Source organism: Enterobacter sp. KB-221C9 (assembly GCF_041320715.1).
Taxonomy (GTDB): Bacteria; Pseudomonadota; Gammaproteobacteria; order Enterobacterales; family Enterobacteriaceae; genus Enterobacter; species Enterobacter asburiae_D.
On record NZ_JBGIWG010000011.1, the window covers coordinates 57,672 to 171,696 of the forward strand.

111 protein-coding genes (2 of these 111 only partly in view) are annotated in these 114,025 nt (G+C 57.7%); 59 read left to right on the forward strand and 52 right to left on the reverse strand.

Annotated elements, in window-relative coordinates:
- The 3 genes in view from arnT to arnF are tightly spaced (each overlapping or abutting the next) and all read left to right on the forward strand, a layout consistent with a single transcriptional unit that may run on beyond the window.
- Positions 1-1,184: the 3' portion of a lipid IV(A) 4-amino-4-deoxy-L-arabinosyltransferase gene (arnT, locus tag AB8846_RS16530; protein ID WP_370733197.1), read on the forward strand. It extends 472 nt beyond the left edge of the window; 1,184 of the gene's 1,656 nt are visible here — the last part of the coding sequence; its start codon lies off the left edge, out of view; it ends in the stop codon at positions 1,182-1,184.
- On the forward strand, positions 1,184-1,519 hold the full coding sequence (gene arnE, locus AB8846_RS16535; protein ID WP_063144277.1) for a 4-amino-4-deoxy-L-arabinose-phosphoundecaprenol flippase subunit ArnE: 336 nt from the start codon (positions 1,184-1,186) through the stop codon (positions 1,517-1,519). Before arnT ends, arnE begins: the two co-directional genes overlap by 1 nt.
- Complete coding sequence (arnF, locus tag AB8846_RS16540; protein ID WP_063144276.1) at positions 1,516-1,905, forward strand: 4-amino-4-deoxy-L-arabinose-phosphoundecaprenol flippase subunit ArnF; 390 nt, start codon at positions 1,516-1,518, stop codon at positions 1,903-1,905. Before arnE ends, arnF begins: the two co-directional genes overlap by 4 nt.
- Here arnF and acpT read toward each other — a convergent pair.
- The 20 genes from acpT to AB8846_RS16640 all read right to left on the reverse strand — a co-directional run bounded on the left by acpT (position 1,853) and on the right by AB8846_RS16640 (position 18,947).
- On the reverse strand, positions 1,853-2,470 hold the full coding sequence (acpT, locus tag AB8846_RS16545) for a 4'-phosphopantetheinyl transferase AcpT (RefSeq protein ID WP_370733198.1): 618 nt from the start codon (positions 2,468-2,470) through the stop codon (positions 1,853-1,855). The two genes, arnF and acpT, sit on opposite strands and share 53 nt — an antisense overlap.
- Before the next feature lie 2 nt (positions 2,471-2,472).
- Positions 2,473-3,702: a beta-ketoacyl-ACP synthase gene (locus AB8846_RS16550; protein WP_370733199.1), complete on the reverse strand. Its 1,230-nt coding sequence runs from the start codon at positions 3,700-3,702 to the stop codon at positions 2,473-2,475.
- On the reverse strand, positions 3,699-4,430 hold the full coding sequence (locus AB8846_RS16555; protein WP_121426150.1) for a 3-ketoacyl-ACP reductase FabG2: 732 nt from the start codon (positions 4,428-4,430) through the stop codon (positions 3,699-3,701). The genes AB8846_RS16550 and AB8846_RS16555 overlap by 4 nt, the downstream gene beginning before the upstream one ends.
- Positions 4,427-4,900, reverse strand: a complete 474-nt coding sequence (locus AB8846_RS16560) for a 3-hydroxy-fatty acyl-ACP dehydratase (protein WP_370733200.1) — start codon at positions 4,898-4,900, stop codon at positions 4,427-4,429. The genes AB8846_RS16555 and AB8846_RS16560 overlap by 4 nt, the downstream gene beginning before the upstream one ends.
- On the reverse strand, positions 4,897-6,066 hold the full coding sequence (locus tag AB8846_RS16565) for a beta-ketoacyl-[acyl-carrier-protein] synthase family protein (RefSeq protein ID WP_370733201.1): 1,170 nt from the start codon (positions 6,064-6,066) through the stop codon (positions 4,897-4,899). Before AB8846_RS16565 ends, AB8846_RS16560 begins: the two co-directional genes overlap by 4 nt.
- Position 6,067: 1 nt before the next feature.
- Complete coding sequence (locus tag AB8846_RS16570; protein WP_193941785.1) at positions 6,068-6,646, reverse strand: DUF3261 domain-containing protein; 579 nt, start codon at positions 6,644-6,646, stop codon at positions 6,068-6,070.
- Positions 6,643-8,967 (reverse strand): MMPL family transporter, encoded by a 2,325-nt coding sequence (locus AB8846_RS16575; RefSeq protein WP_370733202.1) that lies wholly within the window; start codon positions 8,965-8,967, stop codon positions 6,643-6,645. The genes AB8846_RS16570 and AB8846_RS16575 overlap by 4 nt, the downstream gene beginning before the upstream one ends.
- Positions 8,936-9,541 carry an outer membrane lipoprotein carrier protein LolA gene (locus tag AB8846_RS16580; protein ID WP_008503088.1) on the reverse strand — a complete coding sequence of 202 codons (606 nt, stop codon included), beginning with the start codon at positions 9,539-9,541 and terminating at the stop codon, positions 8,936-8,938. The genes AB8846_RS16575 and AB8846_RS16580 overlap by 32 nt, the downstream gene beginning before the upstream one ends.
- Positions 9,538-9,960, reverse strand: coding sequence for a thioesterase family protein (locus tag AB8846_RS16585; RefSeq protein WP_023309526.1), 423 nt, complete (start codon positions 9,958-9,960; stop codon positions 9,538-9,540). The genes AB8846_RS16580 and AB8846_RS16585 overlap by 4 nt, the downstream gene beginning before the upstream one ends.
- A gap of 3 nt (positions 9,961-9,963) precedes the next feature.
- On the reverse strand, positions 9,964-11,655 hold the full coding sequence (locus AB8846_RS16590) for a glycosyltransferase (protein ID WP_370733203.1): 1,692 nt from the start codon (positions 11,653-11,655) through the stop codon (positions 9,964-9,966).
- Entirely contained in the window at positions 11,646-11,999 is a 354-nt protein-coding gene (locus AB8846_RS16595; protein WP_033146841.1) for a hydroxymyristoyl-ACP dehydratase, read from the reverse strand. The genes AB8846_RS16590 and AB8846_RS16595 overlap by 10 nt, the downstream gene beginning before the upstream one ends.
- Positions 11,986-13,347 (reverse strand): AMP-dependent synthetase, encoded by a 1,362-nt coding sequence (locus AB8846_RS16600; RefSeq protein WP_370733204.1) that lies wholly within the window; start codon positions 13,345-13,347, stop codon positions 11,986-11,988. The genes AB8846_RS16595 and AB8846_RS16600 overlap by 14 nt, the downstream gene beginning before the upstream one ends.
- Positions 13,340-13,927 (reverse strand): hypothetical protein, encoded by a 588-nt coding sequence (locus tag AB8846_RS16605; RefSeq protein ID WP_331411078.1) that lies wholly within the window; start codon positions 13,925-13,927, stop codon positions 13,340-13,342. Before AB8846_RS16605 ends, AB8846_RS16600 begins: the two co-directional genes overlap by 8 nt.
- 6 nt (positions 13,928-13,933) lie before the next feature.
- Positions 13,934-14,185: an acyl carrier protein gene (locus AB8846_RS16610; protein ID WP_370733205.1), complete on the reverse strand. Its 252-nt coding sequence runs from the start codon at positions 14,183-14,185 to the stop codon at positions 13,934-13,936.
- Positions 14,186-14,197: 12 nt separating this feature from the next.
- Positions 14,198-14,455, reverse strand: a complete 258-nt coding sequence (locus AB8846_RS16615; RefSeq protein ID WP_370733236.1) for a phosphopantetheine-binding protein — start codon at positions 14,453-14,455, stop codon at positions 14,198-14,200.
- The gene (locus AB8846_RS16620; RefSeq protein ID WP_370733206.1) at positions 14,436-15,251 is read right to left on the reverse strand and encodes a lysophospholipid acyltransferase family protein; all 816 of its coding nucleotides are present in this window, start codon (positions 15,249-15,251) and stop codon (positions 14,436-14,438) included. The genes AB8846_RS16615 and AB8846_RS16620 overlap by 20 nt, the downstream gene beginning before the upstream one ends.
- Positions 15,248-15,970, reverse strand: a complete 723-nt coding sequence (locus tag AB8846_RS16625) for a beta-ketoacyl synthase chain length factor (RefSeq protein WP_370733207.1) — start codon at positions 15,968-15,970, stop codon at positions 15,248-15,250. Before AB8846_RS16625 ends, AB8846_RS16620 begins: the two co-directional genes overlap by 4 nt.
- 67 nt (positions 15,971-16,037) lie before the next feature.
- Positions 16,038-17,102: a class I SAM-dependent methyltransferase gene (locus AB8846_RS16630; protein WP_063144261.1), complete on the reverse strand. Its 1,065-nt coding sequence runs from the start codon at positions 17,100-17,102 to the stop codon at positions 16,038-16,040.
- Between the two features lie 69 nt (positions 17,103-17,171).
- On the reverse strand, positions 17,172-17,561 hold the full coding sequence (locus tag AB8846_RS16635; protein ID WP_121426138.1) for a hypothetical protein: 390 nt from the start codon (positions 17,559-17,561) through the stop codon (positions 17,172-17,174).
- Positions 17,562-17,897: 336 nt separating this feature from the next.
- On the reverse strand, positions 17,898-18,947 hold the full coding sequence (locus tag AB8846_RS16640; protein WP_063144259.1) for an AI-2E family transporter: 1,050 nt from the start codon (positions 18,945-18,947) through the stop codon (positions 17,898-17,900).
- Between the two features lie 145 nt (positions 18,948-19,092).
- Between AB8846_RS16640 and AB8846_RS16645 the strand changes: the two genes are divergently transcribed.
- On the forward strand, positions 19,093-20,310 hold the full coding sequence (locus tag AB8846_RS16645) for an MFS transporter (protein ID WP_370733208.1): 1,218 nt from the start codon (positions 19,093-19,095) through the stop codon (positions 20,308-20,310).
- A gap of 4 nt (positions 20,311-20,314) precedes the next feature.
- Here AB8846_RS16645 and AB8846_RS16650 read toward each other — a convergent pair whose 3' ends face one another.
- Both AB8846_RS16650 and AB8846_RS16655 read right to left on the reverse strand, forming a co-directional pair.
- Complete coding sequence (locus AB8846_RS16650) at positions 20,315-20,872, reverse strand: DcrB family lipoprotein (protein ID WP_023309515.1); 558 nt, start codon at positions 20,870-20,872, stop codon at positions 20,315-20,317.
- 72 nt (positions 20,873-20,944) lie between these two features.
- Positions 20,945-21,610 (reverse strand): 7-cyano-7-deazaguanine/7-aminomethyl-7-deazaguanine transporter, encoded by a 666-nt coding sequence (locus AB8846_RS16655; protein ID WP_223561775.1) that lies wholly within the window; start codon positions 21,608-21,610, stop codon positions 20,945-20,947.
- A 167-nt stretch (positions 21,611-21,777) separates the two neighbouring features.
- Between AB8846_RS16655 and tusA the strand changes: the two genes are divergently transcribed.
- Complete coding sequence (gene tusA, locus AB8846_RS16660) at positions 21,778-22,020, forward strand: sulfurtransferase TusA (protein ID WP_008503071.1); 243 nt, start codon at positions 21,778-21,780, stop codon at positions 22,018-22,020.
- Positions 22,021-22,162: 142 nt separating this feature from the next.
- Here the strand turns inward: tusA and yhgN are convergent, their stop codons facing one another.
- Positions 22,163-22,756, reverse strand: a complete 594-nt coding sequence (gene yhgN, locus AB8846_RS16665) for an NAAT family transporter YhgN (RefSeq protein WP_003861574.1) — start codon at positions 22,754-22,756, stop codon at positions 22,163-22,165.
- A 177-nt stretch (positions 22,757-22,933) separates the two neighbouring features.
- Between yhgN and asd the strand changes: the two genes are divergently transcribed.
- From asd to glgP, 6 genes are all read left to right on the forward strand, one after another.
- Entirely contained in the window at positions 22,934-24,037 is a 1,104-nt protein-coding gene (gene asd / locus AB8846_RS16670) for an aspartate-semialdehyde dehydrogenase (RefSeq protein WP_033146834.1), read from the forward strand.
- 249 nt (positions 24,038-24,286) lie between these two features.
- Entirely contained in the window at positions 24,287-26,473 is a 2,187-nt protein-coding gene (glgB, locus tag AB8846_RS16675) for a 1,4-alpha-glucan branching enzyme (protein WP_063144299.1), read from the forward strand.
- Positions 26,470-28,443 (forward strand): glycogen debranching protein GlgX, encoded by a 1,974-nt coding sequence (gene glgX, locus AB8846_RS16680; RefSeq protein WP_370733209.1) that lies wholly within the window; start codon positions 26,470-26,472, stop codon positions 28,441-28,443. Before glgB ends, glgX begins: the two co-directional genes overlap by 4 nt.
- Before the next feature lie 17 nt (positions 28,444-28,460).
- Positions 28,461-29,756: a glucose-1-phosphate adenylyltransferase gene (gene glgC / locus AB8846_RS16685; protein ID WP_063144256.1), complete on the forward strand. Its 1,296-nt coding sequence runs from the start codon at positions 28,461-28,463 to the stop codon at positions 29,754-29,756.
- Positions 29,756-31,189, forward strand: coding sequence for a glycogen synthase GlgA (gene glgA / locus AB8846_RS16690; RefSeq protein WP_063144255.1), 1,434 nt, complete (start codon positions 29,756-29,758; stop codon positions 31,187-31,189). The genes glgC and glgA overlap by 1 nt, the downstream gene beginning before the upstream one ends.
- 18 nt (positions 31,190-31,207) lie before the next feature.
- A complete protein-coding gene (gene glgP / locus AB8846_RS16695) occupies positions 31,208-33,655 on the forward strand; it encodes a glycogen phosphorylase (protein ID WP_029740650.1) in 2,448 nt (815 codons plus the stop codon).
- An 88-nt stretch (positions 33,656-33,743) separates the two neighbouring features.
- Here glgP and glpD read toward each other — a convergent pair whose 3' ends face one another.
- Positions 33,744-35,252: a glycerol-3-phosphate dehydrogenase gene (gene glpD / locus AB8846_RS16700; RefSeq protein WP_032662239.1), complete on the reverse strand. Its 1,509-nt coding sequence runs from the start codon at positions 35,250-35,252 to the stop codon at positions 33,744-33,746.
- A gap of 250 nt (positions 35,253-35,502) precedes the next feature.
- On the opposite strand from glpD, the gene glpE reads away from it, so the two are divergent.
- From glpE to AB8846_RS16715, 3 genes are read left to right on the forward strand one after another with little or no spacing between them, the layout of a single operon-like run.
- Positions 35,503-35,835: a thiosulfate sulfurtransferase GlpE gene (gene glpE / locus AB8846_RS16705; protein ID WP_006177908.1), complete on the forward strand. Its 333-nt coding sequence runs from the start codon at positions 35,503-35,505 to the stop codon at positions 35,833-35,835.
- Positions 35,836-35,882: 47 nt separating this feature from the next.
- Complete coding sequence (gene glpG, locus AB8846_RS16710; protein WP_331411087.1) at positions 35,883-36,713, forward strand: rhomboid family intramembrane serine protease GlpG; 831 nt, start codon at positions 35,883-35,885, stop codon at positions 36,711-36,713.
- Positions 36,714-36,729: 16 nt separating this feature from the next.
- Positions 36,730-37,488 (forward strand): DeoR/GlpR family transcriptional regulator, encoded by a 759-nt coding sequence (locus AB8846_RS16715; RefSeq protein WP_008503060.1) that lies wholly within the window; start codon positions 36,730-36,732, stop codon positions 37,486-37,488.
- 62 nt (positions 37,489-37,550) lie between these two features.
- Here AB8846_RS16715 and malT read toward each other — a convergent pair whose 3' ends face one another.
- Entirely contained in the window at positions 37,551-40,256 is a 2,706-nt protein-coding gene (malT, locus tag AB8846_RS16720) for an HTH-type transcriptional regulator MalT (RefSeq protein ID WP_331411088.1), read from the reverse strand.
- Between the two features lie 586 nt (positions 40,257-40,842).
- Here malT and malP point away from each other — a divergent pair.
- Together malP and malQ are read left to right on the forward strand one after the other, a co-directional pair.
- Positions 40,843-43,236 (forward strand): maltodextrin phosphorylase, encoded by a 2,394-nt coding sequence (gene malP, locus AB8846_RS16725; protein WP_063144252.1) that lies wholly within the window; start codon positions 40,843-40,845, stop codon positions 43,234-43,236.
- A 9-nt stretch (positions 43,237-43,245) separates the two neighbouring features.
- Complete coding sequence (gene malQ / locus AB8846_RS16730; protein ID WP_331411090.1) at positions 43,246-45,324, forward strand: 4-alpha-glucanotransferase; 2,079 nt, start codon at positions 43,246-43,248, stop codon at positions 45,322-45,324.
- Between the two features lie 89 nt (positions 45,325-45,413).
- On the opposite strand, the gene gntT is transcribed toward malQ, so the two are convergent.
- From gntT to gntX, 3 genes are all read right to left on the reverse strand, one after another.
- Positions 45,414-46,730, reverse strand: coding sequence for a gluconate transporter (gene gntT, locus AB8846_RS16735; RefSeq protein ID WP_121426130.1), 1,317 nt, complete (start codon positions 46,728-46,730; stop codon positions 45,414-45,416).
- 363 nt (positions 46,731-47,093) lie between these two features.
- Positions 47,094-47,669: a Fe-S biogenesis protein NfuA gene (gene nfuA, locus AB8846_RS16740; RefSeq protein WP_029742206.1), complete on the reverse strand. Its 576-nt coding sequence runs from the start codon at positions 47,667-47,669 to the stop codon at positions 47,094-47,096.
- Between the two features lie 61 nt (positions 47,670-47,730).
- Positions 47,731-48,414: a DNA utilization protein GntX gene (gene gntX / locus AB8846_RS16745; protein ID WP_370733210.1), complete on the reverse strand. Its 684-nt coding sequence runs from the start codon at positions 48,412-48,414 to the stop codon at positions 47,731-47,733.
- A 36-nt stretch (positions 48,415-48,450) separates the two neighbouring features.
- Between gntX and bioH the strand changes: the two genes are divergently transcribed.
- Both bioH and AB8846_RS16755 read left to right on the forward strand, forming a co-directional pair.
- Entirely contained in the window at positions 48,451-49,224 is a 774-nt protein-coding gene (gene bioH, locus AB8846_RS16750; protein ID WP_370733211.1) for a pimeloyl-ACP methyl ester esterase BioH, read from the forward strand.
- A gap of 111 nt (positions 49,225-49,335) precedes the next feature.
- Entirely contained in the window at positions 49,336-49,605 is a 270-nt protein-coding gene (locus tag AB8846_RS16755) for a YdgH/BhsA/McbA-like domain containing protein (RefSeq protein ID WP_048226350.1), read from the forward strand.
- 33 nt (positions 49,606-49,638) lie between these two features.
- Here AB8846_RS16755 and feoC read toward each other — a convergent pair whose 3' ends face one another.
- From feoC to greB, 5 genes are all read right to left on the reverse strand, one after another.
- Positions 49,639-49,875 (reverse strand): [Fe-S]-dependent transcriptional repressor FeoC, encoded by a 237-nt coding sequence (gene feoC, locus AB8846_RS16760; RefSeq protein WP_024907906.1) that lies wholly within the window; start codon positions 49,873-49,875, stop codon positions 49,639-49,641.
- Positions 49,876-49,885: 10 nt separating this feature from the next.
- On the reverse strand, positions 49,886-52,204 hold the full coding sequence (feoB, locus tag AB8846_RS16765) for a Fe(2+) transporter permease subunit FeoB (protein WP_370733212.1): 2,319 nt from the start codon (positions 52,202-52,204) through the stop codon (positions 49,886-49,888).
- Positions 52,205-52,234: 30 nt separating this feature from the next.
- The gene (gene feoA, locus AB8846_RS16770; RefSeq protein WP_008503050.1) at positions 52,235-52,462 is read right to left on the reverse strand and encodes a ferrous iron transporter A; all 228 of its coding nucleotides are present in this window, start codon (positions 52,460-52,462) and stop codon (positions 52,235-52,237) included.
- 348 nt (positions 52,463-52,810) lie between these two features.
- A complete protein-coding gene (locus tag AB8846_RS16775) occupies positions 52,811-55,141 on the reverse strand; it encodes a Tex family protein (protein ID WP_370733213.1) in 2,331 nt (776 codons plus the stop codon).
- An 87-nt stretch (positions 55,142-55,228) separates the two neighbouring features.
- Positions 55,229-55,702: a transcription elongation factor GreB gene (gene greB / locus AB8846_RS16780; protein ID WP_014885539.1), complete on the reverse strand. Its 474-nt coding sequence runs from the start codon at positions 55,700-55,702 to the stop codon at positions 55,229-55,231.
- Between the two features lie 232 nt (positions 55,703-55,934).
- On the opposite strand from greB, the gene ompR reads away from it, so the two are divergent.
- Positions 55,935-56,654, forward strand: coding sequence for a two-component system response regulator OmpR (gene ompR / locus AB8846_RS16785; RefSeq protein ID WP_001157751.1), 720 nt, complete (start codon positions 55,935-55,937; stop codon positions 56,652-56,654).
- Complete coding sequence (gene envZ / locus AB8846_RS16790) at positions 56,651-57,997, forward strand: two-component system sensor histidine kinase EnvZ (RefSeq protein ID WP_023309494.1); 1,347 nt, start codon at positions 56,651-56,653, stop codon at positions 57,995-57,997. Before ompR ends, envZ begins: the two co-directional genes overlap by 4 nt.
- Before the next feature lie 125 nt (positions 57,998-58,122).
- On the opposite strand, the gene pckA is transcribed toward envZ, so the two are convergent.
- The 5 genes from pckA to AB8846_RS16815 form a co-directional block, all read right to left on the reverse strand.
- Positions 58,123-59,742 carry a phosphoenolpyruvate carboxykinase (ATP) gene (gene pckA / locus AB8846_RS16795; RefSeq protein WP_047345740.1) on the reverse strand — a complete coding sequence of 540 codons (1,620 nt, stop codon included), beginning with the start codon at positions 59,740-59,742 and terminating at the stop codon, positions 58,123-58,125.
- 370 nt (positions 59,743-60,112) lie between these two features.
- Positions 60,113-60,997 (reverse strand): Hsp33 family molecular chaperone HslO, encoded by an 885-nt coding sequence (gene hslO, locus AB8846_RS16800; RefSeq protein WP_162269339.1) that lies wholly within the window; start codon positions 60,995-60,997, stop codon positions 60,113-60,115.
- Positions 60,998-61,014: 17 nt separating this feature from the next.
- Positions 61,015-61,416 carry a ribosome-associated heat shock protein Hsp15 gene (gene hslR, locus AB8846_RS16805; RefSeq protein ID WP_047345741.1) on the reverse strand — a complete coding sequence of 134 codons (402 nt, stop codon included), beginning with the start codon at positions 61,414-61,416 and terminating at the stop codon, positions 61,015-61,017.
- Positions 61,413-62,096, reverse strand: a complete 684-nt coding sequence (gene yrfG / locus AB8846_RS16810; RefSeq protein ID WP_370733214.1) for a GMP/IMP nucleotidase — start codon at positions 62,094-62,096, stop codon at positions 61,413-61,415. Before yrfG ends, hslR begins: the two co-directional genes overlap by 4 nt.
- 67 nt (positions 62,097-62,163) lie before the next feature.
- On the reverse strand, positions 62,164-64,299 hold the full coding sequence (locus AB8846_RS16815) for an intracellular growth attenuator family protein (RefSeq protein WP_063144244.1): 2,136 nt from the start codon (positions 64,297-64,299) through the stop codon (positions 62,164-62,166).
- A gap of 321 nt (positions 64,300-64,620) precedes the next feature.
- On the opposite strand from AB8846_RS16815, the gene nudE reads away from it, so the two are divergent.
- Positions 64,621-65,181 (forward strand): ADP compounds hydrolase NudE, encoded by a 561-nt coding sequence (nudE, locus tag AB8846_RS16820; RefSeq protein WP_023333707.1) that lies wholly within the window; start codon positions 64,621-64,623, stop codon positions 65,179-65,181.
- 79 nt (positions 65,182-65,260) lie between these two features.
- On the opposite strand, the gene mrcA is transcribed toward nudE, so the two are convergent.
- Positions 65,261-67,813 (reverse strand): peptidoglycan glycosyltransferase/peptidoglycan DD-transpeptidase MrcA, encoded by a 2,553-nt coding sequence (gene mrcA / locus AB8846_RS16825; RefSeq protein WP_063144243.1) that lies wholly within the window; start codon positions 67,811-67,813, stop codon positions 65,261-65,263.
- Positions 67,814-67,933: 120 nt separating this feature from the next.
- On the opposite strand from mrcA, the gene AB8846_RS16830 reads away from it, so the two are divergent.
- The 12 genes from AB8846_RS16830 to trpS all read left to right on the forward strand — a co-directional run bounded on the left by AB8846_RS16830 (position 67,934) and on the right by trpS (position 77,917).
- Complete coding sequence (locus tag AB8846_RS16830) at positions 67,934-68,710, forward strand: DNA utilization protein HofM (protein ID WP_370733215.1); 777 nt, start codon at positions 67,934-67,936, stop codon at positions 68,708-68,710.
- A complete protein-coding gene (locus AB8846_RS16835; RefSeq protein WP_370733216.1) occupies positions 68,707-69,201 on the forward strand; it encodes a PilN domain-containing protein in 495 nt (164 codons plus the stop codon). The genes AB8846_RS16830 and AB8846_RS16835 overlap by 4 nt, the downstream gene beginning before the upstream one ends.
- 3 nt (positions 69,202-69,204) lie before the next feature.
- Positions 69,205-69,660, forward strand: a complete 456-nt coding sequence (locus AB8846_RS16840) for a HofO (protein ID WP_370733217.1) — start codon at positions 69,205-69,207, stop codon at positions 69,658-69,660.
- Complete coding sequence (locus AB8846_RS16845; protein ID WP_063144239.1) at positions 69,650-70,054, forward strand: HofP DNA utilization family protein; 405 nt, start codon at positions 69,650-69,652, stop codon at positions 70,052-70,054. Before AB8846_RS16840 ends, AB8846_RS16845 begins: the two co-directional genes overlap by 11 nt.
- The gene (gene hofQ, locus AB8846_RS16850; protein WP_370733237.1) at positions 69,981-71,204 is read left to right on the forward strand and encodes a DNA uptake porin HofQ; all 1,224 of its coding nucleotides are present in this window, start codon (positions 69,981-69,983) and stop codon (positions 71,202-71,204) included. The genes AB8846_RS16845 and hofQ overlap by 74 nt, the downstream gene beginning before the upstream one ends.
- 286 nt (positions 71,205-71,490) lie before the next feature.
- Entirely contained in the window at positions 71,491-72,012 is a 522-nt protein-coding gene (gene aroK, locus AB8846_RS16855) for a shikimate kinase AroK (protein WP_003861630.1), read from the forward strand.
- Positions 72,013-72,069: 57 nt separating this feature from the next.
- Complete coding sequence (gene aroB, locus AB8846_RS16860; RefSeq protein WP_331411099.1) at positions 72,070-73,158, forward strand: 3-dehydroquinate synthase; 1,089 nt, start codon at positions 72,070-72,072, stop codon at positions 73,156-73,158.
- Positions 73,159-73,250: 92 nt separating this feature from the next.
- The gene (damX, locus tag AB8846_RS16865; protein ID WP_370733218.1) at positions 73,251-74,567 is read left to right on the forward strand and encodes a cell division protein DamX; all 1,317 of its coding nucleotides are present in this window, start codon (positions 73,251-73,253) and stop codon (positions 74,565-74,567) included.
- Positions 74,568-74,634: 67 nt separating this feature from the next.
- Positions 74,635-75,447, forward strand: a complete 813-nt coding sequence (gene dam / locus AB8846_RS16870) for an adenine-specific DNA-methyltransferase (RefSeq protein ID WP_063144235.1) — start codon at positions 74,635-74,637, stop codon at positions 75,445-75,447.
- Positions 75,448-75,488: 41 nt separating this feature from the next.
- On the forward strand, positions 75,489-76,166 hold the full coding sequence (gene rpe, locus AB8846_RS16875) for a ribulose-phosphate 3-epimerase (protein WP_024907923.1): 678 nt from the start codon (positions 75,489-75,491) through the stop codon (positions 76,164-76,166).
- Positions 76,159-76,920 carry a phosphoglycolate phosphatase gene (gene gph, locus AB8846_RS16880; RefSeq protein ID WP_198886801.1) on the forward strand — a complete coding sequence of 254 codons (762 nt, stop codon included), beginning with the start codon at positions 76,159-76,161 and terminating at the stop codon, positions 76,918-76,920. Before rpe ends, gph begins: the two co-directional genes overlap by 8 nt.
- On the forward strand, positions 76,913-77,917 hold the full coding sequence (gene trpS, locus AB8846_RS16885; protein ID WP_010436358.1) for a tryptophan--tRNA ligase: 1,005 nt from the start codon (positions 76,913-76,915) through the stop codon (positions 77,915-77,917). Before gph ends, trpS begins: the two co-directional genes overlap by 8 nt.
- A gap of 146 nt (positions 77,918-78,063) precedes the next feature.
- On the opposite strand, the gene AB8846_RS16890 is transcribed toward trpS, so the two are convergent.
- The 4 genes from AB8846_RS16890 to nirB all read right to left on the reverse strand — a co-directional run bounded on the left by AB8846_RS16890 (position 78,064) and on the right by nirB (position 82,751).
- Positions 78,064-78,234 carry a YhfL family protein gene (locus AB8846_RS16890; protein WP_008503029.1) on the reverse strand — a complete coding sequence of 57 codons (171 nt, stop codon included), beginning with the start codon at positions 78,232-78,234 and terminating at the stop codon, positions 78,064-78,066.
- A gap of 143 nt (positions 78,235-78,377) precedes the next feature.
- A complete protein-coding gene (gene cysG / locus AB8846_RS16895; RefSeq protein WP_370733219.1) occupies positions 78,378-79,751 on the reverse strand; it encodes a siroheme synthase CysG in 1,374 nt (457 codons plus the stop codon).
- A gap of 133 nt (positions 79,752-79,884) precedes the next feature.
- Complete coding sequence (gene nirD / locus AB8846_RS16900) at positions 79,885-80,211, reverse strand: nitrite reductase small subunit NirD (RefSeq protein ID WP_063144233.1); 327 nt, start codon at positions 80,209-80,211, stop codon at positions 79,885-79,887.
- Entirely contained in the window at positions 80,208-82,751 is a 2,544-nt protein-coding gene (gene nirB / locus AB8846_RS16905) for a nitrite reductase large subunit NirB (RefSeq protein WP_233396107.1), read from the reverse strand. The genes nirD and nirB overlap by 4 nt, the downstream gene beginning before the upstream one ends.
- A gap of 239 nt (positions 82,752-82,990) precedes the next feature.
- Here nirB and AB8846_RS16910 point away from each other — a divergent pair, with 239 nt between their 5' ends.
- Positions 82,991-84,307 carry a cytosine deaminase gene (locus AB8846_RS16910; RefSeq protein WP_370733220.1) on the forward strand — a complete coding sequence of 439 codons (1,317 nt, stop codon included), beginning with the start codon at positions 82,991-82,993 and terminating at the stop codon, positions 84,305-84,307.
- Between the two features lie 3 nt (positions 84,308-84,310).
- On the opposite strand, the gene tsgA is transcribed toward AB8846_RS16910, so the two are convergent.
- Positions 84,311-85,495 carry an MFS transporter TsgA gene (gene tsgA / locus AB8846_RS16915; protein WP_331411103.1) on the reverse strand — a complete coding sequence of 395 codons (1,185 nt, stop codon included), beginning with the start codon at positions 85,493-85,495 and terminating at the stop codon, positions 84,311-84,313.
- A 278-nt stretch (positions 85,496-85,773) separates the two neighbouring features.
- Here tsgA and ppiA point away from each other — a divergent pair, with 278 nt between their 5' ends.
- The 4 genes from ppiA (at position 85,774) to AB8846_RS16935 (ending at position 88,937) form a co-directional block, all read left to right on the forward strand.
- Complete coding sequence (gene ppiA, locus AB8846_RS16920; RefSeq protein WP_023309471.1) at positions 85,774-86,346, forward strand: peptidylprolyl isomerase A; 573 nt, start codon at positions 85,774-85,776, stop codon at positions 86,344-86,346.
- A 106-nt stretch (positions 86,347-86,452) separates the two neighbouring features.
- Positions 86,453-87,037, forward strand: coding sequence for a putative adenosine monophosphate-protein transferase Fic (locus tag AB8846_RS16925; protein ID WP_370733221.1), 585 nt, complete (start codon positions 86,453-86,455; stop codon positions 87,035-87,037).
- 29 nt (positions 87,038-87,066) lie between these two features.
- Entirely contained in the window at positions 87,067-87,630 is a 564-nt protein-coding gene (gene pabA / locus AB8846_RS16930) for an aminodeoxychorismate synthase component 2 (RefSeq protein ID WP_370733222.1), read from the forward strand.
- A gap of 86 nt (positions 87,631-87,716) precedes the next feature.
- Positions 87,717-88,937, forward strand: coding sequence for an aspartate aminotransferase family protein (locus tag AB8846_RS16935; protein WP_187360836.1), 1,221 nt, complete (start codon positions 87,717-87,719; stop codon positions 88,935-88,937).
- On the opposite strand, the gene AB8846_RS16940 is transcribed toward AB8846_RS16935, so the two are convergent.
- Positions 88,934-91,021 carry a YccS/YhfK family putative transporter gene (locus AB8846_RS16940; protein ID WP_370733238.1) on the reverse strand — a complete coding sequence of 696 codons (2,088 nt, stop codon included), beginning with the start codon at positions 91,019-91,021 and terminating at the stop codon, positions 88,934-88,936. The genes AB8846_RS16935 and AB8846_RS16940 overlap by 4 nt on opposite strands.
- A 57-nt stretch (positions 91,022-91,078) precedes the next feature.
- Positions 91,079-91,711, reverse strand: coding sequence for a cAMP-activated global transcriptional regulator CRP (gene crp / locus AB8846_RS16945; protein WP_000242758.1), 633 nt, complete (start codon positions 91,709-91,711; stop codon positions 91,079-91,081).
- A 311-nt stretch (positions 91,712-92,022) separates the two neighbouring features.
- Here crp and AB8846_RS16950 point away from each other — a divergent pair, with 311 nt between their 5' ends.
- Positions 92,023-92,427 (forward strand): OsmC family protein, encoded by a 405-nt coding sequence (locus tag AB8846_RS16950; RefSeq protein ID WP_008503018.1) that lies wholly within the window; start codon positions 92,023-92,025, stop codon positions 92,425-92,427.
- A gap of 86 nt (positions 92,428-92,513) precedes the next feature.
- Here AB8846_RS16950 and AB8846_RS16955 read toward each other — a convergent pair whose 3' ends face one another.
- Genes AB8846_RS16955 through AB8846_RS16965 form a run of 3 tightly spaced genes read right to left on the reverse strand, consistent with a single transcriptional unit; the run spans position 92,514 to position 94,651 of the window.
- The gene (locus AB8846_RS16955; protein ID WP_023309465.1) at positions 92,514-93,383 is read right to left on the reverse strand and encodes a phosphoribulokinase; all 870 of its coding nucleotides are present in this window, start codon (positions 93,381-93,383) and stop codon (positions 92,514-92,516) included.
- Between the two features lie 30 nt (positions 93,384-93,413).
- Positions 93,414-93,632 carry a YheU family protein gene (locus AB8846_RS16960; protein WP_063144226.1) on the reverse strand — a complete coding sequence of 73 codons (219 nt, stop codon included), beginning with the start codon at positions 93,630-93,632 and terminating at the stop codon, positions 93,414-93,416.
- The gene (locus AB8846_RS16965) at positions 93,629-94,651 is read right to left on the reverse strand and encodes a hydrolase (protein ID WP_370733223.1); all 1,023 of its coding nucleotides are present in this window, start codon (positions 94,649-94,651) and stop codon (positions 93,629-93,631) included. The genes AB8846_RS16960 and AB8846_RS16965 overlap by 4 nt, the downstream gene beginning before the upstream one ends.
- A gap of 228 nt (positions 94,652-94,879) precedes the next feature.
- On the opposite strand from AB8846_RS16965, the gene mdcA reads away from it, so the two are divergent.
- The 8 genes from mdcA (at position 94,880) to mdcH (ending at position 101,931) form a co-directional block, all read left to right on the forward strand.
- The gene (gene mdcA, locus AB8846_RS16970; protein ID WP_370733224.1) at positions 94,880-96,535 is read left to right on the forward strand and encodes a malonate decarboxylase subunit alpha; all 1,656 of its coding nucleotides are present in this window, start codon (positions 94,880-94,882) and stop codon (positions 96,533-96,535) included.
- Positions 96,535-97,392 (forward strand): triphosphoribosyl-dephospho-CoA synthase, encoded by an 858-nt coding sequence (locus AB8846_RS16975; protein WP_370733225.1) that lies wholly within the window; start codon positions 96,535-96,537, stop codon positions 97,390-97,392. Before mdcA ends, AB8846_RS16975 begins: the two co-directional genes overlap by 1 nt.
- A 9-nt stretch (positions 97,393-97,401) precedes the next feature.
- Positions 97,402-97,701, forward strand: coding sequence for a malonate decarboxylase acyl carrier protein (gene mdcC / locus AB8846_RS16980; protein ID WP_014885504.1), 300 nt, complete (start codon positions 97,402-97,404; stop codon positions 97,699-97,701).
- Positions 97,694-98,527, forward strand: a complete 834-nt coding sequence (locus AB8846_RS16985) for a biotin-independent malonate decarboxylase subunit beta (RefSeq protein WP_063144223.1) — start codon at positions 97,694-97,696, stop codon at positions 98,525-98,527. The genes mdcC and AB8846_RS16985 overlap by 8 nt, the downstream gene beginning before the upstream one ends.
- The gene (gene mdcE, locus AB8846_RS16990; RefSeq protein WP_370733239.1) at positions 98,527-99,327 is read left to right on the forward strand and encodes a biotin-independent malonate decarboxylase subunit gamma; all 801 of its coding nucleotides are present in this window, start codon (positions 98,527-98,529) and stop codon (positions 99,325-99,327) included. Before AB8846_RS16985 ends, mdcE begins: the two co-directional genes overlap by 1 nt.
- Positions 99,328-99,455: 128 nt before the next feature.
- Complete coding sequence (locus tag AB8846_RS16995) at positions 99,456-100,415, forward strand: AEC family transporter (protein ID WP_370733226.1); 960 nt, start codon at positions 99,456-99,458, stop codon at positions 100,413-100,415.
- 2 nt (positions 100,416-100,417) lie between these two features.
- Positions 100,418-101,035: a malonate decarboxylase holo-ACP synthase gene (locus tag AB8846_RS17000; protein WP_370733227.1), complete on the forward strand. Its 618-nt coding sequence runs from the start codon at positions 100,418-100,420 to the stop codon at positions 101,033-101,035.
- Positions 101,035-101,931: a malonate decarboxylase subunit epsilon gene (gene mdcH, locus AB8846_RS17005; protein WP_370733228.1), complete on the forward strand. Its 897-nt coding sequence runs from the start codon at positions 101,035-101,037 to the stop codon at positions 101,929-101,931. The genes AB8846_RS17000 and mdcH overlap by 1 nt, the downstream gene beginning before the upstream one ends.
- 63 nt (positions 101,932-101,994) lie before the next feature.
- On the opposite strand, the gene AB8846_RS17010 is transcribed toward mdcH, so the two are convergent.
- Together AB8846_RS17010 and AB8846_RS17015 are read right to left on the reverse strand one after the other, a co-directional pair.
- Positions 101,995-102,927 carry a LysR substrate-binding domain-containing protein gene (locus AB8846_RS17010; protein ID WP_370733229.1) on the reverse strand — a complete coding sequence of 311 codons (933 nt, stop codon included), beginning with the start codon at positions 102,925-102,927 and terminating at the stop codon, positions 101,995-101,997.
- 15 nt (positions 102,928-102,942) lie between these two features.
- The gene (locus AB8846_RS17015) at positions 102,943-104,847 is read right to left on the reverse strand and encodes an ABC transporter ATP-binding protein (RefSeq protein ID WP_370733230.1); all 1,905 of its coding nucleotides are present in this window, start codon (positions 104,845-104,847) and stop codon (positions 102,943-102,945) included.
- 135 nt (positions 104,848-104,982) lie between these two features.
- Between AB8846_RS17015 and kefG the strand changes: the two genes are divergently transcribed.
- From kefG to slyD, 4 genes are all read left to right on the forward strand, one after another.
- Complete coding sequence (kefG, locus tag AB8846_RS17020; protein WP_021242220.1) at positions 104,983-105,537, forward strand: glutathione-regulated potassium-efflux system ancillary protein KefG; 555 nt, start codon at positions 104,983-104,985, stop codon at positions 105,535-105,537.
- Positions 105,537-107,342 (forward strand): glutathione-regulated potassium-efflux system protein KefB, encoded by a 1,806-nt coding sequence (kefB, locus tag AB8846_RS17025; RefSeq protein ID WP_063144217.1) that lies wholly within the window; start codon positions 105,537-105,539, stop codon positions 107,340-107,342. The genes kefG and kefB overlap by 1 nt, the downstream gene beginning before the upstream one ends.
- 13 nt (positions 107,343-107,355) lie before the next feature.
- Positions 107,356-107,556 (forward strand): YheV family putative zinc ribbon protein, encoded by a 201-nt coding sequence (locus AB8846_RS17030; RefSeq protein WP_010436300.1) that lies wholly within the window; start codon positions 107,356-107,358, stop codon positions 107,554-107,556.
- A gap of 94 nt (positions 107,557-107,650) precedes the next feature.
- Positions 107,651-108,241, forward strand: a complete 591-nt coding sequence (slyD, locus tag AB8846_RS17035) for a peptidylprolyl isomerase (protein ID WP_014885491.1) — start codon at positions 107,651-107,653, stop codon at positions 108,239-108,241.
- A gap of 197 nt (positions 108,242-108,438) precedes the next feature.
- Here slyD and AB8846_RS17040 read toward each other — a convergent pair whose 3' ends face one another.
- On the reverse strand, positions 108,439-108,657 hold the full coding sequence (locus tag AB8846_RS17040; RefSeq protein ID WP_370733240.1) for a protein SlyX: 219 nt from the start codon (positions 108,655-108,657) through the stop codon (positions 108,439-108,441).
- 238 nt (positions 108,658-108,895) lie between these two features.
- On the opposite strand from AB8846_RS17040, the gene fkpA reads away from it, so the two are divergent.
- The 8 genes from fkpA to fusA form a co-directional block, all read left to right on the forward strand.
- A complete protein-coding gene (gene fkpA, locus AB8846_RS17045; protein WP_023309460.1) occupies positions 108,896-109,714 on the forward strand; it encodes an FKBP-type peptidyl-prolyl cis-trans isomerase in 819 nt (272 codons plus the stop codon).
- 166 nt (positions 109,715-109,880) lie between these two features.
- Positions 109,881-110,603, forward strand: a complete 723-nt coding sequence (locus AB8846_RS17050) for a transcriptional regulator (RefSeq protein WP_023333674.1) — start codon at positions 109,881-109,883, stop codon at positions 110,601-110,603.
- Entirely contained in the window at positions 110,603-110,989 is a 387-nt protein-coding gene (gene tusD / locus AB8846_RS17055) for a sulfurtransferase complex subunit TusD (RefSeq protein WP_121426097.1), read from the forward strand. Before AB8846_RS17050 ends, tusD begins: the two co-directional genes overlap by 1 nt.
- Positions 110,989-111,348, forward strand: coding sequence for a sulfurtransferase complex subunit TusC (tusC, locus tag AB8846_RS17060; protein WP_370733231.1), 360 nt, complete (start codon positions 110,989-110,991; stop codon positions 111,346-111,348). The genes tusD and tusC overlap by 1 nt, the downstream gene beginning before the upstream one ends.
- 7 nt (positions 111,349-111,355) lie before the next feature.
- The gene (gene tusB / locus AB8846_RS17065) at positions 111,356-111,643 is read left to right on the forward strand and encodes a sulfurtransferase complex subunit TusB (protein WP_054830114.1); all 288 of its coding nucleotides are present in this window, start codon (positions 111,356-111,358) and stop codon (positions 111,641-111,643) included.
- Positions 111,644-111,767: 124 nt separating this feature from the next.
- Entirely contained in the window at positions 111,768-112,142 is a 375-nt protein-coding gene (gene rpsL / locus AB8846_RS17070) for a 30S ribosomal protein S12 (RefSeq protein WP_000246815.1), read from the forward strand.
- A gap of 96 nt (positions 112,143-112,238) precedes the next feature.
- Positions 112,239-112,709 (forward strand): 30S ribosomal protein S7, encoded by a 471-nt coding sequence (gene rpsG / locus AB8846_RS17075; protein WP_004106370.1) that lies wholly within the window; start codon positions 112,239-112,241, stop codon positions 112,707-112,709.
- A 96-nt stretch (positions 112,710-112,805) separates the two neighbouring features.
- Positions 112,806-114,025, forward strand: the 5' portion of a protein-coding gene (gene fusA, locus AB8846_RS17080; RefSeq protein WP_063144212.1) for an elongation factor G. It continues 895 nt past the right edge of the window; 1,220 of the gene's 2,115 nt are visible here — the first part of the coding sequence; the start codon lies at positions 112,806-112,808; the stop codon falls past the right edge of the window.

Consider the following 114,025-nt stretch of genomic DNA (forward strand, 5'->3'; position numbering starts at 1 on the left):
TTGCCGGAAAAGCGGGTGGCTATGTGCTGCTTGGGCTGGCCTGCGGAATGGGAGTGATGACCAAAGGCTTCCTGGCGCTGGCGGTACCGGTGATTGGCGTCCTGCCGTGGGTGATCGCCCAGAAGCGCTGGAAAGAGGTGCTGATTTTTGGCTGGCTCGCGATCCTGAGCTGCGTGCTGATTGTTCTGCCGTGGGCGCTGGCCATTGCGCACCGTGAGCCTGATTTCTGGCGTTACTTCTTCTGGGTTGAGCATATTCAGCGTTTTGCCCAGAGCGACGCGCAGCACAAAGCCCCGTTCTGGTACTACGTGCCATTCCTGATCGCGGGCAGCCTGCCGTGGCTGGCGCTGCTGCCCGGCGCGTTTCGTCTCGGCTGGAATGACAGACAAAACGCGGGTGGCGGGTTCTATCTGCTGGGTTGGGTGGTGATGCCGCTGCTGTTCTTCAGCATCGCCAAAGGCAAGCTGCCGACCTATATCCTGCCGTGCTTTGCCCCGCTGGCTATCCTGATGGCGCGCTATGCCTGCCTCGCGGCGGAAAAAGGCGCCAAAGCGTTACGCATTAACGGCGGGATTAACCTGGCGTTTGGCGTTATCGGCGTGGTGGCGGCGCTGGTGGTTTCGCCGTGGGGACTGTCGAAGCATCCGGTCTGGACGTCGGTTGAACTGTATAAAGTCTTCTGTGCGGTGGTGGCGTTCCTCATCTGGGCGGCGGTAGGCTGGTTTACGCTCAGGCAGAGTCAGCAGCGCTGGTGGCTGGCGGCACTGTGCCCCGCAGGGCTGGCGCTGCTGATTGGTTTTGCCATTCCAAACATGGTGGTGGATTCCAAACAGCCGCAGTCGCTGGTGGATACCGTGCGCGAGCCGCTGCAGGAGAGTCGGTTCATCCTTGCCGATAACGTTGGGATCGCGTCCGGTATTGCCTGGGAGCTGAAGCGTAATGACATCACGCTCTTTGGTCAGACGGGCGAGCTGCGCTACGGGCTGGATTATCCGGACGTGAAAGATCGTTTTGTCAGTAAGGATGATTTTGCACAATGGCTGGCGGAGCATCGTCAGCAGGGCCGCGTGTCGCTGGTGCTCCTGCTGTCGAAACACGACGACATTACGCAGTCTAACCTGCCGAAACCGGACAGCCTGTATATCCAGGGCCGTCTGGCCTACCTGCAGTATCTGCCGAAGTGATGACCTGGATCTGGCTGATACTGGCAAGCTTGCTCAGCTGCGCGGGGCAGCTGTGCCAGAAACAAGCCACCCGTCCGGCGAAAGCCGGGCGGCGTGGGGCGCATATCGCGCTTTGGCTGGGTTTGGCACTGCTGGCGCTGGGGAGTGGGATGCTGGTCTGGCTGGTGGTGCTGCAACGCCTGCCCGTCGGCATTGCCTACCCCATGCTGAGCCTCAATTTTGTCTGGGTGACGCTGGCGGCGAAGGCATTCTGGCGTGAGAACGTCGCCTCGCACCACTGGCTGGGGGTCGGGTTCATCATCATTGGGATTGTTGTCCTGGGAGGGAGCCTGTGAAAGGAGCGTTCTGGGCCTTATGCAGCGTGCTGTTAGTCAGCGCGGCGCAGCTGCTGCTGCGCTATGCCATGCAGGCACTGCCGCCAGTAAACGATATCCTGGCGTTTGTTTCCGCGCTGTGGCACTTCTCGTCAGGTACCGGTGCGCTGCTGCTGGGGTTGATGGGGTATGTGGCCTCGATGGGCTGCTGGTATCTGGCGCTGCACCGTATGGCGCTCAGCAAAGCCTATGCCTTGCTGAGCCTCAGCTATATTCTGGTGTGGGGCGCCGCGATCCTGCTGCCGGGCTGGGAGGAGCGCTTCTCCTGGCACGGGCTGGTGGGCGTCGGGTTTATTATTCTGGGCGTGTTAGTGATTTTTCTGCCCCGAACGTCCCAACGTGAATAATCGACTCGTTGGTCAGGGTATAAGGCGTCGATGTGCAGACGGCAAGGCTCAGCGAGCCGACCTGTAGCTGACTGACCGCGTGCGTCTGCGCGGTGCTGTCGATGCTGACAATCTGCCAGGCACTGCCGCCACGCTGTTTTACAATCGCTTCTTTCCTCGTCCAGATACGCCAGAACGCGGAAAGCCGTTCCTCGGGCGCTTCACGCTCCAGCTCATCATGCTCCGTCATGCTGAATACCGCATTAGCCAAAGCCTGCCAGTTTTTCCTCGGGCGAATCACTTCGATATCACAGCCGACTTCGCCTTCATCGCTCATCAGCAGGGCGATATCGTCACCGCTGTGGCTCAGGTTGAACCACAGCGGATCCCCCTTCGCAAAGGCCGGTTTCCCCTGCTCGCCGTAAATGATGTCGGGGAGCGGGCGAGGGGATAGCGTTCTGGCGAGCAGCGTCCTCCCGGCCAGCCAGGAGGCCTGTTGGGCGCCCTGAGGTGCCCTGTCTGCGAGCGTTGACGCCAGCGGGTCCGCGCAAAGAGTGGAGATTTTTCCCAGTACAAACTGGTACATAGTTACGCCCAGCGTTTAATGATAATCGAGGTGTTGATGCCGCCAAACGCGAAGTTATTGCTCTGCAGATACTCGCAGTCAATCTGACGGGCTTCTCCCATAATATAATCTAAAGCACCGCATTGCTCATCCGGCTGCGTTAAATTGAGCGTCGGGGCAAACCAGCCTTCACGCATCATCTGCAAACTCATCCATGCTTCCAGCGCGCCGCAGGCCCCTAGCGTATGGCCAAAATAGCTCTTCAGCGAGGAAACCGGCACGTTGTCACCAAAGATAGCCGCGGTGGCCAGGCTTTCGGCGATATCACCGCGATCGGTGGCGGTACCGTGCGCGGAGATATACCCCATATCCAGGGCGCTTAATCCCGCCATGGCCAGCGACTGCTCCATGCAAATCTGCATGGTTTCACGCTGAGGCTGGGTGATATGGGCCGCGTCACAGTTAGTGGCAAAGCCCACGATTTCACCGTAAATCGTCGCCCCGCGCGCTTTGGCATGCTCCAGCTCTTCGAGTATCAGGGTACCCGCACCTTCCCCAATCACCAGACCATCGCGCTGCGTATCAAATGGCGATGGGGTGTGTTTAGGCGCGTCATTGCGCTGGCTGGTGGCGAACAGCGTATCAAATACCGCCGCTTCAGACGGACATAGCTCCTCAGCGCCCCCGGCAACCATGACGGTCTGATAGCCGTGGCGGATCGCCTCCCAGGCGTAGCCAATCGCCTGGCTGCCGGAGGTACAGGCGCTCGACGTCGGGATGACGCGGCCGCGTAACCCAAAGAACAGGCCGGTATTCACCGCGGTCGTGTGCGGCATCATCTGGACGTAGGTTGTCCCGGTGATGTTATTGGTGTGCTTTTCGGTGAGCATGGTGGCGAATTCGCTGACCGGTCCGGTACTGCCCGTGGATGAGCCATAGGCGATACCCGTTTGCCCGTTGGTGAGCACCGCTTCGCCAATCAATCCCGCCTGCTCCAGCGCCAGCTCGGTGGCGCGAGTCGACATCAACGACACGCGTCCCATGGCGCGAATACGCTTGCGGGTATAGTGTTCCGGCAGCGTGAAATCGTCGATCGGCGCGCCCAGCAGGGTATGCAGACCATCATACACCTGCCATTCCGGCATTTTACGCACCGCATTTTCATACGCCAGCAGCCTGCTGGAAACGGATTGCCAGTTTTCGCCAAAGGCGGTCACGCCGCCCATGCCCGTAATCACCACGCGACGCGTCATAGCATTCCTCCGTTAATGGAAATGACCTGGCGGGTGACGTAGCCCGCGATATCTGACATCAGATAGCTTGCCAGCCCGGCGACCTCCTCAGCCTGGCCCATACGTTTCATTGGGATGATGGACATCGCCTCTTTCAGCGCGGCCTCTTCCATCTCAATCATGCCGGTATCAATCAGCCCCGGGGCAATACAGTTCACGGTGATTTTTCGTTTTGCCAGCTCGATCGCCAGCGCTTTGGTGGCGCCGATAATGCCCGCTTTCGCCGCGCTGTAGTTCACCTGACCGCGGTTGCCCATCACGCCGGAGACGGACGATAAGGTGATAATGCGCCCCCCTTTACGGGTGCCAATCATCGGCATAACGCAGGGGTGAATGACGTTATAAAAACTGTCGAGGTTGGTGTGGATAACGCTGTCCCAGTCGTCTTCACTCAGTGCCGGAAAGGCGCCGTCGCGGGCGATCCCGGCGTTACTGACCACGCCATACCACGCGCCATGGGCTTCAATTTCCTGCTCCAGCACCTCGCGACACTGTTCGCGGTTGCCCACATCAAAGGCGAGTAAACGACCGTTGCCACCCGCCTGCGTGATGGCGTCCAGCGTCTCCTGCGCGCCTGCGGCATCACGATGGTAATGCACGCCTACGGTAAACCCGTCGGCGGCAAGCTGGCGGGCGATGGCGCGCCCTATGCCTTTGCTGGCCCCTGTGACCAGTACGGAACGACTCATGCGTTAGATCCCTGATTAAAAAGCGATGTTAATTCTTCTGCGCTCGGCTGGAAGGTGTTGACCCGGCCCGTGGCCAGCGTCTCTTCATCAGCGGAAATCGTGCATTCAAAGCTGCCGAAGCGTTCGTCCTGCATCAGCAGTTTTACGGTGATGTCCAGCGTCAGGCCCTGCGTAAAACGCCCGCTGGCGCAGATCAGCTCGCGCGCGCCGAGCACCATGCCCAGCGCGATATGATCCTGCCCCTGCTGCTGGCGATGCCAGCCCGACCAGACGCCGACGGTTTGCGCCATCAGCTCGAGCGCGTACCAGCCCGGCAGGTCGCCATCGGCATTCAGAAACGGTGCCAGGACGCTTTGCCTGTTGACCGCAACGCGGCAAACCGCCGTGTCGTCCGTGACGCACTCAACGGACGCCAGCAGCATCATTGGCGCATCGTGCGGCAAATAGTCGACGGGTGATAGGTAGCTCATGACGCTCTCCCCAGCAGAATGCTGGCGTTATTGCCGCCAAACGCGAACGAATTAGACAAAATGACCGGCTTTTTCAGGGCGACGCGCTGGTGCAGCAGGCCGCACGGTGCCAGCGTGTCGTCCGGTGCGTAGCGGGCGAAGTCCTGCGGCGGCAAGGGCAGATCGCGCGTCAGAATCAGCCAGCTCAGGGCCGCTTCGGTAATGCCGGCAGCGCCCAGCGTATGGCCGGTAAGGTGTTTGGTTGAGCTGCAGGGCACGCTTTCCCCGAAGAGATCGTGAACGACCTGCGATTCAATCTGATCGTTGAGCGGCGTGGCCGTGCCGTGCAGGTTGATGTAGCCGATATCCTCCGGCTGCATGCCCGCTTCGTTAAGCGCCTGAGCGATAGCCCTTATCGCCCCTTCGCCCTGCGGATGCGGGGCGGAAATATGGTACGCATCGCTGGATTCGCCCGTCCCGAGCAGCGCCACCTCGGCGGGCTCACGGCTCAGCACCATCAGCGCGGCGGCTTCACCGATGGTGATCCCCCGACGGTCGCGACCAAACGGCTCGCAGAGCGTAGGGGAGAAGGATTCAAGGCTATTAAAGCCGTTGACGGGCATTCGGCTCAGGGTATCGGCCCCGCCGACAATGGCGATATCCACCAGCCCGGCTTCGATCAGGCGTTTGCCGCCGATCATCGCCCGCGCGCTGGAAGAGCAGGCCGTCGAGATCGTATAGGCCGGGCCTTCGAGCTGAAGCCAGTTGGCAAGGAAGCGGGACGGATCGCCAAGCTCCTGCTGCGGATACTGCCAGCGCGTGGTGGTCTCGCCGTCGCTCATGCGCCTAACGTGCTCATCGCCTTCATCCAGCCCGGAGGTGCTGGTTCCCAGCACCACGGCCACGCGGTCGCGACCGACGCGGGCGATGGCCTCGTCGACGGCCGACTGAATCTGTGCCAGCGCGGCCAGCAGCAGCTGGTTGTTGCGGGTGCGGTGTGCGGAGAAGGTGTCCGGGATGGGCGGCAGCTCGCCTTCCACGCCAGCCAGTACGGCTTCGGGTGAGCCCTGCAGCCAGCCGGTCCGGGCGTGCATCCCCGGCGCCACGCCTGCCGTCAGGTTCGCGGCTATCTCGTCAGGCGAGTTGCCCAGCGCGTTGACCATGCCAACAGCGGAAATATAAATCATCTCAGTCACCCAGATATTGAATGGTGATGTGGTATTTGAATACGTGCTGCTCGATGCTGATCGGCTCGCGCTTGCCCTTGCGCTGCAGGTAGACAATCTCCGTCACCAGCTTGCCGCTGGCGTTGCGCAGCTCGCGTCGATCGCCATTGTCCGTTAACGTCCAGCCCTTCGGCAACTGCGGCTGCCAGGCGCTAATGGGCCAGTGGCTGAGCATCACGTCGGCCAGCACCTGGCTGGCGGGCGGCAGCTGCGGCACGACGATCGACTGCTCGGTATGAATACCGGTCTCATCGTACGTCGCCAGGAACAGGCGAATGCCCACGGAAGAGAGCCCGGCCAGCGTCACCTTATGCGCATCCGCGTTGAGCATCACCAGCAGAGACTGCGTTTGTCCGTTAAAGCTGCCGGTCAGCAGCTGTTGGGAGCTGACCGCCGGGCTAATGCCGGGTGGCGGGAGCGTAACTTTCGTTCCCGGCTGGAGCCAGGCCTGGGGACGCGTCTCTTTGGTATCGGTCGAATGGCTGCAGCCTGCCAGCAGCAGCGCCGCAGCCAGCGCGGCGGCGCGGTAAAAAGCGTTCATTTACGTTTTCTCTCTTTCTTATCCGGCATCGCCAGCGGAGCCAGCAGGAAGGCGGTAAAAATACCGCTCACCAGCACGATACCAAAGCTGCTGATGGCCTGGGTTGCGCTGAAGACGAGCATGCCCAGCGTGAGCAGCGTGGTCATCATGGCCAGCGTAATCGCCAGCATTGAGGTCAGCGGCGTACCGCGCGGGTTGCTGAAAAACAGCGTGTAGTTAATGCCAATGCCGAGCACCAGTACCAGCGCCAGCAGTGAAAACAGGTTCACCGGGTGGCCCGTTGCGGCCAGGACCGCCAGCCCGCAGCTCAGCGACAGCACGGACGGCACCAGGCTTATCAGCCCTTTACGCCAGCCGAGGCGCAGCATCGCCCCGCAGGCAATCACCGCCAGCGCGGCAAACAGTAGCCCCGTCAGCAGCGTGCGATAGAGGGCAAACAGGCTGTCAAAGCTGGCTTTGCGATCGACCCAGACGACGCCGTCATGGCCCGCGGCCAGTTCACCGAGGAGCGTGCTGTTTTTCGCGCCGTCCACCGGCACCAGCACGCCGCTTTCCCCGTCGGGCAGAGTCAGCCAGAGCAGACGCCAGCCTTCGCTGGCCGGGCTTTTAAGCCACGCGTCCACGCTGACCGGCATGGCGTCGAGATTCGGGGTTACGGTATTAAGCCCGGCGCTTTTCAGCACGTTCGTTACCGCAGGGGCAGCGTCGCGCAGCAGCGTCAGGTCGCTTTTCTGCCGGGCCAGCGAGTTCAGCGGCAGGGTACGCCAGTGGGCAATCTCTCCCGCTTTTTGTGCCTCCGCCAGCGCCGGGGTAAAGGCTTCCAGCCGCTCCAGCGTTTGCTGAGGCGAGGCGCCATGGACCACAAACCATTTCTGATCGACGCTCTGTCCGGTCAGGGCGGTAATGGTCTTCTCCTGCGCCAGAATATCCTTCGGCAGGGCCTGCAGCTGGGCGATGTCGTCGTCCACCCTCAGGGTGCTCATCCCCACGGCGGAGAGCAGCGCCAGCGCGACGGGCAAACCAACGGACAGTTTTTTATTGCGTCGCCAGGCGGCCAGCCAGCGCAGCATCAGGACCATCAGCGGAACCGGGCGCACCGGTAAACCCCGGCACAGCCACGGATGCCAGAAAATCACCGTCAGGCAGGAGGCGCTCAGCCCCACGGCGGCGAACACCGCCATCTGGCGGATCCCGGGGAAGGGGGCCAGCATCATAATCAGGTAGGCGGCAACGGTCGTCAGCAGCGCCAGCAGCAGCGCATTGCGCACTTTCGCCAGGCTTTGCCATGGGGAGTGCTCCGCGCCGTGTACCATCCGTTCGGTCAGGTAGTAGAGCGTATAGTCGGCTGAAATACCGATGATGCTCATGCTCATCACCAGCGTCATCAGGTGCAGTTCGCCAAAGAGCAGCAGCGTCACCACCGTGCCCGCCAGCGCGCCGATGGCAATCGAGAGTACGCTCAGCAGCAGCGGGCGCAAAGAGCGGAATACCGCCACGATGAGCAGGAACACGCCAAGCAGGGTGGCGATGCCCAGCGTCGAGACGTCGCGTTTGGCCTGCTGGCTGGCGTGATCGCTGTAGAACACGGTCCCGCGCGAAAGCAGCTGCGCCTGAGGGTAACGGGCTTTTAGCGTCTCCTGCAGCGCGTTAAGCGTCGTCACCAGCCGGTGGGTCTGCTGCATATCAAATGACGAGCCCGCCAGTTCGCCGTGAAGCAGATACCAGTAGTTTCCCGCCTCATCTTTTGTGACCAGCCAGCCGTCCATCAGCCGCAGCTTCTGGCCGTTTTGCGCCAGCGCGAGCTGGGAGCCGCGCATCAGCATCAGGGGATCGTTTTGTAGCTCTTTGCCGCTGACGCCGGAAAAGGCCGAATAGAGCTGAGATAAAATCCACTGCGCCTGCGCTTCCCCGCCGTTTTGCAGGCGGGCGCGGGTGGCGGGATCGATCAGGCCATTTCGGTGCTGCCAGAAGAATTCTCCCCAGGCCTTTTGCCCGGCGGCGCCCATCGGGCCTTTGACCTCGCTGAGCGCGTCGCTGCTTTGCAGCAGCGCCAGCCACTGCTGCGCCACGCGCGGATCCGGCTCTTTGCCGGGGCTGACCAGCCAGACCAGCTGGCGGTCGAGACGCTGCATAAATCCGTCGTTGAGCGCCGGCGGGATCGCCCCCAGCGTCTGTTTCGGCAGCATGGCCAGCACGCTGCTGTTCAGACGCGCGCCGGGCAGCAGAGACAGCAGCACGCCCAGCAGAATCAGGCATAGCGTGGCCCACAGCAGCGCCGGGCGCAGGGATTTACGGTGCGGCAAAGCGTTGGCGTTCGTCATCGGTCAGGCTGGCGGGCGTCAGTTGGTGGCGTGAAAGGGCGATATCGGTACGGTCGCCCTGTTTGTCGTTCAGACGAATCGTCTCCAGATAGGTCGCGCCGCCCAGATCGAGGGTGGCGAAAATCTTGTCCAGCGGCGTCGTTTTTGGCGTAAGCACCAGCGACCAGCGGCCCGCGCCCAGGTCTTTAAAATCGATGCGGAAGTTCTCTTCAAGCACCTTGCGGTCGGCCTGGAACAGGGCCCGCAGCAGATGGTTGAACTGGAACATCTGCGGATTGTTGTCGGCAGTGATGGTCTGCGGCGGCTGGCCGTTAATTGCCTGAACCATCCGCTTGTCATCCAGCAGGAGCGTCATCGGAAACGGCGCTTTTTGATCCCACAGCAGGCCGCTGTCGCGGGCGATCAGCATCTCGCCCTGCGAGCGCAGCGGCTGCGGCATATCTTTTATCGTGCGAACCTGTTCGAAGTGCGCGCGCACGACGGGCTGCTCGGTGAAGCGCTGCTGCAGTTCATCCAGCGTCACGGCGCTGACCAGCGGGCTGACGATCAGCGCCAGCAAAGGCAACCATTTCATGGCGTCACTCCCATTCGTTCAAACAGTATTGCCGGGCTCACAAAGCACATTTCGCGGGTAGCTTCTTCTACCGCTACCTGGATGGTGTAACCGGTCGTGGTGCGTTTGCCGGTCTGCGCATCGAAAATTTGATAGGCAATGCGCAGGCGGTTTTCATACTCTTCAACGTGCGCGCGGACGCGAATGCGCTGCTCAAAGGTCACCGCATCGCGGTATTTCACCCGGGTATCGACGACGGGCCAGACGTAGCCGGAGGCCTTCATCTGGCGATAGCCATAGTCAAACTGATTGAGCAGCGCCTCGCGGGCGATCTCAAAGTAGCGGAAATAGTTACCGTGCCAGACCACGCCCATCATATCGACGTCGTGGAACGGAACGGTGATCTCGACTTCAGTCGTAAAGCGGGGATCGGTCAGCACCCTTTACTCCTTCTCTCTGGACTCTGGCAGATGCCAGAAATCGAAAAAATTAAACCAGTCGAGCGGCGACGTGAGGGCGTAATGCTCCAGCCGCTGCGCGTAGCGATCGACGGTATGTTGCAGCGCCTGCTGGCGTTCACCGCGTGGCAGCAGCAGCGGGTCGGCAAACGGCTCGCAGTGCAGGGTGAGCTTCCCCTGCTGGTGCAGGGCAAAAATCAGCAGCACCGGGCAGCGCAGGATGGAGGCCAGGATAAACGGCCCCTGTGGGAACGGCGCAGGCTGGCCCATGAACGGGCTCCAGATCACGCGCCACTCGCCGCCACGCTGCGGATTCACCGCGATGCGATCGCCCACAATGGCGACCCATTCTCCGCGATCAAGCTTCTCTTTGATGGCAATCGCGGTGTCCGGGCCGATGTCGGTAACCGACATCAAATTCACGCTGGCCTGAGGCGCCATTTCGCTCATAATTTGCTTAAAGCGCTGGGCGTTTTCGCTGAAGACCAGGGCGTTGATGATCTTGCTGTCTTCCAGCTGAGCCAGCGCCCGGCAGGCTTCTACGTCGCCAAGGTGCGAGGCGAGCAGGAGCTTGCCCTGCGGCGCCGCGATATCTAACGCTTCGCCCGCGCCGGGGGCAAAGACCACGTCGCGATCAAACTTCAGCTCACCGCGCCAGCTGGCGACTTTATCCAGCATCGCATTGCCGAAGCGCATAAAATGGAAAAAGCTGTTGAGCCGTGAGGGAACAGGCGTGTTCCGCTGACGCAGCTCTTGCTTCACTCTCTTAATCCACTGCCGCGAGGCCTGCCGCGCCGGACGCGCGATAAGCCAGTACACGCCGATCGTTGGCCACAGCAGCACGGTAAAGGCCCGTCGCCCCAGCAGTTCCCAGACGCGCAGCATCAGGCGCATTCCCCACAGACCCTTGACCTCCTCCTGCTGCGCCCAGTGCTGGCGGCGTCGACGGAAAAGCAGGCCGGGCATGCGGGGCAGCATGCCGAAGAACAGCCGGGTATGCATCAGGGAAATCCGCACGTTATCTTTTAACGCGTCGAAGTGGGACAGTCCGTCCTGCGGATAGGTGACGCGGGTGGGCAGAAAGACGCTGGTGTTGCCCTGCCAGTAGAGACGGACCATTACTTCGGTATCAAAGTCCATGCGTTTACCGAGCGGCTCACGCGCTGCCAGCCGCAGCGTGGGCGCGACCGGGTAGACCCGAAAGCCGCACATGCTGTCTTTAAGCTGCAGGGATAAGGTCTCAATCCACACCCAGACGTGGGTTACCCAGCGACCGTAGAGTCGCGAGCGTGGAATGGAATCATCGTAAATGGGCTGGCCGGAAATCAGCGCGTCCGGGTGGCGCTCTGCCAGCGCCAGCAGTTTGGGAATATCTTCGATGGCGTGTTGACCGTCCGCGTCCACCTGCACGGCGTGGGTATAGCCCGCGCGCGCGCACGCCTCAAGCCCCCTGATGACCGCGGCACCTTTCCCGGCGTTTTGCGCCAGACGGATCAGCGTTATCTGCGGCTGCTCCTCCGCCAGGCGTTCGAGCTCCTGACGGGTGATCGCTTCGCTGCCGTCATCCACCACCAGGCACGGCAGGCCGAACGGGGCGAGACGCGACAGCACGCTGGCGATCATGGCGCCGTGGTTGTAGCACGGGATCAGCACGCAGGGGCGAAAGATCACTGACATAGACGGATTTTTCCGCTGCTGGCGGTATGGCGTTCCGCCCCGGCGTGACGCTGGTAGCTGAAGGTCAGCATCTGACGTTCGGCATGCCACTCAAGCACCAGCGTCACCGTGGTTTCCGGCAGCAGAGGCGCCTGAAACTTCACGTTTTGAATGCTGTGAAAGCGGTAGCCCGGTGCCAGTAAGGTCGTGGCGTAGTGCATCACCCAGTCAAGCTGCGCAACGCCGGGCAGCAGCGGCTGTACGGCAAAATGGCCCTGAAACCAGAACAGCGCCGCGTCGAGATGCAAAATGATTTCCAGCTTCTCCGGCTGTGTCTGGTGGCGCTCAATTTCATGAATTTTCATGAAATAACTCCTCTAACTGCGCATAGACACGCTTGTTCATACTGTTTACCGGCATTTCATCGACGATACGCCAGTAGCGTGGAACGGCGACCGGCTCAAGCCACGGCAGCAGGGCACGACGCCAGGCGAACTCCTGCGCTTTTTTATCCTGCATATACCCGCGCTGACGAACCGCTTCGTCCAGGACCAGCAGCGCGCCAATCCCCTGACGGCCTCCGCGCGTGACCGGCAGTACAGCCGCTTCGCAAATGCCGTCGAGCTCCAGCAGGCGACGTTCGATCTCGTTAAGGGAGATGCGCTTTTCTTCAATTTTGACCACCCGCCCGCGACGACCGGCGATGCTGAACAGCCCCTCGCTGTCGAAGTGGAGGATATCGTCCAGATGGAGTCCTTCTTCCTCATGGATCAGTGGCGACGTGACGCGACAGGCTTCCTCTTCCTGATGGAAGATAACGCCGGGGAACGCCAGCCACGGCACGTTATCCTGCTGGCGATGGCGCCAGGCGAGGATCCCGGTTTCGGTACTGCCATAAATTTCGTCCGGCCAGATGTTAAGCCAGCCCGCGGTGGTGGCGACGTCACGCCAGGGCAGCATTCCGCCTGCTGAAATCAGCATCCTGACGGGCGGCGCGGCCAGCTCGGTATCCAGGCGCTTCAGGAACGCCGGGCTGCTGATGAACAGGTAATGCCTGTCATGAGGAAGGGCGGTCAGCTGCTCTGCGTAGTAGAGCATCGCGGCGTGCAGCGGCAGGCCCAGCGACATCGGCAAGACGATGCGGAATGTCAGGCCGTACAGGTGTTGCGGTACGACCGAGGCGACAACGCTACAGCCGACCAGACGCTCGCCGAAGCGGTCAGCCAGCAGACGGGCTTCGCGATCCAGGCTGACGATGTACTTAATCACCCGGCGCGGGGTACCCGTGGAGCCGGAGGTGAACAGCTCTACGAAGCGGCTTTCGTCAATCTCCGGCAGGGGCGACCAGCGGCTAGCCGTCTGATGGCTGGAGGCCACCACAATCAGCTTCCCATGGAAATCGAGTGTTCGATCGCTCAGAACGCCGCTAAACAACGCCTGCTGTTCTTCAAGCTGCGAGACGCGGCTATGGCCGGGAATGACCGGCGTTTTACCGGCGTGCAGCGAGGCCAGCAGCGCAACAATAAACAGGTAGCTGTTTTCAAAGCACAGCGCCCAGCGCTCGCCTTCCTGCTGACGCAGGGTATCGACCAGTAGGGTCACGTCGTGGCGCAGCTGGCCCAGCGTCCAGGTACGATCGTCAATCCAGGCTACGGGCGTATCGTCAGGGCGCGGCGCGTTTAGCCACTGGCCCAGCGGAAGGGGGTTAGTCATTGTGCATCTCTTTTTTTATCACCCGCTGGCGCACCAGCCACTCTGTCGCCATCAGCGTTCCCATCAGAATGTAGGCCACCATACCGTTCCACAGCGTCCACAGATGCATGTCGCCGTGGAGGACGGTGAACAGCGCCATCGCGCCGTTACCGATGAAAAAGCCGCACCAGACGAGGGTCACCCTGCGGGTATAGCGCACGCCTGCGGGGGGCAAATTTGGCTCGCGCAGGCGTGCCAGCCGTTCGACAAGCGGCATCGCGGTCCACAGCGAACCCCCGAACACGGCCAGCATCACCAGGTTGACGACCACCGGGTAGAGCAGCAGCCACTGGTGGGCTTTCAGCAGGTAGCTGGCCGCGCAGAGCGCGATACCCGCCAGCGCCACGCACTGCACCACATACCGCATCGGGCCAGCGTTCCGCTGCGCCTGACGCAGCCGCAGCAGCAATACCAGCGCCATCACCGGTAACAGCCACTGCAGGCTGTTGTGCGTCAGCCCAAATCCAATCAGGAAGGGCCACGCCAGCAGCATCAGCCCCGTCAGCAGTGGGATGACCGGGAACGTCCGTCCACCACGCACGGTGTCTTACTCTTCGCGCAGAAGCTGTTCGACGGCGTCTACCACATCCTGAACGGTACGAACCGATTTAAAGGTTTCCGGTTTGATTTTCTTGCCCGTTTTTTTCTGCAGATGAACAATCATGTCCACCGCATCAATGCTGTCCAGCTCCAGGTCCTCGTAAAGACGGGCTTCGGGCGTAATATCCTGCGGGTCGATTTCAAAAAGCGTGGTCAGAAGACCACAGACTTCCTGATAAATGGTTTCTTGTTCGGTCATCGTGATCACATCTCAGGCGCGTTGAGCGTTGATAAAGGCCGCCAGCGTGGCGACGGAAAAGAAGTGCTGGCGCATCTCTTCGCTTTCGGCGGAAAGCACCACGCCATACTGGTTTTTCACGGCCAGACCCAGCTCCAGCGCGTCGATAGAGTCGAGACCAAGCCCATCGCCAAACAGCGCGGCATCGGTATCAATATCCTCTGCGGTAAGCTCGTCCAGATTCAGCGTGGTGATAATGAGATTCTTAATTTCAAGATAAAGCGCTTGCATCATTAATTCCTGACAAAGATTGAAGGCCTGATGTTAATCGATGCTGTAGATGCCGGTTTAACTGCCTTGCCGCCAGCGCCGGTTCTTGTTCATTTGCATCGTAAAATTCGTCGATGTGCACGCGGTCGCGGACATCCACGGTGAAGACAGGTTTTTCTGGCGGTACATCATACCAGCGACTTTTTTTATCCAGCAGGTGCTCGCTACAGTGGATCAGCACCACCCGCAGATCGCTGTTACAGCGCACGGCGATATTTGCCGCGCCGCGCTGGAGGGAGATAGCCTCGCCAAAGCGGGTACGCGTGCCTTCCGGGAAGATTAACAGCGTGTCGCCCTGAGCCAGACGCTGCTGGCTGGCCGCGAGCAGGGGCTCGGCTTCGCTGTTAATCAGGTAGTCCGCCGCGCGGATGACCCCGCTGACAAACGGGTTGCGCAGCAGCGCGCTCTTCACCAGACAGTCGGTTTCCGGCATCACCGACGCCAGAATCACGTAGTCAATTAACGTGGGGTGGTTAGCCACCACCAGACAACCCCGATCGCTGCGCAGCGCGTCAAGATTGTGAATGCGATAGTCCAGCACTCCAAGGCTGCGCGCCACGGTCAGGAAGAAGCGGAAGCTGGCCGCAATGCTGCGACGCGCCAGGCGACGACGGCTGGCGCGGTCGCGCTGGACGATCAGGAGCAGGTTGAACCAGACCAGCGACAGCAGCAGCCCGCCCACGCCAAACAGCGCGAAGCAGAAGCCGGTCATCGCCAGACGCCATAGCCAGTTGATACGGGCGGTCAGGCGGTTCATGCGCGCGTCCATTGCCACAGCAAACGTTCGCCGGGCACCACAAACTGACGTTCCTCGCTGAGATAGCGTTGCAGGAACATCAGGCTTTGCGGCAGGTCGGGTTCTTCACCCGTGCTGCCGCTGCGGGTTTCACACTGCAATCCGTTGCCGGATTCAATCACCAGCGCCAGCGCGTACGGCCAGGTGGGCATCTGCGGCGGTAGCGCCGGATGGTAAAATTCCGGCAGCGCGCCGTCAAAATCGACCAGCAGTACGCGGGAATAGCCCGCATGCAGCAGGCTCAGCACTTCACATAAGGCCTGCTGGAAGGTGTCCAGCCCGGCAGAAATGGATGACGAGACGATGGCCTGGCGTGCGGTAATCGTAAGATTGCCCACCGCGGAATTGTGCACGGACATGGCGAAGTCGGTGGGGGAAACGGACTGCCCGGTCGCCAGAGCATGCAGAATACGGTAGTTGCGCTCCAGCTCGCCGTGGCGGCTGGCATAGACGACGGCATCAATAGCGTGGTTTTGCAGCATGGCGAGACCAATGTCCACCGCCAGCTTACTGCCTGAATTGAGGCGGCGCGCGGTCATCATGGGTAAAGCGGTCAGTCGGGGAAGCGGGGCCGCTGGGTCAACGGCCAGCTGCAGGCGCGACCACGCCTGCCACTCTGTGGCATCGCTGAGTCCTGGCGCTCTCGCCTGCCAGTCGATAATGTTCAGTGAAAATTTCATCTACGCGCGTCCGCGAAAAAAACCGTATTCAAAGGGCAGGCTGGGCCGCCCGGGCAGCTAGGCTGCTCTATTGTTCACGTCTGGTGCATATCAGCAGGGTATGACCGACCCCAAGATTGTCCAGCCGCTGTTCAACGCTGAAACCTGCGCTCTCCAGGTAGCGATAAAACTTCTCTACGCTGTAAAACCGGCTATTGCCATTCGCCATACAGGTGAAATAGAGCGAGGTGGCATTCAGGCTGAAAGAGGCCGCTTCAAATTTCTGGGCATCCCAGAAAAGCTCCATGATGCACAAACGTGCGCCTGGCTTCATGACCTGTGCAACGCGCGTCAGCATGGCGACAATCTGATCCGGAGAGAAACAATCCAGGAACTGGCTCATCCACCAGACGTCGGCGTCACCCGGCAATGCTGCTGGGCTAAGCATATCGACAGCATGGAATGCAATACGATGAGAAAAACCTGCTTTTGCGATGTTTTCCTGCGCCAGCGCTATCTGCTGCGGCAGATCGAGGATCGTCACGGCAACATTTTCGTCATAGCGGCAGCAGCGTAACGACCATTTACCCGTATTTCCGCCCACATCGTACAATTTTGTCGGCGAGCTTGCGAATATATATGGCAAAGCAGCGTCAAAAGCGGCGTCAGAATAGTAATGGTCAAAGGCGAACCAGCTCTCTTTCGCCGGAGCCGGTAATTGGGATAACGCCGGATAGATGGTTGGCCAGTTGCCAAACACGGCTAATCCGGCTGGCTTTTCTTCCTGCAGGGCGTCCGCCAGGTGAAATAGCCCCTGATAACAAACGTCCTGAGTGAAATCCATATTTACGCGGGTCATTTCATCGTGCAGTAAAAAATGGCCCACTTTTGCCAGAAAATAACGTCCATTCTGTTGGGTAACGATTCGACCGCTTAATCCCATATCCAGCAGTACGCTGACGCCATAGCCGCCGAGCGTGCTGTGTTCGGTTATTTCCTCGAGGCTGGCACCCTGTTTACCTTGTTTATCGAGCCAGGCGAGAACGCCTGAGTTACGCAGACAAAGCGCAGTCTGGAATAACATCGGGGCAAAGGCGATGCGCTGCGCTTCGGTAATGGCATCCAGTGCGCTGAGAGTGTCCTTTTCGTACATTACTGCGTAACCTTTTAGGGCAATAAAGAGAAGTTATCGGGCCATACGCGGCCCGACTTTAGAAAAATATTACAGCGCGGCACCGGCGGAGAGGTTCAGCTGAATATCGTGGTCGAGGTTATTCACCCAGCGGTTATAATTTTTGTGAATTTTACCGTCTGCCGCTTTCAGGTTAAGGCTGTTTTCATAGTTGATTGAATAGCTTGTTGCCGTGTACGGAATACTCACCTGAACCGAGTGGTCGCGTGACTGCAGACGTCCCTTAATCACTCCCGGGCCCGCTTCCGTCATGATCCAGTCACGTTTTTGGCCTGCTTTCAAAATTGCCGTTTTTACCTGATCGGCAGTATGACCCGCGCTGACAATAGAGTGAACCTGAGCGATTGGGGCGGTACGCGCGCAGCCTGCCAGTGCGCCAACGAATACGGCAGCAGCACACCATTTAACGATCTTTTTCATCAACAACTCCATATCAATAATAACAATTAAAGGTAGTGGTTTTTACAAATAATATTCATCCGGCATATTGTTTGCGCTAGATGTATTTTTAATCAATATTAATGTTTGCATTACGTTGACGCGAAGGCGTGGATAATAACATGGAAAATAAATAAGAATTTCATTTTTTATAATTTGCGTTAAATCATGAGTTGCGTTTCAAAATAATGCGCGCGGCGTAAATAAAGACAGGGCGAATATCGCCTTAACGCAAATAAAAATACCGCGACGGATTAGGATCGCGGTAATTTACGGCGTATGACTGACGGTTTAAACCTACCTGTACGGGCAGGCCGGTTAGCCGGGTAGTCGGCTTTTCGGCCTCCCCGGCCCGAGCAGGATCGCCAGCTTGCTGCCGCCTTTGGTGGTTTCCATCCAGATTTTACATACGCTGGTCAGGGGGACCGACAGCAGCATGCCGACCGGGCCCAGCAGCCATCCCCAAACCAGTAAGGATAAAAAGACCACCAGCGTCGACATGCCCAGCCGGTGTCCCATCATGCGCGGCTCAAGAATATTGCCCAGCACCATATGCACGACGAGGAACAGCGCGCCGACCAGCATACATTCGTAGAAGCCGTTAAACAGAAACGCCTGAATCATCGGCGGCACGGCGGAAAGCACCGCGCCAATATTGGGCACGTAGTTCAGCAGAAAGGCCAGTACGCCCCACATCAGCGCGAACTGCACGTCCATCAGCATCAGCCCCAGCCAGACAATCACCCCGGTCCAGACGCTCAGTAGCGTTTTCAGCGCCAGGTATTTGGAGACGCCCTTCAGTGCCCGGTGTAATCCAGCAATGTGAATTTGTGGATTATTTAACGCAAAGCGCAGCTTATAGGGGACGTGGCGGACTTCGAACAGCATAAACACCACCGTCATGACCAGCAGCAGAATGCTGGCCATCGCGCCGGAAAGTCCCGTCATCAAGGTGGTGGCGTAGGTCATGACCTTCTCGGAGTCCATCCTGCGCAGCATCCGTTCGGGTGAGATATGCAGATTAAGGAAGGGCACCATCTCCTGCAGCGCGACAATCTTACGCGTCAGCTCTTTGTTGTACTGCGGCAGCATGGTGGAGAATTCGCTCAGCGAGGCCGCCAGCACGCCGAAGAGCGCCGTCAGGGCAATCAGCATCACGATGACGACGATGGTGATGGCTACCGGACGGCTGACGCCCCGGCGTAAAAACCAGGTGACCAGAGGATTAAGCACAATGGCAAAAAAGAGCGCCAGCAGGAGCTGGACAATAATGTCGGCGGCAGCATGGATACCCGCAAGGATAACCACCAGACAGGCGAGTTTTAATAAGATGTGGAGTCCTGCTTTGTCGGACGAGTTAGCGCTCATGCGTGTTCCTTAATATGATGACCCGGTAAGTGTAGTGCCCGGGCTCCGCTTCGTCTGGGGCCGTTAATCTGAAAGTCAGGGCTGATTTTCTTATTCCGCCGTGGTAATAGTGAAACACTGTTGTAAAAAACCCAGGTAGAACCCCATGCCCGAACCTGCCGCTGAACCGGCACTGAGCGGACTGCGCCTCAATCTGCGCATCGTTTCCGTTGTGATTTTCAACTTTGCCAGCTATCTGACCATTGGCCTGCCGCTGGCGGTCCTGCCGGGCTATGTCCATGACGTGATGGGCTTCAGCGCCTTCTGGGCGGGGCTGGTGATTAGCCTGCAATATTTCGCCACGCTCCTTAGCCGCCCGCATGCCGGGCGCTACGCGGACACGTTCGGTCCTAAAAGCATCGTGGTGGTGGGATTGTGCGGCTGTTTCCTCAGTGGGCTGAGCTATCTGCTGGCTGCCGCGACCAGCCACTGGCCGCTGGTCAGCCTGGCGCTGCTCTGTCTGGGCCGCGTCATTCTCGGCATTGGGCAAAGTCTGGCAGGAACCGGCTCGACGCTGTGGGGCGTGGGGGTGGTTGGCGCGCCGCACATTGGCCGGGTGATCTCCTGGAACGGGATTGTCACCTACGGTGCGATGGCGCTCGGTGCGCCGCTCGGCGTGGCCTGCTATGCGCTGGGCGGGCTGTATGGGCTGGCCATCACCATTATGGCGGTCGCGCTGCTGGCGATCCTCTTTGCGCTGCCGCGCCCGAAAGTGAAGGCCAGCAAAGGCAAGCCTCTGCCGTTTCGGGCGGTGCTGGGGCGCGTCTGGCCGTACGGCATGGCCCTGGCGCTGGCGACCACCGGCTTCGGCGTGATAGCGACCTTCATTACCCTGTTCTACGACGCCAAAGGCTGGGACGGCGCAGCCTTTGCGTTAACCCTGTTCAGCTGTGCGTTTGTTGGCGCGCGCCTGCTTTTCCCTAACGGCATCAACCGTCTGGGCGGGCTGAACGTGGCGATGATCTGCTTTGCGATAGAGATTGTCGGGCTGCTGCTGACCGGAATAGCGATGGTGCCCTGGGTCGCGAAACTGGGCGTGTTCCTCGCGGGGGCGGGCTTTTCCCTGGTCTTCCCGGCGCTGGGCGTGGTGGCGGTAAAAGCCGTGCCGCAGCAGAATCAGGGGGCGGCGCTGGCGACCTATACGGTGTTTATGGATATGTCTTTGGGCATTACCGGCCCGCTGGCGGGGCTGGTGATGGCCTGGGCAGGGGTTCCGGTTATCTATCTTGCCGCGGCGGGTCTGGTGGTGATTGCGCTGCTGCTGACGTGGCGGCTAAAAAAATGGCCCCCGGTGCAGGCACCGGAGGCCACGTTATCGTCGTGAAGCGTTACTGGATCACGATGGTATTAATGATGTTTTCAGCAGCCGTCTGCGCTTTCTGCTGATCTTCCGCTGGCAGGGTGATCTGCAGGGTCAGCAGTTTGTTATCAACCTTGCCCAGCACCACAGAAGAGTAGGCGGTCTGGCCTTTTGCAGAGATGATGCTGTCGAGCTGTTGCAGCGTGTGGCCTTTCAGCTCGATGGATTTATTGGTGACGACCTGCAGCTGCGGATCGCGGCCGCGCTGCTGATCTTCCAGACGTTTGGACAGAACGGCCAGATCTTCGCTGGTGTCGTCGCCCACAATCACAATGACCGCTTTCTGCCCGGTTGCGTCGGAGTACACGTGCATGTTGTTCGCCTGGGTGCCCAGCTTGCCGCTCTGGTCAGTCATATCGGCTGGCAGAGAGAAACTGAGTTTGCCATCCATCAGATTCACCGGCTGGCCGGTCGCGTTGCTCTCTGCGGATGCGCCCTGAGCAGGCGTTTTCGTGTCGCTGTTATCACAGGCTGCAAGACCCACAACCAGCAGGCCAATCCCGACATATTTAACCAGATTGCGCATTGACTTCTTCCTTTCGATAAACGGCCATAACGGCTCATTCGCTCATCTTATCACAACTGATAAAGCGAACCCTTAACCAGCCTGCAATGCCGTGATTTCAGATTTATCTGCCAGCCTTTTCAGCAGCATATTGAGCAGCACGCCGTACATCGGCAGGAAGAAGACGATGCTGATGAGGACCTTGAAGCAGTAGTCCACCAGCGCGATTTCCATCCAGTGTTCAGCCATGAACGCATCCGGGCTGCGCCAGAAGGCGATGAAGAAGAAGGCCAGCGTATCGCTCACGTTACCGAACAGCGTGGAGGCGGTTGGCGCCATCCACCAGCGATGATTCTGACGCAGGCGGTTAAACACATGCACGTCGAGGATCTGCCCCAGCGCGTAGGCCATAAAGCTTGCCGCGGCGATACGGGCAACAAACAGGTTGAAGTGGGTTAACGCCTCAAAGCCCTGCCAGCTTCCCATATAAAACAGAGAGGAAACCACGTACGAGATGAACAGCGCCGGAAGCATGACGGCAAAAATAATGCGGCGAGCCAGCGGTGCGCCAAAGATACGCACGGTCAAATCCGTCGCGAGGAAAATAAACGGGAAACTGAACGCGCCCCAGGTGGTATGAAAACCAAAGATGGAGATCGGGAGCTGCACCAGATAGTTGCTGGAGGTGATCACCAGCAAATGGAAAAGCGAAAGCCAGAACAACGCTTTTACGCGCTGTGATTCAGAAAACGACGTCATATTGTGACCTTTTTATACGTTGGGGTGAGGGAACCCAATAAAAACCGCAGCATGATACTGCTTTGGCAGGACATTGCAATGGTTAGTTTTTACGCAATCGTTAACCTGGTTTGCATTGATCGCAACCGGGCGTAAACTACAGCCGTTTTTACCAGACCGAGAAGACCATGACCGACCTGTTTTCCAGCCCAGACCACACTCTTGATGCCCAGGGCCTTCGCTGCCCGGAGCCGGTAATGATGGTACGCAAAACCGTGCGCAACATGCAGACCGGTGAAACGCTGCTGATTATTGCCGATGACCCGGCCACGACCCGCGATATTCCCGGCTTTTGTACCTTTATGGAGCATGAGCTGGTGGCCCAGCAGACCGAGGCGCTGCCGTACCGGTATTTGATTCGTAAGGGTTAAGTTTTGTAGGCCGGGTAAGGCGAAGCCGCCACCCGGCAAAAATACGTCCTCTGCGGCCTGATGCCCTCACCCCGGCCCTCTCCCACGGGGAGAGGGAGCAAACACTAAAAACGGCAATCTTTGATTGCCGTTTTGCGTTTACCTAGCCTTTCATCCACGCCCTGATCCCGTCCAGGAACATCTGCGTCGCCATCATTACCAGAATCAGCCCCATCAGGCGTTCCAGCGCGTTCACCCCTTTCTCACCCAGCAGGCGCAGGAACAGGGACGACTGCAGCAGGATAATAAACGTCCCGCCCCAGGCGATCAGCAGGGCAATCACCAGATGGCTCATCTGGTTCGGATACTGATGCGACAGCAGCATCAGCGTGGCCAGAATGGTTGGCCCGGCGACGAGGGGAATCGCCAGCGGCACTATAAACGGCTCTTCACCCGCAGGCAGGCCGCTGCTGCTGCCTTCCGCGCTCGGGAAAATCATCTTAATGGCAATCAGGAACAGAATAATCCCGCCGGAAATCGACACGGTTTCGGCGCGCAGGTTCAGGAACGCGAGAATTTTTTCCCCGGCAAACAGGAAGATAAACATCACCAGCAGGGCGATGAGCAGCTCGCGGATCATGATCGCCCGGCGGCGCTTCGGCTCGGTGTGCTTCAGCACCGACATGAAGATCGGCAGGTTACCCAGTGGATCCATTATCAGAATCAATAAAACCGCTGCGGAAATGATTTCACTCATGTAAATTATCCCTGAAATTCTCTAAGGTTATTATGATAATTAGCTGTATTTCTGATTGCCGGGCAATCATCGATTAATTTCGCTTGCGACTTTGGCAGCATTTTGTAATGTGAAGCATATCCCAGTTCAATACTGGCTTGCACAAACAGCACACACCCTCAGCAGGAAAAAAATGCTATGAAAAACGTTGGTTTTATCGGCTGGCGCGGTATGGTCGGCTCTGTACTCATGCAACGCATGGTTGAAGAGCGCGATTTCGACGCTATCCGCCCGGTCTTCTTCTCCACTTCCCAGCTCGGCCAGGCTGCTCCGTCCTTTGGTGGTACCACAGGCACGTTGCAGGATGCTTACGATCTGGAAGCGCTGAAGGCACTCGACATTATTGTGACGTGCCAGGGCGGCGATTATACCAACGAAATCTATCCAAAGCTGCGTGAAAGCGGCTGGCAGGGCTACTGGATTGACGCGGCCTCTTCGCTGCGTATGAAAGACGATGCCATCATCATTCTTGACCCGGTTAACCAGGGCGTCATCACCGACGGCCTGAACAACGGCGTGAAAACCTTTGTTGGCGGCAACTGCACCGTCAGCCTGATGCTGATGTCCCTCGGCGGTCTGTTCGCGCAGGATCTGGTGGAGTGGGTCTCCGTGGCGACCTACCAGGCCGCGTCCGGCGGCGGCGCGCGTCACATGCGCGAGCTGCTGACCCAGATGGGCCAGTTGCACCAGAGCGTCGCGACCGAGCTGGCAAACCCGGCGTCCGCGATCCTCGATATTGAACGTAAAGTGACTCAGCTGACCCGCAGCGGCGAGCTGCCGGTGGATAACTTCGGCGTACCCCTGGCCGGTGGCCTGATCCCGTGGATCGACAAACAGCTGGATAACGGCCAGACCCGCGAAGAGTGGAAGGGCCAGGCTGAGACCAACAAAATCCTCGCGACCGCGAACACCATTCCGGTTGACGGCCTTTGCGTGCGTATCGGCGCGCTGCGCTGCCACAGCCAGGCCTTCACCATTAAACTGAAAAAAGATGTGTCTATTCCGACCGTGGAAGAGCTGCTGGCCGCGCACAACCCGTGGGCGAAAGTGGTACCAAACGATCGCGATATCACCATGCGCGAGCTGACCCCGGCTGCCGTTACCGGCACGCTGACCACGCCGGTTGGCCGTCTGCGCAAGCTGAACATGGGGCCGGAGTATCTCTCCGCGTTCACCGTGGGTGACCAGCTCTTATGGGGCGCGGCAGAACCGCTGCGCCGCATGCTGCGCCAGCTGGCGTAATAATTTGTTAAATACCGGGGGTGATTTTCACCCCTTTTTTTTGCGTACTACATGGAGTAACACGCGTATGTCTTATTTTTTATCAGGAGTCATCTAGAGCGTTGGCTATGCTTTAAGGAAGAGTCATTTCTTACCTGAGGTTCGAACGGAGCAGAATGGATGCACATTTTTGTGCTGTCCCGTTCAGGTCACATTAAAAGTCGTCCCGGAGCGCTTAAAAAGGACGACATAAAAAACAGGATGAATACCATGTCCGATCGTGTGGATAGAGACGTGATTAATGCGCTTATTGCGGGTCATTTTGCTGACCCCTTTTCTGTGCTTGGGATGCATCATACTGAGGATGGCCTTGAAGTTCGGGCACTGTTACCGGATGCAACAGAAGTCTGGGTGATTGAACCCAAAACCGGCCGCAAGGTCGGCAATCTTGAATGCCTCGATTCCCGTGGCTTCTTCTCGGGCGTAATGCCACGTCGTAAAAACCCTTTTCGCTATCAGCTCGCCGTTCTCTGGCACGGTCAGCAAAACCTGATTGACGATCCTTACAGCTTTGGCCCTCTGCTTAAAGAGATGGATGCCTGGCTGCTCTCCGAAGGAACGCATCTTCGCCCTTATGAAACGCTGGGTGCCCATGCCGATACCATGGACGGCATTACCGGCACGCGGTTCGCCGTGTGGGCGCCTAACGCCCAGCGCGTCTCTGTTGTCGGCCAGTTCAACTACTGGGATGGCCGCCGCCACCCGATGCGCCTGCGCCGGGAAACCGGCATCTGGGAGCTGTTTATCCCCGGGGCGCACCACGGGCAGCTTTATAAATTCGAGATGATCGACGCCCACGGCAAGCTGCGCATTAAAGCCGACCCGTATGCCTTCGAAGCGCAGATGCGCCCGGATACCGCGTCGCTGATTTGCGGCCTGCCGGAGAAGGTTGTCCAGACGGAGGAGCGTAAACAGGCCAACCGCTTTGATGCGCCCATCTCCGTCTATGAGGTACACCTTGGCTCCTGGCGTCGCCACACCGATAACAACTTCTGGCTGAGCTACCGTGAGCTTGCCGACCAGCTGGTGCCCTATGCCAAATGGATGGGCTTTACCCACCTTGAGCTGCTGCCGGTCAACGAGCACCCGTTCGACGGCAGCTGGGGCTATCAGCCCACCGGGCTGTATGCGCCCACGCGCCGCTTCGGCACGCGCGATGACTTCCGCTATTTCATTGACGCCGCGCACGCCGCCGGGCTGAACGTCATCCTCGACTGGGTGCCGGGCCATTTCCCGTCGGATGACTTTGCGCTGGCTGAGTTTGACGGCACGAAGCTGTACGAGCACAGCGACCCGCGCGAAGGCTATCACCAGGACTGGAATACGCTGATCTACAACTACGGTCGCCGTGAAGTCGCAAACTACCTGGTCGGCAATGCCCTGTACTGGATCGAGCGGTTTGGCATTGATGCCCTGCGCGTCGATGCGGTGGCGTCGATGATCTACCGCGACTACAGCCGCAAAGAGGGCGAGTGGATCCCGAACGAGTTTGGCGGCCGTGAAAACCTGGAAGCAATTGAATTCCTGCGCAATACCAACCGCATTATCGGCGAGCAGGTGGACGGTGCCGTGACCATGGCGGAAGAGTCGACCGACTTTGCGGGCGTCTCCCGTCCGCCGTCACTAGGCGGCCTGGGGTTCTGGTATAAGTGGAATCTGGGCTGGATGCACGACACGCTCGACTACATGAAGCTGGATCCAATCCACCGTCAGTACCATCACGACAAGCTGACGTTCGGGATGCTCTACAACTACACCGAAAACTTCATGCTGCCGCTGTCCCACGATGAAGTGGTGCACGGCAAAAAATCCATTCTCGACCGCATGCCGGGCGACGCGTGGCAGAAGTTTGCCAACCTGCGCGCCTACTACGGCTGGATGTTTGCCTTCCCGGGCAAAAAACTGCTGTTTATGGGCAATGAGTTCGCTCAGGGACGCGAGTGGAACCACGACGCCAGCCTCGACTGGCATCTGCTGGAAGGCGGTGACAACTGGCATCACGGGGTGCAGCGTCTGGTGCGCGACCTTAACCTGACCTACCGCCACCACAAAGCGCTGCACGAGCTCGACTTCGATCCGTACGGCTTTGAGTGGCTGGTAGTGGACGACCACGAGCGCTCGGTGTTTGTCTTTGCGCGTCGTGACAAAGCCGGTAACGAAATCATCGTCGCCAGCAACTTCACGCCGGTGCCGCGCGAACACTACCGCTTCGGCATTAACCAGCCGGGTAAATGGCGCGAGATCCTGAATACCGACTCGATGCACTACCACGGCAGCAACGCCGGTAACGGCGGGCTGGTACAGAGCGACGCAATCGAAAGCCACGGACGACCAAACTCCCTGAGCCTGACGCTGCCGCCGCTTGGCACCATCTGGCTGATGCGGGAGGGCGAATGACGCAGCTTACGGCAGGTAAACCCGAACCGCTCGGCGCGCGTTTTGACGGAAAGGGGGTCAATTTCACCCTCTTTTCCGCTCACGCTGAGCGGGTAGAACTGTGCGTGTTTGATGGGGAAGGTAACGAGCACCGTTACGATTTACCCGAGCGCACGGGGGATACCTGGCACGGCTACCTGGCCGGAGGACGGCCAGGCATGCACTATGGCTTTCGCGTACACGGTCCGTGGGATCCGGCGCAGGGGCACTGGTTTAACCCGGCGAAGCTGTTGATCGACCCGTGCGCGCACCGCGTGGACGGCGAGTTTAAAGACGACCCGCTCTTCCACGTGGGCTACGGCGAGCCCGACCACCGCGACAGCGCGCCCGTCGCGCCAAAAAGCGTGGTGGTGAACGATCTTTATGACTGGGAAGACGATGCCCCGCCGCAGACGCCGTGGGGCAATACCGTCATTTATGAAGCCCACGTCAAAGGGCTGACGTACCTGCATCCGTCGATCCCCAAAGAGATGCGCGGCACCTATAAGGCGCTCGGGCATCCCACCATGATCGCCTACCTGAAACACCTTGGCATCACCGCGCTGGAACTGCTGCCCGTCGCCCATTTTGCCAGCGAGCCGCGCCTGCAGCGGCTTGGGCTAAGCAACTACTGGGGCTACAACCCGCTGGCGATGTTCGCGCTTGAGCCACGCTATGCCGCCCATCCGGAAAAGGCGCGGGACGAGTTTCGCGATGCGGTGAAGGCGCTTCATACGGCGGGCATTGAGGTCATTCTGGACGTCGTGCTGAATCACAGTGCCGAAAGCGATCTCGACGGTCCGACGCTCTCCATGCGCGGAATTGATAACCGTAGCTATTATTGGATCAGGCAGGATGGCGATTATGAGAACTGGACCGGCTGCGGTAACACGCTCAACCTCAGCCATCCGGCGGTCACGCATTTTGCTTATGAATGCCTGAAATACTGGGTAGAAACGTTCCACGTCGACGGTTTTCGTTTTGACCTGGCGCCCGTGATGGGCCGCACGCCGGCGTTCAGCCAGCAGGCGCCGCTGTTTGAGGCGATAAAAAACTGTCCGGTGCTCTCGCAGGTGAAGCTCATCGCGGAGCCGTGGGACATTGGTGAAGGCGGTTATCAGGTCGGGAATTTCCCGCCGCTGTTTGCCGAGTGGAACGATCACTACCGCGATGCCGCGCGCCGCTTCTGGCTGGAACGAAATCTGTCGCTGGGGGAGTTCGCCGGACGCTTTGCCGCTTCAAGCGATCTCTTTAAGCGCGACGGCAAACGCCCGTCGGCCACCGTCAATCTGTTGACGGCGCACGACGGTTTTACGCTCAGGGACTGCGTTTGTTTCAATCAGAAACACAATGAGGCAAACGGCGAAGAGAATCGCGATGGCACTAACAATAACCATAGCTTTAATCATGGTATAGAAGGGTTAGGCGGAAGCCTTGACGTTATCGAGCGGCGACGCGCCAGCGTACATGCGCTGCTGACAACGCTTTTATTGTCGCAGGGCACGCCGATGCTGCTGGCAGGCGATGAGCACGGCCACAGCCAGCACGGTAACAACAATGCGTATTGCCAGGACAACACGTTAACCTGGCTCGACTGGGGTGAAGCCAACAGCGGGCTGATTCATTTTACCGCTGCGCTGATCCATCTTCGCCAGCAGATCCCCGCGCTGACCGCCGACAGCTGGTGGGAAGAGGGTGACGGCAACGTTCGCTGGTTGAATCAAGACGCGCAACCGTTAAGCGCGCAAGAGTGGCAACACGGCGTACCACGCCTGCAAATCCTGCTTTCGGATAAATGGCTGGTCACGCTGAACGCGACGGATGACGTCGCAGAGATTGTTTTATCTGAAGGGGAATGGCGAGCTGTTCCCCCCTTTGCCGGAGCGGATAATCCGGTAGTAATGGCTGTCTGGCACGGGCCTGCGCACGGAGTGTGCGTATTCCAAAGATGATAAAAAAGGAGTTAGTCATGGTTAGATTAGAGAAGAACGATCCCTTAATGTTGGCACGCCAGCTACCATTAAAAACGGTTGCCCTGATACTTGCGGGTGGGCGTGGTACCCGTCTGAAAGATTTGACCATCAAGCGCGCCAAACCGGCTGTTCACTTTGGTGGTAAGTTTCGCATCATTGACTTTGCGCTCTCCAACTGCCTGAACTCGGGCATTCGCCGTATTGGCGTCATAACGCAGTATCAGTCGCATACGCTGGTTCAGCATATCCAGCGCGGCTGGTCATTCTTCAGCGAAGAGATGAACGAGTTTGTCGATCTCCTTCCTGCTCAGCAACGCGTCCACGGCGAGAACTGGTACCGCGGGACGGCGGATGCGGTGACGCAGAACCTCGACATCATTCGTCGCTACAGCGCGGAATACATCGTGATCCTCGCCGGAGACCACATCTACAAGCAAGATTACTCCCACATGCTCATCGACCACGTCGAAAAAGGGGCGCGCTGCACCGTGGCGTGTCTGCCCGTGCCCGTTGCTGAAGCGACGGCGTTTGGCGTGATGCACGTGGATGCCGATGACAAAATTATCGACTTTGTTGAAAAACCGGCGAACCCGCCAACCATGCCGGGCGATGACACCAAATCGCTTGCCAGCATGGGGATCTACATCTTTGATGCAGAATATCTTTATGAGCTGCTGGAAGAAGACGACAAAGACGAAAACTCCAGCCACGACTTCGGTAAAGACATCATTCCGAAAATCACGAAAGCTGGCATGGCGTATGCACATCCTTTCCCGCTGTCCTGCGTGCAGTCCGACCCGAATGCGGAACCCTACTGGCGCGATGTGGGAACCCTGGAAGCGTACTGGAAAGCGAACCTCGACCTGGCGTCAGTCACGCCTGAGCTGGATATGTACGACCAGAACTGGCCGATTCGTACCCATATGGAATCGCTGCCGCCGGCCAAATTTGTTCAGGATCGCTCCGGCAGCCACGGTATGACGCTGAACTCGCTGGTGTCCGGCGGGTGCATTATTTCAGGCTCGGTGGTGGTGCAGTCGGTGCTGTTCCCCCGCGTGCGGATAAATTCATTTTGTAATATCGATTCGGCAGTCTTACTGCCTGATGTCTGGGTAGGTCGCTCGTGTCGTCTGCGGCGCTGCGTTATCGATCGTGCCTGCGTCATTCCCGAAGGGATGGTGATTGGTGAAAACGCGGAAGAAGACGCGCGTCGTTTCTATCGTTCGGAAGAGGGGATCGTGTTAGTCACACGGGAAATGTTGCGGAAGCTGCAGATCAAACAGGAGCGATGATGCAGGTTTTACACGTATGTTCTGAGATGTTCCCGTTGTTAAAAACGGGCGGTCTGGCAGATGTTCTGGGCGCATTACCGGCGGCGCAAATCGCCGGAGGCGTGGATACCCGAGTCCTGCTGCCCGCCTTTCCGGATATCCGGCGCGGTATTCCCGATGCAAAAGTGGTGACCCGCCGTGAGACCTTTGCCGGACGCATCACCCTGCTGTTTGGACATTACAATGGCGTAGGGATTTACCTGATCGACGCGCCGCACTTATACGATCGACCGGGCAGCCCGTATCACGATACGAACCTGTTCGCCTATACCGACAACGTGCTGCGCTTTGCGCTGCTCGGCTGGGTCGGTGCTGAAATGGCGACGGGGCTGGATCCGTTCTGGCGCCCGGATGTGGTGCACGCGCACGACTGGCACGCCGGGCTTGCCCCGGCGTATCTCGCGGCGCGCGGCCATCCGGCCAAATCGGTCTTTACCGTGCATAACCTGGCGTATCAGGGGATGTACTATGCCCATCACATGAGTGAAATCGATCTGCCATTATCGTTCTATAACATGCACGGACTGGAGTTTAACGGGCAGATCTCGTTCCTGAAAGCCGGGCTGTACTACGCCGATCACATCACGGCGGTCAGCCCAACCTACGCGCGTGAGATCACCCAGCCGGAGTTTGGCTACGGTCTGGAAGGGTTGCTGCAACAGCGCCATCGCGAAGGCCGCCTGTCGGGCATTCTGAACGGCGTGGATGAACAGATCTGGAGCCCGGAAACCGATCTCCTGCTGGCGGCGCGCTATGGCCGTGATTCCGTGGAAGACAAAGCGGAAAACAAACGCCAGCTGCAGATTGCGATGGGCCTGAAGGTTAACGACAAGGTGCCGCTGTTCGCGGTGGTCAGCCGCCTGACCAGCCAGAAAGGGCTGGATCTGGTGCTGGAGGCGCTGCCCGGTTTACTGGAGCAGGGCGGACAGCTGGCGCTGCTCGGCGCGGGCGACCCGGTGCTGCAGGAAGGTTTCCTTGCCGCCGCGGCTGAACATCCGGGGCAGGTGGGCGTGCAGATTGGCTACCACGAAGCGTTCTCGCACCGCATCATGGGCGGCGCGGACGTCATTCTGGTGCCGAGCCGTTTCGAACCCTGCGGCCTGACGCAGCTCTACGGCCTGAAATACGGCACGCTGCCGCTGGTACGCCGCACGGGCGGGCTGGCGGATACCGTATCCGATAGCTCTCTGGAAAACCTGGCGGACGGTATCGCCAGCGGGTTTGTCTTTGAGGACAGTAATGCCTGGTCGCTGCTTCGGGCGATTCGGCGTGCTTTCGTCTTGTGGTCCCGTCCATCCCTCTGGCGTTACGTTCAGCGTCAGGCGATGTCCATGGACTTTAGCTGGCATGTCGCGGCGCAGTCATACCGCGATCTCTATCAACGCTTGATGTAACGAGGCGAAGTTACTGATATGAACGCTCCATTTAGCTACTCTTCACCCACGCTCAGCGTTGAGGCGTTAAAGCACTCCATCGCCTACAAGCTGATGTTCACCATCGGGAAAGATCCGGTTATTGCCAACAAACACGAGTGGCTGAACGCCACCCTGTTTGCGGTGCGTGACCGTTTAGTGGAACGCTGGCTGCGCTCAAACCGCGCCCAGCTCTCGCAGGAAACGCGTCAGGTTTACTACCTGTCGATGGAATTTTTGATTGGCCGCACGCTGTCCAACGCGCTGTTGTCGCTCGGTATTTATGACGACGTCAAGACCGCCCTGGAAGAGATGGGGTTAGATTTAGAAGAACTGATCGACGAAGAGAACGACCCGGGCCTCGGAAACGGCGGCCTGGGGCGTCTCGCCGCCTGCTTTCTCGACTCGCTGGCGACGCTGGCGCTGCCGGGCCGCGGCTACGGTATTCGCTACGACTACGGTATGTTCAAACAGAACATCGTCGATGGGCGCCAGAAAGAGTCGCCGGACTACTGGCTGGAGTACGGCAACCCGTGGGAGTTCAAGCGCCACAATACGCGCTACAAGGTGCGCTTTGGCGGGCGTATCCAGCAGGAAGGCAAAAAATCCCGCTGGGTAGAAACGGAAGAGATCCTTGCCGTGGCCTACGACCAGATTATCCCCGGCTATGACACCGATGCCACCAACACGCTGCGCCTGTGGAGCGCTCAGGCCAGTAGCGAAATTAACCTCGGTAAATTCAACCAGGGTGACTACTTTGCGGCGGTGGAAGATAAAAACCACTCCGAGAACGTGTCCCGCGTGCTGTACCCGGATGACTCGACCTATTCCGGTCGCGAGCTGCGCCTGCGTCAGGAGTATTTCCTCGTCTCCTCGACGATTCAGGATATCCTCAGCCGCCACCATCAGCTGCACAAAACCTACGCCAACCTGGCGGAGAAAACCGCAATCCACCTTAACGACACCCACCCGGTGCTCTCCATTCCGGAACTGATGCGCCTGCTCATCGACGAGCATAAGTTCAGCTGGGATGACGCGTTTGAAGTGACCTGTCAGGTGTTCTCCTACACCAACCACACGCTGATGAGCGAAGCGCTGGAAACGTGGCCGGTGGACATGCTCGGCAAAATCCTGCCGCGCCATCTGCAGATTATCTTTGAGATTAACGACTACTTCCTGAAGACGCTGCAGGAGCAGTACCCGAACGATACCGGGCTGCTGAGCCGCGCGTCCATCATTGATGAATCAAACGGTCGACGCGTGCGCATGGCCTGGCTGGCGGTCGTCATCAGCCACAAGGTCAACGGGGTGTCCGAGCTCCACTCGAACCTGATGGTGCAGTCGCTGTTTGCGGACTTCGCGAAGATCTTCCCGACGCGGTTCTGCAACGTGACCAACGGCGTCACGCCGCGCCGCTGGCTGGCGCTGGCCAACCAGCCGCTCTCTGAGGTGCTGGACGAGAATATCGGCCGTACCTGGCGTACCGATTTGAGCCAGCTGAGCGAGCTGGAACAGCATATTGATTTCCCGACGGTGAACAAAGCCGTGCGCGAAGCCAAGCTGCTGAACAAAAAGCGTCTGGCGGTCTGGCTGGCGATGCACCTCAACGTGGTGGCAAACCCGAAAGCGCTGTTCGACGTTCAGATCAAACGCATCCACGAATACAAGCGTCAGCTGATGAACGTGCTGCACGTGATCACCCATTACAACCGCATCAAGGCCGATCCAACGGCCGAATGGGTGCCGCGCGTGAAGATCTTCGCCGGTAAGGCGGCTTCTGCCTACTACATGGCGAAGCACATCATTCATCTCATCAACGATGTGGCGAAGGTGGTCAACCAGGATCCGGATATTGGCGACAAGCTGAAGGTGGTGTTCATTCCGAACTACAGCGTCAGCCTGGCGCAGATGATCATCCCGGCGGCGGATCTCTCTGAGCAGATTTCTACGGCGGGTACGGAAGCATCCGGCACCAGTAACATGAAGTTTGCCCTTAACGGTGCGCTGACCATTGGTACGCTTGACGGGGCGAATGTCGAGATGCTGGAGCACGTGGGCGAAGAAAATATCTTTATCTTCGGTAATACGACGGAAGAGGTGGAGGCGCTGCGCAGGAAAGGCTACTCGCCCCGTCAATATTACGAAGAGGATGAAGAGTTACGCCAGGTGCTGACGCAGATCGCGACCGGCGTATTTAGCCCGGATGAACCGAGCCGTTATCGCGATCTGGTGGATTCGCTGATTAACTTTGGCGATCACTACCAGGTACTGGCGGATTATCGCAGCTACGTGGACTGTCAGGATAAGGTGGACGAACTGTATCGTCAGCAGGAGAAGTGGACCAGCGCCGCGATGTATAACATCGCTAACATGGGGTATTTCTCATCTGACAGAACCATCAAGGAGTATGCCGAGACGATCTGGCATATTGATCCGGTGAGGTTGTAAAAACAAAGCCGGGTGGCGGCTTCGCCTTACCCGGCCTACTCGATCCCGTAGGCCCGGTAAGCGCAGCGCCACCGGGCATTTTTTCTAATTACGACGCGAGTGACAATTCACGCTTTCCCGCATTTTGCAGCAACCACTGCGCCACGCGAGACTGCTGCTCGGCGTTGAGCCACATCCCTTCTTTGGTACGACGCCAGATAGCATCATCCAGACGACGAACCCACTCGTGCTCAACCAGGTAGCGCAGCTCGGCTTCGTATAACTCGTGGCCAAAATGCTCGCCCAGATCCGCAATGTCCTTCGCATCGCCCAGGAACAGCTCGGTATTGCTGCCGTAGGTGCGGGCATAGTGGCGCGCCATTCCTTCGGTGATGAACGGGAAGCGGCGGCGCAGCTTCGCGGCGTAATCATCGCGGTTATCGCCGATATCACCGCCGGGCAGTACCGCGCCTTTGGTCCATGCCGGGCCAATGCCTTTATAGTACGGCGCCAGTTTCTCCAGCGCGTGCTCGGCCAGCTTGCGGTAGGTGGTCAGCTTGCCGCCAAACACGGAAAGCAGCGGCGCCTGGCCGTCAACGTCGTGAATATCGAGCGTATAGTCGCGGGTAATCGCCTGCGGTGAGTCAGACTCGTCATCGCACAGCGGACGCACGCCGGAGTAGGTCCAGACCACGTCATCGCGCGACAGCTGTTTCTTAAAGTGCGCGTTATACACTTTGAGCAGGTAGTTCACTTCGCTCTCGTCGATCTCGACGTTCTTCGGATCGCCTTTGTACTCCACGTCGGTGGTACCGATGATCGAGAATTCGTCCATCCATGGGATTACAAACACGATGCGCTTGTCTTCGTTCTGCAGGATGTAGGCCTGCTTCTGCGTATGCACGCGCGGCACCACAATGTGGCTGCCCTTGATCAGGCGAATGCCGTACGGCGAAGGCAGATGCATACCGTCGTCGAAGAACTGCTTCACCCACGGGCCGGTAGCGTTCACCAGGCCGCGCGCTTTCCAGCTGAATTTTTCGCCGGTATCGATGTCTTCCGCTTCTACAATCCACAGGCCGTTTTCACGACGGGCAGCGGTCGCGCGGGTGCGGGTTTTCACCTCACCGCCTTTCTTCTCGACCATCTGGGCATTCGCCAGCACCAGGCGTGCATCGTCCACCCAGCAGTCGGAATATTCGAAACCGCGCACGATTTCAGGCTTAAGGACCGATTCTGAGCCAAAACGCAAACCTTTCGAACCCGGGAGGCTGGTGCGTTTACCCAGATGATCGTACATAAACAGACCAATTCGGATCATCCACGCCGGACGCAGATGCGGGCGATGGGGCAGGCGGAAGCGCATCGGAATAGCCAGATGCGGCGCCATTTTCAGCAGCACTTCACGTTCGGCCAGCGCTTCACTGACCAGGCGGAATTCGTAGTGTTCCAGGTAGCGCAGGCCACCGTGAATCAGTTTGGAGCTGGCGGACGACGTCGCGCAGGCGAGATCGTTAGCTTCCAGCATCAGTACGGATAAACCGCGTCCTGCGGCATCGACCGCAATACCGGCACCGTTGATGCCACCGCCTATCACAATCAGATCTTTGGTTTCCATAACACCCTCATGCACTTTCGTTAAAGCTCATAAATGTTCGATATCGCTCATAATAGCAAAAGAACGCGCTTTTGGTAACATCAAAAAAACAATTTAGAGTGATATGGATAACATAATGGCGTTTACCCGCCGCCAGGACGTACACTACGGGGTAAAATAGTGCGACTAACTTTTCTCCCTCTCCCTGTGGGAGAGGGCTGGGGTGAGGGCATCAGAGCGCACCCAACCTGAACAACAGAAAGAGAACACCATGGATCAGTTTGAATGTATTAACGTAGAAGAAGCCCACCAGAAGATGCACCAGGGAAAAGCGGTGCTGGTGGACATCCGCGATCCGCAGAGTTTTGCGATGGGCCACACGCCGGGCGCGTTCCATCTCACTAACGACACGCTGGGCGCGTTTATGCGCGATAACGACTTCGAGACGCCGGTTATGGTCATGTGCTACCACGGCAACAGCAGCAAAGGCGCGGCGCAGTATCTGCTTCAGCAGGGCTACGACGCGGTGTACAGCGTCGACGGCGGCTTCGATGCCTGGCATCGTCATTTCCCGGCAGAAGTGGAATACGCTTTTGAGCGCTGATCCCGCTATACTGTCCCCTTTTGTGTGGAAATAAGCGACCGCTGCCCATGTTGATGATCACCTCTTTTACCAACCCGCGCGTCGCCCAGGCGTTTGTCGACTATATGGCGACGCAGGGCGTTATTCTGACCATTCAGCAACATAACCAGACCGACGTCTGGCTGGCCGACGAGAGCCAGGCCGCGCGCGTAAACGAAGAGCTGGCGCGTTTTCTTGAGAATCCCGGCGACCCGCGCTATCTGGCGGCCAGCTGGCAGTCCGGCCAGACCGACAGCGGATTGCACTACAGCCGTTTTCCCTTCCTTGCCACCCTCCGCGAACGCGCGGGCCCGTTTACGCTGCTGCTGATGGCGGCCTGCATTATCGTCTTCATTATTATGAACGTGGTGGGCGACCAGAGCGTGATGATTGCCCTGGCCTGGCCCTATGACCCGTCTCTTGAGCTTGACGTCTGGCGCTACTTTAGCCACGCGCTGATGCACTTCTCGGTGATGCATATCCTCTTTAACCTGCTCTGGTGGTGGTATCTCGGTGGTGCCGTTGAAAAGCGTCTGGGCAGCGGCAAGCTGATCGTTATCACCCTTATCAGCGCCCTGCTGAGCGGCTATGTGCAGCACAAGTTCAGCGGACCGTGGTTCGGCGGGCTGTCGGGCGTTGTGTATGCCCTGATGGGCTATGTCTGGCTTCGCGGGGAGCGCGATCCGGAAAGCGGCATCTATCTGCAACGCGGATTAATAACCTTTGCGTTAATATGGCTAATTGCCGGATGGTTTGATCTGTTTGGTATGTCTATCGCCAACGGTGCACACGTCGCCGGGCTGGCCGTGGGGCTGGCGATGGCGTTTGCCGACACGCTCCATGCGCGAAAACGAACATAATTCTCAGGGATAATTGATGAAACAAACACAACGTCATGACGCTATTATCGAACTGGTAAAAAAACAGGGATACGTCAGCACCGAAGAGCTGGTGGAGCAGTTTGCCGTCAGCCCACAAACCATCCGTCGTGACCTGAACGACCTGGCCGATCAGAACCGCATTCTTCGCCACCACGGCGGGGCGGCGCTGCCGTCCAGTTCGGTCAATACCTCCTGGCACGACCGTAAAGCCACGCAGACGGCAGAGAAAGAGCGGATTGCCCGCAAGGTCGCCAGCCAGATCCCGAACGGGGCGACGCTGTTTATTGATATCGGCACCACGCCGGAAGCGGTGGCCCATGCGCTGCTGGATCACGAGAACCTGCGCGTGGTCACCAACAACCTGAACGTGGCCAATACCCTGATGCAGAAAGACGACTTCCGCATCATCCTCGCGGGTGGCGAACTGCGCAGCCGCGACGGCGGGATTATCGGTGAAGCGACCCTCGATTTTATCTCTCAGTTCCGCCTGGACTTCGGCATTCTGGGGATTAGCGGCATCGACAGCGACGGCTCGCTGCTGGAGTTCGATTATCACGAGGTGCGCACCAAGCGCGCGATTATTGAAAACTCACGCCACGTGATGCTGGTGGTGGACCATTCGAAGTTTGGCCGTAACGCGATGGTGAACATGGGCAGCATCAGCATGGTGGACGCGGTCTATACCGACGTGATGCCGCCGGCGGGCGTGATGCAGGTGATTAAGGATAATAATTTGCAGTTAGAGTTGTGTTGAAAAGCCGTTCTCCCTCTCCCTGTGGGAGAGGGCCGGGGTGAGGGCATCAGGCCGCACAAAACCTAAACCCCATACCCCATCATCTTCAACAATTGCTGCGCATGCTGCACCGCATCCTGTCGATGCGCCACACCCAGCTTCTGATACAAATTGCGGATATGCGTTTTGATGGTGGTCGCCGCCACCGCAAGCTCACCGGCAATCTGCTCGTTGCTGTAGCCTGAATAGATCAGCCCCAGAACCTGCCATTCGCGCTGGGTGAGCGGGCTGGTGCGGATAAGCTCCGGCACTTCCGGGTGGTTCAGCAGACGTTCAACGAAGTTCTCATCAAAGTGCGCGAACTTGTGCCGATGGTGCTGGTTAATCTCGCGCAGAATACGCTGGGCGCGATGCTGATCCAGCTCCGGCAGCGTGTTGAGCTGAATAAGCTGACGCAGCTGCTGCGCCATCACTTCACCTTCAATCACAAAGTGGCTGATAAACCCGGTGCGGTTAGCCAGCTGCAGCGCTTCCAGCAGCACGCGCTGGGCATCGTTTTTACGACCCGCCTGCCAGTAGAGCTGGTTCAGCAGCAGCAGGTTGCGGTTCAGGTCGCTCATCAGGCGCAGGCTGCGCGCGTTCTCGTTCAGCTCCTCCAGCACAATCTCAGCGGGCTCTAATTCACCGAGCAGGATCTGCGCGCGGGCAATGTTGCGCCACTGGCTCTGCAGGAAGTGGTTGTTCGCAAATTCTGGTTTTGGCGTCTGACGCAGCCAGTTGGCGGCGGATTTTTTATCGCCGGTCATCTGCCAGTAAATCACCCGGACCTTATCGGCGTTGGAGACCCAGTCGCTATGATACTGACCGTTGCCGAGCAGGTTCTCCAGGCGGTTCAGATGGTTGCGGGCGTTATCGAGATCGCCGCGCGCCAGCGAGCATTGCACCAGCAGCGCCAGACACTGCAGCTGCTGCTGAGGCTGGAAGCTGGAAAGGACATCCACACCCTGGCGGGCGCAGCTTTCCGCTTCATCGAGACGCGACCATGCCCACAGCAGCTGAGCGCGAATACGCAACAGGAACTCGTGCATCGGCAGCTGTTCCAGGTGCTGATCACGAATCAGCTGGAACGCTTTTTCCTGGTTTTCCCAGGCGGCCTGCAGGAACCCCTGCGCGAATAAAATCTCGCTCTGTTGGATCAGGCTCCACAGCGCGTAATGCCAGACATCATGACGGCGCGCCATCTGTTCGGTTTGCTGCATCAGTGAAAGCGAACGCGTGAGGTCGCCTTTACAGTGCAGAACCTCGCCGTGTACCGAGGTCGCCACGATGCGGCTGTAGAAGTTAGCCAGCGGCAGTTCATCCAGCGCGACCATCGCCAGCCGTTCAGCTTCTTCCGGGTCACCAGCGTTAATGGCCACCTGAGCACGCAGCGCGTTGAACTCGCCGTGCAGGGTGGTATCCATTTCGCTTTCCATCTCCTGCTCGGCGCGCGCCAGCAGGGTGTTAACTTCGCTGTAGCGATGCTGACTCTGCATCAGCCAGGCCTGCAGCAGCACCAGACGCGGGTTCTCCAGCAGGCTTTCCCACGGCAGGGCTTTGAGAGACTCTTCCAGCAGCGACAGCTCGCTGTGGTTAAACAGGCCCCACGCGTGGTTGAGAAGGATATCGCGCAGCATGCTGGCATCACCGGCGGCCAGCGCGTGGTGGATGGCCTCGCTCGGGAAGCCTTGTGCCATCCAGCTTTCGGCCGCGGCGCGGTGAATCTCCGGCAGTTCAACCGCCAGTTCCCACTGACAGCGCTGGCGCAGGAAGCTGCCAAACAGCGGGTGATAGCTAAACCACTCGCCCGGATCGTCCATGCGCGTCAGGAAAAGGCCCTGACGTTCAATCTCTTCGAGCTGCAGCTGACCGTTTTCACAGCCCGTCACGCGCACGATGAGCGCATCGTTCATGGAACGCAGCAGGGAGCTTTTCAGCAGGAAATTACGCGTCGAGGGATCGACGCTGTCCAGCACCTCATCCACGAGGTAGTCAGAAAGGTGGCTGGCGTTGATGCCCGCCAGGCGCCGCGCAGACTGATGCGCCGGACTGTTGTTTTGCCGGGCAGAGAGCGCGATAAGCTGCAGCGCCGTGGCCCAGCCGGCAACGTCATCACACAGGCGGCTGCTTTCGGCGGCCTCAATCGGTGATGTCAGGCGGCAGTCAAAGAACTGTTTCGCTTCCTGGTGGGTAAAGGCCAGCTGCTGGCTGCCTACTTCCAGAAGCTGATCGCGCACGCGCAGGTTGGCAATACCCAGCTGCGGCAGGTTGCGTGACAGCACGACTAAGGTCAGGTTTTCCGGCTGATGGCGCAGGAAGAAACGCATCGACTCATGAATCACCGGGTTAGTGATGAGATGGTAATCATCAATCACCACGTAAAGCGGGCGATGCCATTCGGCCAGTTCGATAAACAGCTGAGAGAAAAGGGAGGACAGGCTGGCGTACTGGCGCTTTTGCACCATCACCTCACTGGCGACGCAGTGTCCATGGGTTGCCTGCTGAATAGCGGCAATCAGATAGCTCGCAAAGCGCTCTTGCTGGTTATCGCCCTCGTCGAGGGAGTACCAGCCGAGATCGCTTTTACCCGCGGCCCATTGCGAAATGAGCGTTGTTTTTCCATAGCCAGCAGGGCTCGTAACCAGCGCCAGTCGGAAATTATGCGCGCCGGAAAGTTTAGCCAACAGACGCTCGCGGACCACTGTATGGTCAAGACGAACCGGGCGACTTAATTTAGACGGAATCAACATAGGTTTCACTTCACTGTGGGGAACGAGAGATTTTATTTTTTTTGCGCTTCGTAATTAATACGATATAAGGTCGGCCAGAAAGGGAACTATTGCAAGTTATGTCTGGGTTTTGTGGTTCTGAATTTGCACTCTGTCACAAAACATTCAGACAGATGTTGGAACTTTCTCGAAAGGGGCTTAACGCCGCGTCACTGCTGGCTTGTCTGTATTCGCTACCGCTGCGCTGAAACTGGTTTCAGAAAGGGATAGTGACGTCAAATTTAATAAAGTCAGGGTAAAGTTAAGGGAGATTAACAATCTCCTTAGTTATTACCCGATTGCAGAAATATTATTCTACGTAAGTAATTATTTCAGCGGGTTTTAATTTCACCCGAAACCATATTTCATTTCTTTGACATTCTCAGTGGTTACTTTTTTATCTTCAGGGCACACTCGAACTATGCTCTGAGAGTGGCCTTGATCACACTTTTCTGCTCATCCCCGCTACTCCTCCCTGTCTAATCCCCCACGGGAGGAGGAAGAGGTGAAATGAGCCAGGCACACTAGCGCCAACTTGTGTTTTCTTTCTAAAGGATGCCGATCCCCTATGTCACAGCCTACCTTCAACAAAGCTCAATTCCAGGCTGCCCTGACGCGTCAGTGGCAGCGTTTTGGCCTTCATGCTGCAAACGAAATGACGCCTCACCAGTGGTGGCAGGCAGTGAGCGGTGCGCTCGCAGAACAGCTGGATGCTCAGCCTTTGGCAAAGCCGGTGAAGAACCAGCGTCATGTAAACTACATTTCAATGGAATTCCTGATTGGCCGTCTGACGGGCAACAACCTGTTGAACCTCGGCTGGTATCAGGACGTCGGCGATGTGCTGAAAGAACACGACATTAACCTGACCGACCTGCTGGAAGAAGAGACTGACCCGGCGCTGGGCAACGGCGGCCTGGGACGTCTGGCGGCCTGTTTCCTGGACTCCATGGCGACCGTCGGCCAGTCGGCGATCGGCTATGGTCTGAACTATCAGTACGGCCTGTTCCGTCAGTCGTTTGCCGATGGCCATCAGATGGAAGCACCGGACGACTGGCATCGCAATACCTATCCGTGGTTCCGCCACAATGCGCAGCTGGATGTGCAGGTCGGCATTGGCGGGAAAGTCACCAAGCAGGGGCTCTGGGAACCGGCGTTCACCATTACCGGTGAAGCATGGGATCTGCCGGTGCTCGGCTACCGTAACGGCGTGGCGCAGCCGCTGCGTCTGTGGCAGGCGAAGCACGCGCATCCGTTTAACCTGACCAAATTCAACGACGGCGATTTCCTGCGCGCCGAGCAGCAGGGCATCGACGCCGAGAAGCTGACCAAAGTCCTCTACCCGAACGACAACCACCTGGCGGGTAAAAAGCTGCGCCTGATGCAGCAGTACTTCCAGTGCGCGTGCTCCGTGGCGGACATTCTGCGTCGCCATCACCTGGCGGGCCGCAAGCTGGCGCAGCTGCCGGACTTCGAAGTGATTCAGCTCAACGACACGCACCCGACTATTGCCATCCCGGAACTGCTGCGCGTGCTGATCGACGAGCATCAGCTGAGCTGGGATGACGCCTGGGCCATCACCAGCCGCACCTTTGCCTACACCAACCACACCCTGATGCCAGAAGCGCTCGAGTGCTGGGATGAGAAGCTGGTGAAAACGCTGCTGCCGCGCCACATGCAGATCATCAACAAGATTAACGACCAGTTTAAAACCCTGGTGGATAAAACCTGGCCGGGCAACAAAGCGGTCTGGGCGAAGCTGGCGGTGGTTCACGATAAGCAGGTACGCATGGCGAACATGTGCGTGGTCAGCGGCTTTGCGGTGAACGGCGTGGCGGCGCTGCACTCGGATCTGGTGGTGAAAGATCTGTTCCCGGAATACCACCAGCTGTGGCCGACCAAATTCCACAACGTGACCAACGGCATCACGCCGCGTCGCTGGATCAAGCAGTGCAACCCGCTGCTGGCTGGCCTGCTGGACAAGACCCTGAAGAAAGAGTGGGCCAACGATCTGGACCAGCTCATCAACCTGGAAAAACAGGCTGACGACGCGAAATTCCGCGAGCAATACCGCGCGATCAAGCTGGAGAACAAGGTTCGCCTGGCGGAGTTTGTGAAAGTGCGTACCGGGATTGAGATCAACCCGAATGCCATTTTCGATATCCAGATCAAACGTCTGCACGAGTACAAACGTCAGCATCTGAACCTGCTGCACATTCTGGCGCTGTACAAAGAGATCCGCGAGAACCCGCAGGCCGATCGCGTGCCGCGCGTGTTCCTGTTCGGTGCGAAAGCGGCGCCGGGCTACTACCTGGCGAAAAACATTATCCTCGCCATTAATAAAGTGGCGGCGGCGATCAACAGCGATCCGAAAGTGGGCGACAAGCTGAAGGTCGTGTTCCTGCCGGATTACTGCGTCTCGGCGGCTGAAATGCTGATCCCGGCGGCGGATATCTCTGAGCAGATCTCGACTGCGGGGAAAGAAGCGTCCGGTACCGGCAACATGAAGCTGGCGCTGAACGGCGCGCTGACCGTTGGTACGCTCGACGGGGCAAACGTCGAAATCGCCGAGAAGGTCGGTGAAGAGAATATCTTTATCTTTGGCCATACCGTGGAAGAGGTGAAAGCCATCAAGGCCAAAGGCTATGACCCGGTGAAATGGCGTAAGAAAGACAAAGTGCTCGATGCGGTGCTGAAGGAGCTGGAAAGCGGTAAATACAGCGACGGCGACAAGCACGCGTTTGACCAGATGCTGCACAGCATGGACAAACACGGCGGTGACCCGTATCTGGTAATGGCGGACTTCACGGCCTATGTCGAAGCGCAAAAGCAGGTCGACGTGCTGTATCGTGACCAGGACGCGTGGACCCGCGCGTGCATCCTGAACACCGCCCGCTGCGGTATGTTCAGCTCTGACCGTTCAATCCGTGATTATCAGGCCCGTATCTGGCAGGCAAAACGCTAAGGAAGCGCGATGGAGAGTAAACGTCTGGACAGCGCCGCGCAGGCGGCGGGGATCAGCCTCAGTTACATTAATGCTCACGGCAAACCGCAGTCTATTGGCGCCGACACCAAAAGACGTTTGCTGGATGCCATGCACAAAACCGACGCGAAAGCGTCGGTTGCGCCGGTGCCGAACGTGAAGGTTTTCACCGCAGGCAAAAAGATGCCGCTGGCGGTGGAGGGGCGCGGCGAGTTTAGCTGGCTGCTTACCACCGAAGAGGGGCATCAGCACAAAGGCCACGCCACCGGCGGCAAAACGTTAAACCTTCCGGCGAAGCTGCCGGAGGGGTATCACACCCTCACGCTTACCCAGGATGACCTGCGTTTCCACTGCCGGGTGATCGTCGCGCCAAAACGCTGCTACGAGCCGCAGGCGCTGCTCGAAGGCAAAAAGCTGTGGGGCGCCTGCGTGCAGCTCTACACGCTGCGTTCCGACAGCAACTGGGGCATCGGTGATTTTGGCGATCTGAAAAAGATGCTGGCTTCCGTGGGCGAGCGCGGCGGCGCGTTCATCGGCCTCAACCCGATCCACGCGCTTTATCCGGCCAACCCGGAGAGCGCCAGCCCGTATAGCCCGTCGTCCCGCCGCTGGCTGAACGTGATTTATATCGACGTTAACGCGTTAGATGACTTCAAAAACAGCAAAGAGGCGCAGGCGTGGTGGAAACTCAGCACCACGCAGCAGGCTCTCAAGCAGGCGCGTGACGCAGACTGGGTGGACTATTCCACCGTCACGGCGCTGAAAATGGCCGCGCTGCGTCTGGCGTGGAAAGGCTTTTCGCAGCGTGACGACGAGCAGATGGCCGCGTTCCGCCAGTTTGTGACGCAGGAGGGCGAGAGCCTGTACTGGCAGGCGGCGTTTGATGCGCTGCACGCGTATCAGGTGAAAGAGGACGAAATGCGCTGGGGCTGGCCGGTCTGGCCTGACGCGTATCAATCCGTCGACACGCCTGAAGTGAAAGCGTTCTGTAAAAAATATGCCGATGAAGTGGATTTCTACCTGTGGCTGCAGTGGCTGGCGTACAGCCAGTTTGCCGCCTGCTGGCAGGTAAGCCAGGGCTATAAGATGCCGATCGGCCTGTATCGTGACCTGGCCGTGGGTGTGGCTGAAGGCGGCGCGGAAACCTGGTGCGACCGTGAACTTTACTGTCTGAAAGCGTCCGTGGGGGCGCCACCGGATATCCTTGGCCCGCTCGGTCAGAACTGGGGATTGCCGCCGATGGATCCGCACGTCATGGCAGCGCGCGCCTACGAGCCGTTTATCGACCTGCTGCGCGCGAACATGCAGAACTGCGGCGCGCTGCGTATCGACCACGTGATGTCCGTGCTGCGCCTGTGGTGGATCCCGTACGGTGAAACGGCCGATCACGGGGCGTACGTGCAGTACCCGGTTGACGATCTGCTGTCGATCCTGGCGCTGGAAAGTAAGCGTCACCAGTGCATGGTGATCGGTGAAGATCTCGGTACCGTGCCGGTGGAAATTGTCAGCAAGCTCCGCGACAGCGGCGTCTACTCCTATAAAGTGCTCTATTTTGAAAACGACCATGAGAAAACCTTCCGCGCGCCGAAAGCGTACCCTGAACAGTCAATGGCAGTCGCGACGACGCATGACCTTCCTACGCTTCGTGGCTATTGGGAAAGCGGCGATCTGACGCTCGGCAAAACGCTGGGCCTGTATCCTGATGAAGAGGTTTTACGCGGCCTGTATCAGGATCGCGAGCTCTCGAAACAGGGGTTGCTGGATGCGCTGCACAAGCAGGGCTGTCTGCCGAAACGTGCCGGACATAAGGCGTCATTAATGTCGATGACCGCTACCCTCAATCGCGGCCTGCAGCGCTATATTGCCGACAGCAACAGCGCCCTGCTGGGCCTGCAGCCGGAAGACTGGATTGATATGGCGGAGCCGGTGAACATTCCGGGCACCAGCTATCAGTACAAAAACTGGCGCCGCAAGCTGTCCACAACGCTTGAGAAGATGTTTGCCGATGACGGGGTGAACAGGCTGATTAAGGATTTGGATAAGCGGCGAAAAGCAGCCGCGAAGAAGTGATAAAAAAACCCGCCAGTGGCGGGTTTTTTTATTATCCGGTAGCGCTCATGTAGGTCGGGTAAGGCGTAGCCGCCACCCGACTTATTACATCAAACCACCATATTCAACAGCAGCACCCCGACCAGACCGCACACCGAAATAATGGTTTCCAGCGCGGACCAGGACTTGATGGTTTCACCGATCGTCAGGTTGAAGTACTCCTTGAACAGCCAGAAGCCAGGGTCGTTAACGTGAGAGAAAATCACGCTACCGGAACCGACGGCGATAACCATCAGCTCAGGGCTTACGCCCGTGGTCGCAATCAGCGGGGCAACGATACCGCCTGCCGTAATCGCCGCAACGGTTGCAGAACCCAGCGCAATACGCAGAACGGCAGCAATAGACCAGGCCATCAGGAGCGGCGACACGTTGGTTTCATGCATCATGGCAGCGATGTATTTGTCCACGCCGCTGTCGACCAGAACCTGCTTGAACGCACCGCCGCCGCCGATGATCAGAAGCATCATGGCAATGATTTTGATGGAAGAGGTCAGCGTGTCGTTGATCTGATCCATTGAACGACCGCGGTTCAGACCGAAGGTGAACATCGCGATCAGCACCGCAATCAGCGTGGCCATCACCGGGTCACCCAGGAATTCCGCAACGGACAGGAACGCATGACCTTTCGGCAGGATCATCTCCGCTACGGCACGCATCGCCATCAGGATCACCGGTACCAGAGAGGTCCAGACGCTGACGCCAAAGCCAGGCATCTCTTCTTCGGTGAAGGTTTTGGCGCTGTACAGGCCTTCCGGGATCGGCTTATCAATGCCTTTCAGGAAGCGGGCATAAACCGGGCCGGCCAGAATCACCGTCGGGATCGCCAGAATCGTACCGAACAGCAGGGTTTTACCCATATCCGCGTGGAAGATCGTCGCGATAGCGGTTGGGCCCGGGTGCGGCGGCAGGAAGCCGTGGGTCACGGACAGCGCCGCAGCCATTGGTACACCGACATACAGCAGCGGGATGTTTGCCGCGGCCGCGATGGTGAACACCAGCGGCAGCATCAGCACGAAGCCCACTTCATAGAACAGCGCGAAACCGACGGTAAAACCGGTTAACACCACGGCCCACTGAATGTGCTGTTTACCGAATTTGGCAATCAGGGTGGTGGCAATACGCTGCGCGCCGCCGCAGTCCGCCAGCATTTTGCCGAGCATGGCGCCGAAGCCCATGATCAGCGCCAGGCTGCCGAGCGTACCGCCGACGCCGGCTTTAATGGAGCTAATAACCTTAACCAGCGGCATCCCTTGCATCAGACCGACTGCAAGTGCCACCAGAACCAGAGCGATAAACCCGTTCAGCTTGAAGCGGATCATCAAGAGCAGTAATAACACAACACCGATAGCAACGATGACTAATGGCATGATTTACCTGGCCTTTGAATTGTTATGGGTAACGTCATTGTTTCAACGACAAATTCCGATTGTCCCAACTGGGAACAGAGTGTTAACGGCACTAATACTGATGCCTTGGAAACCGTTAAGTTTAGTCGGCTGTTATGAGTGTGCTTAGTGCCCACGAGAATGATACGGGTAACATGATGTGATTGAGAATCACCCTGGGAGGCTAAATGTGAATTATGAGACGCAGGTCAACATATAGAGGGGGAGCGGCGGGAAAACAAAAGCCGGGTGGCGGCTTCGCCATACCCGGCATACGATTCGTGCAGACTGTTTTTGTAGGCCCGGTAAGCGCAGCGCCACCGGGCAATACAGACGGATACTGAATTAGTAGTAAGAGTGCTCGCCGCGCTGGTGCTCGGTCAGGTCACGCACGCCTTTCAGTTCCGGGAACTCGTTCAGCAGCTGCTTCTCGATCCCTTCCTTCAGGGTCACGTCGACCATCGAACAGCCGTTACAGCCGCCGCCGAACTGCAGGATCGCCAGACCGTCTTCCGTGATTTCCATCAGGGTTACACGGCCGCCGTGGCCCGCCAGCTGTGGGTTGATCTGGGATTGCAGCAGATACTCAACGCGCTCCATCAGCGGGGCATCGTCAGACACTTTACGCATTTTCGCGTTCGGCGCTTTCAGGGTCAGCTGAGAACCCAGCTGATCGGTGACGAAGTCGATCTCCGCATCTTCAAGATACGGTGCGCTCAGCTCATCAACGTAGGCGGTGAGCTGTTCAAATTTAAGGGCAGTGTCAGTCGCTTCCACAGCGTCCGGAGGACAATAAGAAACACCACATTCTGCATTCGGAGTGCCTGGATTAATCACAAACACGCGGATCTGCGTCCCTTCTTCCTGATTTGCCAGCAGTTTGGCAAAGTGCGCTTGTGCAGAATCGGAAATACGGATCATAGCTTTGGCCTAATAGTTGACTAAATTACCTGGGTATAATCATACGCCCATTGAAGAAGGGCTACAAGGTACGGCACAGACACCATACCTGAACCGACGCGGCGCCGCTTCGCAAAAGCAGTCGGGAAAGTTCAGCAACGGTACTGCCCGTGGTGACGACATCATCCACAATCGCGATATGGAGACCGTCGACCGGCAATTCAAGGCGAAAGGCATTTTTGAGGTTTCTTTTGCGAAGCCGGGCGCTGAGCTGATGCTGAATGGCGGTGGCATGAACACGTGTAAGCGCGCTGGCCTCATACCGACAGCCGAGCCACCGCGCGAGGGGGCGGCAGATCAGGTCACTCTGGTTATAGCCGCGCCGCCAGTGCCGACGCCGGTATAGGGGGACATTCACCACCATGTCGATTTTCGGCAGCGCGCGCTGACGCCGTGCCTGAAAAACCGCCAGCAATAGCAGGCGGGCAAGGGGCTGGGCCAGCGAGCTCTGTCCGGAAAACTTCAGCGCGTGAATCAGCCTGCTCAGCGGGGGAACATAATCATCCACGGCCACCAGCGCGCTCCACGGCGGGGATTTTTTCAGGCAACGGCCACAGGGCAAAGCGGGATTTGTGGCCGGTAAACCACATTGTGGACAGGTCCCGATACGCCATTCCAGCGATCGCGTGCAGACGGAGCAGACGCCCCACCCGCTGAGCGCCAGCGGCATTCTGCATAGCCAGCACAACCCAGGTACTGTTAGCATGTGCAACCTCCATGTGAAAAAAGAGAACAGTAACCGATGAAGACGCTGTGGTGGCAGACCGTAGGGACAGGAAATTGCCATCTTGTGCTGCTGCACGGATGGGGCCTGAATGCGGAGATATGGCATTGCATACGTGAGGAACTTGCCTCGCATTTCACACTGCATCTGGTGGATTTACCCGGCTTTGGCCGCAGCCGCGGTTTTGGCGCGTTATCGCTTGATGAGATGGCGCAGCAGGTGCTGGACGCAGCGCCGCAAAACGCGGTCTGGCTGGGCTGGAGCCTGGGCGGGCTGGTGGCGAGCCAGATTGCACTGTCGCGGCCTGATCGCGTACAAGCCCTGGTAACGGTGGCGTCGTCACCCTGTTTTAGCGCGCAGGACGCGTGGCCAGGGATCAAACCTGACGTGCTGGCGGGCTTCCAGCAGCAGCTGAGCGAAGATTTTCAGCGGACCGTAGAGCGGTTCCTGGCATTGCAGACAATGGGCACTGATACCGCGCGTAAGGATGCCCGAACGTTGAAGCAGACCGTGCTTTCACTGCCGATGCCGGAGGTTGAGGTGCTTAACGGGGGTCTTGAGCTCCTGAAAACGGTTGACCTGCGCGAGCCGCTGGCCGCGCTGACGGTGCCGCACCTGCGTATCTACGGTTACCTCGACGGGATTGTGCCGCGCAAAGTGGTTCCGCTGCTGGATTCGCTCTGGCCGGACAGCGAATCGCTGATCGTTGCCAAAGCCGCACATGCCCCGTTTATCTCCCATCCGACGGAGTTTTGTTCAGCGCTCATTGCGTTAAGTCAACGTTTAGACTGATTATTTTCTATCCAGCCTGGAAAAAGTAACACACCGCAACCATACTCCAGATGTCGTTGCGGTTGTTCAGCCTACGATAATCAAAACAACAATCCTATGGAGAGTCAGGTTATGAAACTTGTTACAGGTATTGTCACTTCTCTGGTTATTGGGTCACTGTCATTTGGCGTCTTTGCGGCAAAAGAGCTGGAAAAAGATAAAGTTGCCGGCATGAATCTGACGAAAATTGGTGAGATTACTACGTCTGACACCACCGCGCCGATGGACGCGAGAAAAGAGCTGTCGAAGAAAGCGGATGAGCTGGGCGGAACGTACTACGTCGTCACCAGCGCTGAAAAGCAGACCAAAAACGTACGCGCAACGGCGGACGTCTACAAGTAATACGACAAAGCCAGGCAGCGATGCCTGGCTTGATTAACGCAGTGCCCACCACTCCCTGAGGCAGGCCTTTCCTTCCGGACAGCTTTTACAACTGCCGGAGAGGCAGCCGTCCGCGTCTTCCTGAATCCGCACGGCTTTCCCCATGGCTTCCAGTCTTTCCAGCATGGCATCGATCATCGGCTGCGGCGTATGCAGGCTGAGGCTCAGCTGTTTCGCCTCCATCCGCCCTTGCAGTGCCAGCAGGTCACGAACCTGAATCAACGATGCCATGGTGTGCTCCTTAGTGACAGTCGCCCGCCGGGCTGCTGCAGCAGGTGGCGGCAGTTTTGCGGTTTGCCAGCAGGTCGATGTCGACGCGGCTGCGTGCCCGCCGCAGCAGACCGAGCACGATCACGTTAAACAGCACAACCGCGAGAATGCAGACCAGGCTGTAGCGCGGATGCTGGCTGAAGTTAACGGTTTGATAAAAGAGCGTCGACAGCGAGTACGCAATGTTTAACCCCCACAGGATGGAGAAGCCCATCCAGCCGCGGCTGGACTCGCGGGCAATCGCCCCCATCACGGAGATGCACGGAATGTAGAGCAGAACAAAGATGAGGTAGCTGTAGGCCGCGGACGCGCTGCCAAATTTCTCGCCCATCACGCCCATGGCACCCGTCGCCATTTCGCCGTCGCCTTTGCTCGCCTCAATGGGGTTCGCCAGCACGCTCAGGCTGAAGGTGTCTTTCAGGCTCTGCCAGGTCTCCTCTACGGCACCCAGCAGTTCATGACCGAGATGAAACTCTGCCGGATTAAATTCCTGTTCCTGAATGTTCTCAGCGGTGTAAAGCGTGTTCAGGGTGCCGACAACCACCTCTTTCGCCATTGCTCCGGTGAACAGCCCGACGGTTGCCTGCCAGTTATCCTCATGTACGCCAATCGGTTTGAAGATCGGCGTGATGACGCGGCTGACGGAGGCGAGAGCAGAGTCGTTGATGTTATCTGCCGCCTGCCCGTTGAGGGTGAAGCTGTTCAGCGCGCTCAGGAAAATGCTGACGATGACAATCACCTTACCGGCGCGCAGCACAAAGCCTTTCAGGCGCTGCCAGGTCTGGATCGCCAGGCTTTTCAGATGCGGCACGTGATACACCGGCAGCTCCATCACAAACGGTGACGCTTCACCGCGCATGATGGTGTGCTTCAGCATCAGACCGGTGAGGATCGCCATCACGATGCCCAGCACATACAGCGAGAAGACCGCCAGCGCGCCCTGCTGACCAAAGAAGGCTGCGGCAAAGACCGCAAAGATTGCCAGACGGGCACCGCAGGACATAAACGGCGCCATCATGATGGTCATCAGACGTTCACGCGGCGCATCCAGGGTGCGCGCGCCCATCACCGACGGCACGTTACAGCCGAAGCCGACAATCAGCGGGACGAAGGATTTACCCGGCAGGCCCAGCGCCTGCATCAGACGATCCATCACGAACGCGGCGCGCGCCATGTAGCCGGAATCTTCCAGGAACGAGAGGAATAGATACATCATGCCGATCTGCGGCACCAGAGGCAGAACGGTGTTGATACCGCCGCCGATCCCCTGCGCGAGGAAGATAGTTAACCATTCCGGGAAGTGCAGGGTGTAACCCACCCACTGAATACCGTGTACGAAGACCGCGACGGAACCGGCGTCGAAAATGGGCTGGAGTGCGCCACCGATGTTAATGGCGAGCAGGAACATCACGTACATCACCAGCAGGAAGATGGGCAAACCGAGGAAGCGGTTAAGCACGATCTTATCCACCGCCGCCGTAAAGCGGCTGGGTTCTGCCGTCAGGGCGTTGCTGACAACGTCGCAAATCGATGCGATGGCCTGGTAACGCGCATCGGCGATGTGCAGCGCCGGGTCGTCCAGCTCGTCGCTAAGACGGGCTACCGTCGCGTCCAGCTTATCTGCCGCATGCCCGGCGTAGGCGCGGCTGTAGATATCCCCTTCAAGCATCTGCAGGCCGAGCCACAGACGCTGTTTCGCAGGCATGCTGTTGTCCATTTCCTGCGCCAGCACATTGGCTTCGCGCAGGAGAGGCTGCGCGTAATGCACCAGCTCGATGTCGCGATTACCCGCGTGACGGTCAATGGCCAGCTTCAGCGCGTCAATACCGCGAGCGCGCGTCGAGACCAGCGGAACGACCGGGCACCCCAGGCGCGCGGAGAGGGCATCGACGTCGATGCGCAGCTTTTGTTTCTCCGCAATGTCGAGCATGTTGAGCGCCACGATGCAGGGGATCCCAAGCTCCAGCAGCTGCAGCGTCAGATAAAGGTTACGCTCGAGGTTGGAGGCGTCGACCACGTTGATCAGCAGGTCCGCCTCGCCGCCAAGAATATAGTGGCAGGCGATCTGCTCATCGAGCGAGGTTTGCGACGAAATGGTGGTTAAGGAGTAGGTGCCGGGAAGGTCAACCAGCGTCACTTGGCTGTCTGTTGTCGTGAACTGGCCCTCTTTACGCTCAACCGTCACGCCCGCCCAGTTGCCTACGCGCTGGCGCGCTCCGGTCAGCTGGTTAAAAAGCGTGGTCTTGCCGGAATTAGGATTACCAATTAAGCCAATAGTTAACTTTTTCATTTTTTTAGACTCACTGAAACCGCTGGCTTGTTATCGGGATAAGGCTTCGACTTCTATTAACGCGAGGTCTTTCTTACGCAGTACCAGATTCACGCGGCGGGTTTCGATGTGAACCGGGTCACCTAGCGGCGCCACGCGCACGACCTGGAATGACGAGCCGGGCAGCATGCCCAGCGACAGCAGCTTTTGCCGATAGGCCGGGCTAATTTCGCGGGTAAAACCGGTAATCTTCCATGCACTGTCTGGAGTGAATTGCATAACGCCTGATTCCACGAAAGGTTAAATTATCTACTATGCGATGATAATGAGAATAGTTTTTATCAGCAATATTAAAACTGTGACGGAATGTTGTTTGCGGTATTAATTTACGGCCTTTTTGACCTTGCTCAATATTTGCTGAAATGCCGGGAAAACGAAAAGGGGAGTATTTGTTAACGGGGTGATAATTAGTGGTTTAAATATGGCTGTGCAATCGGTTTCATATATTACGGTATAATTTGTCCCCTCACCCCGGCCCTCTCCCCATGGGGGCGAGGGAGAAAAGACCGCACCGTGCGATCCCCTCTCCCTTTTGGGGAGAGGGTTAGGGTGAGGGGATTGACAACCTTAGCGTTTCTTACCCATCGCTGCCGCCAGCGCATCCATCATCGCGCTGTTGCCTGCAGGCTGAGCGTCACGTCCGCGCGGTTTTGCCGCTTTCGCGGCCGGACGCTGCTGCTCGCGACCGCCGCCATTGCCGCCGCGGCGCGCGTTGGTGTCGCCCGGCTGCTCGTCCAGACGCATGGTCAGGGCGATACGCTTGCGCGGCAGATCCACTTCCAGCACTTTGACCTTCACGATGTCGCCCGCTTTGACCACGGTGTGCGGGTCTTCAACGAACTTGTCGGCAAGGGAAGAGATATGGACCAGACCGTCCTGATGCACGCCGATATCCACAAACGCGCCAAAGTTGGTCACGTTGGTCACCGCGCCTTCCAGCACCATGCCCGGCAGCAGGTCGTTCATGGTTTCCACACCGTCAGCAAAGGTCGCCGTTTTGAACTCAGGACGCGGATCGCGGCCCGGCTTTTCCAGCTCTTTGATGATGTCGGTGACGGTTGGGACACCAAATTTGTCGTCGGTGAAATCAACGGCTTTCAGGTTGCGCAGGGCGCTGTTGTCACCCATGAGATCTTTCAGTGCCTGCTGGGTGGCGGCCAGAATGCGCTCTACTACAGGGTACGCTTCCGGGTGAACGGTAGAGGCATCCAGCGGGTTATCGCCGTGGTTGATGCGCAGGAAGCCCGCGCACTGCTCAAAGGCTTTTGGCCCCAGACGGCTCACCTTCAGCAGCTGCTGACGGTTCTGGAACTGGCCGTTCTCATCACGCCAGGCGACGATGTTCTGCGCCATCATGCGGGTTAAGCCCGCCACGCGGGTCAGCAGGGGAACGGAGGCGGTGTTCAGGTCAACGCCGACGGCGTTTACGCAGTCTTCCACCACCGCATCCAGCTTGCGCGCCAGCTGGGTCTGGCTCACGTCGTGCTGATACTGGCCCACGCCGATGGATTTCGGGTCGATCTTCACCAGCTCCGCCAGCGGATCCTGCAGGCGGCGAGCGATTGAAACCGCACCGCGCAGGGAAACGTCGAGATCCGGGAACTCCAGCGCCGCCAGCTCGGAGGCGGAATAGACGGATGCGCCCGCTTCGCTGACGATCACTTTCTGCGCCGTCACTTTCGGGAACTGCTTCTGCACGTCGAGGTAGAAACGCTCGGTTTCACGTGAGGCCGTACCGTTGCCGATGGCAACCAGCTCCACGTTGTATTTTTCGCACAGCGCCGCCACCACGACGGCCGCTTTCGCTGCCTGGCCGGTGTGCGGATAGATGGTGTCGGTGGCGACCAGCTTGCCGGTGCCGTCAACGACAGCGACCTTCACGCCGGTACGCAGGCCCGGATCGAGACCCATGGTCGCGCGCAGGCCAGCAGGGGCGGCCATCAGCAGGTCGTGCAGGTTACGGGCGAAGACGTTAATCGCTTCATCTTCGGCACGCTCGCGCACGGTGCCCATCAGCTCGGTTTCGAGGTGCATCAGCACCTTGATGCGCCAGGTCCAGCTCACCACGCCTTTGCGCCAGCTGTCCGCCGGGGCGTTGTTCAGGCGCAGGCCAAGATGGTCGATGATGATCTGCTCGCAGTGGCTCTCTTTCGGCGGCTCGTCAAACTGCGGGTCGGCGTTCAGGGAGAGCTGGAGCACGCCTTCGTTGCGGCCGCGGAACATCGCCAGCGCGCGGTGTGAGGGGGCGGTAGAGATCGGTTCGTGGTGATCGAAATAGTCGCGGAATTTCGCGCCTTCTTCCTCTTTACCTGCGACGACGGTAGAGACGATGTGGGCATTCTTCCACAGGTAATCACGCACTTTAGCGAGCAGGGCGGCGTCTTCGGCGAAGCGCTCCATCAGAATGTAGCGTGCGCCGTCGAGGGCGGCCTTGGTGTCCGCTACGCCTTTGTCAGCGTCGATAAATTTCGCCGCTTCGGTATCGGGATCGTGGGACGGCTCGTTCCACAGCAGGTCGGCCAGCGGCTCAAGACCTGCTTCAATCGCAATCTGCCCGCGCGTGCGGCGCTTCGGCTTGTACGGCAGATAAAGGTCTTCGAGTTCGGTTTTGCTCAGGGTACCGTTAATGGCGGTTTCCAGATCGGTGGTCAATTTGCCCTGTTCGCCGATGGATTTGAGGATCGCCTGACGACGTTCTTCCAGCTCGCGCAGATAGCCCAGACGGGTCTCCAGGTTACGCAGCTGCGTGTCGTCCAGACCGCCGGTGACTTCCTTACGATAGCGTGCAATAAACGGCACGGTGTTCCCTTCATCAAGCAGGCGAACGGCAGCTTCTACCTGTTCGGCTCTGGCCTGAATATCACCCGCAATAATGCGGCAGAGCGAATCTTTCATCATGGCTTTATCATCTGTTGAGTCGAAAAATCAGGGGATAGTTATACGGGCTGACACGGCAAAATGCCAGCCGGGGAGGGCGCTCTCGGACTATTTTACGTAGACGATCTCATTCACGTACCAGCTGGCTTCTCCGGCCGGGGTCTGAACGACGGCCAGATCGCCCACTTCCTTTTTCAGCAGCGCGCGGGCCATCGGGGAGTCGATAGAGATGTAATCCTTACGACCAAAAATTTCATCGTAGCCGACAATGCGAAAACGCAGGGTGTCACCGTCGTCGTTTTCAATCTCCACCCACGCGCCGAAGAACACTTTGCCCTCCTGCTGCGGGGAGTAATCGACAATTTTGAGATTCTCGAGGCACTTGGTCAGATAGCGAACCCGACGGTCAATTTCGCGCAGCCGCTTTTTGTTGTACTGGTAGTCAGCGTTTTCGCTGCGATCGCCCAGGCTTGCCGCCCAGGTGACCTTTTTGGTCACTTCAGGACGCTCTTCGCGCCAGAGGTAATCCATCTCTTTTTTGAGTTTCTCATACCCTTCGCGGGTGATCAGGGGCGTTTTCATGGTAAAGCCTTTGCTGCCTGCCGGTTAACTGTCTTGCGCACAATACGTACCACACAGTGTAACAGACAGGATTAATAATGATTTATGTGATGAAATGAGCAGATAAGCTGCTGTTAAATATGCTTTGTAACAATTTCGACTAGAATTTATACCAGAATTAGCTGGTCGAATACGTGCACTTTTTTAGAATACGCTGTTACAAAGACTATCCGAACCTTTGGGAGTACACACAATGCAAGAGAACTACAAAATTCTGGTCGTGGATGACGACATGCGCCTGCGTGCGCTGCTGGAACGTTATCTGACCGAGCAGGGCTTCCAGGTTCGTAGCGTCGCGAACGCTGAGCAGATGGACCGTCTGCTGACCCGTGAATCTTTCCACCTGATGGTTCTCGACCTGATGCTGCCTGGCGAAGACGGGCTTTCCATTTGCCGCCGTCTGCGCAGCCAGAGCAACCCAATGCCGATCATCATGGTGACGGCGAAGGGCGAGGAAGTTGACCGTATCGTGGGCCTTGAAATCGGCGCGGACGACTACATTCCAAAACCGTTTAACCCGCGTGAACTGCTGGCGCGTATTCGCGCTGTCCTTCGCCGTCAGGCGAACGAACTGCCTGGCGCACCGTCTCAGGAAGAAGCCGTCATCGCCTTCGGCAAGTTCAAGCTGAACCTCGGCACGCGAGAGATGTTCCGTGAAGACGAGCCAATGCCGCTCACCAGCGGCGAGTTTGCGGTACTGAAAGCGCTGGTCAGCCACCCGCGTGAACCGCTTTCCCGTGACAAGCTGATGAACCTGGCGCGCGGCCGCGAATACTCCGCAATGGAACGCTCCATTGACGTGCAGATCTCTCGTCTGCGCCGCATGGTGGAAGAAGATCCTGCTCATCCTCGTTATATTCAGACCGTATGGGGTCTGGGCTACGTGTTCGTCCCGGACGGCTCTAAAGCATGAGGCGAATGCGCTTCTCGCCGCGTAGCTCGTTTGCCCGCACCCTGTTACTGATCGTCACCCTGCTGTTCGTCAGCCTGGTGACGACCTATCTGGTGGTGCTGAACTTTGCGATCCTGCCGAGCCTCCAGCAGTTTAATAAGGTCCTGGCCTACGAAGTCCGTATGCTGATGACCGATAAACTGCAGCTGGAGGACGGCACGCAGCTGGTCGTTCCCCCGGCGTTTCGCCGTGAAATCTACCGTGAGCTGGGCATTTCGCTCTATTCCAATGAAGCGGCGGAAGACGCTGGCCTGCGCTGGGCGCAGCACTACGAATTCCTCAGCCAGCAGATGGCGCAGCAGCTGGGCGGCCCAACGGAAGTGCGCGTTGAGGTCAACAAAAGCTCGCCCGTCGTCTGGCTGAAAACCTGGCTTTCACCCAATATCTGGGTGCGCGTCCCGCTGACCGAAATCCATCAGGGCGACTTCTCGCCGCTGTTCCGCTACACCCTGGCGATTATGCTGCTGGCGATAGGCGGCGCGTGGCTATTTATCCGTATACAGAACCGACCGCTGGTCGACCTGGAGCACGCTGCGCTGCAGGTCGGTAAAGGGATTATTCCTCCTCCGCTGCGCGAGTATGGCGCCTCGGAAGTCCGTTCGGTGACGCGCGCGTTTAACCATATGGCGGCAGGCGTGAAGCAGCTGGCGGATGACCGTACGCTGCTGATGGCGGGCGTCAGCCATGACCTGCGCACGCCGCTCACGCGTATTCGTCTGGCGACGGAGATGATGGGGGAAGAGGACGGTTACCTTGCCGAGTCCATCAATAAGGACATCGAAGAGTGTAACGCCATCATTGAGCAGTTCATCGACTACCTGCGCACCGGGCAGGAGATGCCAATGGAGATGGCGGATCTGAACGCGGTGCTGGGCGAGGTGGTGGCGGCGGAAAGCGGCTACGAGCGCGAGATTGATACCGACCTTCAGGCGGGGGAGATCCAGGTGCGCATGCATCCGCTCTCCATCAAACGTGCGGTCGCCAACATGGTGGTCAACGCGGCGCGCTACGGCAATGGCTGGATCAAAGTCAGCAGCGGGTCTGAGCTCAACCGCGCCTGGTTCCAGGTGGAAGATGACGGTCCGGGCATCAAGCCCGAGCAGCGTAAGCATCTGTTCCAGCCGTTTGTGCGCGGCGACAGCGCGCGCAGCACCAGCGGCACGGGCTTAGGCCTGGCGATTGTTCAGCGTATTATCGATAACCACAACGGACTGCTGGAGATTGGCACCAGCGAGCGGGGTGGGTTGAGCATTCGCGCCTGGCTGCCGGTACCGGTGACGCGGGGGCAGGTGAAAGAGAGTTAAAAAAGGGTGGCACTAGCCACCCTTTTTTGTAGGTCGGGTAAGGCGAAGCCGCCACCCGACAACATAAGACCTCTGCGGCCTGATGCCCTCACCCCGGCCCTCTCCCACAGGGAGAGGGAGAAGGACTACAGCTTAGGTCCCGCACTCACCAGCGCTTCACCTGCCGGGGTATCGGTGTACTTCTCGAAGTTTTCAATAAACAGCTTCGCCAGCGATTCCGCTTTCTCGCGCCACTGCTCCGGAGAACCGTACGTGTTGCGCGGGTCGAGGATATGCGTATCCACACCCGGCAGCGACGTTGGGATCGCCAGGTCAAACATCGGCAGCGTGAAGGTTTCGGCGTCGTCCAGAGAACCATCCAGAATGGCGTCGATAATCGCGCGGGTATCTTTGATGGAGATACGTTTGCCGGTACCGTTCCAGCCGGTGTTCACCAGGTAGGCCTGCGCGCCGGACGCCTGCATGCGTTTCACCAGCACTTCAGCGTACTGCGTCGGGTGCAGCGACAGGAAGGCCGCGCCGAAGCAGGCGGAGAAGGTTGGAGTTGGCTCCGTCACGCCGCGCTCGGTTCCCGCCAGCTTGGCGGTGAAGCCCGAGAGGAAGTGGTACTGCGTCTGGCTGGCGGTCAGGCGAGAGACCGGAGGCAGCACGCCGAACGCATCCGCCGTCAGGAAAATAACCTTCGTGGCATGACCCGCTTTTGACACCGGCTTCACGATATTGTCGATGTGGTAGATCGGGTAAGAGACGCGGGTGTTTTCGGTTTTCGACGCATCGTCGAAGTCGATGGAGCCGTCGGCACGCACGGTGACGTTTTCCAGCAGCGCATCGCGACGGATCGCGTGGAAGATATCCGGCTCGGCCTCTTCAGACAGGCGAATGGTCTTCGCGTAGCAGCCGCCTTCAAAGTTGAACACGCCGTCGTCATCCCAGCCGTGTTCGTCATCGCCAATGAGACGACGTTTTGGATCGGTGGACAGGGTGGTTTTACCGGTGCCGGACAGGCCGAAGAATACCGCCACGTCGCCTTTTTCACCGACGTTAGCCGAGCAGTGCATGGAGGCGATGCCCCGCAGCGGCAGCAGGTAGTTCATGACGGAGAACATCCCTTTCTTCATTTCGCCGCCGTACCAGGTACCGCCGATCAGCTGGATACGCTCGGTCAGGTTGAAGGCAACAAAGTTTTCGGAGTTCAGGCCCTGCTCTTTCCACTGTGGATTCGTGCATTTCGCGCCGTTCATCACGATGAAATCCGGGGTGAAATCCTGCAGCTCTTCGTCGGTTGGACGAATAAACATGTTTTTTACGAAATGCGCCTGCCAGGCCACTTCAGTGATAAAACGCACGGAGAGACGGGTGTCGGCGTTAGCGCCGCAGAAAGCGTCGACAATGAACAGACGCTTGCCAGAAAGTTGATGGGTGACGAGCCCTTTCAGGTGCTGCCAGGTTTCCGGGGAGAGCGGTTTGTTGTCGTTCTTCCCTTTGCCCTTGTCAGCCCACCACAGCGTATCGCGGGTGGTTTCGTCTCGGACGATATACTTATCTTTCGGCGAACGACCGGTAAAGATACCGGTATCGACGGCGATAGCACCAAGATTCGTCAACACACCACGCTCGTATCCTTCCAGTGCTGGATTGAGCTCTTCCTGATACAGCGTATCGTAGTCGGGGTTGTAGACGATTTCCTGGACGTCGTGAATTCCATAAGCCTTGAGATCTTGCGGGGTTAAACCAGTAACACGCATATCACTGCTCCTTAGCCAATATGTACTGCCTGAAATTGTAGGGTTTTTCTGAGGTTGTTAACCGCGACGGGGCTCATAGATTTACGCATCTGGACAAAACCCTTACTAACGGAAAACGCTGCGACTCCAGTCACAGTGCAGGCGGATTATCGCAGGAATCGCTTTTTGGTTGGGGAAAATGTTCCGAAAAGGTTAAAGGCTGGTGATTTTATCGGAGAGAATGTGAATGTAATCGCATACACGTAAGAAAATTACGTAAGAGTTACATTGTGAAAACGATTCAGCTTATGCGGGGGTTTTTGCCCCTCAGCCCAGGGGGTCAAGTTCCCTCTCCCCTTTGGGGAGAGGGTTAGGGTGAGGGGCAAGGGTATTAGTGAACCTGCGGATCCGCCGGGGAGGCGTTGTTGCGGATCTCAGCGATATCCATCGAATTAAACACGTAGTGCGTACCGCAGTAGTCACAGTGCATATCAATTTCGCCGTCTTCCGCCATGATGCTGTCGATCTCTTCATCCGGCAGGGTTTTCAGTGCGCCAGCGCAGCGCTCGCGGGAGCAGGTGCACTTAAATTCCACCGCCTGCGGGTCGTAGACCGTCACTTCTTCTTCGTGGTACAGACGCCACAGCACGTCGGTCGCCGACAGGTTGAACAGCTCTTCCGCTTTGATGGTTTCGGTCAGGGTCGCCAGGTGCTCAAAGTCATTGGTCTGTGCGTCCTGCGCAGGCAGAACCTGCAGCAGCATGCCGCCCGCAGCAGGCTGACCGTCCACTTCACCGGTACGGATGAAGAGGCGCGTCGGCAGCTGTTCAGAACGCATGAAGTAATCTTCCAGGCAGGCTGCCAGGGTATCGCCTTCCAGACCCACCACGCCCTGATAGCGCTCGCCTTCCTCAGGAGAAATGGTGATCACCAGGTAGCCATTACCTACCAGCGTTTTGAGGTCTGCATTTTCAGGCACGTCGCCCTGAACGCGCGCCACGCCGCGCATCTGCTGCTGGTTATTGCCGTTGATCACCGCCAGCGTCATCGGGCCGTCACCCTGCAGCTGCACGGTGATATCACCGGCAAACTTCAGCGTCGCCGTCAGCAGGCTGGTGGCAACCAGCAGTTCGCCCAACAGGGTCTTCACCGGCAGCGGGTAGTTGTGGTTTTCCAGAATCTGTTTCCAGGTTTCGGATACGGTGACCAGCTCGCCGCGCACGGCGAATTGTTCAAACAGATAGCGGTGTAATTGGTCGTGTTGGGCCATTTTCATCTCTCGTGCGGGTGAGGTTACTCGGTCTCACCGTGTTTAAATTTCATCAGATCGCGGCGCTCTTTTTTATCCGGTCGCCGGTCCGGGTGAGGCATCGTCAGCGCGTTCATTTTGCGCGCCAGTGCGGTCTTCTCGCGTTTTTCAATGCTCTCCGCGGTCTCTTCATAAAGCAGTACGGCTTCCGCTGCGGGTCGACGCTGTTCGGTAATGGCTTTAATCACCACCGTACGTTCATCGTTGCCCTGACGCAGCGTTAAGGTGGCGTTCAGCTCAACCAGCTTGCTCGGTTTGCTGCGCTGGCCGTTGTAATGCACTTTTCCGCCGTCAACCATCTCGCGGGCAAGGGCGCGTGTTTTATAAAAACGCGCTGCCCACAGCCATTTATCCAGTCTTACCCCGTCAGAGGGTTTTTCTTTCATGGCGTCTCCTTCACGGTCAGTGAGGGGATCATCTGGCGATAGTCGTTCAGTCCAGGGTGGCGCAGATAGCTTTTTTCAGCCAGGCCAGAGTCAGGATTGGTCACGCCCAGACAGTAGCGAATGCCAAACCTTGCCGCGGAATCCAGAATGGGCTCGCTGTCATCAATGAACAGCGTACGTTCTGGCTGCAACCCCGTCTCTTCCTTCACCGCATGCCACAACCGCTGATCCTCTTTCGGATAACCAAATGTGTGGGTGGAAAGTAATAAATCAAGGTGCGACGCCAGACCGGTATGCTCCAGCTTCACCGCCAGATTATGTGGATGCGCGTTGGTCAGCAAAATACGGCGCTTGCCGCTTGCTTTCAGCGCATCCAGAAAGGGCACGGTATCCTCGCGCAGAACGGCGCGCGGGCCCTGGGCGGTGGTCATGGCACAAATATCCAAACCGAGGCGCTCGCTCCAGTAGTCAAGACAGTACCAGTTTAGCGTATGTTGTACCGCGCTATATTGCGAACGGATGAATACCTGCGCTTCTGCCGGGGAGATCCCCTGCTGTTCGCCGTAGGTTTCAGGAACCAGCGTTTGCCAGAAATAGTTATCAAAGGCGAGATCGAGCAGCGTGCCGTCCATATCCAGCAGAACGGTATCAACCTCCTGCCAGGCGATATCAAGATGCATTAGGGGGAACTCCAGCCAGAAGAAACGTGCGCGACAGGGTAGCACATCTTGTCGCGCAACGACGTTATCAGATCAGGCTCTCAGACGAGGGGATCAGCTTAGGATTGAGGCAGTTTTCATAATACTGCTGGATGTCGGCAAGCCGGGTGCGCGAGCGCTGGTAGCGGCGCAGGGCCATAAAGCCGTTCCAGAAAATGGCGATCAGCATCGCGGTCATCAGCAGGGAGGTGCCGATGTAACGCCATAAGCCTGCGCTATCCGGCATTCGGTGCAGGCCGATATGGCGAGTGCCGTTGGCATCGGTGTAGATGCTTGTGACAATCCCTTCGGCGCTGAACGGCGTTTGCATCAGCATCTGCGCCAGGCGCTGGAACTGGCTCCACTGCTCCTGCGCCGGGTAGTCATAAAGCGCAACCTGCGGGTAAGGCTGATCGACCAGGTCGCTGCCTTCATCGCTGACTATCACAAACCCGCCCGGTGCCGGACTGTTCAGCGCCTGAGCCGCTCGGGTGGTCTCGCGCATCATGAACGGCGAGGTCGAGGTCGCGACCAGGTTATCCAGCGATTCAGCGCTCACCGGACGCAGCAGCACGTTAACGCCATCCAGTCGCCCCGCTTCGGCGCGTTTCACCAGCGAATCCCAGTCTTTACTGTTACCCAGGTTTACCAGGGCGTTTTTAAGACGTATGCACTCATCCTGAGAGGAGCATAAATCCTGCGTTTTCAGGACGATGTCACCAAAATCATCCAGCAGAACCATGCCTGATTTCTGAATGGCCGAGCGCAGCGCAGGGCTGACGCGCGAATCATCGTCCGGTTTCGGGTGCAGCTGGCGGTTCACCGTCTGGGTAAGCGCCGTGGCTTTATTCACCACTTCGGATTCCGGCAGCGGCAGCGGCGGCGCGTCGTTCCAGATAATTTGCGAGCAGTCGAACGGCATGAACGGCGAGTTCTGACGCGTGTTCCACGTCCCTGGGGTGTGAATATTACACATCCCGGTACCCTTCAGGCGCAGCGTGTCCCCCACGCGTACACCGGCTTCATCCAGCTTGTTGACGCTGCTCGCTTCAATGGTTTGCGCACCTTTGATCCACGACAGGGTGAATTTGATGGGCATATCCAGCGGCACGAAAAGCAGCAGCATGACAAAGACCAGCGCGGCGCCGCCGGCAATGACCGCGCTGCGCAGCCAGTGCTGAAGCGGGAAGTTTTTGACTTCATCATGCAGAGACAGGAAGCGCCCCTGACGCACAACGTGGCGGTCAAGGTAGATATCAATATCGGTTTTCTGCCCTAAGTCCTGCGTAATCCACGGTTGCCAGTGGCGCGGGTAGATCAGGTCGATAATACCGAGCGAAATATTATTGAGATGTTCCTGATCGTTTTCACCGAACAGGCCCCAGCGCTTTGGCGTACCGCGCAGGCAGTGGATCTCTCGCAGCGAGGTTTTGGCCGGTGGTGCAAAGAGTCCCCAAAGCCCGGCTGCCAGCAGGAGCACCGCGCCGCCAGCCAGCCAGGGAACAAACACGTCCGGCGTAAGCAGGCAGATAAAAAAGAGCAGGAAGGCCGCGACGATCAGAATGGCTTCACGGATGCCGTCCGGGCGGCTCAGGGCGTACTCTTCATGCGTCTCCTGGCGAATGTTCAGCAGTTCGATCTGCTCCGTCTCTTCGCCACGAATGGAAGCCTGCGTTGAACTCGCGCGCTCCAGCGCAAAACGCGGGGCTTCCTGAAGGTATTCATTCAGCGTATGGCCGTTAAGCGAAATAACCAGGGGCAACGAATCGGTGTGAATCAGCTCAACGCTGTTCTCGTCATTAATGTACTGCTCCCAGGACGGGGGCAGATGCACTTCGACGGAATCCAGGTAATAGCGCCACTTGTTCGGGTCATCAGTGGTGATGCCATAGCGCGTGATGGAGCGCGTCACGCAGAGCACGGTATCACTTTGCGCGTTAAGCTTTAGCGCGACGGGCGCAGCAGTGGCCCCCGTTGGCCCAGGCGTTAACTGAGAACGGTTCAGGATTTCGAGATAGTTTTCAACCGCATCGCGCTCGTCTTGCGTGAGTTTGCGCGTGCCCGCACCCGCAAATGCATTTAAAAAGGGCAGACGATAACGGCGCTGTACGCGGCGCCTGTACAACCACCCTGCAACCAATGCGCTGGCCAGCATAGCAGCGAGAACAATCAAAATGGTGCTCATGCTTTCCCCATCTTACTTATCTTACAGGTGTAGTCAGTAGCACCTTTACATTGAATGAGAGTCTGTGGTTGGCTATCGGCAAGTATGGAGTCGAACTTGAGCATTCTGAAGCGCATCCCAGTGACCGATGATGATAGCAAAGCCTGTTATGGCGCGATATCAGCAAATTCCTGGAAACATTTCAACCTCTTGACATTTGTTTTGAATTGAGGATTGATCCCTGCTACGTTGCATAAATGTAAATAAAGAACGATTGACATTGCCGAAACCGTGCGGCATATCGCACAATAACCCCAGTTCTCACTGCTAAGACCCATCACGATGAGCAAACCACTACAAAAACCCACCATTCTGAATGTTGAAACTGTCGCCAAATCGCGTCTGTTTAATGTCGAAAGTGTGGACCTGGAGTTCAGCAACGGTGTTCGTCGCGTTTATGAACGTATGCGCCCCTCTTCGCGCGAAGCGGTGATGATTATTCCCATTATCGACGATCATCTGATTTTGATCCGCGAATACGCTGTGGGAACGGAATCTTACGAGCTTGGGTTCTCGAAAGGGCTTATCGACCCGGGTGAAACCGTCTTTGAAGCGGCAAACCGCGAGCTGAAAGAAGAGGTCGGCTTCGGGGCGAATGAGCTTTCATTCCTGAAAAAACTGAGCATGGCGCCGTCCTATTTTTCCAGCAAAATGAATATCGTGGTGGCCGAAGATCTCTATCCTGAATCGCTCGAAGGGGATGAGCCGGAGCCGCTGCCGCAGGTTCGCTGGCCGTTAGCGCACCTGATGGATCTGCTGGAGGACCCTGACTTTAATGAGGCTCGCAACGTGAGCGCGCTGTTCCTGGTAAGGGAATGGTTGAAGGGGCAGGGGCGACTGTAGGCCATAAAAAAGCCGGGTGGCGGCTTCGCCTTACCCGGCCTACGATTATTTGCCCGGCTTTTACCGGGCATTTTTATGCTTAAAACAGCTCGTGCGTTTCGCCGTTATCAATAATCTCTGTACCCACCTCATGCACCGCCTGTGTGGTTGGCTGCGTACCCTCGATGAAATACTCTTCGCGACTATTACCGCCGTTGGCGAGCTGGCCCGTGCTGCGGTCGATATTGACCGTCACCACGCCTGGCGGTGGCGTCAACGGCTGCTCCGGCACGCCTTCAAGAACGGACTTCATGTAGGCGTCCCACGCCGGCTGCGCGCTCTTTGCTCCGCCTTCGTAGCCGGAAATCTGATCCTTAATCGCGCCGGATGCCGTTGTACGGCCTAAGTCACGGCGGTGATCGTCGAATCCGATCCAGACCGATGTCACCACGCCCGGCCCGTAACCCGAGAACCACGCGTCTTTCGAGCTGTTGGTTGTCCCCGTTTTACCGCCGATATCATGGCGCTGCAAATCACGCCCTGCACGCCAGCCAGTACCCTGCCAGCCCGGTTCACCGAAGATGTTGGTGTTCAGCGCGCTTTTGATCAGGAACGACAGCGGCGTGTTGATCACATGCGGGGCATACTCCGGCGCACCGGTTTGTGCCACCAGCGACTGGTTAGCCTGCTCCAGCTGCGGCTGCGGTACAACGCCGTTCGGCTGCTCCTGCGATACGGCAGGGTCTTCCATGTCCTTATTCTCAAGCACGTCAGATTTCGGTGTATTACCGTAAATCACAGGAATATCGCACTCTGCACAGGCAATTTTCGGCTTCGCCTCGAACAGCACGCCGCCCTGATCGTTCTCGATCTTGCTGATGAAGTACGGGTCAATCAGGAAGCCGCCGTTGGCCATCACCGAGTACCCGCGTGCAACCTGAAGCGGCGTAAAGGAGGCGGAGCCTAACGCCAGCGACTCGGTGCGAACGATGTTCTGCGCCGGGAAACCGAAGCGCTGCAGATACTCTGCGGCATAATCGACGCCCATCGCGCGCATGGCGCGCACCATTACCACGTTTTTCGACTGTCCCAGGCCCTGACGAAGACGAATAGGACCGGCATACTCCGCAGGGGAGTTCTTCGGCTGCCAGTCGGAACCGGCACCGGCATCCCAGCGGGAGATTGGCACGTCGTTAAGGATGCTGGCGAGAGTCAGACCCTTATCCATCGCCGCCGTGTAGAGGAACGGTTTGATGTTGGAACCGACCTGACGCAGCGCCTGGGTGGCGCGGTTAAATTTGCTCTGGTTGAAATCAAACCCGCCGACCAGGGCCAGAACGGCACCGTTCTGTGGGTTGATAGAGACCAGGGCCGAGTTGACGTCCGGCACCTGTGCCAGCCACCAGGCTTCGCCGACCTTGCGCACCCAGATTTGCTGCCCGGTTTGTACCGCATCGGTCACTTTACGCGGCGTTGCGCCCTGAAGCGTATCCGAGCGGTACGGACGCGCCCAGCGGATACCGTCCATACGCAGCGAGACGGAGGTACCGTCCGCGAGCGTCGCAACGGCTTCCTGCGGATCGGCCTGCGTCACCACGGCTGGAAGGAGCGGACCATAGGTTGGCAGCGCCTTCAGCGTACTGGTGATTTTTTTGCTGTCCCACGCGCTTTCGCCCACTTTCCAGAGCACGTTTGACGGGCCGCGATAGCCGTGACGCATATCGTAGTCCATCACGTTGTTGCGCACCGCTTCCTGAGCCGCCTGCTGAACTTTGCGGGTGACGGTGGTGTACACGCGATAGCCATCTTCATAGGCCTTGTCACCATAACGATTCACCATCTCCTGGCGAACCATTTCGGTCAGGTAAGGAGACGCGAAGGCGATCTCAGGGGCGTGGTAGTTAGCGTCAATCACATCGTTACGCGCCTGGTCGTACTCGCTCTGGCTGATGTAGCCTTCGCTCAGCATACGTGACAGGACGACGTTACGACGCGCGGTGGCGCGATCGAGCGAGTAGAGCGGGTTAAACGTGGACGGCGCTTTCGGCAGACCGGCAATGGTTGCCATTTCGCTTAAGGTGAGTTGCTCAACAGGCTTACCGAAGTACACCTGCGCGGCAGCCCCCACGCCATAGGCGCGGTAGCCCAGGTAGATTTTGTTGAGGTACAGCTCAAGGATTTCGTCTTTGCTCAGCAGCTGCTCAATACGGATCGCAAGGAACACCTCTTTGATCTTACGTATCAGCGTCTTTTCAGGGCTGAGGAAGAAGTTACGCGCCAGCTGCTGCGTAATGGTACTCGCCCCCTGAGAGGCGTGACCAGAGAACAGCGCAATGCTCGCGGCACGGAAAATCCCCACCGGATCGACACCGTGGTGCTCGTAAAAACGGCTGTCCTCCGTGGCGATAAAGGCTTTCACCATCACGGGAGGGATTTGGTTTAAGGTCAGCGGAATACGACGCTTCTCGCCATACTGCGCCATGAGCTCGCCATCGGCGCTATAGACTTGCATCGGGATCTGGAGTCGCACATCGCGAAGCGTGGCGACATCAGGTAGCTGTGGCTCAATATATTTGTACAAACCGTAAATCGAGCCTGCTCCCAGCAGAATGCAACAGACTGCAAGGATGAATAAATACTTTACGAACTTCACCGGAGATTTCCCATTTGGTTTCACTTGGGCAGTTTCTAAACAATCGCGCGGTAGTATAAAGGCAAGCCTGATTCATTGATATAGCCGTCAAGACGACGGGCGATAAGGAGATCGTGAAGCATGGCTTTCAAAACATGGCAAACGGGCGTTCATATTCAACAGGATAGGGTGCTGATCGTCGCGTTGGCCCGGGAGAAGTCCGGCTGGTGCTTGCGCCGCTGGTGGGCGATTCCTCTGGCCGAAGGCATCATTCGTGACGGCAAAATTTGTCAGCCAGAACAGCTGGTTGATGCGTTACGCGACTGGCGGAAAACGCTGCCGCACTACCACCGGGTGTTCCTCTCTTTCCCGGCAGCACGCACCCTGCAGCGGTCGCTTCCCCGCCCGACCGTTGCACTGCGCGACAGCGAGCAGCTCTCATGGCTTGGCGCGGCGCTCGCGCGCGAACTGGAGATGTCTGCCGATACGCTCTGTTTCGATTACGCGCAGGATACCTTCAGCAATACCTTTCACGTGACTGCCGCGCAAAACAACGAGGTCGACACCCTTCTGGCGCTGGCGAAAACGCTGCGTTTGCGGCTGGTGAGCATTACGCCGGATGCCAGCGCGCTGGCGAATCTTCTTCCTGCGGTGTCGCCTGCTAAATGCGTTGCCTGGCGGGACGAACGGCAGTGGCTGTGGGCGATGCGCCACCAGTGGGGACGCCGCTTTACCACAGAAGCTGAAAGCGCGGCCGAGCTGTCGGCGCTGCTGGCGCTTGGTCCGGATGACATCGCGCTGTTTGATAGCCGACGTGACCCGTGGGAAATCCTGGAACGCTGCCATGCCCCGCTACCGGACTGCGGCGCTGACTATACCGTTGCGCTGGCGCTGGCCATGAGCGAGGTGCCCGGATGAGCATCATGAACTTTCTGCCCTGGCGACAGCAGCGTCGCGCGCGATGCCTGCGTTTCTGGGGCGCAATGTGTGTCGGCACCGTGCTGTTGATGTTCGTGGCCATTTTCTGTCTGCGGATGAACCCTCTTGTGAGGCTGCACGCGCTGCAAACGGATCTGAAGGGAATGCAGACCGTGCAGCATGCGCTTCTCTCCCGGCAGAAACTCGCCTCACAGGCGCAGCTGCCAGCGCAGACCTTTCAGCGACGCGCATGGCAACCGGTGCTGGAGTCGCTTTCCCGCACCATTCCGGCACAGGTCTGGTTCACAGAACTGCGCTATCAGCCGCCTGCGCTGATGCTGAGCGGGTATGCCCTAACCCTGCCGGCCCTCTCCGCCCTGCGTGATGCGCTTGGACAAATAACCGGTTTTACGCCCGGGACGGCGGGTGAGCTTCGGCAGGATAGCCAGGGGCGCTGGATGTTCACCCTTCATCTTAAAAGCGAGGGGTGACGCATGGATACCCTGTTAGAACGCTGGTGCGAAAGCCGTCCCTGGAATCGGGTGTTCTTCTGGTGTCTGGGGAGTCTCCTGGCCGGACTGGCCGCGTGGGGCACCTTGCTCAGACCGATAGACAGGCAGTGTGCTGAACGACAGCGCCAGCTGATTCAGGACGCCAGGACGAACGCAGCGTTATGGCCTGCCGTCAGAAAGGGGCCGTTTCGTCCGAAAACACCGGAACCACGGGAGCTGACGCCGTTTTCCCCGCTCGATTTTCAGGGCGATAACACGACGCTGGTTTACTGGAAGCCACTGCCGAACGGAGGGGAACTGATGCTGGAGGTTAAGTGGCAGGCGCTTCCGGCGCTTTTTTCCCGGCTTGCGCAGCGGGATGTGCAGATCGCCGCTTTCGCGATTTCGCCACAAGGTACAGCGTTGCGCCTGCGGCTGGAGCTGGAACATGCGAAATAGCGCGCGATATTTGCTGGTTTGCTCAGCGCTGCTATTGACCGGCATGCGCGATCCGTTTCGCCCGCCGGACGATCCCTGCGCCATTGGCGAGCTGGCGCAGTGGCACTATCGCGGCATGGTGGGAGGACAGCAGGCTATCGGCATTTTACAGGATGGGCAAAAGCGCTGGTACCGCCTCAAAACGCATGAGCGCTTCCCGGCGGGCTGGACGATAACAGCCATCAATCAAACGGAACTGGTTGTTGATGTGGGTGACACATGTGAACCAGGAAAATGGACGTGGCAACGAGAAGGAACGGATAAGAATGAATTTACGGATAATGCTGTGGCTGCTGGCGTTCAGCCATCCGCTGTGGGCCGCCGCGCCAAAGCCGGTCACGCTGGTGGTGGATGACGTTCCTGTAGTCCAGGTGCTGCAGAGCCTGGCCGCGCAGGAGAACCGTAATCTGGTGATGTCGCCTGATGTCAGCGGCACGCTTTCGCTTAACCTGACGCGCGTCCCCTGGCGGCAGGCATTACAGACGGTTGTCACCAGCGCTGGCCTCGTTTTGCGAGAGGAGGGTGGCATTTTTTATGTGCATACCGCGGCCTGGCAGCGTGAACAGCAGGAACGCTCAGAACAGGAGCGGGCGCGTCGACAGCTTGATGCGCCGCTGGTGTCGCACAGCATCCCTTTTTCCTATGCCGATGCCGGAGAGCTGCAAAAAGCCGCAGAAAAACTTCTGAGTCCAAAGGGGAGTTTATCTGTCGACAAACGCACCAACCGACTGCTGATTCGGGATAACCAGACGGTGGTGGAGACGCTGCAGCGCTGGGCCGCTCAGATGGATATTCCCGTCGAACAGGTCGAGCTGGCGGCGCACATTGTGACCATTAATAAAAAAAGCCTGCGTGAGCTGGGAGTGAAGTGGAATCTCGCCGACGCCACCGACGCGGGTAAGGTTGGTCAGCTCACCACGCTTGGCAGCGATCTTTCCGTCGCCAGCGCCACCAGCCGCGTGGGTTTTAACATCGGGCGGATCAATGGCCGGCTGCTGGATCTGGAGCTCTCGGCGCTGGAGCAAAAACAGCAGGTCGATATCATCGCCAGCCCGCGGCTGCTGGCCTCGCATATGCAACCGGCCAGCATCAAGCAGGGGAGTGAAATTCCGTATCAGGTCTCAAGCGGTGAAAGCGGCGCCACCTCCGTTGAGTTTAAAGAGGCGGTATTAGGGATGGAGGTTACGCCGGTGGTGTTACCGGGAGGCCGCGTGCGCCTGAAATTACACATCAGCGAAAATATGCCGGGACAGGTTCTGCAGCAGGCTGACGGCGAAACGCTGGCGATCGACAAACAGGAGATAGAAACCCAGGTGGAGGTAAAAAGTGGAGAAACGCTGGCGTTGGGCGGAATTTTTTCGCAGAAGAATAAAACCGGCAGTGACAGCGTGCCGGGGCTGGGAAAAATCCCCTGGCTTGGGCAGCTTTTTCGCCACGATGGGAAGGATAATGAGCGGCGTGAGTTAGTGGTGTTTATTACGCCACGTCTGGTCGGTATTCGCTGACGGGTGACGATCCCCGCAATGATTTTGCATTCAGTTTGTTGCAGATGTTTGACGTGGGGCATGAATTAGCATACAAGGAGTACCGATTTGAGTTGGACTTACGTCTTATTACCTTATGCGCCCGACGCGGTGATTTAATCAGTTGCCAAACAAGCCGGAGTATTGAGATAATTTTTAGTCTGACTCTCGCTCTATTGCATATGAGGTTTCAGTTCATGTCCTGCTACGCTGAGTGTCTGCGCAGCGGGGATTACCATTAACGAATAGTCTTAGTAGTACCGATAAAATGGCAGAGAAACGCAATATCTTTCTGGTTGGGCCTATGGGTGCCGGCAAAAGCACTATTGGGCGTCAGTTAGCTCAACAACTCAATATGGAATTTTACGATTCTGATCAAGAGATTGAGAAACGAACCGGAGCTGATGTGGGCTGGGTTTTCGACGTAGAAGGCGAAGAAGGTTTCCGTGACCGAGAAGAAAAAGTGATCAACGAACTCACGGAAAAGCAGGGCATCGTTCTGGCAACAGGCGGCGGCTCTGTGAAATCTCGCGAAACCCGCAACCGTCTCTCCGCCCGTGGCGTAGTGGTCTATCTTGAGACGACCATCGAGAAACAGCTGGCACGTACGCAGCGCGATAAAAAGCGCCCGCTGCTGCAGGTTGAAACGCCACCACGCGAAGTTCTGGAAGCGTTGGCCGATGAACGCAATCCGCTGTATGAAGAGATTGCTGATGTGACCATTCGTACTGACGACCAGAGCGCTAAAGTGGTTGCAAACCAGATTATTCATATGCTGGAAAGCAACTGATTCTGGCTTTATATACACTCGCCTGCGGGTAAAAGCATTAAAGGTGGATGTCGCGTCATGGAGAGGATTACAGTTACTCTCGGGGAACGTAGTTACCCTATCACCATCGCGGCTGGTTTGTTTAACGACCCAGCTTCCTTTTTACCACTGAAAGCGGGTGATCAGGCGATGCTGGTCACCAATGAGACGCTGGCTCCGCTTTATCTCGACCGCGTACGCCACCTGCTTGAGCAGGCGGGCGTAAAAGTCGACAGTGTGATACTCCCCGATGGCGAGCAGTATAAAAGCCTGACGGTACTGGATACCGTCTTTACCGCATTGCTGCAAAAACCGCACGGTCGCGATACAACACTGCTTGCCCTGGGCGGCGGTGTTGTGGGCGATCTGACCGGCTTTGCGGCCGCAAGCTATCAACGTGGCGTCCGTTTTATTCAAATCCCGACTACGTTGCTGTCCCAGGTCGACTCCTCTGTGGGGGGCAAAACGGCAGTCAACCATCCGCTCGGCAAAAACATGATTGGCGCGTTCTACCAGCCCGCATCGGTGGTGGTGGATCTCGACTGTCTGAAAACCCTGCCGAAGCGCGAACTGGCTTCTGGTCTGGCGGAAGTGATCAAATACGGCATTATTCTGGACGGCGAGTTCTTTAACTGGCTTGAAGAGAATATGGATGCGCTGCTGTGCCTGGATGAGGCTAAACTGGCATACTGCATCCGTCGTTGTTGTGAGCTGAAAGCAGAAGTTGTCGCAGCGGACGAGCGTGAAACGGGCTTACGTGCTTTACTGAATCTTGGGCATACGTTTGGTCACGCGATTGAAGCCGAAATGGGTTACGGTAACTGGCTGCACGGTGAAGCCGTCGCGGCCGGAATGGTAATGGCTGCCCGCACTTCAGAACGCCTCGGACAGTTCACACCGGAAGAGACGGCACGCATCATTGCGCTGCTTGAGCGTGCAGGTTTACCGGTGACTGGACCGCAGGCGATGTCGGCGCAAGCGTATTTACCCCACATGATGCGCGATAAAAAAGTATTGGCAGGTGAGATGCGTCTTGTACTCCCGCTTGCAATAGGGAAAAGTGAAGTGCGCGGCGGAGTGCCGCACGATGTCGTTCTTGGCGCTATCGCTGATTGTCAGCAGGCGTAACAACTAGAAAGGTCAGGCCACTGTCGCAGGTGGTCGTTTAGCTTCAGGTGAAATGCAAAGTCGTTAGCATAAGCCTTTGAGTGGGGTGTTAAATGGATGAATTCAAACCAGAAGACGAGCTGAAACCCGATCCCAGCGATCGTCGTACTGGTCGTTCTCGTCAATCTTCAGAACGTGATAACGAGCCGCAGATCAACTTTGACGATGTTGATCTGGATGCAGACGATCGTCGCCCTTCGCGCAGCCGCAACGCGCACGAAGAGCGAGCAGAAGAGGATTATGAGTCCGAAGAAGATTCAATGGACGAACCGCCTGTAGAGCGTCGCCCGCGTAAACGTAAAAAAGCCGCTGCGCCGAAACCGGCTTCCCGCCAGTACATTATGATGGGGCTTGGCGTTCTGGTGCTTGTGCTGCTGATTGTCGGCATTGGCTCCGCGCTTAAAGCACCGTCAACGAACTCAACCGAGCAATCTGCTTCCGCTGAGAAGAGCATCAACCTGTCCGGTAACGATGCGACCAATCAGGCGAATGGCGCACAGCCTGCACCGGGTGCGACTTCCGCAGAGCAGACCGCAGGTAACACCACAGCGCCGCAGGATGTTTCTCTGCCGCCCGTTTCTTCAACCCCAGCTCAGGGTCAGGCACCTGCTGCGCCTGAAGGCCAGCAGCGCGTAGAAGTTCAGGGTGACCTGAACAATGCGCTGACGCAGCCGCAGAACCAGCAGCAGGTTGACAACGTCGTGGTTAACTCCACGCTGCCAACCGAGCCGGCAACCGTTGCCCCGATTCGCGGTGGTAATGCTCAGCCGCAAACGGCTGTGACGGAAACCAAACCGCGCCAGACGCAAACGGCGACACGTCCTGAACGTAAGCAGGCGGTGATTGAGCCTAAGCGTGAAACCAAACCTCAGGCAGTCGTCAAAGCGCCTGAAGTGAAAGCCGTACCGGCACAGCCGAAGCACACCGAAACGGCTGCGGTGAGCGAGCCTGCTAAAGCGCCAGCCACGCAGACCGCGCCGAAAGCAACGGCGACCACAACGGCACCGGCTGCCACCGCTGCGCCTGCAGCAACGGCTCCAGCAGCCACGGCAACAGCTTCCAGCAGCGCCGCAGGCAAAACTGCAGGTAACGTTGGTTCGCTGAAGTCTGCGCCATCCAGCAACTACACGCTGCAGCTGAGCAGTTCGTCTAACTATGACAACCTCAACGGCTGGGCGAAGAAATCAAATCTGAAAAACTACGTTGTTTATCAGACGACCCGTAACGGTCAACCGTGGTATGTGCTGGTAAGCGGTGTGTATGCTTCCAAAGATGAAGCGAAGCGTGCCGTGGCGGCACTGCCAGCAGACGTTCAGGCGAAAAACCCGTGGGCGAAGCCGATTCATCAGGTTCAGGCCGATCTGAAGTAATGTTTAAAGCGCAGGATGCTGTCGGAGCTTTCTCCACAGCCGGAGAAGGTGTAATCAGTTAGTCAGCATGAAAAAAAATCGCGCTTTTCTGAAATGGGCAGGGGGGAAATACCCCCTGCTCGATGATATTAAAAAGCACCTGCCTAAAGGCGAGTGTCTTATTGAGCCTTTCGTGGGCGCAGGATCGGTGTTCCTCAACACCGATTTTTCTCGTTATATCCTGGCGGATATCAATAACGACCTTATCAGTCTCTATAACATCGTTAAGCTGCGTACCGAAGAGTATGTCGCAGAGGCGCGCAAGCTGTTTACGCCCGAGAATAATCACCCGGACGTTTACTATCAGTTCCGCGCGGAGTTTAACCAGAGCCAGGATCCGTTCCGCAGGGCGCTGCTGTTCCTCTATCTCAACCGCCATGGTTACAACGGCCTGTGCCGGTATAACCTGCGCGGGGAGTTTAACGTGCCGTTTGGTCGCTATAAGCGCCCGTATTTCCCGCAGGACGAGCTGTATCACTTTGCCGAAAAAGCGCAGAACGCAGAGTTTCATTGCCTCTCCTATGAAGAGTGTATGGAACTGGCAGGCGTAAACTCGGTGGTCTACTGTGACCCGCCTTACGCTCCACTGTCTGCAACGGCGAATTTCACCGCTTATCACACCAACAGCTTCAGCCCGGCTGAACAGGCTCGTCTGGCGGAGATGGCGGAAAAGCTGGTCAGCAAAAGAATTCCGGTGTTAATTTCGAATCACGATACCCCTGATACGCGCGAATGGTACAAAGCCGCGAAGCATTTTCAGGTCAAAGTGCGGCGTAGCATTAGCAGCAACGGCGGCACACGTAAAAAGGTGGACGAACTTCTGGCTCTTTATCGCCCCTGAGCCGTTTTGCCCGCCGGTAAACACATTTCAAGGAGAAGCGGATGAAACAGTTTTTGATTGCTCCCTCAATTCTGTCGGCCGATTTTGCCCGCCTGGGTGAAGACACCGCCAAAGCTCTCGCGGCTGGTGCAGATGTCGTCCATTTCGACGTTATGGACAACCACTACGTCCCGAATCTGACCATTGGCCCAATGGTGCTCAAGGCATTGCGTAACTATGGCATTACCGCGCCGATCGACGTTCACCTGATGGTGAAGCCTGTTGATCGCATCGTGCCTGACTTCGCCGCAGCGGGTGCCAGCATCATCACTTTCCATCCGGAAGCCTCTGAACACGTAGACCGCACGCTGCAGCTGATCAAAGAGAACGGCTGTAAAGCAGGCCTGGTGTTTAACCCGGCCACGCCGCTGAGCTATCTCGACTATGTCATGGACAAGCTGGACGTGATCCTGCTGATGTCCGTGAACCCGGGCTTTGGCGGTCAGTCGTTTATCCCCCACACGCTGGATAAGCTGCGTGAAGTGCGCCGTCGTATTGATGAGTCAGGTTACGATATTCGTCTGGAAGTGGACGGCGGAGTGAAAGTGAATAACATTGGTGAAATTGCGGCAGCGGGCGCGGATATGTTCGTTGCAGGTTCGGCAATTTTCGACCAACCGGATTACAAAAAAGTCATTGATGAAATGCGCCGTGAGCTGGCGAAGGTAAGTCATGGATAAATTGCAGGCAATTCGGGGTGTGGCTTTCGACCTCGACGGCACGCTGGTCGACAGCGCGCCGGGCTTAACGAGCGCCGTAGACCAGGCGCTGTACGCACTTGAACTGCCCGTTGCGGGTGAAGATCGCGTGGTAACGTGGATTGGCAACGGTGCCGATGTCCTGATGGAGCGCGCGTTGACGTGGGCTCGCCAGGAGCGCGCGTCGCAGCGTTCCGCGCAGGGTAAACCGAGCGTTGACCACGCTGACATCCCTAAGGATGAGCAGCTGCGTATTCTGCGCAAACTGTTCGATCGTTTCTATGAAGAGACCGTCGAGGAGGGCAGTTTCCTGTTCCCGGACGTTCAGGAAACGCTGAGCGCGCTGCACGCGAAGGGCCTCCCGCTGGGGCTGGTGACCAACAAGCCAACCCCGTTCGTTGCGCCTCTGCTGGAAGCGCTGGACATCGCGAAGTATTTCTCCGTGATTGTGGGCGGCGACGACGTGCAGAACAAAAAGCCGCATCCGGAACCGCTGTTGCTGGTGGCAGGAAAATTATCCTTAACGCCTGCGGAGCTGCTCTTTGTCGGGGATTCGCGCAATGATATTCTGGCTGCCCGCGCGGCAGGATGTCCTTCCGTCGGATTAACCTATGGCTACAACTACGGTGAGGCCATCACGCTAAGTGAGCCGGATGTGGTCTTCGACCACTTCAAAGATTTGTTGCCCGCACTCGGGCTTTCGCACAGTGAACATCAGGAATTGAATAATGACTAAGCCCATCGTTTTTAGTGGCGCACAGCCTTCAGGTGAATTGACCATTGGTAACTACATGGGTGCGTTACGTCAGTGGGTCAGCATGCAGGATGACTACCATTGCATTTACTGCATCGTCGATCTCCACGCGATTACCGCGCGTCAGGATCCTGAGAAGCTGCGTAAAGCGACCCTGGACACCCTGGCGCTATACCTGGCCTGCGGCATCGATCCTGAGAAAAGCACCATTTTCGTTCAGTCTCACGTGCCAGAGCACGCGCAGCTGGGTTGGGCGCTGAACTGCTACACCTATTTCGGCGAGCTGAGCCGCATGACCCAGTTCAAGGATAAATCCGCGCGCTACTCTGAAAACATCAACGCCGGTCTGTTCGACTATCCGGTGCTGATGGCGGCGGACATCCTGCTGTATCAAACCAACCAGGTGCCGGTGGGTGAAGACCAGAAGCAGCATCTGGAGCTGAGCCGCGATATCGCCCAGCGCTTTAACGCGATTTACGGTGATGTGTTTAAAGTGCCGGAGCCGTTTATTCCAAAATCCGGCGCGCGCGTGATGTCGCTGCTGGAGCCAACCAAGAAGATGTCCAAGTCTGACGATAACCGCAACAACGTTATTGGCCTGCTGGAAGATCCGAAATCCGTCGTCAAAAAGCTCAAGCGCGCGGTCACCGACTCCGACGAGCCGCCTGTTGTGCGCTATGACGTGCAGAACAAAGCGGGCGTCTCCAACCTGCTGGATATCCTCTCCGGCGTGACCGGCCAGAGCATTCCTGAGCTGGAGCAGCACTTCGAAGGTAAGATGTACGGCCACCTGAAGGGTGAAGTGGCAGATGCCGTTTCCGGGATGCTGACCGAGCTGCAGGAGCGCTATAACCGCTACCGTAACGATGAAGCTTTCCTGCAGAAGGTGATGAAAGACGGCGCAGAAAAAGCCAGCGCGCGCGCGTCCGAAACCCTGAAAGCGGTGTACGAAGCGATCGGGTTTGTTGCGAAGCCGTAAGTCTGCTTTGCCGGGTGGCGCTGACGCTTACCCGGCCTACGGGATCGTGTAGGTCGGGTAAGGCGAAGCCGCCACCCGACTAAAAACCACACTCTCCAAAACTAAAAAACCGGGAAAGCCCCGGTTTTTTTACGCCTGAAAATCGCTTACTGCTGCGCCGCCGGGCCGCAACCGCCGATGATCTTCGAAATGGAGATCGCCGGGTGCAGCAGGTAATCATAGCTGCAGTTATTTTTGGTATTCTGTACGTGACCGGTGCAGGCGGTCAGAGTCGATAACAGGCCAACCAGAACGGCGGCTTTTGCCAGTTTGAACATACGCATTCCTTGTCTTAAAAACGAAAATTGGATGTAACTCAAGGGAATAAAGGGAAAAGTTCCACTTCGGGGCGGTATGTTATCGACAGCGGTAAGAGGGGAGTAGTCCGCTTAAGGACTACTCCGGAAAGGAAGAATATGCGTTAGTGATTCGAGAACCAGTTCAGCTTGTCGCGCAGTTCAACCACACGACCCACCACAATCAGCGCCGGGCTTTCAACCTGCTGCGCCAGCCCGCCGAGCTGCGTCAGCACGCCATTCACCACGCGCTGCTTGATGGACGTACCGTTTTCCACCAGCGCGACCGGCATATCTGCCTTCATGCCGTGCTCCAGCAGCTTCGCCTGAATCGTCGCGGCCTGGTTCAGCCCCATGTAGAACACCAGCGTCTGCTTTTCGGCGGCCAGGTTATGCCAGTCCAGTTCGCTGCCGGTTTTCAGGTGGCCCGTCACCAGCCGCACGCTCTGGGCGAAGTCGCGGTGGGTCAGCGGAATGCCCGAGTAAGCGGAACACCCGGATGCCGCCGTAATGCCCGGCACGACAGAGAACGGAATGCCCGCCTCACACAGAGTTTCCAGCTCCTCGCCGCCGCGCCCAAAGATAAAGGGATCGCCGCCTTTCAGGCGTACCACGCGCTTACCTTTCTGCGCCTCGCGCAGCAGGATCTGGTTAATCTCCTCCTGCGGCACGCAGTGATAGCCCGCCCGTTTTCCAACGAATACGCGGTCGGCGTCGCGCCGCACCAGGTTCATGATGTCATCGGAGACCAGGCGATCGTAAACCACGATATCGGCCTGCTGGATCTGCTGCAGTCCTTTCAGCGTCAGCAGGCCCGCATCTCCCGGCCCGGCCCCGACCAGCACCACTTCGCCGCGATGGTCCAGCGGCTCGCTCAGGAGCCGTTCGGTCGTCTCTTCAACGGCTTTGGTGTCCTGATTGGCCAGCGACTGCGCCAGCCTGTCGTTCACAAAGAATTTTTCCCAGAAGCGACGGCGCTCGCCCACGGTCGCGAAGGTTTGCTTCACGCGGGTGCGGAGCTGCCCGGCGTAATGGGCAATCTGACCAAGATGCTGGGGCAGCACGGCCTCCAGTTTTTCCCGCAGCAGGCGGGCGAGAACCGGCGAGCGTCCGCCGGACGACACCGCAATCATCAGCGGCGAGCGGTCGATAATCGACGGCATGATAAAGCTGGCCTCTTTTGGCGCATCCACCACGTTGCAGAAAATTCGGCGCGCTTCGCAGGCGTCGCTGACGCGCTGGTTCACTTCATCGTCATCCGTTGCGGCAATGGTCAGCCAGCAGGTATCCAACAGGGAAACATTAAACTCACCCTGTTCCAGCGTGAGCATCCCTTCCTGGGCCCAGACCTCAAACTGTGGGGCAAAGGCGAGGGCGTTGACGGTCAGTCGTGCGCCAGCTTCTAACAGCAGGCGCGCTTTGCGTTCAGCCACGTCGCCGCCGCCCACGAGCAGGCAGTCGCGGTTGCGTAATTGACAAAAAATCGGCAGGTGATCCACGACGTTACCTCGCAGCATTCATGGAGGGGGTAAGAATTGACGTCAGGATAACAGCAGGAATCGTACAGAACATACGGTTTTTCCTGCCGTTACCCCTAAGAGGTCATAGCCTTTTCTGGTGAAAAGGCGGGGATTAGCCTTTCAGCTGTACCATGCCGTCCTTCACGCGGGCATCGTAGTGCTTCACGGAGATATTTTCATCTTCCATACAGCGCCCATCAGTTAAGCGGAAACGCTGCTTTTTCAGCGGGCTGGCAACCCACAGTTCACCCTGATGCTCGGCAATCAGCCCACGAGAGAGCACGCTGGCCTCGAAGAACGGGTCGATATTGCTGATGGCAAAAACCTGCTCATCGTGGCGAGGGCGGAAAATCGCAACCTGCTCGTTGCCCAGCAGCGCGCACACGCCGGTGGCGGGGATAATGTCGTTAATATTGCAGATGCTTACCCACTGGCTCATGCGTTTTCCTCCACCAGCGTCACTGGGATGCGTTCATACGGCGTTGCCGGGCGATGCTGTTCACGCTCCGGCACAACCTGTACGTTCGGGTCGCGCTGGGTGCTGTTGATAAAGTGTTTGAAGCGCGTCTGCGCCGCCGGGGTGTTCACGGTTTCAGTCCACTCGCAGATCACCGCCTCGCGCAGGCGGGCCATCTCGGCTTCCAGATGTTCGTTCAGGCCCAGCTTGTCGTCGATGATGACCGATTTCAGGTAGTCGATGCCGCCTTCCAGATTATCGAGCCAGGAAGCGGTACGGGTCAGCTTATCGGCGGTACGAATGTAGAACATCATGAAGCGGTCGAGATACTGAATCAGCGTGTCGCGATCGAGATCCGCGGCCAGCAGGTCCGCATGGCGCGGTTTCATCCCGCCGTTGCCGCAGACGTACAGGTTCCAGCCTTTCTCGGTGGCGATGATACCCACGTCTTTACCCTGCGCTTCCGCACATTCGCGGGTACAGCCGGAGACGCCAAACTTCATTTTGTGCGGGGTGCGGATGCCTTTGTAGCGGTTTTCCAGTTCCACGCCGAAGCCCACGCTATCGCCGACGCCGTAGCGGCACCAGGTGCTACCCACGCAGGTTTTTGCCATGCGCAGCGCTTTGGCGTACGCGTGACCGGTTTCGAAGCCGGCTTCAATCAGCTGACGCCAGATTTCCGGCAGATCGTCTTTCTGCGCGCCAAACAGGCCGATACGCTGGGAGCCGGTGATTTTGGTGTAGAGATTAAATTCACGGGCAATACGGCCCACGGCCACCAGCCCTTCCGGCGTGATTTCGCCACCGGCGGAACGTGGGATGACGGAGTAGGTGCCGTCTTTCTGGATGTTGGCCAGGAAGTTGTCGTTGGTGTCCTGCAGCGGCGTATGCTCGGGCTTGAGCACGTACTCGTTCCAGCAGGAGGCCAGCAGGGAGCCGACGGTCGGTTTACACACTTCACAGCCGTAGCCCTGGCCGTGCTTCGCCAGCAGTTCGTCGAAGGACTTAATGCCTTCCACACGGATCAGGTGGTACAGCTCCTGGCGGGAATACGCGAAGTGCTCGCACAGGTTGTTGTTCACTTCGATGCCCTGTTTCGCCAGCTCGGCGTTCAGCACCTGCGTGACCAGCGGAATACAGCCGCCGCAGCCGGTACCGGCTTTGGTTTCCGCTTTCAGGGCCGCCACGGTGTGGCAGCCTTTGTTGATGGCGGAGATCAGCATGCCTTTAGTGACGTCGAAGCAGGAGCAAATCTGCGCGCTGTCCGGCAGTTTATCCACGCCGATAGACGGCTTGCCGCTTGACGCGTGCGCCGGGAGGATCAGCGCGTCCGGGTTTTCCGGCAGTTCGATGGCGTTCAGCACCAGCTGGAGCAGGTTGCCGAAGTCGCTGGTGTCGCCCACCAGCACCGCGCCGAGCAGGGTTTTATTGTCCTGGCTGACGATGAGGCGTTTGTAGACTTCTTTGCTTTCGTCGAGATAGACATAGCTGCGGGAATTCGGGGTGCGGCCATGCGCATCGCCAATACCGCCTACGTCCACGCCCAGCAGCTTGAGCTTGGCGCTCATGTCTGCGCCGGTAAACGCGTTTTCGCTGCCGAGGATATGGTCCACGGCGACCTGCGCCATTTTGTAGCCCGGCGCCACCAGGCCGTATACGCGGTTGTTCCAGCTAGCGCATTCGCCGATGGCGTAGATATCCGGATCGGAGGTCTGGCAGGTGTCGTTGATCATGATCCCGCCGCGCTGCGCCACGGCCAGCCCGCACTGGGTCGCCAGCTTGTCGCGCGGACGAATACCGGTGGAGAAGACGATGAAGTCCACTTCCAGCTCGCTGCCGTCGGCAAAGCGCATGGTCTTGCGTGCTTCAGTCCCTTCCTGAACGATCTCTTTGGTGTTCTTGCTGGTGTGAACCTTCACGCCCATGCTTTCGATTTTACGACGCAGCTGGTCACCGCCCATGTGGTCCAGCTGTTCGGCCATCAGCATCGGGGCAAATTCGATGACGTGGGTTTCAACGCCGAGGTTTTTCAGCGCGCCAGCCGCTTCCAGGCCCAGCAGACCGCCGCCGACAACCGCGCCGCGTTTGCTTCGGCGCGCGCAGGACTCAATGGCGTTGAGGTCTTCAATGGTACGGTAGACGAAGCAATCCTGAGTTTCCGAGCCTTTGATCGGCGGGATCCACGGATAGGAGCCCGTCGCCATGATCAGCTTGTCGTAAAAAACCGTACGCCCGGCGCTGGAGTGGATCACTTTTTCCTGACGGTTGATGGTGATAGCGCGTTCGCCCACCAGCACTTTTACGCCATGCTTCTCGTAGAAACCTTCACGCACCAGAGAGAGCTCTTCGGCGGTATGATGGGAGAAGTAGGAAGACAGGTGCACGCGGTCGTACGCCTTGCGGGGTTCTTCACAGAATACGGTAATATCGAACTGCTCAGCATCGGCCTTATCGAGAAGATCCTCAATAAAGCGGTGGCCGACCATGCCGTTACCGATGATAGCGAGTCTGACTTTGCTCATTATTGCCTCGATTTCTTTTCTATTATTGCCTACCTTAACGATTCAGCAGGGGCGCTTATTGATGCAAATCAAATACGTCTTCGCCTACTCCTTAGGTGGTATGCGACTGATTTGTCAGGATTTTTATAAGTGGCGGAAATCGCAGGCTTTTCGTGCCCGTTGAATTTGTGTACAAATCAGGGGCGGTTTTGCCAAAATTGATACGCCTGAATATCAGCGGCGTTTTTTAGGGGAAGGGTATGTCTACAACACCGTTATGGCTTGTTCAGAATGTTCGTTTACCGGGTCGGGAAGGGCTGTGGCAGCTTGCCATTGAGAACGGGCGATTTGGTGACATCACCCCGATGGACGACACCCACGCCGAAAGTTATGAAGTATTGAACGCGCGCGGTGGGCTTGCTATCCCGCCGTTCATTGAGCCGCATATCCATCTTGATACGACCCAGACCGCGGGCGAGCCGAACTGGAACCAGTCCGGCACGCTGTTCGAAGGCATTGAGCGCTGGGCGGAGCGCAAGGCGTTGCTCAGTCATGAGGATGTCAAAGCGCGCGCCTGGAAAACGCTGAAGTGGCAAATTGCCAACGGCATCCAGTTTGTCCGCACCCATGTGGATGTCTCCGACCCGACGCTTACCGCCCTGAAGGCGATGCTGGAGGTGAAGCAGGAGGTTGCCCCGTGGGTGACGCTGCAAATCGTCGCGTTCCCGCAGGAAGGTATTCTCTCTTACCCGAACGGCGCGGCGCTGCTGGAAGAGGCGTTAAAGCTGGGGGCCGACGTGGTGGGGGCGATCCCACACTTCGAGTTCACCCGCGAGTATGGCGTGCAGTCGCTGCATATAGCTTTTGAACTGGCGAAGAAGTATGACCGTCCGCTGGATATCCACTGCGATGAAATCGACGACGAACAGTCGCGGTTTGTCGAGACGGTGGCAACGCTGGCGTATGAGGCAGGTATCGGCCCGCGCGTGACGGCCAGCCACACCACCGCCATGCACTCCTACAACGGCGCTTACACCTCGCGGCTCTTCCGTCTGCTGAAAATGTCGGGGATTAACTTCGTCGCTAACCCGCTGGTCAATATTCACCTGCAGGGGCGCTTTGATGACTATCCGAAGCGCCGCGGCATCACCCGGGTGAAAGAGCTGCAGGAGGCGGGCATTAACGTCTGCTTCGGTCATGACGACGTCTTCGACCCGTGGTACCCGCTCGGCACCGGCAACATGCTGCAGGTGCTGCATATGGGGCTGCACGTCTGCCAGATGATGGGCTATCCGCAAATCGACAGCGGCCTGAATCTCATCACCCATAACAGCGCCCGGACCTTTGGCCTGAGCGATTACGGCATTAAGACGGGGAACCCGGCGAACCTGATTATTCTGCCTGCGGAGAGCGGGTTTGAAGCCGTGCGCTGCCAGGTGCCGGTGCGCTGGTCGATTCGTCAGGGACGGGTGATCGCTACGACGCAGCTGGCGCAGACGTGGATCCAGACGGACGTCGGGGGAGAAGAGGTAAGCTTTGCCAGAAACAGCCCCTCTGCCGAGCGCAAAGGGGCGTAGGAGTTAGTGAGACGCCGCTGCCGCGTTGTGCTGGCGGTGGCGGGTCACGAAGCCCAGGATGAAGCACATGATGAACACCACGGCATACAGACCGTTAGCGGTGTGCAGCGCCGCCAGCGGGCCGCTGTGGGCCACGATCGGGCCAGTGACCACGAAGGTCAGCATGGTGCCGATGGTGCCGCAGGTCAGAACGAAGTTAACCAGCTTCGGCGAGGCCACTTTGGTCTGAAGGGAGCCCAGGGTGATGATCGAGGTATAAATGGCGCTGGAGAAGAAGCCCAGGGTCAGAATGAACCACGGCATATGCTCCGGTGAACCGTTGATGAACAGGTACATCAGCACGGTCGCCATACCCGCCAACACGGTCAGAATGCGCTGCAGGTCGAAGAAGCGCAGGATGAAGCTAAACGCCCACATGCCGAACATGTAAGACATCCAGAAATCGCTCACCAGTTGACCCGCATCGTTCAGGCTCATGCCCAGACCTTTGGCGTATTCCGGTACCCAGGAGATAAAGCCCAGCTGGCCCAGAATGTAGCACAGGGCGGCAACGGAGAGGAACAGCACGCCGATGCCCCACTTTTCTTTCGCAACGGGCTCTGCGGTGGCTTGCGCTTTCTTGCCCAGCACCGGGAATTCACAGCCGAAGGTCAGAATAAAGATCGCCACGTAGACCAGACCAATGCAGGCATAGACCCAGTACCACTCGATGCTGCGCGCCAGCAGAACGGCCGCGACCATCGGGAAAATCATTCCGGCCATGCTGAAGAAGGAGTCGGTAAACAGCAGGCGCGCGCCGCGCTGGCGGCCTTCATACATATGGGTAATCAGGAACGTACCGATCGACATGGTGATCCCGCTGACCAGACCAAGCACGAACATCGCGGCGGAGAACAGGGCGATGCTGTGGCTCAGCATCAGGCCCGCCACGGCGGCGACCATCAGCACAAAGCCAAAGCGCAGCTGGGTCTTCAGCGGAACGATTTCCATCAGCCAGGCATTCAGGAAGATAGAGATCAGGATCCCTGCGTTGAGGAAGGTGAAGGTATTACTCATGCTGGAAACGGGCAGCTGGAAGTAGTCTGCGATATTCCCCATCACCATCCCGGTGACGATCACCAACGCGCCGGTCAGAGCGTAGGAGAAGAAGCTGATCCATGTGAGCTTGATGCGATTGCTGTTAGTCATGTCTGGCCTGTTCAGAAAAAGAAAAGCGCCCAGGGGGCGCTGAGAGCGGGCAGATTTTAGACATTAAAGTGATCTATTCATATCTTTTAAGAGAAATTGGAACTTCATTGCATGTTTTTGTGTGATCGCGATCACACAAAAAGGCGCGAAAGCCAACCGTTTGCGCGGTTACAACTGTTTCAATTTCGTAAAATTAGGTAAAAGGCTGGTCTCCGTTCATACTGCTCTTTAGAATCAAGCCATTCGCTTTTTATACTGCGCTTTGTTAAGGAATTCTCATGCTCAAATCAACACTGGCGGCTGTCGCAGCTGTGTTTGCTCTTTCTGCCGTTTCCCCTGCTGCGCTGGCAGCCAAAGGGGACCCTCACGTTCTGCTGACCACCTCCGCCGGGAACATTGAGCTGGAACTGAATAGCCAGAAAGCTCCGGTTTCTGTGAAAAACTTCCTCGACTACGTGAATAGTGGGTTCTATAACAACACCACCTTCCACCGCGTGATCCCAGGCTTTATGGTGCAGGGCGGCGGCTTCAACGAGCAGATGCAGCAGAAACAGCCTAACCCGCCAATCAAAAACGAAGCGGACAACGGCCTGCTGAACAAGCGCGGCACCATCTCCATGGCGCGTACCGCGGACAAAGACAGCGCCACCAGCCAGTTCTTCCTGAACGTGGCGGATAACGCCTTCCTCGACCACGGCCAGCGCGACTTTGGCTATGCGGTCTTCGGTAAAATCGTGAAGGGGATGGACGTGGCCGACAAGATTTCTCAGGTGCCTACTCACGACGTCGGCCCGTATCAGAATGTGCCGTCAAAACCGGTGGTTATCCTCTCCGCGAAAGTTCTGCCGTAATTCTTCTGAACGCGGGCTTCTCCTGCCCGCGTTATGTAACCCTCCCTGCGAAAGCGCGTTTTGCTGCTTATACTTGTGGCAAACGGACTATTCAGGGAGGCGTTAAGTGAAAAAACTCACCGACAAGCAAAAATCCCGTCTCTGGGAACAGCAGCGTAACGTCAATTTACAGGCCAGTTGTCTCCTTGAAAAAGGTAATGGTCCCTCAGAACCCCATATTGAGAAGCTGGAGCTTGGGCCTTCCGCGCCCGGGTTGCCCCATCTGTGCCTTATTCATCGTCATTTGTACCGCAGCGAGATGAAGCGGGCAGGCGAGCTGCGTACCGACGATATTTTTAAAGAGGATATTCCCTTCTGCCATTTTGAGTACATCGAAAAGATGGGCAACGAGCTGATGGCGGCGCTGGAAAGCGAAAAGTATCTTGTGGGTCTTGAGAAAGCGGCGTTTGTTGACCGGGTTAGCCACTATTACTGCGAAATCAACATGCTGCATCCCTTCATGCGCGGCAACGGTATCGCCCAGCGCGTTTTCTTCGAGCAGCTGGCGCTCCACGCGGGCTACGCGCTGGACTGGCGCGATATCGATCCCGAGGAGTGGGTGGCGGCTAACCGAAGTGGCGCAACGGGAGATTTAACCGCGTTAAACGCTATCTTTGCCAAAGTAGTGAGCGAAGCGCGGGAATCTGAGTAGAATAGGGCGGCATTTTTTCGGGAGCCGCCATGATTCTGCTGATTGATAACTACGATTCCTTCACCTGGAACCTTTACCAGTATTTTTGTGAACTGGGTGCAGAGGTGGTTGTCCGCCGCAACGACGAGATCGATCTCGCCGATATTGAGACGCTGGCTCCGCAGAAAATCGTGATTTCTCCGGGGCCGTGTACGCCGTCGGAGTCGGGTATTTCTCTGGAGGTTATCCAGCACTATGCCGGCACGCTGCCGATCCTGGGCGTCTGCCTGGGCCATCAGGCGATTGCCCAGGCGTTTGGCGCCACCATCGTGCGCGCCGCCAAAGTGATGCACGGGAAAACCTCTCCCGTCACCCACACCGGCACCGGGGTATTTACGGAGCTCAATAACCCGTTAACCGTGACGCGCTACCATTCCCTGGTCATTGACCCACCGACGCTGCCCGCCTGCTTTGAGGTGACCGCCTGGAGCGATACCCAGGAAATCATGGGGATTCGCCACCGTGAATGGGATCTCGAAGGCGTGCAGTTCCACCCGGAAAGCATCCTCAGCGAACAGGGCCACGCGCTGCTGGCAAATTTCCTCCATCGCTGAATATCTGTTGCCTTGCTGTGATTTTTTATGCATATTTTGTGATTATATTTTCACAATCACTGTGACATAAAATGGATGGTCATGACATGGCAACTGAACAACCAGCAATTACCCGCGCGACTTTCGATGAAGTGATCCTGCCGATTTATGCACCGGCTGAGTTTATCCCGGTGAAGGGAAAGGGCAGCCGCGTCTGGGATCAGCAGGGTAAAGAGTATGTGGATTTCGCGGGCGGTATTGCGGTCACGGCGCTGGGTCATTGCCATCCCGCGCTGGTGGAGGCGCTGAAAACCCAGGGCGAAACCCTGTGGCACACCAGCAACGTGTTCACCAACGAACCGGCGCTGCGCCTGGGACGTAAGATCATCGATGCCACCTTCGCCGAGCGCGTGCTGTTTATGAACTCCGGTACCGAGGCCAACGAAACCGCTTTTAAGCTGGCGCGCTACTACGCGACAACGCGCCACAGCCCGTACAAAACCAAAATCATCGCCTTCCACAATGCTTTCCACGGCCGCTCCTTCTTTACCGTCTCCGTTGGCGGCCAGCCGAAGTATTCTGACGGGTTTGGCCCGAAACCGGCCGACATCGTCCACGTGCCGTTTAACGATCTGCACGCCGTGAAAGCGGTGATGGACGACCATACCTGCGCGGTGGTTGTCGAGCCGATCCAGGGTGAAGGCGGCGTGACGGCGGCAACCCCGGAATTCCTGAAAGGGCTGCGCGCGCTGTGCGACGAGCATCAGGCGCTGCTGGTCTTTGATGAAGTGCAGTGCGGGATGGGGCGTACCGGCGATCTGTTCGCGTATATGCACTACGGCGTGACGCCGGATATTCTGACCAGCGCTAAAGCGCTCGGCGGTGGTTTCCCGGTGAGTGCGGTACTGACGACGCAGGAGATCGCCTCCGCGTTCCACGTCGGCTCTCACGGCTCTACCTACGGCGGTAACCCGCTGGCGAGCGCCGTGGCGGGCGCCGCATTCGACATTATCAACACGCCGGAGGTGTTGAACGCCGTGAGCGCGAAGCGCGAGCTGTTCGTAAAACACCTGCAAAAGATTGATGAGCAGTACGATGTATTCAGCGAGATCCGCGGGATGGGGCTGCTGATCGGTGCCGAGCTGAAGCCGCAGTACAAAGGCCGCGCGCGCGACTTCCTGCACGCCGCCGCGCACGAAGGGGTGATGGTGCTGAACGCGGGGCCGGACGTGATGCGCTTTGCGCCGTCGCTGGTGGTGGAAGATAAAGACATCGAAGACGGGTTAACCCGCTTTGCCGCGGCGGTCGCGAAGATCGTAAAAGGTTAATACGCCGTCCGCTTCAACCTGCGGGTTAGCCAAATCCCGTGATGCGGACGCTGACGCCATGCCACCGACGAAATGGTGTGCATGGTGTTCAGATGCCCCAGAACGCGCTGCAAATGCTGCTCCAGCGTGCTCATTGGCCCGTGGGTCAACGTCTCCGGCGCTTCCAGAATGTTCGAATCTCCCGACTCACCCGGCGAGTCATACTCCAGACGCTGCTGACACCTCTGCAACGCAATTTCACACGACTGCAAATAGCGCTGCGCCAGATCCGGCGTCAGCATCGTGTGCTCGCGGGCCAGCGTTGTCATGGCGTTAATGTGCTCGACGATAAACTGGCTGTGCGTCACCCAGAGCTTCATATCTGCCAGATAGTGCGAGTTAAAGCCCGGCTCCTGCATCGCCTGGTTGAGTGAGTTAAACAGGGCGTTGTGAGCCTGGTTGACCTTCATCCGCTGATAGGCCAGCGGGGAGGGCTGCGGGTCGTCGCTCAGGATCAGGCGAATGGCCTGCTGGTCGGCTTCCAGCGCGTCGTGGGCGTTCTGGCGCAGCAGTCCGCTTTGCCACTGCGGCCACAGCCAGACCATGCCGCCAAAGGCAATCAGGCAGCCGATCAGGGTATCAATCAGCCTGGCGACAATAAACTGTTCGCCATTGAGCGTAAGCAGCTGCAGGGTATATACCGCCGTCACCGTAAAGCCCACCATCGCCCAGCCGTAGTTTTTGCGGATAATCAGGTAGCTCACCAGCGTAACCGCCAGCATGCCTGCCAGGGTATAGCCTTCCGGCACGTGGAAGTGCAGCGTCACGCCCGCAATGATCAGCCCGGCCATCGTTCCGCCCGCCCGATGCAGAATACGCACCCGCGTGGCGCCGTAGCCGTTCTGGGTGACAAACAGCACGGTCATTAAGATCCAGTAGGGTTTCGGCAGGTGCAGCGCCATGCCCATCAGGCTGGCGGTACTGAGCATAACGCTAATCCTTGCGGCGTTGCGCAGGGCGGAGGATTTAAGAGAAAGATAGCTTTTAAGCGCGGGCAATAGCGGAAGCCGTTTCTGCTTATCCGCCATCAGGTCGCGGGGATAAAGCGGGCGCTGGGTGCGCAACACGCGGGCGATGCGGCTGAAGTGCCAGGCGGCAAACTGGCCGACGGGGTTATCCGGATGCTGACGGGCGATTTTTTCCAGCGCGCCCAGCTGCTTATCCATGTTAAAGCGCGTCGGGTAGCGGTGATAGAGAATATCGTCGGCCAGCACCCGCAGGCGTGCGGACACGGTCTGCGCGTTCCAGCGGATCACCGCTTCGGCGTGGCTACGCTCGACCAGCTTTTGCACCTCCTGCGGGTGGTGCAGGCTAACGGAGATATGCTCCTGCAGATCCAGCCCCACCTGGAAGGTGCGCAGCAGCCGTTTGTACTCGTGGTTCTTGTTGGCGGCAAGCATATGCAGCTGCTGATAGCACTGGCTTATCAGATCCACCACCTTCTGCTGGCGCGTCAGCAGCGGCGGTAGGGATTTCTCCGGATCGGTATGCTGGGTGAGCAGGGTGTATTTGGCCTCGCAGTAATCCGCAAGCTGAACATAGAGAAGGCTCAGGGATTCACGCAGCGGCTGTTCGCGCCACAGCCAGAACCAAAACCAGTTAAACAGCCCGTACCATAATGTCCCCAGGGCGTAGATCAGCAGCGGCTCCCACACCGGCATATTCCCGGCGAGGCTCAGCGTGAAAATGGCCGCAATCAGCGAAGCGGGAAGCAGGCGGGCGTGCAGCGAGCTGATTTCCGCCGTGACGCCGAGGGTCATCGCCAGCACGGTCAGGATCAGCGGCAGCGGGATATCCCGAGCCAGTAAAAGCTGTACGGCGAGGCTACAGCCCGCAAACAGGCAGCCGCCGATAATCAGGCGTTTGAAAAAGCGCTTGTGCGGCGTGTCCAGACCGGCAATGTTGCAGCAGGCGGGCACGAGGGAAAACAGCAGGCCTTGCTGGAGATGTCCGAGGAGCAGACCTATGGCCACAGGAAGACACAACACCAGCGTTTGTCGCAGTGCGTAGTTAACTTCCGGGTGATAGATCAGCCTGCGCCACATGGGGAATAGAGACAAAAACGGCGTGACACCTTGCGATGGCACGCCGTTTAAGCGGAATTAACGCGTTCCGTAAACCACGATGGTTTTACCGTGGGCGGAGATCAGGTTTTGATCTTCCAGCATTTTCAGGATACGGCCCACTGTTTCACGGGAGCAACCGACGATCTGACCAATTTCCTGACGGGTAATTTTAATTTGCATGCCGTCCGGGTGGGTCATGGCGTCTGGCTGTTTCGCCAGGTTTAACAGGGTTTGTGCGATACGACCGGTAACGTCCAGGAAGGCGAGGTTACCCACTTTCTCTGACGTGACCTGCAGACGGCGCGCCATCTGGGAAGAAAGACGCATCAGGATGTCAGGGTTAACCTGAATCAGCTGACGGAACTTCTTGTAAGAAATTTCAGCCACTTCACATGCTGTCTTTGCACGAACCCAGGCGCTACGTTCCTGGCCCTCTTCAAACAGGCCCAGTTCACCGATGAAATCGCCCTGGTTCAGATAAGAAAGGATCATCTCTTTCCCTTCTTCATCTTTGATCAGCACTGCCACCGAGCCTTTAACGATGTAATACAACGTTTCCGCTTTTTCACCCTGGTGAATCAGCGTGCTCTTTGATGGGTACTTATGAATGTGGCAATGAGACAAGAACCATTCGAGAGTCGGGTCTGTTTGCGGTTTGCCAAGCACCATGCGCTGTTATCCTCTGTTATAAGCTGTCACCAGAGTCATCAGATGCATCCGGACTCTGGGGTTGCAATCGAATTCTTACCCATACCCTGGGAAGTCGGCTACCGTAACGTTTCGCAGCCAGTAAAGTTTGATGTCCTCTGCATACATGTGTAACGTCAATGTATTACTGTAGCATCCAGAGTGTTTTAGCATAGCTTTCGCCGCGTGTCTCCTGGTGTCTCGCTTCAGCATGATGCAGGTCGCCTTCCATTGCGAGAAATGTAACGCACGCGTAATCTGTCACCAAAAATGCAACGTTGGAGTTTAAGAATATGCAAGCGCGCGTGAAATGGGTTGAAGGTTTAACGTTCCTGGGCGAGTCCGCGTCAGGACACCAGATTTTGATGGATGGTAACTCCGGCGATAAAGCGCCAAGCCCAATGGAAATGGTGCTGATGGCGGCAGGTGGATGCAGCGCAATTGACGTGGTGTCGATTCTGCAAAAAGGTCGCCATGACGTGACGGATTGTGAGGTTAAACTCACGTCAGAACGTCGCGAAGAGGCGCCACGCCTGTTCACCCATATTAACCTGCACTTTGTGGTCACCGGTAAAGAGCTGAAAGACGCGGCGGTCTCGCGTGCGGTGGACCTGTCTGCGGAGAAGTACTGCTCGGTGGCGTTAATGCTGGAGAAAGCGGTAAAAATCACTCATTCGTATGAAGTGATCGAGGCCTAATCTTTTGGCGGGTGGCGCTTCGCTGACCCGCCCTACAAAAGCACGACCGTAGGCCCGGTAAGCGCAGCGCCACCGGGCAAAACAACTCACGCTATCTGCTTCCCTTCCATCAGTCTCTCCACCAGCGGCGTCATGATGAGCTCCATCGCCAGCCCCATTTTTCCGCCCGGCACCACCAATGTATTCATGTGCGAAATAAACGAGCCCTGCAGCATCGCCAGCAGCCAGGGGTAATCAATGCCTTCGAGATTGCGGAAGTGGATCACCACAAAGCTTTCATCCAGCGACGGGATACTTTTGGCGGCAAACGGGTTGGAGGTGTCCACCGTCGGCACGCGCTGGAAGTTGATATGGGTGCGGGAGAACTGCGGCGTCAGGAAGTTAATGTAATCCTCCATGGAGCGGACCACTGAGTCCATCACCGCTTCACGAGAATGGCCGCGCTCGCTCATGTCACGCGTCAGCTTCTGGATCCACTCCAGGTTAACGATAGGGACCACGCCGACCAGCAGATCCACGTGGCGCGCCACGTCGTGTTGAGGGGTGACCACGCCGCCGTGCAGTCCTTCGTAAAACAGGACGTCGGTAGGTTCCGGCAGCGGTTGCCACGGGGTAAAGGTTCCCGGCACCTGATTCCAGGGAACGGCTTCATCATAGGTATGCAGATACTTGCGGGACTGCCCTTTGCCGCTCTTACCGTACTCTATAAAGGTTTGTTCCAGCAGGCCGAAGTCATTGGCTTCCGGGCCGAAGTAGCTGATGTGTTTACCCGAATCGCGCGCCTTACGGATGGCCATGTCCATCTCCGGGCGCGTGTAGCGGTGAAAGCTGTCGCCTTCGACCTCCGCCGCACGAAGATTCAGCTGGGCGAAAATCTTGCGAAATGCGAGGCTGGTGGTGGTGGTTCCCGCACCACTCGACCCCGTAACGGCAATAACCGGATGTCTGGCAGACATAGCAACTCCCTGACTGAAAAGGGTGGAAGATCAGCCGTGAAACGCGTTGCGGGGCATGATATTGACCGTCTCATGCAGTTCTGACCACACCAGCAGCACGTCGCCGCTTTTCAGCTGGCGCTTTACATCGTTGACCTTTTGCTCAAGCGAGCGTTCCTGTTCACCATAATCGGTGCCTTCGCGTAATACAAAGCTTTCAATCAGATTATCGAGCGTTTCGGGAGCCAGATCCTGCCAGGGAATAATCATTTTGCACCGTCCAGATAAGGGGTTAGCCAGTCAGGGATTCGCGTCTCAAGCCACATTTTCGGGCGGCGCAGCGTGCCGCCGATAAACCCGACGTGGCCGCCGTGCTCCGTCAGCTGATAGTGAACGTTGTCGGGCAGGAATTCCTGAGCGGGGATCGAGTGATGATCCATAAACGGGTCATCTTTGGCATGAATAATCAGCGTCGGCTGCGTGATCTTGCTGAGCAGCGGCATGGCGCTGCACTGACGATAATAGTCAATCGCATCGGCGAAGCCGTGGATTTTCGCGGTGATCAGGTCGTCGAACTCGCGAATACGGCGCACCTTTTTCAGCTGGCGCAGGCTTACCGGCAGGGTATCCGGGTAGGCCTTCAGCTTACGCGCCGCGTTGGCCTTCAGCAGGTTGAGCAGGTAACGCTGATAGACGCGGGAAAAGCCTTTATCCATGTGGTAGCTGCACTGCTCCAGCATAAACGGTGCGGAGACAATGACGGCGGCATCCAGCGGTACGCTTTCGCCCTCTTTGGCCAGCAGACAGGCCAGCATATTTCCGCCCAGCGAGTAGCCCACCGCGGCGGTTGGCACGGTGCCAAAGTTGTCCCGCAGCCAGTGTAAAAACCACGTTCCGTCTTCGGTTTCACCCGAGTGATAAATGCGTTTCTGACGATTCGGTTCGCCGCTGCAGCCGCGAAAATGCATCACCACGCCGAGCCATCCGCGCGCTTTTGCCGCCTCAATTAATCCATGCGCATACGGGCTGTGCAGGCTGCCTTCCAGACCGTGAAAGACCACCAGACGCGGCTTATGGCGTGCCTGTTCCGGCGCTTCGCTCCAGGCGAGATCCAGAAAATCACCGTCTGGCAGGTCAAGCCGTTGCCAGTGCGGGGTGAACTGAACCTTGCGGCGGATCAGTCGCGGCAGCATGGTCTGCAGGTGGGGGTTAGCCACGCCGCGCATGGGCACGAACTCAGTGCTGTCTTCGGCCGCAATGTCGAAGTCTGATGGAATGATTTGGGTCATAAGGGCGATGCTGATTCTTGTCAGAAATTAACGGTACTTTCCGAATTGTACCCCGTTTAGCCTGGTTTTCCGAAACATGAACTGATCCCGATCACAAATCTTTACCTTGATTATTACTCTCAGGCTAATGATTCCGCTCTACGCTTAATTGATGCCTTTCTCACCAGAGCGCACACTTTACTCAACGTTAAGCAAATCAAAATGATTAGCTGAATCAGGAGGTTAATAATGTTATCTGGGCAAACACCCACCCGGCAATGGAACACGCGACGCAGCGAAAAAGCGCGTCGTCTGGCCTCCGTACCGGTGCAGGGCAAGGTACTGCCAACCGGCGATCTTGTCGCCATGCTGGAAAAATTAATCGCGCCTGGCGACAAGGTCGTTCTGGAAGGTAACAACCAGAAGCAGGCGGATTTCCTTTCCCGCTCGCTCGCCGAAGTGAACCCGCAAATTGTCCACGACCTGCATATGATCATGCCGAGCGTCGGCCGCAGCGAGCATCTGGACATCTTCGAGAAAGGCATCGCCCGCAAGCTGGACTTCTCCTTCTCCGGGACGCAAAGCCTGCGTATTTCGCAGCTGCTGGAAGACGGTCAGCTCGAAATCGGTGCGATTCACACCTACATCGAACTTTACTCACGCCTCTACGTCGACCTTTCGCCCAACGTAGCGCTGATTGCCGGTTTTAAAGCCGACCGCAAAGGCAACCTCTACACCGGGGCGAGCACCGAAGATACCCCGGCGCTGGTGGAAGCCGCCGCGTTCCACGACGGCATCGTCATCGCGCAGGTGAACGAGCTGGTGGACGACGAGTGCGAGCTGCCGCGCGTGGATATTCCGGGCTCCTGGATCGACTACGTGGTCGTTGCGGACAAGCCGTTCTTTATTGAACCGCTGTTCACCCGCGACCCGCGCCTCATTAAGCAGGAACATATTCTGATGGCGATGATGGCCATCAAAGGCATCTACGCGGAGCACCAGGTTCAGTCCCTGAACCACGGTATCGGCTTTAACACCGCGGCGATTGAGCTGCTGCTGCCTACCTACGGCGAACAGCTCGGCCTGAAGGGCAAAATTTGTAAGCACTGGACGCTGAACCCGCATCCGACGCTGATCCCCGCCATCGAAAGCGGCTGGGTGGAAAGCGTGCACTGCTTCGGCGGCGAGCTGGGGATGGAAGAGTACATCCGCGCCCGTCCGGACGTGTTCTTTACCGGTGCCGACGGCTCCATGCGTTCCAACCGCGCCTTCTGCCAGCTGGCCGGTCAGTACGCGGTGGATATGTTCATCGGCTCTACGCTGCAGGTTGACGGTTACGCCAACTCCTCAACCGTGACGCGCGGTCGTCTTTCCGGCTTCGGCGGTGCGCCAAACATGGGCCATGACCCGCACGGTCGTCGTCACGCTACCCCGGCCTGGCTGAACATGATCACCGAGCCTGACCCGATGCAGCGCGGTAAAAAACTCGTCGTGCAGATGGTCGAAACCTTCCAGGCGGGCGTGAAGCCAACCTTCGTGGAAAAACTCGATGCCGTTGACGTGGCGAAAGCCTCCGGCATGCCGCTGGCACCGGTGATGATTTACGGCGATGACGTGACGCACGTGCTGACGGAAGAGGGGATTGCCTACCTCTATCGCGCCAAAGATCTGGAAGAGCGTCGTGCCATGGTTGCCGCCGTCGCCGGTATAACCGACATCGGTCTGGGCGTTGACGCCAAACGCGTGGCGGAACTGCGCCAGAGCGGCAAGGTGGTGTACCCGGAAGATATGGGGATCCGCCGCACCGACGCCACCCGCTCTCTGCTGGCTGCGGGCAGCGTGTCTGACCTCGTGGAGTGGTCCGGCGGTCTGTATATCCCACCTGCGAAATTCCGGAGCTGGTAATGAAACTTCTGCCCCAGATTCAGGTTGAAGGCGGTGCCGAATGGCTGGCGCGAACCGCCACGCAGTGTCTGATTGACGAAGCACGTTTAAGCCCGAAACCCGGTCTGGTGGACAGTCGGGGGAACGGCGCGCACCACGATTTATCCCTTGCGCTGATGGAGCGCTCCGCGCGCAGCCTGACCCCCACGTTTCAGGCGCTGGCGCAGCAGAGCTGGCTGCGTCCGGCAGATATTGCGCTTCGGCAAACCGTTGGCCGTCTTGGCCGCGAAGGCGAGCAGCAGATGATGGCGGCCACCGACGGGGTGAATACCCATCGTGGCGCGATCTGGGCGCTGGGATTGCTGGTGAGCGCGGTGGCGATGCTGGGCGGGGATGCAACTGCGCAGGTCGTCGCGAATACCGCCGCTCAGCTGGCGAAACTCCAGGACGATGCGGCACCGAAGGTGTTCAGCAAAGGCCTGCGCGCCACGCACCGCTACCGCGTGCCGGGCGCGCGCGAAGAGGCGCAGCAGGCGTTCCCGCACGTTATGCAGCGCGCATTGCCGCAGCTTCGCCTCAGCCGTCTGAACGGCAGCAGTGAGGCGCAGGCCAGGCTCGACGCGCTGATGGCCATCATGACGTCGCTCACCGATACCTGCGTGCTGTCGCGCGCCGGAATGGAGGGGCTGGACGCCATGCAGCACGGTGCCCGTGCGGTACTGAATGCGGGAGGCTGTGCAACGGCTGCGGGCCAGCAGGCGCTGGCGAACCTGGACCGTCAGATGCTGGCGCTTAACGCGTCACCGGGCGGCGCCGCCGACCTGCTTGCCGCCACGCTGTTTCTTGACCGCGTCGAATCGCCTTATTCAAAGCATTAAGAGGATGTTATGGAAAAAATTACATTGACCGTGCCAGCCAGCCGCGCGTTAAGCGGCAGGGCGCTGGCGGGCGTCGTCGGCTCCGGGGATATGGAGGTGCTCTTCACCGCCGAACCGGGCCAGACGCTAACCATTGATATCACCACCTCAGTCGACAACAGCCGTGGCCGCTGGGAGGCGCTGTTCAACCGCCTGCAAACGGTCAGCAGCCTGCCGGCAGGAAAACTGACCATTCATGATTTCGGCGCGACGCCGGGCGTGGCCCGCATTCGTATCGAACAGGTTTTTGAGGGGGTGAGCCATGCGTGATGACAGCAGCTTTATCGAACTAAAAGCGCGCCAGCGCGCGCAGGCCCTGCTCGACGAGGGCAGCTACCGCGAACTGCTGGATCCGTTTGAAGGCATTATCTCTCCGTGGCTTGGGCCACAGGGCATTGTCCCGCAGGCCGATGACGGCATGGTGGTGGCGAAAGGCACCATCAACGGTCAGCCTGCGGTCGTGGTCGCGATTGAAGGCGCGTTCCAGGGCGGCAGCATGGGCGAAGTGTCCGGCGCCAAAATGGCGGCAGCGCTGGAGCTGGCGGCGGAAGATAACCGCAACGGCATTCCGACTCAGGCCGTGCTGTGCCTCGAAACCGGCGGCGTGCGTCTGCAGGAAGCTAACCTCGGCCTGGCGGCGATTGCCGATATCCACGCGGCGATTGTAGACCTGCGTCGCTACACGCCCGTCATCGGGATTGTAGCCGGGACCGTGGGCTGTTTCGGCGGGATGTCCATTGCGGCAGCGCTGTGCAGCTACCTGATTGTGACCCGCGAAGCGCGTCTCGGCCTCAACGGCCCGCAGGTTATCGAGCAGGAAGCGGGCATTGAAGAGTACGACTCCCGCGACCGTCCGTTTATCTGGAGCATGACCGGCGGTGAAGTGCGCTATCAAAGCGGTCTGGTGGACGCGCTGGTGGGCGACGGCGTAAACGCGGTGAAAGCGGCGATGAACGACGCGATTGCCAAAGGCGTACCGGCGAAACATCGCACCGATAACTACGACGATTACCTGAACCGTCTGACCCATTTCGACACCCGCAAGCAGGCCGATGCCGAACAGATTAACGCGCTTTTTGCCCGGGAGGTGAAATGATGAGTAATTCAAAAAGCCGTGGCGAACTCTGGCTGGAAACCCTCGCCCCGAACGCCAAACGTATCGAAGGGCTGTGCCCGTCCGTGCAGGCGGCAGACGGCGAGCTGAACGGCGAAGCGGTGCGTTTTGTTGCCGTAGTGCCGGATGCCAACAACCATTTCCCGCGCGCGGCGCAGGGTGAAGTCGGCCTGCTGGAAGGCTGGACGCTGGCGAAGGTGGTCAGCGAAACCGTCGCGGCGGATGCCGATAAAGCCGTGAAGCGCCCGATTGTGGCGGTGATCGACGTCCCAAGCCAGGCCTATGGCCGTCGCGAGGAGGCGTTTGGTATTCACCAGGCGCTGGCGGGCGCCGCTGCCGCATATGCTAACGCGCGTCTGGCCGGTCACCCGGTGATTGGGCTTATCGTCGGCAAGGCGATGTCCGGCGCGTTCCTGGCGCACGGCTACCAGGCCAACCGTCTGATCGCCTTTAACGACAAAGGCGTGCTGATCCACGCGATGGGTAAAGAGTCCGCCGCGCGCATCACGCTGCGTACCGTCGAAGCGCTGGAAAAGCTGGCGGCGACCATTCCGCCAATGGCTTACGACATCAGCAACTACGCCACGCTGGGGCTGCTCTCCAGCCTGCTGGACATCAGCAACCCGGATGCCCCGTCCGATAACGATCTGGCTCAGGTGAAAACCACGCTGCAACAGGCCATCAGCGATGCTCGTCAGGACGCGACGCTTAAAAACCGTCTGGGTGCTGACAACCGCCGCAGCTCGGCGCTCGTACGCGAACGTATGCGAGCCAGCTGGTAAGTAAAAAAAAGACCTGCCAGAGATGCAAACCCCCGCGAGCGCGTCCGCTGCGCCCGCGTGGGAGCCTGCATCCTGAAAAATAATAAACATCGCACCAGTGCTAAAACTTTTTTTACTACAGGTGATTTATGACTTACGTAATTGTTCATGCTCTTGCACCGATTTTCGTCATCATGCTGCTGGGATTCTGGGCCGGTAAGGCAAAGATGGTCGATAACAAAAACGTTTCCCTGCTCAATATCTTCGTGATGGATTTTGCACTGCCTGCCGCGCTGTTTAGCGCCACCGTGCAAACGCCGTGGACCGGCATCGTGGCGCAGTCGCCGCTGATTCTGGTGCTTACTCTGGCGATGTGGATCACCTATGCGGCCATCTACTTCCTCGCGACTAAAGTCTTTAAGAAATCCCCGCAGGATGCGGCCGTGCTGACCCTGACGGTCGCACTGCCGAACTACGCAGCGCTGGGCCTGCCGATTCTGGGCAGCGTGCTGGGGGAAGGTTCTTCCACGTCTCTGTCCGTCGCGGTCTCTATCGCCTGCGGCTCAGTGCTGATGACACCGTTCTGCCTGCTGATCCTGGAGCGTGAAAAAGCGCGCGCTGAGGGCAATAGCTCCGGCTCAACGCTCTCCATGCTGCCGGTGCTGATGTGGCGTTCCATTAAAAAACCGATCGTGATGGGCCCGCTGCTGGGTGTGATTTTGTCCGCCATCGGAATCAAAATGCCGGATCTGGTTCTGGCGGCGATTAAACCGCTGGGGCTGTCCGCCACCGCTGCGGCGCTGTTCCTGACCGGGGTGATCCTCTCTGCCCGTAAGCTGCAGATCAACACCATGGTGATCACCTCCACCATCGCCAAGCTGCTGATTCAGCCTGCGATTGCCTGGGGTATTGTGCTGATCTTCGGTCTGCATGGCTCCGTGGCGATTACCGCTATCCTGATGATTGCGCTTTCTGCGGGCTTCTTCGGCGTGGTGTTCGGTAACCGCTTTGGCGTGCAGTCGCCGGATGCTGAAGCCGTGCTGCTGTTAAGCTCCGTACTGTGTATCCTGTCGCTGCCGCTGTTTATCTCGCTGACTACAGGAATGTAATCATGACCCCAACATTACGCCCGCACGACCTCATCTGGCTTACCGCGCGCGACGCGCTGGAAGGCATCACCGAATCCTGGGTGGAGGCGGCATGGCATACCGGCCTGCCGGTGGTGGTGCGACGTGATGTTGATAGTGAAGGCCGCATTCCCGTTGGCGTGCGTGGATTGCGCCGCGACCAGCGGGCGGCAGGGTGGGTGAAGTCGGAAAACGTTCGACGCGTGGTATCACCGGAAGACCTGTGCGCCACCGCCGATCTGCTGCGCTCGCCGTTTGTCACCCAGCCGCCGGTTCAGGTGGCGCTGCAGCTTGCGCAGCAGGCGTGGCCGTGGACGTGGGGCATTACCGGCAGCACCGGCTATGCGCTGGCGACCGGAATTCCGGTGATACACGCCGACAGCGATCTTGACCTGCTGATCCGCGCCCCTGAGCCGATTCCCCCTGATGCTTTTACCGCATGGCAGTCGCAGCTCAGCCGCGCATTGTGCCGGGCGGATACGCAGGTCGATACGCCCGAAGGGGGCTTTGCGCTGGCGGAGTGGTTACGCGACGGAAAAACGCTGCTGAAAACCCGCCGCGGACCGCGCCTGGTAGCGGATCCGTGGCGCAGGGAGGAGTGATGAAAATACTGTTTACCTTTCCGGGACAGGGCACGCAGCATGAAGGCATGCTGCAAAATTTGCCGGGAACGACGCTTGCTCAGGCACGCGAGGTACTGGGCAGCGAAGTTGATACGCTGGATAGTGCAGCCTCACTCGCTCACACCCGTGCGGTTCAGCTGTGTCTGCTGATTTCAGGCGTGGCCTGGGCGCGCGAGCTGGAGCGTCGCGGCGTGTCGCCGGATATCGTCAGCGGGCTGTCCATCGGCGCTTATCCGGCGGCGGTTATCGCGGGCGCGCTGGACTTTTCGGACGCGCTGAGGCTGGTGGCGCTGCGTGGTGACCTGATGGAGCAGGCGTACCCGCACGGCTACGGCCTGACGGCAATCATGGGCTTAACCCTGCCGCAGGTGGAAACGCTGATTGAAGGCACCGGAGCCTATATTGCCAACCTGAACGCTGAAACGCAGATCGTGATTGCCGGAAGCGATGACGGGATGGCGCAGGTGGCGGCACGCGCGCTGGCAAAAGGGGCGAGCAAGGCCAAACGGCTGGCGGTAAGCGTGCCGTCCCACTGCGAACTGCTGGCGGAACCGGCGAAAAAGCTGGCGGCGGCGTTTGAGTCCGTCACGCTGGCTCGTCCACGCTGCGCGTACCTGAGCGGCAGTACCGGCCGCGTGCTCTGGCAGCCGGAAAAAATCGCTGACGATCTGGCGATGAACATGGCGCGAACCGTGCGCTGGCAGGAAGCGGTGATTTCCGCTAACGAACGCGAAGCCCGACTGGCGATTGAAATGCCGCCCGGCGGCGTACTGACCTGCCTGACGCGGCAGGCTGCCTGGGAAGGAGAGACCCTTTCGCTGGAGCGCAGCGGGGTGGACGTGGCGGTGCATCTGGCGAAGCGGCTTCGTGCGTGAGTTTTTTTGCCTGGTGGCGGCTGCGCCTTACCGGGCCTACGGGTTCGGTTGTCTTGTTTTGTATCACACACTTTCCTGCAAACTGCGCGCATACATCCGCCCCTCGGCGGCTAATGCCCGCAGGCTCGGGTCCTGCTCGCGGTTACGGGCAAAGACAATCGCGATCAGCTGCTGCATCTGGTACGGCTCCGCCAGCTTCAACAGCTGCACCGAATTCTCGTAGACCTTCTTCATCCTGCCCGGCATCAGCGTAAAACCTACGCCCGCCTGCACCAGGCTCAGCATTGAGAAAATGTCATTTACGCGGGTCACAATCACCGGTTCGAATCCGGCGATATGGAACGCCTCCTGAAACCCGGCGTAGGTAGCGAATCCTTCGGCAAGGGCGACAAACTTCTGATCTTTGTAATCACGCAGATCCGCAGGCCCGCTGGTGTTCAGCGTGGCGGAGGCGGGTGCGGCGAGGAAAATGTCGTCATGGAAGAGGGGCAGCACTTCGAGGCTGTTACGGTCGATATCGCTTTCTGAAATAGAGATGAGGATTGCGTCCAGCGAACCTTCGTCCAGCATGTGGAGCAGGGTTTCGTTAGAGCCCATCGTCAGATCCATCTCCAGATCCGGACGGCGCAGCTTCATGCCCATAATCAGGCGCGGCACGGTTTCCAGCGTCAGGGAGTAGAGCGTGCCCACGCGCAGCCGCCCCTGGCCGATTCCAGCGACTTTGCGCGACTCTTCCAGCCCGCGCTCCATCACCTGCATCACTTCCTGGCAATACTCCAGCAGCGTCCAGGCGGAAGGCAGGGCAATCAGGTTGCGGCCCTTATGGGTAAAGAGCGGGCAGCGCACGTTCTCTTCCAGGGTGTGTAGCGCGCGGTGCACGCTGACGCCGCTCAGGCCCAGAGTTTCGGCGGTACGCGCGATATTCCCTTTCTCCATAAACGTCATGAAGATGCTGAGCTTGCGGAACGTAATCTCGCTCGTGATATCGAAACTCATAACCCTCCCGGCGTGTTATTCAGCCTGCAGCATCGCTTCCAGCTGTTCCTGCGCGTCCAGCCACGCCATTTCGCACTCTTCGAGGCTGGATTTGGTCTTCGCCTGCGTTTGCAGGCAGTCCGTCAGCTCAGCCTTGCGGCTCTGGTCATACAGACCGCTGTCGCCGAGCTTCTCTTCAACGATAGCCAGCGTGGCGTTGAGCTTTTCCATCTCTTTTTCGAGACGGGTAATCTCTTTACGCAGCGGCTGCGTCTGGGTGCGAAGCTCTGCTTCACGACGCTTCTGGTCTTTACGCGCCTGCGCGCTGTTGGCGTTGTCTTTTGCTGACTCTTCCGGCTGGTTTTCCTGCTTCTGCACGTCCGTCAGCCACTGCTGGTAGTCTTCCAGATCGCCGTCGAACGGTTCGACTTTGCCGCCGTGCACTAAATAGAGATCGTCCGTGGTGGAGCGGATCAGGTGACGGTCGTGCGAGACCACTACCAGCGCGCCTTCGAACTCAATCAGCGCTTCGGTTAGCGCCTGGCGCATGTCGAGATCCAGGTGGTTGGTCGGTTCATCGAGCAGCAGCAGGTTCGGACGCTGCCAGACGATCAGCGCCAGCACCAGACGGGCCTTTTCGCCGCCGGAGAAACGCTCGGTGTTTTCAGTCACCTTATCGCCCTGGAAGCCGAAGCCGCCGAGATAGTCGCGCAGCTTCTGCTCCATCTCCTGCGGCGCCAGACGCGCGAGGTGCTGAATCGGCGATTCATCCGCGCGTAAAAATTCCAGCTGATGCTGGGCGAAGTAGCCCAGCTTGATGCCCTTCGCCAGGCCGATTTCACCGCTGACCGGGTTAAGTTCGCCCGCCAGCAGTTTGATCAGCGTCGATTTACCGGCGCCGTTACGCCCCAGCAGGCCAATGCGCGAACCCGGCACCAGGTTGAGCTTGATGGAATCGAGAATAATGCGGTCGGCATAGCCCGCGCTAACCTTCTCCATCTTCAGCAGCGGGTTCGGCAGACTTTCCGGCTCGCGGAAGCTGAAGTGGAACGGGTTATCCACGTGCGCCGGGGCAATCATCTCCATGCGCTCCAGCATCTTGATGCGGCTCTGGGCCTGCTTCGCTTTTGACGCTTTAGCCTTAAAGCGATCCACGAAGCTCTGCAGGTGCGCCACGCGCTGCTGCTGGCTTTCGTACATGGACTGCTGCTGGGCAAGGCGCGTCGCGCGCTGGCGCTCGAAGGAGCTGTAGTTGCCGGTGTACTCGAACATCGTTTGCTGTTCGATATGAATGATTTTATCCACTACCGGGTCGAGGAAGTCGCGGTCGTGGGAGATCAGAATCAGAGTGCCCTGATAGCTCTTGAGCCACTTCTCCAGCCAAATAACCGCATCGAGATCGAGGTGGTTGGTCGGTTCATCGAGCAGCAGCAGGTCAGAGCGGCAGATCAGCGCCTGCGCCAGGTTGAGACGCATACGCCAGCCGCCGGAGAAGTCGCTGACCGGGCGTTCCAGCTGTTCATTGCTGAAGCCCAGGCCGTGCAGCAGGCTGGAGGCGCGGGAGCGAATGGTCCACGCGTCGATAGCGTCCAGCTTGCCGTGAACGGTGGCGATGGCGTGACCGTCGTTGCGCTCGTTCGCGGCGTTGAGTTCCGCCTCGAGCTTACGGTATTCACGATCGCCGTCGATAACATAGTCGAGTGCCGGTTCGCTCAGCGCCGGCGTCTCCTGGTTTACCCAGGCGAGCTGCCAGTTCCCCGGGAAGGTAAAGTTACCGCCATCCGCGCTAATCTCGTTTTTCAGCAGCGCCAGCAGGGTGGATTTACCGCAGCCGTTTTTGCCGACCAGGCCCACTTTTTGGCCTGGGTTGATGGTAGCAGTGGCGTTATCCAGCAGGACGCGCACGCCGCGACGAATTTGTAACGAGGAGAAAACAATCATAGAAGCGCCGTATGTTCCGACTATGTTAATTTGTCATTATGATAATGTAAGGTGTGCGCCATTTTCCGCACCGGGCCGCCATGGTAGCCCAAAACAACGACGATACACAAAAACAGAAACAAGACCGGGAGGGGAATGATGTCTCAGACAGCAAAAGTGCTGCTGCTGTATGCCCATCCGGAATCTCAGGACTCGGTGGCAAACCGGGTGCTGCTTAAGCCGGCCACACAGCTCAGCAACGTGACGGTGCACGATCTCTACGCGCACTATCCTGATTTCTTTATTGATATCCCTTACGAGCAGGAGCTGCTGCGTCAGCATGACGTGATTGTGTTCCAGCATCCGCTTTATACCTATAGCTGTCCGGCGCTGCTCAAAGAGTGGCTGGACCGCGTGCTGAGCCGGGGCTTTTCCAGCGGGGTGGGGGGAAACCAGCTGGCGGGAAAGTACTGGCGTAGTGTGATTACGACCGGTGAACCCGAAAGCGCTTACCGTCACGACGGGCTGAACCGTTATCCGATGAGCGACATCCTGCGGCCTTTCGAGCTGACGGCAGCGATGTGCCGTATGCACTGGATGAGCCCGATTATTGTCTACTGGGCGCGGCGACAGGATCCGAAAGAGCTGGCAAGCCACGCCAGAGCCTACGGTGAATGGCTGGCGTCACCGATTCCGGCAGGAGGTCGTTAATGGAAGGATCGAATTTACTCCTCGCCGGGGTGCTGTTTTTATTTGCGGCCGTCGTCGCGGTGCCGCTTGCTGCACGCATTGGTATCGGTGCGGTGCTGGGGTATCTGCTGGCGGGGATCGCGATTGGTCCCTGGGGACTGGGATTCATCAGCGATGTAGATGAGATTCTCCATTTCTCCGAGCTGGGCGTGGTGTTCCTGATGTTCATCATCGGCCTGGAGCTGAATCCCTCGAAATTGTGGCAACTCCGACGCTCTATCTTTGGTGTGGGCGCCGCGCAGGTGTTGTTCAGCGCCGCGATCCTGGGCGGCCTGTTAATGCTGACCCACTTTTCATGGCAGGCGGCGGTGATTGGCGGGATAGGCCTTGCGATGTCGTCGACGGCGATGGCGCTGCAGCTGATGCGCGATAAAGGGATGAATCGCAACGAAGCCGGTCAGCTGGGCTTTTCGGTGCTGCTGTTCCAGGATTTGGCGGTGATCCCAGCGCTGGCGCTGGTACCGCTGCTGGCGGGATCCGGGGACGATCACTTCGACTGGGCTAAAATCGCCATGAAGGTGCTGGCCTTCGCGGGCATGCTGATTGGCGGTCGTTTCCTGTTACGTCCCGTGTTCCGCTTTATTGCCGCGTCGGGCGTTCGCGAGGTGTTTACCGCCGCGACGCTGCTGCTGGTGCTGGGATCGGCGTTATTTATGGACGCGCTGGGGCTGTCGATGGCGCTCGGGACCTTTATCGCCGGGGTGCTGCTGGCGGAGAGCGAGTATCGTCACGAGCTGGAAATTGCCATCGATCCTTTCAAGGGGCTGCTGTTAGGTCTGTTCTTTATCTCGGTGGGGATGGCGCTCAACCTTGGCGTGCTCTATACCCATCTGCTGTGGGTGATAGTGAGCGTCGCCATCCTGGTGGCGGTGAAGATGCTGGTGCTGTACGTCATGTCACGCATCTACGGTTTGCGGAGTTCGGAACGCATGCAGTTTGCCAGCGTGTTAAGCCAGGGGGGCGAGTTCGCGTTTGTGCTGTTCTCGACCGCATCCTCCCAGAAGCTGTTTAAAGACGATCAGATGGCGCTTTTGCTGGTGACGGTCACGCTGTCTATGATGACCACGCCGCTGCTGATGAAGCTGGTGGATAAACTGCTGTCGCGCCGCCTGAACCCAACTGACGACGAAGACGAAGCGCCGTGGGTGGAAGACGACAAGCCGCAGGTGATTGTGGTGGGATTTGGCCGTTTCGGACAGGTTATCGGGCGTTTGCTGATGGCGAACAAAATGCGCATTACGGTACTGGAGCGCGATATCAGCGCGGTCAACCTGATGCGCAAATATGGCTATAAGGTTTACTACGGCGACGCGACCCAGCTCGAGCTGCTGCGCTCGGCGGGGGCCGAAGCGGCAGAGTCCATCGTGATTACCTGTAACGATCCGGAAGACACGATGAAGCTGGTGGAGCTGTGCCAGCAGCATTTCCCGCATCTGCATATTCTGGCGCGTGCGCGGGGACGTGTTGAAGCTCACGAATTGTTGCAGGCGGGTGTGAAACACTTCTCCCGTGAGACGTTCTCCAGTGCGCTGGAGCTGGGCCGTAAGGCGCTGATCTCGCTCGGCATGCATCCGCATCAGGCGCAGCGCGCCCAGATGCATTTCCGACGGCTGGATATGCAAATGTTGCGCGAGCTGATGCCGGTACATACTGATACTGAGCAGATCTCCCGCGTGCGGGAAGCGCGTCGCGAGCTGGAGGAGATCTTCCAGCGAGAGATGCAGCAGGAACGACGCCAGCTTGATGGCTGGGATGAATTTGAATAAAGGGTAACGAAAGATGGCTGTACGTAAACGCTTTATTGCGGGTGCAAAATGCCCGACCTGCCAGGCGCAAGATACCCTGGCGATGTGGCGGGAAAATAATATTGATGTTGTTGAGTGTGTTAAGTGCGGTCACCAGATGCGTGAGGCCGATAAAGAGGCCCGCGATCACGTTCGCAAAGAAGAGCAAGTTATCGGGATTTTTCATCCGGACTAGCGATATGCCCTGAGTTTTTTTAAGCTAAAGGGTACACGGGTGCAGATTTCCGCTACAATCTGCGCCAGCAATTTTCCCACGCTCAGGAGATATCATGAAAGTAGCAAAAGACCTGGTGGTCAGCCTGGCCTATCAGGTACGTACAGAAGACGGTGTGTTGGTTGATGAGTCTCCGGTGAGTGCGCCGCTTGACTACCTGCATGGTCACGGCTCCCTGATTTCTGGCCTGGAAACCGCGCTGGAAGGTCATGAAGTTGGCGACAAATTTGACGTTGCTGTAGGCGCGAACGACGCTTACGGTCAGTATGACGACAACCTGGTTCAGCGCGTCCCTAAAGACGTGTTCATGGGCGTTGACGAGCTGCAGGTTGGCATGCGCTTCCTGGCTGAAACTGACCAGGGTCCTGTTCCTGTTGAAATCACCGAAGTGGAAGATGACCACGTCGTGGTTGACGGTAACCACATGCTGGCTGGCCAGAACCTGAAGTTCAACGTAGAAGTTGTTGCGATCCGTGAAGCGACCGAAGAAGAGCTGGCTCATGGCCACGTTCACGGTGCGCACGGTCACGACCATGACCACGATCACGGCCACGATGGCTGCTGCGGTGGACACGGCCACGATCACGACCATGGTCACGACCACGGTAAAGGTGGTTGCGGTAACGGCGGCTGCGGCTGCCACTAATACCCGTCGTCTTTCAAGCCGCAGGTGCGTTGGCTGCGCTTTCAAACCCCGGTCACATAGTTATCTATGCTCCCGGGGATTTTCAAGCTTGCCGCCTTCCTGCGACTCGAAATCCATAGGGTATTTGGTATGTAGGCCCGGTAAGCTTCGCGCCACCGGGCACAAAAAAAGCGGGATAATCCCGCTTTTTTTACGCCTCAGTAATGAGGTGGTGGCGTCTCTTCAGATTGAGAGGCGATATGTGATGCCTGTGTGGCCTTCACTTTTTCAGTGAGCAGACGCAGCAGATCCCGCAGTTTTGCCATTTCGAGCTCATGTGCGGTCACGGTCTGGTTTAGCTCTTCGATGGTGATGTCCTGAAAAGCCAGGCGGCTTTCCAGCTCAGCCATTCTCGCTTCTATCGTTGTATCCTTCATCATTCACCTCGTTTGTTTCAGATTTGCCATAATGGCCCAGCGGCGGCGCAGTTTAACTGAGTTTATCTTTAAGTACAGTTCGCATCCCCTTGGCAGGAAACTTATTTAAACAAAAATAGTCTGAAAAGTGGCGAGAATTGGACGTGTCTGTCTGTAGATTTCTTCTGCAACGTTTTATAGTACGTCACTCATTTACGTTTAACGCTGGGGTGAGAGTCCCCAGGCCCTGGAGATATGGATGAAATCACTGTTTAAAGTAACGCTGCTGGCGACGACGATGGCTGTTGCGCTGAACGCGCCGCTGTCATTCGCTGCTGATACTGCTGCGAAGCCTGCTGCTACTGCAGACAGCAAAGCGGCGTTCAAAAATGACGACCAGAAATCCGCCTACGCACTGGGCGCATCTCTGGGTCGTTACATGGAAAACTCTCTGAAAGAACAAGAGAAACTGGGCATCAAACTGGATAAAGCTCAGCTGATCGCGGGCGTTCAGGACGCATTTGCAGATAAGAGCAAGCTGTCTGACCAGGAAATTGAACAGACTCTGCAGGCGTTCGAAGCGCGCGTGAAGGGTGCCGCGCAGACTAAGATGGACGCGGACGCTAAAGACAACGAAGCGAAAGGCAAAGCCTACCGCGATACCTTTGCTAAAGAGAAGGGTGTAAAAACCTCTTCTACTGGCCTGGTATACAAAGTTGAGAAAGAAGGCACCGGCGATGCGCCTAAAGACAGCGACACCGTTGTTGTGAACTACAAAGGTACGCTGATCGACGGTAAAGAGTTCGATAACTCTTACACCCGCGGTGAGCCGCTCTCTTTCCGTCTGGATGGTGTGATCCCTGGCTGGACTGAAGGCCTGAAAAACATCAAGAAAGGCGGCAAGATCAAGATGGTTATCCCACCGGATCTGGCCTACGGCAAAACCGGTGTTCCGGGTATCCCTGCGAACTCTACGCTGGTCTTTGACGTAGAGCTGCTGGACATCAAACCGGCACCGAAAGCGGATGCCAAGGCAGACGCGCCGGCTGACGATAAAGCCGCTGCTGCTAAGAAGTAATGCTGAAAAAAAACCGCCGCCTTTAAGGCGGCGGTTTTTTATTGTGGGGCAGATATAATTAACACTGGAAAGCGTTAGGCACGCTGTATTAATTTAGTTGTCCGTGTAGATAATGAGCCTGCCCTGAAAACCTAACGACAGGCTCCTGAAAAGGAGTGTTTTTTTCATGTCCAGGTCGCTTTTAACCAACGAAACCAGTGAACTTGATTTGCTGGATCAACGTCCTTTCGATCAGACCGACTTCGATATTCTGAAATCCTATGAAGCGGTAGTGGACGGGTTAGCGATGCTCATTGGCTCCCACTGCGAAATCGTATTGCACTCCCTGCAAGATCTGAAGTGTTCCGCCATCCGCATTGCGAATGGTGAGCATACTGGCCGTAAAATTGGTTCGCCAATTACCGACCTTGCATTGCGTATGTTGCATGACATGACCGGCGCGGACAGCAGCGTCTCCAAATGCTATTTCACCCGCGCCAAAAGCGGCGTGCTGATGAAATCAGAAACCATCGCGATTCGAAACCGCGACCATCGTGTTATTGGGCTGCTGTGCATCAACATGAACCTTGATGTGCCTTTCTCGCAGATCATGAGCACCTTTATTCCACCAGAAACGCCGGACGTTGGCTCTTCTGTTAACTTTGCCTCCTCCGTTGAAGATCTGGTGACGCAGACGCTTGAGTTTACGATTGAAGAGGTGAATGCCGATCGCAACGTCTCGAACAACGCCAAGAATCGTCAGATCGTGCTCAATCTCTATGAGAAAGGGATTTTTGATATTAAAGACGCCATCAACCAGGTGGCCGATCGTCTGAACATCTCCAAGCACACGGTCTACCTCTATATTCGCCAGTTCAAAAGCGGCGATTTCCTGGGACAAGACAAGTAATGCGTTTTGCGTTAATGGTGACAGGCCCGGCGTACGGTACTCAGCAGGCCAGCAGCGCGCTGCAGTTTGCGCATGCGCTACTGGCGGCCGGGCATGAGCTGGCGAGCGTCTTCTTCTATCGGGAAGGGGTGTATAACGCGAATCAGTTTACGTCACCGGCGAGCGACGAGTTCGATCTGGTGCGCGGCTGGCAGGCATTAAACGAAAAGCAGGGCGTAGAACTGCACATCTGCGTGGCGGCGGCACTGCGCCGCGGCGTGACCGATGCAACCGAAGCCGCGCGTCTTGGTTTATCGGGTTCTAACCTGCAGCCCGGTTTTTCGTTGAGTGGTCTGGGTGCACTGGCACAGGCGGCATTAACCTGCGACAGAGTGGTGCAATTCTGATGAAGCGCGTAGCATTTGTTTTTACGTCTGCGCCGCACGGCAGCGCTTCTGGTCGCGAAGGGCTGGATGCGTTACTTGCGACTTCCGCGCTGACCGAAGATATCGGTGTCTTCTTTTTGGGCGACGGCGTATTTCAGCTTCTGGCGGGGCAACAGCCTCAGGCCATTCTGGCGCGTGATTACATCGCGACGTTCAAAGTGTTACCGCTTTACGATATCGAAACCTTCTATGTTTGTGCTGACTCTTTGGCCGCGCGTGGTTTAAACGAGGCAACGCCTTTCGTGCTGGATGCGACAGTCCTGTCTTCTGCTGCATTGCGTGAACACCTTTCCCACTACGACACTATTCTGACTTTCTGAGGCCGTCATGCTCCATACTCTGAGCCATTCACCATGGCAATGTGATACCGACGCGTTACTGAGTATGCTGCGCGAAGGTGATGACCTGCTGCTGATTCAGGATGGCGTGCTTGCCGCACTGGAAGGCAGTCGTTTCGTTGAAATTCTTACAAATGCCCCCATAACAGTCTCTGCGCTGAAAGACGATCTGGATGCGCGGGGTCTTTCTGGTCAAATTTCAGCCAAAATTGACGTGGTTGGCTATACTGATTTCGTCAATCTTACTGTGACGCACGCCAGTCAAATGAACTGGTGATCTGAGATCGCTGTATATTTCTTGACACCTTTTCGACGTAGCCCTAAAATTTCGCGTCCTCATATTGTATGAGGTCGATTTATTACGTGTTTACGAAGCAAAAGCTAAAACCAGGAGCTATTTAATGGCAACAGTTAACCAGCTGGTACGCAAACCACGCGCACGCAAAGTTGCAAAGAGCAACGTGCCTGCGCTGGAAGCCTGCCCGCAGAAACGTGGCGTATGTACTCGTGTATATACCACCACTCCTAAAAAACCAAACTCCGCACTGCGTAAAGTATGCCGTGTGCGTTTGACTAACGGTTTCGAAGTGACTTCCTACATCGGTGGTGAAGGTCACAACCTGCAGGAACACTCCGTGATCCTGATCCGTGGCGGTCGTGTTAAAGACCTTCCGGGTGTTCGTTACCACACCGTTCGTGGTGCGCTCGACTGCTCAGGTGTTAAAGACCGTAAGCAGGCTCGCTCCAAGTACGGCGTGAAGCGTCCTAAGGCTTAATGGTTCTCCGTTAAGTAAGGCCAAACTGATTTATCTTAATGTCAAACTAAACTCTTTGAGTTTTGGACAATCCTGAATTAACAACGGAGTATTCCCATGCCACGTCGTCGCGTCATTGGTCAGCGTAAAATCCTTCCAGATCCGAAATTCGGATCAGAACTGCTGGCAAAATTTGTAAATATCCTGATGGTAGATGGTAAAAAATCTACTGCAGAAGCAATCGTATACAGCGCGCTTGAGACCCTGGCTCAGCGTTCTGGTAAAAATGAACTGGAAGCTTTCGAAGTCGCTCTCGACAACGTTCGCCCAACTGTAGAAGTTAAGTCCCGCCGCGTTGGTGGTTCTACTTATCAGGTTCCAGTTGAAGTTCGTCCGGTTCGTCGTAATGCTCTGGCAATGCGTTGGATCGTTGAAGCTGCTCGTAAACGCGGTGATAAATCCATGGCTCTGCGTCTGGCGAACGAACTTTCTGATGCTGCAGACAACAAAGGTACTGCAGTTAAGAAACGTGAAGACGTTCACCGTATGGCAGAAGCCAACAAGGCGTTCGCACACTACCGTTGGTAATCCCTTCGGAGTATTAGTCACCAGGCGGGCGCTTCAGAGAAGCCGCCCGCTCTGGGTAACTTAACTGAACGCCTAAAGATATAAACGAGGAATCAAATGGCTCGTACAACACCCATCGCACGCTACCGTAACATCGGTATCAGTGCGCACATCGACGCCGGTAAAACCACTACTACCGAACGTATTCTGTTCTACACCGGTGTAAACCATAAAATCGGTGAAGTTCATGACGGCGCAGCCACCATGGACTGGATGGAACAGGAGCAGGAGCGTGGTATTACTATCACCTCCGCAGCGACTACTGCATTCTGGTCAGGTATGGCTAAGCAGTACGAACCGCATCGCGTAAACATCATCGACACCCCGGGGCACGTTGACTTCACCATCGAAGTAGAACGTTCCATGCGTGTTCTTGACGGCGCGGTAATGGTTTATTGCGCAGTTGGTGGTGTTCAGCCACAGTCTGAGACCGTATGGCGTCAGGCGAACAAATATAAAGTTCCACGCATCGCGTTCGTTAACAAAATGGACCGTATGGGTGCTAACTTCCTGAAAGTTGTTGGTCAGATCAAATCCCGTCTGGGCGCGAACCCTGTTCCGCTGCAGCTGGCAATTGGTGCTGAAGAAGGCTTCACCGGCGTTATCGACCTGGTGAAAATGAAAGCCATCAACTGGAACGATGCAGACCAGGGCGTTACCTTCGAATACGAAGATATCCCGGCTGAGATGCAGGACCTGGCTGACGAATGGCACCAGAACCTGATCGAATCCGCTGCTGAAGCTTCTGAAGAGCTGATGGAGAAATACCTGGGTGGTGAAGAACTGACTGAAGAAGAGATCAAAAAAGCTCTGCGTCAGCGCGTTCTGAACAACGAAATCATCCTGGTAACCTGTGGTTCTGCATTCAAGAACAAAGGTGTTCAGGCAATGCTGGATGCGGTAGTTGACTACCTGCCATCCCCTGTTGACGTTCCTGCGATCAACGGCATCCTGGACGACGGTAAAGATACTCCAGCTGAGCGTCACGCAAGCGACGAAGAGCCATTCTCAGCACTGGCGTTCAAAATTGCTACCGACCCATTCGTGGGTAACCTGACCTTCTTCCGCGTTTACTCTGGTGTGGTTAACTCCGGTGACACCATCCTGAACTCCGTGAAAACGGCGCGTGAACGTTTTGGCCGTATCGTACAGATGCACGCTAACAAACGTGAAGAGATCAAAGAAGTTCGTGCGGGCGACATCGCTGCAGCTATCGGTCTGAAAGACGTGACCACTGGTGACACCCTGTGTGACCCAGATCACCCGATCATTCTGGA

Coding starts and splice junctions, on each gene's coding strand:
- arnE (WP_063144277.1), top strand. CDS start 1,184: ATGACCTGGATCTGGCTGATACTGGCAAGCTTGCTCAGCTGCGCGGGG.
- acpT (WP_370733198.1), bottom strand. CDS start 2,470: ATGTACCAGTTTGTACTGGGAAAAATCTCCACTCTTTGCGCGGACCCG.
- AB8846_RS16550 (WP_370733199.1), bottom strand. CDS start 3,702: ATGACGCGTCGCGTGGTGATTACGGGCATGGGCGGCGTGACCGCCTTT.
- AB8846_RS16555 (WP_121426150.1), bottom strand. CDS start 4,430: ATGAGTCGTTCCGTACTGGTCACAGGGGCCAGCAAAGGCATAGGGCGC.
- AB8846_RS16560 (WP_370733200.1), bottom strand. CDS start 4,900: ATGAGCTACCTATCACCCGTCGACTATTTGCCGCACGATGCGCCAATG.
- AB8846_RS16565 (WP_370733201.1), bottom strand. CDS start 6,066: ATGATTTATATTTCCGCTGTTGGCATGGTCAACGCGCTGGGCAACTCG.
- AB8846_RS16570 (WP_193941785.1), bottom strand. CDS start 6,646: ATGAACGCTTTTTACCGCGCCGCCGCGCTGGCTGCGGCGCTGCTGCTG.
- AB8846_RS16575 (WP_370733202.1), bottom strand. CDS start 8,967: ATGACGAACGCCAACGCTTTGCCGCACCGTAAATCCCTGCGCCCGGCG.
- AB8846_RS16580 (WP_008503088.1), bottom strand. CDS start 9,541: ATGAAATGGTTGCCTTTGCTGGCGCTGATCGTCAGCCCGCTGGTCAGC.
- AB8846_RS16590 (WP_370733203.1), bottom strand. CDS start 11,655: ATGTCAGTGATCTTTCGCCCCTGCGTGCTGATCCCGTGCTACAACCAC.
- AB8846_RS16595 (WP_033146841.1), bottom strand. CDS start 11,999: ATGAAAATTCATGAAATTGAGCGCCACCAGACACAGCCGGAGAAGCTG.
- AB8846_RS16600 (WP_370733204.1), bottom strand. CDS start 13,347: ATGACTAACCCCCTTCCGCTGGGCCAGTGGCTAAACGCGCCGCGCCCT.
- AB8846_RS16610 (WP_370733205.1), bottom strand. CDS start 14,185: ATGACCGAACAAGAAACCATTTATCAGGAAGTCTGTGGTCTTCTGACC.
- AB8846_RS16615 (WP_370733236.1), bottom strand. CDS start 14,455: ATGCAAGCGCTTTATCTTGAAATTAAGAATCTCATTATCACCACGCTG.
- AB8846_RS16620 (WP_370733206.1), bottom strand. CDS start 15,251: ATGAACCGCCTGACCGCCCGTATCAACTGGCTATGGCGTCTGGCGATG.
- AB8846_RS16625 (WP_370733207.1), bottom strand. CDS start 15,970: ATGAAATTTTCACTGAACATTATCGACTGGCAGGCGAGAGCGCCAGGA.
- AB8846_RS16630 (WP_063144261.1), bottom strand. CDS start 17,102: ATGTACGAAAAGGACACTCTCAGCGCACTGGATGCCATTACCGAAGCG.
- AB8846_RS16635 (WP_121426138.1), bottom strand. CDS start 17,561: ATGAAAAAGATCGTTAAATGGTGTGCTGCTGCCGTATTCGTTGGCGCA.
- AB8846_RS16640 (WP_063144259.1), bottom strand. CDS start 18,947: ATGAGCGCTAACTCGTCCGACAAAGCAGGACTCCACATCTTATTAAAA.
- AB8846_RS16645 (WP_370733208.1), top strand. CDS start 19,093: ATGCCCGAACCTGCCGCTGAACCGGCACTGAGCGGACTGCGCCTCAAT.
- AB8846_RS16650 (WP_023309515.1), bottom strand. CDS start 20,872: ATGCGCAATCTGGTTAAATATGTCGGGATTGGCCTGCTGGTTGTGGGT.
- AB8846_RS16655 (WP_223561775.1), bottom strand. CDS start 21,610: ATGACGTCGTTTTCTGAATCACAGCGCGTAAAAGCGTTGTTCTGGCTT.
- tusA (WP_008503071.1), top strand. CDS start 21,778: ATGACCGACCTGTTTTCCAGCCCAGACCACACTCTTGATGCCCAGGGC.
- yhgN (WP_003861574.1), bottom strand. CDS start 22,756: ATGAGTGAAATCATTTCCGCAGCGGTTTTATTGATTCTGATAATGGAT.
- asd (WP_033146834.1), top strand. CDS start 22,934: ATGAAAAACGTTGGTTTTATCGGCTGGCGCGGTATGGTCGGCTCTGTA.
- glgB (WP_063144299.1), top strand. CDS start 24,287: ATGTCCGATCGTGTGGATAGAGACGTGATTAATGCGCTTATTGCGGGT.
- glgX (WP_370733209.1), top strand. CDS start 26,470: ATGACGCAGCTTACGGCAGGTAAACCCGAACCGCTCGGCGCGCGTTTT.
- glgC (WP_063144256.1), top strand. CDS start 28,461: ATGGTTAGATTAGAGAAGAACGATCCCTTAATGTTGGCACGCCAGCTA.
- glgA (WP_063144255.1), top strand. CDS start 29,756: ATGCAGGTTTTACACGTATGTTCTGAGATGTTCCCGTTGTTAAAAACG.
- glgP (WP_029740650.1), top strand. CDS start 31,208: ATGAACGCTCCATTTAGCTACTCTTCACCCACGCTCAGCGTTGAGGCG.
- glpD (WP_032662239.1), bottom strand. CDS start 35,252: ATGGAAACCAAAGATCTGATTGTGATAGGCGGTGGCATCAACGGTGCC.
- glpE (WP_006177908.1), top strand. CDS start 35,503: ATGGATCAGTTTGAATGTATTAACGTAGAAGAAGCCCACCAGAAGATG.
- glpG (WP_331411087.1), top strand. CDS start 35,883: ATGTTGATGATCACCTCTTTTACCAACCCGCGCGTCGCCCAGGCGTTT.
- AB8846_RS16715 (WP_008503060.1), top strand. CDS start 36,730: ATGAAACAAACACAACGTCATGACGCTATTATCGAACTGGTAAAAAAA.
- malT (WP_331411088.1), bottom strand. CDS start 40,256: ATGTTGATTCCGTCTAAATTAAGTCGCCCGGTTCGTCTTGACCATACA.
- malP (WP_063144252.1), top strand. CDS start 40,843: ATGTCACAGCCTACCTTCAACAAAGCTCAATTCCAGGCTGCCCTGACG.
- malQ (WP_331411090.1), top strand. CDS start 43,246: ATGGAGAGTAAACGTCTGGACAGCGCCGCGCAGGCGGCGGGGATCAGC.
- gntT (WP_121426130.1), bottom strand. CDS start 46,730: ATGCCATTAGTCATCGTTGCTATCGGTGTTGTGTTATTACTGCTCTTG.
- nfuA (WP_029742206.1), bottom strand. CDS start 47,669: ATGATCCGTATTTCCGATTCTGCACAAGCGCACTTTGCCAAACTGCTG.
- gntX (WP_370733210.1), bottom strand. CDS start 48,414: ATGCTAACAGTACCTGGGTTGTGCTGGCTATGCAGAATGCCGCTGGCG.
- bioH (WP_370733211.1), top strand. CDS start 48,451: ATGAAGACGCTGTGGTGGCAGACCGTAGGGACAGGAAATTGCCATCTT.
- AB8846_RS16755 (WP_048226350.1), top strand. CDS start 49,336: ATGAAACTTGTTACAGGTATTGTCACTTCTCTGGTTATTGGGTCACTG.
- feoC (WP_024907906.1), bottom strand. CDS start 49,875: ATGGCATCGTTGATTCAGGTTCGTGACCTGCTGGCACTGCAAGGGCGG.
- feoB (WP_370733212.1), bottom strand. CDS start 52,204: ATGAAAAAGTTAACTATTGGCTTAATTGGTAATCCTAATTCCGGCAAG.
- feoA (WP_008503050.1), bottom strand. CDS start 52,462: ATGCAATTCACTCCAGACAGTGCATGGAAGATTACCGGTTTTACCCGC.
- AB8846_RS16775 (WP_370733213.1), bottom strand. CDS start 55,141: ATGATGAAAGATTCGCTCTGCCGCATTATTGCGGGTGATATTCAGGCC.
- greB (WP_014885539.1), bottom strand. CDS start 55,702: ATGAAAACGCCCCTGATCACCCGCGAAGGGTATGAGAAACTCAAAAAA.
- ompR (WP_001157751.1), top strand. CDS start 55,935: ATGCAAGAGAACTACAAAATTCTGGTCGTGGATGACGACATGCGCCTG.
- envZ (WP_023309494.1), top strand. CDS start 56,651: ATGAGGCGAATGCGCTTCTCGCCGCGTAGCTCGTTTGCCCGCACCCTG.
- pckA (WP_047345740.1), bottom strand. CDS start 59,742: ATGCGTGTTACTGGTTTAACCCCGCAAGATCTCAAGGCTTATGGAATT.
- hslO (WP_162269339.1), bottom strand. CDS start 60,997: ATGAAAATGGCCCAACACGACCAATTACACCGCTATCTGTTTGAACAA.
- hslR (WP_047345741.1), bottom strand. CDS start 61,416: ATGAAAGAAAAACCCTCTGACGGGGTAAGACTGGATAAATGGCTGTGG.
- yrfG (WP_370733214.1), bottom strand. CDS start 62,096: ATGCATCTTGATATCGCCTGGCAGGAGGTTGATACCGTTCTGCTGGAT.
- AB8846_RS16815 (WP_063144244.1), bottom strand. CDS start 64,299: ATGAGCACCATTTTGATTGTTCTCGCTGCTATGCTGGCCAGCGCATTG.
- nudE (WP_023333707.1), top strand. CDS start 64,621: ATGAGCAAACCACTACAAAAACCCACCATTCTGAATGTTGAAACTGTC.
- AB8846_RS16830 (WP_370733215.1), top strand. CDS start 67,934: ATGGCTTTCAAAACATGGCAAACGGGCGTTCATATTCAACAGGATAGG.
- AB8846_RS16835 (WP_370733216.1), top strand. CDS start 68,707: ATGAGCATCATGAACTTTCTGCCCTGGCGACAGCAGCGTCGCGCGCGA.
- AB8846_RS16840 (WP_370733217.1), top strand. CDS start 69,205: ATGGATACCCTGTTAGAACGCTGGTGCGAAAGCCGTCCCTGGAATCGG.
- AB8846_RS16845 (WP_063144239.1), top strand. CDS start 69,650: ATGCGAAATAGCGCGCGATATTTGCTGGTTTGCTCAGCGCTGCTATTG.
- hofQ (WP_370733237.1), top strand. CDS start 69,981: ATGCTGTGGCTGCTGGCGTTCAGCCATCCGCTGTGGGCCGCCGCGCCA.
- aroK (WP_003861630.1), top strand. CDS start 71,491: ATGGCAGAGAAACGCAATATCTTTCTGGTTGGGCCTATGGGTGCCGGC.
- aroB (WP_331411099.1), top strand. CDS start 72,070: ATGGAGAGGATTACAGTTACTCTCGGGGAACGTAGTTACCCTATCACC.
- damX (WP_370733218.1), top strand. CDS start 73,251: ATGGATGAATTCAAACCAGAAGACGAGCTGAAACCCGATCCCAGCGAT.
- dam (WP_063144235.1), top strand. CDS start 74,635: ATGAAAAAAAATCGCGCTTTTCTGAAATGGGCAGGGGGGAAATACCCC.
- rpe (WP_024907923.1), top strand. CDS start 75,489: ATGAAACAGTTTTTGATTGCTCCCTCAATTCTGTCGGCCGATTTTGCC.
- gph (WP_198886801.1), top strand. CDS start 76,159: ATGGATAAATTGCAGGCAATTCGGGGTGTGGCTTTCGACCTCGACGGC.
- trpS (WP_010436358.1), top strand. CDS start 76,913: ATGACTAAGCCCATCGTTTTTAGTGGCGCACAGCCTTCAGGTGAATTG.
- AB8846_RS16890 (WP_008503029.1), bottom strand. CDS start 78,234: ATGTTCAAACTGGCAAAAGCCGCCGTTCTGGTTGGCCTGTTATCGACT.
- nirD (WP_063144233.1), bottom strand. CDS start 80,211: ATGAGCCAGTGGGTAAGCATCTGCAATATTAACGACATTATCCCCGCC.
- nirB (WP_233396107.1), bottom strand. CDS start 82,751: ATGAGCAAAGTCAGACTCGCTATCATCGGTAACGGCATGGTCGGCCAC.
- AB8846_RS16910 (WP_370733220.1), top strand. CDS start 82,991: ATGTCTACAACACCGTTATGGCTTGTTCAGAATGTTCGTTTACCGGGT.
- tsgA (WP_331411103.1), bottom strand. CDS start 85,495: ATGACTAACAGCAATCGCATCAAGCTCACATGGATCAGCTTCTTCTCC.
- ppiA (WP_023309471.1), top strand. CDS start 85,774: ATGCTCAAATCAACACTGGCGGCTGTCGCAGCTGTGTTTGCTCTTTCT.
- pabA (WP_370733222.1), top strand. CDS start 87,067: ATGATTCTGCTGATTGATAACTACGATTCCTTCACCTGGAACCTTTAC.
- AB8846_RS16935 (WP_187360836.1), top strand. CDS start 87,717: ATGGCAACTGAACAACCAGCAATTACCCGCGCGACTTTCGATGAAGTG.
- AB8846_RS16940 (WP_370733238.1), bottom strand. CDS start 91,021: ATGTGGCGCAGGCTGATCTATCACCCGGAAGTTAACTACGCACTGCGA.
- crp (WP_000242758.1), bottom strand. CDS start 91,711: ATGGTGCTTGGCAAACCGCAAACAGACCCGACTCTCGAATGGTTCTTG.
- AB8846_RS16950 (WP_008503018.1), top strand. CDS start 92,023: ATGCAAGCGCGCGTGAAATGGGTTGAAGGTTTAACGTTCCTGGGCGAG.
- AB8846_RS16955 (WP_023309465.1), bottom strand. CDS start 93,383: ATGTCTGCCAGACATCCGGTTATTGCCGTTACGGGGTCGAGTGGTGCG.
- AB8846_RS16960 (WP_063144226.1), bottom strand. CDS start 93,632: ATGATTATTCCCTGGCAGGATCTGGCTCCCGAAACGCTCGATAATCTG.
- AB8846_RS16965 (WP_370733223.1), bottom strand. CDS start 94,651: ATGACCCAAATCATTCCATCAGACTTCGACATTGCGGCCGAAGACAGC.
- mdcA (WP_370733224.1), top strand. CDS start 94,880: ATGTTATCTGGGCAAACACCCACCCGGCAATGGAACACGCGACGCAGC.
- AB8846_RS16975 (WP_370733225.1), top strand. CDS start 96,535: ATGAAACTTCTGCCCCAGATTCAGGTTGAAGGCGGTGCCGAATGGCTG.
- mdcC (WP_014885504.1), top strand. CDS start 97,402: ATGGAAAAAATTACATTGACCGTGCCAGCCAGCCGCGCGTTAAGCGGC.
- AB8846_RS16985 (WP_063144223.1), top strand. CDS start 97,694: ATGCGTGATGACAGCAGCTTTATCGAACTAAAAGCGCGCCAGCGCGCG.
- mdcE (WP_370733239.1), top strand. CDS start 98,527: ATGAGTAATTCAAAAAGCCGTGGCGAACTCTGGCTGGAAACCCTCGCC.
- AB8846_RS16995 (WP_370733226.1), top strand. CDS start 99,456: ATGACTTACGTAATTGTTCATGCTCTTGCACCGATTTTCGTCATCATG.
- AB8846_RS17000 (WP_370733227.1), top strand. CDS start 100,418: ATGACCCCAACATTACGCCCGCACGACCTCATCTGGCTTACCGCGCGC.
- mdcH (WP_370733228.1), top strand. CDS start 101,035: ATGAAAATACTGTTTACCTTTCCGGGACAGGGCACGCAGCATGAAGGC.
- AB8846_RS17010 (WP_370733229.1), bottom strand. CDS start 102,927: ATGAGTTTCGATATCACGAGCGAGATTACGTTCCGCAAGCTCAGCATC.
- AB8846_RS17015 (WP_370733230.1), bottom strand. CDS start 104,847: ATGATTGTTTTCTCCTCGTTACAAATTCGTCGCGGCGTGCGCGTCCTG.
- kefG (WP_021242220.1), top strand. CDS start 104,983: ATGATGTCTCAGACAGCAAAAGTGCTGCTGCTGTATGCCCATCCGGAA.
- kefB (WP_063144217.1), top strand. CDS start 105,537: ATGGAAGGATCGAATTTACTCCTCGCCGGGGTGCTGTTTTTATTTGCG.
- AB8846_RS17030 (WP_010436300.1), top strand. CDS start 107,356: ATGGCTGTACGTAAACGCTTTATTGCGGGTGCAAAATGCCCGACCTGC.
- slyD (WP_014885491.1), top strand. CDS start 107,651: ATGAAAGTAGCAAAAGACCTGGTGGTCAGCCTGGCCTATCAGGTACGT.
- AB8846_RS17040 (WP_370733240.1), bottom strand. CDS start 108,657: ATGAAGGATACAACGATAGAAGCGAGAATGGCTGAGCTGGAAAGCCGC.
- fkpA (WP_023309460.1), top strand. CDS start 108,896: ATGAAATCACTGTTTAAAGTAACGCTGCTGGCGACGACGATGGCTGTT.
- AB8846_RS17050 (WP_023333674.1), top strand. CDS start 109,881: ATGTCCAGGTCGCTTTTAACCAACGAAACCAGTGAACTTGATTTGCTG.
- tusD (WP_121426097.1), top strand. CDS start 110,603: ATGCGTTTTGCGTTAATGGTGACAGGCCCGGCGTACGGTACTCAGCAG.
- tusC (WP_370733231.1), top strand. CDS start 110,989: ATGAAGCGCGTAGCATTTGTTTTTACGTCTGCGCCGCACGGCAGCGCT.
- tusB (WP_054830114.1), top strand. CDS start 111,356: ATGCTCCATACTCTGAGCCATTCACCATGGCAATGTGATACCGACGCG.
- rpsL (WP_000246815.1), top strand. CDS start 111,768: ATGGCAACAGTTAACCAGCTGGTACGCAAACCACGCGCACGCAAAGTT.
- rpsG (WP_004106370.1), top strand. CDS start 112,239: ATGCCACGTCGTCGCGTCATTGGTCAGCGTAAAATCCTTCCAGATCCG.